Here is a 115,343-nt window from a genome sequence, read left to right as displayed (position 1 = left end):
TCGACGCGGTTGAATCCCTCCCCGACGAGACTGGCCTTCTCCCAGGTCTCCGACCCGTCGAGTTCGGGCTCGAACCCCAGACCCTCGAGCAGCGAGACCAGCTCCCGGGCGCGATGCCCGCCCTGCGCGATCACCGCGGCGGCCTGGCGTTTGCTGATCGGCGTCAGCGTCGAGGCGACCCCGCCCCGATAACCCGTGTACTCCTCGGGACCGATCCGGCGCACGCCCTGAGGAATGAACCACAGTGTTCGCACGGCGACATCCCTTCCGCGTCGGTCCGGCCCCGCAATCTTGCCGCCGACCATAGCCGATCAATAGCGGCGGGGCGCCGCCCCAGTTGATCCTCGGCGCGTTCTGTGGCAGCGTGGCGCGAGATCGTGAGCTGTCACGGCGTGAAAGGCGCTGCCGGACAGCGCATCAGCAGAGCAGGTCAGCGCGTATTCGGGGGCGGTCGTGGCGTCACGGGGGTGTCGGGTTGAAACCACTACCGGGCGAGTGATTCTCGTCGCAGGTGGTCGGCGATGATCTGGGAGCCGCCGCTCGCGGGGACGCTCGGGTGGCTGGTCGGCATGAAATGGCCGGACGGCAACGAGGATTCCATGTGGGGAATCGCCGACGACTGGAAGTCCAGCGCCAAGGATCTGCGCTCGATCGACTCCGACATCGATGACGCCATCGCGGCGGTACGCAAGGCGTATCCGACCGGCGACGGCGGCGACAAGATCATCGAGCAATTGCGCACCATGCGCGTCGGCGACCAGTCGATCGACAAGCTCGCCGAATGGTTCGAGACCATCGCGGGCACCGCGGACAACACCGGAACCGAGCTCGAATACACGAAGCTCATGTTCTATACGACGCTGATCACCCTGGCCGCCGATATCGCGGCGGCCTGGCTGTTCCCGCCGACCGCGCCGATGGCGGAGGGCGCGGCGATCGGCATCGGGCGCATCGCGGTGCGCATCCTGACCCGACGGGCCATCAATTTCCTCGGCAAGGAGGGGCTCAAGGCGACCGAGATCTCGCTCATGCGCTTCGCCTTGCGGCAGACGATCATCGGCGGTGCGCTGGGCGCGCTGCAGGACGGCGGAATTCAGGCGTATCAGCATGAATTCGGTCGGCGGAGCGAAATCAATACACAGCAGTTGCTGCTCTCGGCCGGTGGTGGGGCGGCCGGTGGACTCGTTGCGGCTCCTATCGGTAAGTGGCTTCCGAAAGCACTGGTCAACCCGATTGCCAAGGCGCCGATCAAGCAGATCACCGCGGAGAAGGCCGCCAATTTCCTGGGCGGCGGAATCGCCGGCGGGGTGGCCGGGCTCGCGGGCTGGGCCGTGAGTGGCGGTGTCACGCACAACTGGCATTTCGATCCGCGGGTCGTGACCGCCGGCATCGCGGGCGGCACCTTGCCCGGCGTGGCTCATGAGGGAAAGTCGCCCTGGAAGGGCAGCCCGGACAAGCTCGGAGTCACCAGTCCGAAGGCCGATGGCTCGCCGCTGGCAGTCACGGACAAGCAAGTGCATCCCTCTGCTGCCAAAGACGTTGCACTCACCGGGAATTCACCGCACGAGGCGGCTCCTTCTCATGAGAAGCCCACGGGTGGAACGACTCCGGGTGAGCATCCGCAGGGCAGGCCCGCGGATCCGCAGCCTCGCCCCACCGATGCCGGGGCACCCAAGGATTCCCTCGCTGGAGTACCGAAGGCGGATCCGGTCGCGCAGGTTCCGGTCCAACACGGTCCGGTTGTCGACGCTCGTCCGGTCGAGACTCCACAGAACTCCAACCCGGCGCATACACCGGCGTCGGGCGAACCCAAGCAAGTTCCCGCAGCCGCTCCCCGGACAGAGACACCGGTGGTTTCCCGACCGGAGACCACGGTGGCGCCGCGCGCGGAAACACCGGCTCCCGGCCGCGCCGACGCTCTGGGCACTCACACTCCACCCGCCGAACCGCGAGCAACTCCCGCGGCGATCCGTGACGTGGGGAGCCAGCCAACGCCGATGACGGCCCGGGCTACCGGCCTGGAAGTACCAGCCGGTCGTGCGGATCTCGCGGAACCAGCCCGCGCGGTCGAGTCCACCGCGCGCCCCGAGAGCCGCGAACTCGTCGGTGCGGGTACTGGGCCCGAATCCCGTATCGGTGCACGACCCGAGCACCCTGCGGGGTCGCCGGAACAGCATGGCCCACGGCGCACCAGCGACCCCGATTCGCCGAGGTCCGGCGATCATCCCGTCGGCGAGCAGAGCGCTCGTCATGCCGGCGACCCCACCGCGGAACGTCCTGTGCTGCCCGAGGATTCGCCGATCTCCGAGGCCGAGCACGCGCACGCGCGCGAAGCGCTTCAACAACTACACCCCGACGGCTCGCCCGAGCATCTACTGCACCCGCCGGAAACGGATATCGCGGGCGCGCACAACCGGGCGACCGAGAATCACGAGTGGTGGCACGGCCTGACGCCCGAGCAGCAGCACGCGATGATCAAGGCCCATCCACACGAGGTCGGTAATGCCGACGGTCTGCCCCCGCATGTGAAGGACGAGGCCAACCGACTGGCCATCGCCCGGGACCTGAACGCTCTGCACGAGCAGAATCCGCGCATCGAGAAGTGGACGAGTAGGTTCACCGATCCGGAGAACTTCCGGCAGTGGAAGAACCTCGAATCCACACGCAAGGCACTGGAGGAAGCACACGATCTCGCGGCGAAGTACGCCGACAAGTTCGGCGGCGAAGAACCGCCGGTGCACGTGTTGTCCTACGACTCGAAGGAATTCAACGGCGAGGGCCGGGCGGTCGTGGCCTTCGGCGACACGTCCAAGGCGTCGTCGGTGTCCTTCCACGTGCCCGGCATCACGACCACGGTGCGCAGTCTCGAAGGCAATCTGAAGAACGCCTTCAACCACATGTGGGAGACGACGCAGCGCACCCAGGAACCCGACATGGTCGCCTCCATCGCGTGGATCGGCTATGACGCTCCCAGCGGATTCCCGAAGATCGTCCGCGAGATGACCGACGCCCGCCTGGCGCAACGGGGCGGCGAGCTACTGGCCCGAGATGTGGCCTCCTTCAGCCAAACTCGCCGGCTGGGCGCGGAACTACCCGGCGGTCACCCCACCCCGGATGTGCACCTGTTCGGTCACAGCTACGGTTCCACGACCACCAGCTTCGCGGGCGCGGGCGGCCGCCTGCACGGCGACATCTCCACGATCACGCTGCTCGGCTCGCCCGGAGCCGGTCCGGTCGGCCATGCCGCGGACTTCGGCATCGGCGCGCACAATGTCTTCGTCGCCAGCTCCTCTCGCGATCCGGTGACCTGGATCGGCGCGAACACCCTCGGCGAAATCGGTCGTGTCGCACCGAAACTCGGCATGGGTCTGGGTATGGACCCCGCTATCGAAGCTTTCGGCGCACGCCGGATCGCCGCCCAATTCCCTGGCGGCGTCCACACGTTGAGCGATATCTCGACGCACACGGGCTACTACAACCACATGGATGAGGGACGCTCCGTCCCGAGCGAATCCCTGCACAACTTCTCCCGGATCGCGTCCGGCCAAACCCCGCACCTCTTACCGGAGTACTCGCGCCCCGGCCACGAAGACCTCAACCCCAGGCAACGCACCCTGGGCTCCAGCCCCCACGACCCGGCCCGGTTCCGCGCCCCCGAAACCGAAAGCCACCAGGGCGAACACCCCTACGGCTACGACGACCTGGTCCACTCCAACCGCACCCTGGACCCATCTCCGGTCGCCCCCGAACGCACCCACACCGAAACCAACGACTGCGGCCCTCAGGCGCTGCGCCAGGTCCAAGAACTGACCGGCAACCCCAACATCCACGTCCCCGACGACCCGACGATCGCCGACCACGGCATGACCGCCGCGGAACTCGAGCACGCGGCCGGCGCCCACCTCGACCGCCACGAAACCCTGGGCTCCGTAGCCGACCAACTCCACCGCCTAGGCGACGGCGCAACCGCGCTCGTCGTCGACGAATTCCACGGCCCCACAGACGTCAACGGCGTCGGCGCCCACGCCTACACCGTCACCAACGACGGCGGCCGCCTCGTAGTCCACGACAACGCCGTCCCCGGCGGGCCACACCCGTTCCCGCCGGACCACACCAACGTCAAATCCACCCACGCGATCGTCTTCGACTCGCACGGCAACCCGGTGCGCCCGCTCGAATCTGTCCCGCGGGAGAATCCGGTCGGCCAGCGCCCGGAAGCTCGTATCGGCCAACCGGATTCGCATCCCACTGGACCCGAACACGCGAACCCAGCCCATGGTCCCGACGGCACCGAGCCCGCGCGCCCGAAGCTGCCGGTCGAGGACAAGCCGTACTACGCGAACCCGCGCTACCAAGACCCCACGGCCTCACACGAATACGCCGCGAAGAACAGGATCAGCCACGGCGAGGTCCAAACCATCCGCGACTTCGAGACCGCGAACCATCCCGAGATCTCCCGGCTCACCGATTCCGAACTGGATGCGATCCGTCGTAACCAGGGGTTCAACCTCAACGAGCCGGTCAACGAAGGTACCCGCAACGGCAATCCAATCGCGCTGGCCGACCACGACGTCGAGATCCGCACCCTGGTCTCGGCATACAACAAGCTGCCGGATCATGAGGGGACCGTCTATCGCTCGCTCTACATCGATGATCCGGTCGCTTTGGAGAGGTTTCTCGAGGCCTACTCTCCGGGCAAAGAGCCACCGGTCGACCCCGGATTCGCCTCGGCGGACAAAGACAGCTCAATGCCAGGCGGCAATGTCGAGCTGATCATCGATTCCCACACCGGGAAGGACATCTCCTGGGCCAGTCTCTCCCAAGAAGAGGTTGTCTTCCCGCCAGGCACCCGATTCCAGGTCGAAAGCCGTGACCTCATCGGCGGTAAGTACGTAGTCCGTCTCACCGATATAGGAAGGACCCCCGATGCCCATCAGCCCGGAGGAAATGGAACGCATAGCGCGGAAGGTGCTGGGCCCCACGATGCGGGACGAGATCGAGGACCCGGAACTCCGGGCGAAGCGCGACCGCGACTTGGCGATACTGCGCGAGAAGGACGCGAAGGGACGCCGCCCGGCCACCGAGGACCAGATCAAGATCTGGCAGGCATGGGGCGAGTCGGAGATCGCCCGGATCAACCGGGAACAGGGCGAGAACACCTAACAGGAGAAGATTCCGCGGCTCCCACCCGAGCCACCGAACCCGAACAACGCTCGCCCAGTACTCATTTCGACCCGACCCTGGAGCGTCCGTCGACACTGACGCCCCACCTGGCCTCCCGTTTCGAGGAAATGAGGGCCGCCGCCGGCGAAATCGCGAAGGCCCATTACGAGCCGACGCGCACCGCCGAACTACCCGCGCTCCGTGAAAAATTCGTCGAGATCCTGGACCGAGTGGGCCTCATGGACCCACGCGAGAGCGTGACTCCCTGGCGCCTCCTCAAGGAATACGATCCCGCGCTCGCCCGGTACTTCGAGCAACACCACGAGACGTTGCTCCCCAAGGCAACCGAACCCACCGCGCCGCACGCTCCTGAACCCACCCCTCACGAGACCGAGCCCGCAACCCACCCGACCGAATCACAGAACCGCCCAACCGAATCCGACCACCGCCAGAACGAACCCGACTCACACCAGGATTCGGACCACGGAGCCCCGGACCGCACCCCCACAGAAGATCCGCTTTCCCATTTCGCGGAGCGAACCCCCGCCGGCCTCTCGCTCCACGACGAGCCCGAAATGCGCGAACTGGCCCGCCAGGTCCCCGAGGACCCTCGCTACTTCACGATCGACGCGCACCTGACCGAGCGTGGCACCGTCCTCCTGGACGGTCGCGAATACACCATGGAGCAGCTGGCCACCCGCCTCCGAGAACTCGGCTACGACGGCCGCCCCATCCGCCTGGTCGGCTGCGACGCCGCCTCCACCGAGGCCGCCGCCCGCCTGGCCAAGGCCACCGGACGTGACGTCCTGGCCCCAACCAAACCAGCCTGGACCGACCACGACGGCCGTGTCTACTCCTCCACCGCCGAAATCACCCCCGAGGGCACGCGCCGCCCACGCATCCCACCCGACGGCGATTGGGAGCTCATCCACCCCGACGGCACCAAAACCAAGGTCACTGACGACGGTTTCGTCCCGGGCACCCGTGATGAGGACAAGCACAACCTCAATCCCGAGGATGCCAGGGACCGTGCAGCCCTTCCAGGCGAGCGCGAGCGGCCTGGGAACAGAGATGTCGAGTGGGTTGAACCTGCTTACTCCCACACGGAAAATCGTGTCGTGGAGCCAGGAGAGCCGTTCTACGACCCTCACCGGCCGCCTGACCAGAATCCCGAGCTGTCGCCGAATACCAAGTACACAGTTACTGATTCGGAGGGGCGTCGTACGTACGTTTATACCGATGACAGGGCTGTGATTACGGATATCCACGCATATACGGACAATACGCGTACTGGGTACTCGGATCGACCGGTGGCCAACCCGGACGCAAGTCATCCGTTGCCTGATGTGAACTACAAGGTCGAAACAGGGCATCCGACAGAATTTACATTTCGAACTGATGAAAACTGTGAACCCATTGTTGATTTGAACAGTTTCGATGAACCTAGCGGAGTCAAATATGATCCGCCGAGCGGGGAGAACTACCGGGAGATCCACGACTGGGATCCGGATGCTCATCCCTTCAGCTATCGAAATGATTTGGATCCAGACTGCCGTTATGAGGTTTACAGCAGAAACCCGGACGGGTCAGAGAAGTGGCACGGGACTTTCTACACGTCTCCCGAGCGCACGCCAGGCGGGAAGTCGCAGTTTACTCATATCGATACGTGGACAGATCAAAATCCTGAGCTGGGAAATCGCGATACGATGCGGCCTCACAATCATGACTTTTCGGACGGAAGTGTTCCGGACGGGTTGCCGCTTCCTAACACGCGGTACCGTGTAGATGACCGCCTCTTCCATACGGACGATGTAGGTAATGCTGCGGTATCCTTCAAGCCCGACTATAGTTCGTCGGCGCATCCGAACCGAGATGGTGAGGTCCAGAGGAGGGTCGGTTGGAGAGGTCAGGCCGAGTACCCGGAGCCGTATCGCGGCGGCCACACGCAGGACCACGCCAGTGGATCGGTAAACGAAGCGATTGGTCTCGTTGCGCAGTTGTACCGCGAAAACAATATCCTGAAGACAAGCACCGATCCGCTCAGCACCTATAACGACAGTTGGAGACGTTCGGAGATGGATCGAAAGGGTGCCCACGATTCCGGGATTGAAATCGACCGTGTCCAGGTGTATCCATCCCTGCCGACAAAGGGATTGACTCCCGATTACATTCATTGGATGGAACAGCGTATCGACCCGATAACCCATAAGCCTGTTCTGCATTTCAGAAGCCACATCAACTATTAGATGCCCAGGAGTTGTCCGTATGTCTCAAACGCACCCACACGACCGGCTGGGTCAGCCGCGGTCTGCTCGGCGAGAGCGTGAAGCTCGGGCCGACATGATCATGGATTGGGTCGCGGGAAGGCTGCTGGACAGTGTTGATGACGACTGTGCTCGGGTCGAACTGCAGGTCGCAATGGCGGCGGACCTGCAAGACATCAAGTACTCGGCGTTCAATCGGGATGGATCTGTGCAGCTCCGGGAGATTCCGCAGGAGATACTTCGGGCCTTCCCTGATTTGAGAGATCTCCGTTTCGAGGATGACCTGGGGACGTGGTTTTCGCTGCGGATTCAGGTCGACCCGCCGGAAAACTACAAAGCTACATTCAATTTCACCGTCGATCCGATGTGGCAGCCATCGATTCCGGCGGAGAAGTACTTGGAAGATCTGCAACTGTATCCTCGGTCGGCTGAGGAGATCCCGCGTTGGCTCGAGAATAAGATCAATCCGAATTATCCACTCCCGGACGTTTCTCCCGGTACGCTCCCGGAAATTGTGGCACGAACAAAGGCTGCATCGCTGCAGCTGCGCTTGGCGCTCCCTCAGGGTTGGAAATATGCGCAGGTCAAGTTCAATGAGGTTGGGGGATACTTCGAGGCGTCAGCTTTGGTGCAAGATATCTCCGGCCAAATGACGCCCTGGTCTCCGCCGGTCGAGGTCAGTGAGCGGTTCAGCGAATTGCGCGCGGCTTCCCGTGGTCGACCAGCGATTTGGTACACGGCGCGAGTTGAACTCTGGTACAGCGGCGAAGAGGATTTTCAGACGTTTGGTTCTGAGGAACCGCAATGGAGTTCGAATCCTCCGGCGGGAGCATTCGACGAAGAGTTACGTCGCGCCGAAGGGTTCGACTACGAGCTGCCGAATTGGCTGAATGATCATCGTGCTGATTGAGCCTTCCAGGGCCGCACTGAGTTAAACAGGTTCAGCTGAATGATGTTGATCGGCAAGCTCATTCGTTGTGCATACGAAGGGAAGGAAGATGGGCGAACGTTCCGATCCATCGGCTTTGCGGTTTCTGATCGGGTACGAGTTGCGGGTCGCGCGCGAGCACGCACGGGTGAAGCAGGGCGAGGCCGCGAAGGCGATCGGGTGCAGTCAGCCGAAGATCGTCGCGATGGAATCCGGGAAGTATCTGCAGCAGCCGGATGACGTGACCGCATTGCTGAGGCTGTCCGGCGCTGATGTGGCCCAGGTCGACCGGCTCGCGTCGCTGGCCGGCCAGGCCGATCAGAAGACTTGGTGGGCACCGTTTTCCGAGGTATTGCCGAACTGGTTCGAGACATTTGTGGGTCTGGAAGGCCTCGCTCGGAGCCAATTCATCTATCAGACAGTCACATTCACTGGACAACTGCAAAACCAGCGCCTACGCCACCGCTCTGCATGAGGGCAGCCCACTGGTCGCGTCAGTGGACGTGCCGCAGATTGTGCGCGCCAGAATGGCCCGACAGCGGCTGACCGGGCCTCATCCGATGAGCTTGAGTTCCGTCATCGAGGAAGCGGTCCTCGATCGGGTGGTCGGCACTGCGGAAACGATGCGTGAGCAACTCGAGCATCTTTCCCGGCTGATGAAGTACGACCACATCGACATTCGCATCCTGCCGACCAGGAAGTATGCCCATGCCGGGAACGTCACCGAGTTCACGCTGCTGCAGTTCGCCGAGGCGCAGACCGTCGGCTATATCGAGTACCCGACCGGTGCGCTCTACCTGCAGGATTACGATGGGGTCGCAGTGTACGAGATGCTGGCCGAGCAGCTCCTTGCGGCGGCGTTGTCGAAAAGTGAATCCGCCGAACTGATCAGGAGTCGGGCGGCCGGGTTGAAATGAGGGAGTCGGCCGATGGCCCCGGTCAGTCCTGTCAGGTGGCGCAAGTCCAGCTACAGCGGAAGTAACGGGGGGCAATGCGTCGAGGTCGCCATCGCACCCGGGGTAGTGCGGATTCGTGACAGCAAGTACTCCGGATCGCCGGAATGCCGACCGATCATCACCGTGCCGGACTGTCTATGGGGCGATGTGCTCGACTTCGTCCTACGCGGAAGCGCGGGTGAAGTCGGTATGGGACTGACTGTCGAGATCGGCTCTGACGGCGGCGTGACCTTGAGGGACGGGGATGGAACCGAGTTGGCGTTCACGGCCGCCGAGTGGGGCGCATTCGGGAAGGGGATTGTGAACGGCGAGTTCATCGCCTCGTAGGGCTTCGCTCCCGCGGCCTGTGCAATGCTGATGGTCATACTCTGGGGCGGAGGTTTCATACGTGAGTGCTGAATTCGACGAGCTACCACGGCTCGCGCGCGTCTATGACGGTCGCGACGACAGCGGGCGTCCGATCGCGGTCAGGGAGCCGCTGCCCGCAGATCTGCGCGACCGCATCCTCGCCTACCTCAACTCCGCGCCGATCGTTCTGGCCGCACGCAGCTTCGAGGTGGACGAATTCGCACCATCCGATCGCGATGTGCCGCTGACCTTCCGGACCGACGGTGTCTGGATCTGGGCCGGCGCGGTGTCCCACTACCTCCGTAAGCATGCTCTGCCGCCGGATCCGGAGTTGGTGCGCCACATCATCACTCGCGACTACGAGCTCGGTGAGGTCAGTGCGGAGGCCAAGGACGTGGCCGTTCGCGTCATCACCACGGGATAGCCGTGTGCTGCTTCATCCGCGCTGTTGATTGTCTGTATTGAGCTGTGCTGCAGCCTGATTGATTGCGGTTGCGAACTCGAAGGTCAGTCGCATGACTTCGAGGTACGCGGCAGAGTCTCGATCGTGGACGCCTCGGATCCAGCAGATAACCGCTCCCTCGTTGACCCGGATTCGGGCGGTGGGGGCGATCTGGACGATGGAGTAGGCCGCGGCCATGACCGGGCGGGTCAGGAGTTGGCGGGCCTGGTCGGGGTGGTTGGGGGTCAGGCCGAGGTACCAGCGGTCGAATTCTTCATTGCCGCTGGAGAATCGGCGGTGTTCGACCGACTTCTTGTTGAACTCGAGGAGCCACTCGCCTTGGGTGGAGAGCAGGTCCAGCCTGTCCACGGAGCGGTCGACGCCTTCGATGACGACGGCGGTGTGGCGCCAGGTGGTGATCATGTTCTGGAACATGGTCTCGTGTTCGACCAGAAAGGTGGTGTACGGAGCGCCGGCCGCCTGGCCGTGGATGGGAGCTTTGTACTTGGCCTTCGACGGATATGGGCACAGCCCGATTCCCGCGTGCTGCTCACGCCACTGGGGCGAGGGCCAGTCGACGGCGCCGCCCATCGCGGCCGCCATTGCCTCTTGTCTTTCCCGGTCGCGGGCGTTGCCGGAGATATTCAGCGCCACCAGCGCGACGACGACGATCACTCCGATGACAATGGCAATGGCCATGAATCCCCCTCAGCACTACCGCGGATCACGATTGCCCCCGCAGTCGAATATCGAACCTGCGCAGGCAGCCTACCCACGTCGCTGGTGAACGGCTCGGCTGGATCGGGCTCCACGCAACCGGTTAGGCTGCGATCACGTCCACCTGGGAGGGGAGAGCGATGGCCGACGACGACTTCACCGGACTCAATGGCGAGAGCAAGAAGGGCGTCCTGTTCAACCGTGAAGCCGCGCAGACGATGGCAGATCAGGCCGCGGCGATGCTCGCGTCAGTGAATGCCGCCATCGGCAAAGCCCCACAGGCCGATCTGGGCGCGCTGAATCAGCGGCATTCGGGTGACGAGCTTGCGAAGAAGTTCAACGAGGCCGCGAAGAAGCTGGTCGAGACGACCCTGAAGGAACATCAGGAGGTGCTCACCAAGATCGGCGAGTCTTTCGTGGGCGCGGCGCGGTTGTACGTTGACACCGATCAAGCCTCGGCCACGGCCTTTTCCGGTGATGACGCCCGCGTGAAGTTCGAGTCGATGGTGCCGAAGCCGGGGCAGCCGGGGTTGGCTGTCTCGCCGGTGCACGTCGATTCGGTCAGCATGCCGGGATGGGGTCAATCGGGTCGAGGGAACAAGTACACGTGGTCCGGTACTTCTTCGGATGACTACGGCAATCTGCTGGCAGGGACTGACAAGCAATCGGCGCTCTCGGGGAAAGCCAGCGGGGTGGAGCTGGATCCGAAGGGAATCACCGGGGAGCCCGGCGCCCAATACGAATGGGACGACTTCCACAATCATTGGCAATACATCAACGATTCAGGAGTTCTCGGGAAGCTCGAGGCTTACGCACAGTCGTGGAACACGGCGAGCGCGTACCTGAAGGCCCAGATGACCACCTTCCAGACCGCCAACGACAAGTATCTGACCGGCTATCAAGGCGATACGTCGAAGATGAACGAGGTTTGGGCTTCAGACGGAGCAAAGCTGGCGCAGCAAGGGATAACGAACTACCTCAAGAGCGTGAAAACCCTCACCGACGGCATGGATCTGATGGCCCTGAACCTGGCTTTCGCGCAGGGCTGGTTGAAGAAGCTGCAGAACTTCCTGCCCTACCACAGCATTTCCCAGACCACGGTAACCACCGCCACCCGCGGCGGAGCTGTCACCACGCACATTTCGAAGCGTGATGTCGACGAGGCGATGACGAAGATGCGGCAGGCCTGGGACAACTGGTATGTCGAAGGCGTCAAGGATTCCAGCGCCGCCGTACCCATGCTGAAGAACCCCAACGACGCCATCACCGTCCAGCCGCAGCAGGTGCAACCGGGACCGAACCCGAATCCGTCTGGAAACCCCAGCGGCAATCCGACCGGGGACCCTAGCGGCACTCCGCAGACACAGGTGCCGAACCTGGACAACAGCCCCACCCAACCGACGACTCCGACCACGCCCACCACGCCGACGGACAAGAACCCGACCACTACCACCGATACCACCCTGCAAACACTGATCACGCAGGCGAGCACGGTGTTGCAGGCCGGGATCACAGCGGTGGAACAAGGGGTGGAGAAGGTCGCGTCGGCGATTCAGACCGGTCTGCAGACCGCACAGACGACCCAGACCACAAAGCCGACCGAGGACCTGCAGAATCAGCTGACGCAACAGTTGCAGAATCTGGGCCTGCTACCGAACACCAACACTCCGTCCGGATCTCCGACCGGAGGCAGCCCGTCGGGCACGCCTACCGGCACAGGCTCGCCCCAGACGCCTAAGACCCAGCTGGCTCCGCGTTCCGCCAATCCGACATCTACGACCGAGACGGATAAGGAAGTGGCCACGACATCGCGCGCGGGACTCGCCGCGACGACTTCGTCCTCGTCCACCGGGTCGTCCGGCGGGATGGGTGGTTCGCCGATGGGGGCGGCAGGTGCGCAGGGGCAGGGTAAGGAACACAAGCGTCCGCAGTTCCTCACCAACCTGGACAATCTCGAGGCAGTCCTGGGTGAGGCGCCGGCAGCGGTCACCCCGGTGGCCGAGAAATGACGGTGCAATGGCGGTTCACAGAGGCCGAGTTCTATGTGCTCTGGATGGATCGGGTAGGTGTGGAGCCGCCCGAGCCCTTCATGTTCACGTCGGCGACGAGGACTGCGGACGAGTTCGACCTGGAAATGCGGGAGGCGCGAGAAAGTCTGAGCCACAAGCTCGGTGGTGACTTCTCGACGGTATTCGACGCACTGACGAATCCGGATCTCTTCCTGACCGGATACGGGTGGGACGACCAGGATCGGTGGGGAACCGACTTGATGGTGCGCGTCCATGCGGCCCGCAAGGGCCCGAAAGGCTATGTGATCAGCCAACTGCCGGGCGCAACATATTGGCGTCGGGGTGGCTATACGGTGGCCGAATGTGATCCGCTGCGACTTGCCGATGCTGTTGTCGAGGCAATGCCCACCGGTGACCGGGGCGGGCGGGGAGACATCGGGCTGGTCACCGACGAGCAGAACATCGATCACGACTTCGGCCGGTCGGCCATTGCTGCGGCGCCGGACACTGCGGTATCCAGAGCCCGTGAATTCCTCGAGGCCCCAGCCTCGAACGCCGGTGAAATCCACATCGTCCAGGGGAGTTCGGTATTCGGGCCGCGTGGGATCACCCGCCACCAGGTGCAGTTCCGGGATCTTGTGGACGACGGCCGCTATGCCATCGTCGACAATCCGGAGCGGGCACTCGCTGTGGACAAGGCCAGATTCATCTCGGTCATCAATAGCTACGTCGCGGCTGTGGTCCAGGTGATCAAGGACGAGCGCGGCTGATCGATCGCTGAAACCGAAATGTTCTTGTCTGGCCGGACTGGCCTATGGTACTCATACGCAAAGCTAACTGGGAGGGAGTTCGCCGTGACTGAGGTGGGGGCGGTCAGTTCTGGTGCTGGTGAGGGGGATTGGGCCTCGCTGGTGGTTGCCAATACGACCGGGTCGATTCGGGTGCGGACTACCAATCAAGGTCTGCCGTTGGCCGTGAAGGTTGAATCGGCTGAGTTGCATCGGGATCCGGGGCAGTTGGCGGGGGAAGTGTTGCGGCTTTGTCAGAAGGCTGCCAATCGGGCCGGGCTCGCGCTGCGGAAGCAGTTGGAGGAGGCCGGGGTTGATGCGGCGGGGCTGGCTCGGGCGGGGCTGCCTACCGAGGCGGATGTGGCTCGGCAGGAGATTGTCGAGGAGCAGGACTACGATACTGAGCCGCAGAGTTGGCTCAGGACGGTGTGAGAGGGGGGCTCGTGGTTTCGTCGATGGATGAGTTGCAGGAGCAGGTGCGGCGGCAGCTGTATCGGTTTCAGGACTTGGCGGATCAGATGGCGGCCGTGCGCGGGCGGGAGACGTCCGAGGACGGTGCCGTGACCGCGGAGGTCGACGGGAACGGGGCGCTCAAGGACCTGCAGTTCAGTAGTGCCGTATCGCGAATGACGCCTTCGGAGTTCGAGCAGGCCGTGGTGACGACGGCGGCGCAGGCGGCGCGGCGGGCGTTCGAACGGCGGGCCGAGATCGTCGATCGGTTCAATGAGGAGATGGCCGAGTAGGCCGGTCTGTTAACAGAACTTTGAGCCAGAGTTTGCATCTTGCGGTCTGGCACAAGAAATTTCGTGCTTGTAGTCTGAGCAAGATCAAGGGTACTGGGAGGGACACTGATGGCTGATCACGTGGCGGCGGAATTTCCGCCGATCCTGGCGTACGGCACCGAGAAGGCGGGAATCGCCGCGCAGGTCGCGGGGGCGGCGGCCGCGGACGTGGGCGCCGCGATGGCGCAGGCGGTTCCGGTTTTCGGTCTGATCGGTCAGGAATTCCTGGCGGCCTTCGCGGTCGCGCAGGGGAACTTCCTGATGTCGTCGGCGGAGATCGCCGCAGTGCACGCGAATACGGCGACGGCGGCGTACACGGCGGTCGGCACCTACGGCACCAATGAGGTGACCTCGGCGGCGAGCTTCCTATCGACGATGCTGTGACGAGTCCGTCGAATCCGACCGTGCTGGACGGGCTGCGCAGCAGCCCGATCGGTCCTTACCTCGATACACCGGTCACGGATGTGTTGAGCACCATGGGATTGCCGCAGCTGCCGCAGATCCCGCAAATCAGCCTGCCGGATCTGTCGGGGCTGCAGCTACCCACGCTGCCGACCATCGACCCCACGGCGTTGATCCAGCCGGTCACCAGCCTGCTGCAGTCGTTCGGCACCGGGAGCCTGAGCAACAGCAGCTTCAACCCGGCGACCATCATCACGTCGCTGGTCAGTGCGCTGACTTCGGCTACCTCGCAAAGCAAGTCGGCGACCAGCACGCTGATGAACACCTTCAGCGGGGACGCGGCGACCGCCGCTCAGCTCAAGAGCAATGAGGTCGAAGCGCAGAGCGGTACGGTGGCCGCGCAGGGCGCGCAGCAGCATGGCATCCTGCTCTCCGCCGAAGCCATCGTCGCCGAGGGCTACGCTGAAATGTCCGCTCTCATCGCGCAATTCATCGCCCAGGTGACCGCGGCGACCGCGCTGATCGCCACCCCCGCCGGGATCCCATGGCTGATCGCCACCGCGACCGAGACCATCAACGCGGGCCTGGCCATCGCGGCCAAGACCAAGGTGCAGCTCGCGGGCAGCACCGCCGAGATCCTCGAGGCCGGCACGAAGATCATGATCGCGGGCGCGCCCGTCGCGTCCAATATCTCGAACCTGGTGAACATGGTCGGCACCGCGCTGCAGCCCATCTCCAGTGTCGCGCCGACGGTCGCCGAGAAGGTGGTCGAGAAGGGCGCGACGGTGCTGTCCAGCGGCGTCAGCGATCTCAGCTCCGCGCTGACCAGCAACAACAACACCAATACGAACAACAACACCAACAAGACCACCACCACGACGCCCTCGACGACCACCACCAAGACCGACGAGGCCAAGAAGACCGAGAACCCGGACGGCACCAAGACCGACGGTGGCGGCGGCAGCCCGCTCGGCACCATCTTCGGCGGCGGCGTGCCCACCACCACGACGCCCTCGACCACGCTGGGCGCCAACCGGGTTCCCACCGGCGAGGTCAGCAACACCGGCGCCGGAATACCGAAGACCACCACCGAAGCGAATGGCCGCACCACCTCGACCAGTTCGCCGGGCATGACGGGCGCCGGCGCCGCCGGACGCGCGGGCGCCGCCGACGAGGAATCCACCTCGGACCGCTCGGGCCTGGTCACCGGTGCGCACGGCGACGAAGTGGTCGGCGTCATCGAAGGCGTGGTGCTGCCGGTCGTCGGCGCCATCGAGGCCATCGAGGAGCCGCCGGACAAGGCCCTCACACTCTGATTTCGAATTGCCAGGGGACACAGGAGGATTGGCATGAGCATCAACGCATTCGACGGTCTGCGCTTCGACGCCTCGACCGCCCGCGACGCCGCGGCCCAGCTGGACGCGCTCGCCGACCGCATCGCCAACGGGCTCGGTGTGGAACAGGCGAAGCTGGACTTCGCGCCCGCCGGCTCCGACGAGGTGTCGCAGCGCGCCGCGCAGACCCTCAACACGGTCGCCGCGTCCTTCGTGGCCTCCGGCGGCGACGGCGTCACCGAACTGCGTAACCTCGCCTCGACGCTGCGCAGCCAGTTCGACGCCTTCGGCAAGGTCGAGGAGCAGTCCGTCCTCGGCTTCGCCGGCTGAGCGGAGACCCTCCTCGATGCTGGAACCGACGAAACCCGGCTTCACCGAGACGGTTTGGGAATCCAAGCCGCCCGAAGAGCTGGCGCGCGAACTGGTGACGGGCGCCGGGGCGATCCCCGCCGCCGAAGCCGGACTCGCGTGGACTCGACTGAGCGCGGGTTTCGCCGCCGCCGCCGTGGAGTACGAGAGAATTCTCGTAATCCTCGACAGTGCTTGGGAATCCAAGCACAGCGGGCCCTTCATCGAACGCATCAAAGCGCTGCGTGACTGGATGGGGGCCTCCGCCTCCGCGGCCGCCGGCAATGCGGTGCAGGCCGAAACACACGCGGCAGCCTACGAACTCGCGAAACTGACCATGCCCGACGTCGACGAGGTCGAGAAGCTCAAGGATCTGCAGCAGCTGATGCAGCAGCTCGGCCTTGCGGGCGGAATGCCGCTACTGGGCGGACTTGCCAAGACCGATATGGACGCCGACGCCGCCAAGGCGCAGGCGGCGCGGGTCATGCGGACCTATGAGGCCGCCACCGAATCGCTGGCCAAGCCGTGGGAACACCAGGCGCCGCCGCAGGTCACCGCCGGGCTGACGCCTGCCGAAAAACCGGTCGCGCCGGTCGAGGCGGAAGCGCCCGCGGTTCCCACACCGTCGATGCCGAACATCAACCTCGGCTCGCTCAACTTGCCGCCCATGCCGCTGACTCAGGTGCGCGCCACCACCGTCGAGGCCAAGGAAACCACCACGCAACGCGTTGTGACGCAACCGGTTACGGTGCAGCAGAGCGGGACCACCATGGCCCCTGCTCCCATGGGGGGCACCGGCCAGTCCAGCGATGAGGAGCACACGCCGCGGGCCGGGCTCGTCGGCGCGCCCACCAGCGACAACGAACTGGGCCTCACCTCCGGCATGCAGGTCGCGCCCGCCGTCCTCGGTGGCCTCGACCCCGCCGCCCAGCGCGCACCCGTCGACATCGCCTTCAATGCGGGCAGTGGATCCGAAAAGGCGTCCAGCACAGTGGAATCCGGCAGTAGTCAGGGGTCGGCCACATGACCATCCTCACCAACGACGGACTCATCGCGCTAGCCGGCCACCTAGGTGTGCAGACCTTGCCGCTCGTCCTATCCGTCGGGCCACGCCAGGAGACCCACCGGGACTGGCAGGACGCCCAAGAACAGGCCCGCGCCGACCTACGCGCCCGCCGCATCGTCGACGCCCACGGAGACGTCGACACCGACACCGCTACAACACTTTTCACCCTCGCCCAACCGGACCGCGAGCTAGCCATGCGGGTCCACACCGCAGACGGCCAACTACGGGTCTGCATCGCCCGCCGCGCCGACAGCCACGCCGTCGCCATCCGCCGCGGCGACACCCTCGACCTACACCCCCTATGGTCCGACGGCTCCGGCGACTCCCTGGCCCGCCCCCTCCTCGACGCCCTCGGCCCCTGCCCGCCCGCCGATCTCGCCGCCTTCAGCGCCGAATCCGCCGACCTGGCCGAACGCCTCGACACCGCAACAACTTCCGAAGACTACGCGAGCACCGTCTACACCCTCGGCGTCCCCGACACCGACGCCAACGCCTACGGTCTCGCCCTCTCCGCCACCCACTCCTACGCCGAAATCGTGGCCTACGCCTACGCCGACGGCGTCACCGACCGATCGCCCGGAGCCGTCGCGGTCTACGACACCGCACGAGGCCGCATCGTGGCCGCACCGGGCGTCGCCCCGGACCAGCAACTCTGGTCCACGCTGACACCGGGCAGTGATCACCGTATCGCGCAGTCGATCTCGGCTCTGATCGACTCGCTGCCCGGGGGGAGGTGGCTGTCGTGAGTCACCCGTGACTTGCTCGCAGCTGACGCCCCGAACCGGTGATGCCGCAGCGCATCGCCTATCCATTTCCGAAGAAAAGGCAAGGTACAGACGATGGTTGCAAACGAAGCGGAACTCGCGAAGGCCGCGCAGTCGCACATGGCCGACGTTGTCGCGTCGATCAAGGACGTGCTGCGCAAGATCACCGACACGGTCGACAGCTCGAAGAGCGGCTTCGCCGGTGACGCGGCCAACTCCTTCCAGTCCGCTGCGGTGGCGTGGGACGACGAGGCTCAGGCTCTGAACCGTGCGCTGGATGACTTCGAGAAGAAGGTCGGCGCGGGTACCGACGTGTTCGCCAACGTTGACATCACCAACCAGGACGAGTTCTCGAAGGCTCTCACGAACCTCGGGTAGTCGCGCCCCGCCCACTCGATCTTTCAATACTCGCAAAGGAACGAACAATGCTTTACGACAAGAATCAGATGACCCACCTCGTGGAGACTCTTCGGCAGTACCACCGCGACCTCGTCGCGATTGCCGGTGACGGTTCGAGCGCGGTCGACACCAGCAGCGACTTCGGCCAGGCCTACGAGCGTCTGAAGACCGCGTGGACGGACCCGAACAGTGGTGCCGAGAACGGCGCCCTGGAATTCGTCGCCACCGCGAAGTCCTCGTGGGACGCTGCGTACGCGCACAAGTGCCTGTCGACTCTGGACGCTGTGGCTACTGCGGTCGAGAACGCTCTCCACAACGCCCTGCTCGCCGACTCCAAGGTCGGCCAGTCCTTCGCCTAGCGAAGGCGTCGGTGTCGCTCACGACAGCGCACTCCTCCGCTCCGGAGGGTGCGCTGTCGTCGGCTGACGGCCAGTAGTCTGTTTTCCCGTAGTTCCCGGTTCGACGGAGGATTTGGTTAGTGCCAGCCCAATTGACCACCCGTGCCCAGGTCAATGGGTACCGCTTCCTGCTGCGTCGACTCGACCATGCGTTGGTGCGCCGCGATGTGCGGATGTTGCACGATCCCATGCGATCACAGTTCCGATCGTTGATGGTCGGAGTGGTTCTCGGGGTGCTGGTGGTCGCTGGCGCGGCGATCATGGCGTTCATTCGTCCGCAAGGCTCCATCGGCGACGCGAACATCGTGATGGGTAAGGACAGCGGCGCACTATATGTTGTCGTTCGGGATAAGGACGACAAGAACAAGATGACCTTGTATCCGACGCTGAATCTCGCGTCGGCACGGTTGATTTCGAACACGAGTGAGTCGCCGAAGTCGGTCAAGGACAGCAAGCTCAATTCAGTTCCGCGTGGCCCGATCCTCGGTATTCCCGGCGTGCCCGCGGCTCTGCCCGGAACGGGGCAGGGCGAGCGCTCACAGTGGACTTTGTGTGACAAAGTGCCCTTGTCGGCTTCGGGTGGCGCGGCGTCGTCAGCGGGCGCTGAGACGACCGTGATTGCCGGACGTTTGGAGCTCAGTGACCGCATCAAGGCTGTGGGCACGGACTCGGCGGTCTGGGTGAACAGAGCCGGTAAGGACTATCTGATCTACGACGGCAAGGTAGCGGAGTTCGATCGGTCCAAGGACTCGATCGCGCAGGCGCTCGGCCTGAGCGGAAAGCGGTCCCGGCCTGCTACAAGCAATCTGGTCGGTGCGGCGGTTAGCGTCCCGCCTCTGGTTCCCCCGACTATCCCGCGCATGGGGGAGAACGGGCCCGGCCGGCTCAGCAGCGTGCCGGTCGGCGGCATCATCAAGGTCGCGACACTGGATGGTTCGGATCGGTCGGACCTATATGTGGTACTCGCGGACGGCGTACAGCGCATCTCCGCCTTCACCGCGCAGGTGATTGGCTCCAACAACTCGCAGGGCATGAGCGGCTTCAAGTCCGTGACGCCGGATGTGCTGAACGGTGTGCCGGTGCTGCATTCGCTGCCTGTCGATGACTTCCCCGATGTCACGCCGAAGCTAATCACCGCGGAGGACAACCCGGTCGCCTGTGTCACCTGGGCGAAAAAGAGCGGTCTCGGCAGGGAGCAGCAGGATGCCACCGAAGGCCCCTCGGACCGGGCCACGGTTCAACTGTTGCTCGGCACGCGTCTGCCACTGCCGGAGTCCCAGCGCCCGGTCGATCTGGCCACCAAGGACGGAGCCACCGGTGACCGCGTCGATACGGTCTACGTGGCGCCTGCTACCGGTGAATTCGTGCGGACGACCGGAATCGAACCCGGTAGCCAGCGGCGCGATAGCCTCTTCTATATTGCGGACAACGGAATTCGTTATGGCGTACCGGATCTCGCGACCGCCCAGACGCTAGGGCTTGGTACAGCACCGCATTTGGCTCCATGGGAGATCATCGGTCAGCTCGTTCCCGGCCCGACGCTGTCCAACAAGGACGCGTTGAAGAACTGGGATACGCTGCCGGGTCAGTAGTGAAAGTCCGGTCGAGGGCGACCGGACCTGGCTACCTGACGCCTTTTCGCAGAATCGGCACCAGCTTGTCGAGCAGAATCTGTTCGGAGCTGTCCGACCATTGACGAATCGCAGCGACGGCTGTCGGGTCGTCGAGAACCAATACCGAGGCCTTGGTCGACGTGATGGCCTCCGGCAGATTTACCAGACCGCCACCGCCCGCACTGCTGTCGCTGCGGACCGCGACCAGATAGCCACTGGTGAGGTACGACAGTGCTTTGTACTGGGCATCCGACCCGGACTGGACGGGGCGAGGGTTCGGTTCATCGCCCTCCTTGAGGAAGTTGGGGTTGTAGGAGAAGCCCAAGTCCTCCAAAAACTTCGTCTGCGGGCCAGGCTTCAACTGGATGTCCAGGGTCGCGGAGTATCCACCGCTCTTTCCCGAGATGTCCATGACAACGATGGATTTCCCGAGGAACGCGGGGTTTTGTGCTCGAGCATCCGCGATCGGGCTTCGAGTCGCCGACGCGGACGAGTCGTGCTGGGTAACCCAGACACCGGTGCCCGCGGCCAGGGCTACGACGGCTGCGGCCGCCCCGCCGATGAGCCAGGAACGCTTGCGGGTGCCGGACTTCGCCGGCACGGGGTTGGTCGGCGCAGATGCCGGGGCGGCGAGGAGGGGGCGGTGGTGTGGAACTGTTTCCATGGACAGCCCCGAGACACCGTATTCGAGCGCCGACTTCAGCGCCGTCGTGAACTCATGGCAGGTGTCGAATCGGTCCGCGGGGTTCTTGGCCATGGCGATCGCGATGACGTCGTCCACGGCGGTGGGCAGGGTGGAGTCAACCGCGGTTGCTCGAGGTTGCGGTTCGTTCAGGTGTCCCATCATCACGACCGCCGGTTGCGTTCCTGGATAGGGATTCTGGCCGGTCAGCAGTCGGTAGAACGAGCAGGCGAGGCTGTAGATATCGGCGCGGTGATCGAGTCGCTCTCCGCTCAATTGCTCCGGCGAGGCATAGGCGATGGTGGCGACGAAGCCACCGGCCTGAGTCAGTTCATTGGTGTCCTCGGTGGACTTCGCGACGCCGAAATCGGTAAGCAGCACCCGTTCTTCGCCGTTGTCGCTCATGGACAGCAGGAAGTTCGCGGGTTTGACATCCCGGTGCAGCAATCCTCTCCGGTGTGCGTGGTCGAGACCCCGGCCCACCTCGGTGACGATGTGCAGTGCGCGCCACGGCGTGATCGACCGTGGATTCTGTTCCGCGGCGGCCGCCGCGTCGATGCCGTTCACGTACTGCATCGCGATCCAGAGCTGGTCATTGTCTTCGCCGCGGTTGTAAATCGCGACGATGTTCGGATGATCCAGGGCCGCAGCCAGATTCGCTTCACGTTCGAAGCGGGCCCGGTACTCTGCGTCCCGACTGTACTGCGGGCTGAGCACCTTGAGCGCGTCCCAGCGGGGTAGTTCCGGATGCTTGGCCAGATACACCGTGCCCATGCCTCCCGCGCCGAGCACACGCTCGATGCGGTACCCGCGGATGATGGTGCCTGGTCCGATGGTCATCCTGATTCCTTACGTGTACTGACTGTTGACCAACAGGGCGTACTGCGCGGCGGCGCGCTGGCTGACGTCAGCCAGCTGCAACCCGGCGACACGTGCGACGTAGCGGCCGTAATGAAGAGTGCAAATGAAGCGGTCCGACCGGTCCCACGCGTCTTCCTGGTCTATGCGATGGGGTTTCACGGTCTTGGTGGTCTCGGTGCAGGTCGTATCGGGAATATCTGCCGGCTTATCGGGAGCCGTGGTTTCTGCGTTCGTGATACCGGCCCAGAGGGCAGCAGCAGCCTTGGCGTCGCGTGCGCGCAGTAGCAGTGCGCCGTTCCGGGTAGTGGCGGTGCTATCCACACCATTGCCTTCGAGCAGTGTTTTCCATCTGGCTTGATCGTCGACGTTGTGAAGGAACCCGCGTGGTGCGCGAGTGACCTCGTTCTCCGCGTGTGGGTACGGGAAGGTGCCGGGATGCAGGGTGCGGCGCAGCATGCCTTGTGGGTCGTAGTCCAAACGCAGAACATCTCGAGGGGACAGCGCAGGCACCTGGTCGAGAAGCGGTTGCTGCGCCGCGAGGATCTTCTCGGTCAGACTCTTCAATCCGGCGAGCTCGGGATTCGGCTGCTGTACGAAGACGGTGACGACATACTGCCCGTGTGCCAAAGTCGTTCCCATCGACGGGACGCCAGGGCGCCAATGCGACTTGGCGGCGGGTTGTTTGTCGAGGGTTACGCGTTGGTTCTGGTCGGGCGCTACGTCGAAATCGGCGGCCTCCATCTGTTCAGCCGCTGTCGACGCCCGCTGTTTGTCCGGGAACTGAAGGACGGTGACGCTGAAGGAGGTGGCATCGGGTTCGGGCTTCATGTGGCCGAACGGGCTGTAGACCAGGAAGCTGTTTGGATCACTGACAGTGGACATCGGTTTGGTGCTCGCGGATGCGGCATAGCCGAACATCATGTTGTTTCGCTCCGCTACGGGCTCGGCGACGCTTGACAGCACGAGTCCGAGCCCGATGGAGACATCCATGGCTTCGGAGAGAACGCCGTGGGTGAAGGTCGGATCGACATCAGGTCCGGTTACGACGGCATCGCCCAGCCGGCCGATCGCGAGGTCCAGCCCGCTGCTTGGCGAATGGGTATATGACGCCCGGACTTCGAGTGGATCGGTGGGATAGCTGCCTACCGAGAGCTTCCGAATATCGAACTCGCCTGCTTCAGGCGTTCCGGCAACTGTCCCACAGCCAGCAAGTACCGCTGTGGTCACGAAGAGAGCTACCACACCGAGCGCGCCTCTGGCGCAAGGGCGGTGGGCGTCCAGGATCCTCATCACAACAGTTCCTATCTGCTATTGACCAGCATCGCGTACTGGGCCGAGATCCGTTGATACACATCCTGTTTCTGTGTGGACCAGACCTCGGCCGCATACTGCCCATAGGCGGCCAGGCAGCGGAACGGGGGTTCGGTGCGACTCGGACCGCGATACTCAACGCAGCGGACCCCTGGCAACGCTGGTGGAGAGTCGATTCGGCGCTGGAACTTGGTGGACGCCTTGTCGGTTATGTATGACTCGGCCGCCGCGTAGTCACGGACCCGCACCACCTGGCCCGCGCCATAACTCACCGCATCCGCACCGGCCTTCTCGAACCGCGACCGGGCAGTATTGGGGTCTTCTTCCGCAAGCAGCGCGCCATGTGCGTCGAGAGTTCCGTCGAAGGCGAACGCTGTCATGTCACCGTCGGGGCGAATCAGCGTCATGCGGAGCATCCCCTGCGGATCCAACGGAAGGTCGCCAAGTTTGTCCGCGGGTGTCGGCCGGAACTCCTTCAACCGATCGGCGACGACCGCGGTGGCCTTGTCCGACAGGGCAACCAAGCCCGCCTGATCGGACTCTCCAAGGGTTGATTTCTCGTGGTTGATCGCCAGCGCAAGAACAATGAACTTGCCGGTGGGGTACCACGATGCCAGTGCCTGGTACTTCGGCAGCCATGCGATCTGGGCAGTGGGATACGCGGTCGAGTGAGTGGGCTCGGTTCCCTCGTTCTTGCCGAAGCCGCTGCGTGCAAGCGCAGTCGCCGCCGCGGCAGCGGAGGTGTCGCTCTCGAATTCCATGACCGCGGTCTTGATTTCGTACGAGATCGTCGGGTCGTCCTCCGACCTCGCTCCGGTCTGGAAGCCCGCGACGAATCCCGGTGTATTGGTGTCGAACTCGGTCCGATTGAGCCAGCCGAAGGCGGCATCGTTCCCAGCGATTTTGTCGGCCAGGAAGCTATCGCCGTTGGTGAACGGGTTCACATCGGGAACGTTGTACTTCAGCGCCGGATCAATATCCTGGGCCAAGGGCATGAAGTTCCCGATCCGGAGAGCTTCGAGATATCGGCCGATCCGTGCAGGATCATTGGCTTTCACGTTCCGGGGCTTCGTCGAGTAATTGCCAGTATCGAGCTTGCTCAGATCGACTGCCTGCTCTTCAGCGGCATGTGATTCCGACCCGCACCCCGCGCTCACCAGGACCGAAATCGCCAGCGCTGCGGCCGCGGCCGCGCGCACCCCCAGACGGGCCGACCGTAGTCGGCCATGGCCATGACGCATGTCGAAACATCCCCCCGGTACCGAATTGCCTGTTGTGCCGTGCTTCTGGTGTGCAGAGTCTACTGGGAGGTTCGGTGTGAGGCGCGCCATGGTGAGGCGTTGCCGCGCTCGTTGAGAGTGATCCGGCGGTCAGGGCCGGTTGAACAACCCGCTATTGATACCGGCGGTGAAGGCGGCCCATTCGTCGGGTGTGAAGATCAGGGCTGGGCCGGTGGGGTTCTTCGAGTCGCGGACGCCTGTCTTGCCGCCTTCGAGGAAGGCGACCTCCACGCATTCTCCGCCCCCTGAGCTGTAACTGGACTTGAACCACTGGCTGGCGTGCGGCTCAACGCTCACTCTCGTGCCTCCTGGCTATCTCTCTGACCATGTCGCGGCTGGGTTGAACGTCCAGGCTCGCCTGGTGGAGTCTCTGGAACGCCTGGCGGAATTTCTCTACGTCCGTTCGTTTCTCGAGGTAGGCGCTACCTGCGTAGCCCTCGCAGTAGACCTGCGCGGGGTCCACTGGCCGTTTGCCCTGTGTGTCACTGGCGAAGTCCATGATCGTGAACGGCGGCACCGCCATTCCGACGGGGAGACCTGCCTGATAGTGCATCACGCGGAGATCGATGTTGGCCTGGCTGCTCAGGTTCGCGATGTGGCGACATTGTGCCGACATCACTCGATTGCCCCCTACGACCGTTCGCAGTGCGTTCTCGTGCAGGACGATCGACATCCTGGTTGGTTTGTGTGAGCGCGTGAGAATGCACTGCCGCTGCACGCGGATCTGGATTCGCCGCTCGAGTTCGCGCTCGGTGTCGTCGGGGAAGTAGAGCCGGTCGAGTGCTCGCGCGTAGTCGGCGGTCTGGAGCAGCCCGTGCACGATCAAGGGTTGAAAGACGGTCAAGGCCGTCGCGCCGGACTCCAACCCGACAAACAGGTTGGCCCAGGCGGGGATCAGATCGCTGTAAGCATGCCACCACGACTTGGCGGGGACCTGCGCAGCGAGCCCCCTCGCGACGGCGGTCGTGTCCTCGTCGAGCCCGTATGCCTCGCAGATCGCCAAAATATCAGTGACTCTGATCTTCTCGGTCTCGCCCCGCTCGAGTCGGCTCAGGGTGGGCCGACTCCACTGCACCAGGGCTGCGGCCCGTTCGAGGTTCATCCCCGTCGCCGACCGTGCGTCCCGTAGCAATCGACCGAGCTGGCGGCGCGGCAACGTGGTGTCGGTGTCCTCCGGTTCGTTCGCCATGCGCCTGCCCTCTCATCAGGTTCCGTCATTGTTCTTGGAGTGAGAAAAGCGTAGGCGTGTCGTGAGAAGCAACCTGGGGTTTCGCGCCAATTTCGCGGATCGACTCGCCGTGGCTTTCCGCAGGCCCCGTCCGGCGCATCGTTTCGGCATCGGGCGACAACCGTTCGCTCCCAAATCGGCTCGAATCGTCGGGGAGGTCGTAATGGCTTGGGACACATGGGCACTGCTGTCGATACTCAGCCTCTGTCTGGCTACCATCTGCTGGTCCGCGTGGGGCTTCTACCGCGACAGTCGTCGAAGTGGCGATGCCCGCTTTCTCAGACTCGCCTACGTCGACGGCTCGAGGTATATGGAGGTCCCGGCGAGTGGCGGGGTCGGCCGCCGCCACCGAGCCCAACATCGGGCGGCGTGATCCGATGCCGTCCACCTCGTCTCGCCTCAGTCACCATCGGCTGCCGGTCTCCGGCTTGATGCAGTCCTCGAACGGGGTCAAGCTTCTGCTCCGGCCGCACCGCTTCTGTATCGAAGGCGTTGGCTGCCAACCGAACTCCTGCAGCGCCCGCAAGCAGCTCATCGAGATCGCTCGGCAGGCAGGTTGGCCATGGGTGGCTGATCTGCCGGCATCCGAAATCGGTGTGGATGATTGAGGGTTCGGCTGAGGCCGGCCGATCTGATCACCGATTCAAGTCTCTCGTGGGGCGAGCGAGCTACGTGATAGATACGTGGAGACCATCGCTCCACGAACATATTACGTCTCGCGGCTGCTGCTGGCGGCAGCCGTGTGGCGGGATCGTCACTGCGAACGTAATACGAAGAAGAAGGCACATATGAAGACGATCGCCGTGGTCGGTGCAACCCTCGCTTGCCTGTGCGCGACTGGGCTGACCGCACCATCGGCTTCGGCCGACGTCACTTCCAAATATGGATCGTTCACAGTGGTTGGTGAGGATCTGCGCGTAGGTTCCACCTACACCGTCTACGTGGAAGATCTCCGAGGGTATCCATCGGTAGGTCTCGTGGAAAAGGAGGCCAACGACAACCAGACGGTCGACAGGCTGGTCCATCTCGGCCCCGTCTGGGGCTTGAAGATCTCCTGGACTCCACGTACGGCGGGCGTAAGGACACTCATCTTGTCCTCTTCCGGCCATGCCGATGGACCTGCGATCGACTGGGTGCGTGTCCGCGTCCGCTAGGACCACGGACCGTGTACAGCGCCGACTGAGATGTCCGCAAATACCGCGTGCCCCGCTAGCCATGGACTTCGCCAGATTCGACGCGCCGCCGGGGCGGCACGCCGGTGTCGGCGATAGTCTGGCGTCTGATCGCCCCAGTCGGCCGGTGTTGTCCCCGTAGGGTTAGGAGGTGACCGCCGTGCATGAGTCACTCATGACGACCGAGGAGTTCGAGGAACTCGCCCGGGTGGCCGGTCGTATCGCGGAGGGTGTGCGACTCGAGTTCATCAACGGGCAACTGGGGGCCAAGGCGATGCCGGATGGGGATCATGCCCGCATCATTCAGTGGCTGATTCGGATCTTCGTGATTGCCCGACCGGAACTGTTTCTGACGCCCGAGCAAGGGTTGCGGGTCGAGAGGTATCGCAAGGGCCGGGCCCGGCCGGATGGGGTCCTCGCTGGTGCCGATTCCTTTGTCGGCCAGGGTGAATGGGCTGATCCCACCCCGGTGTTGATGGTGGTCGAGGTGACTTCAGACGATCAGGACACGGAACGCCGTGACAGGCAGGAGAAACCGGGGGCGTATGCCGCCACCGGGATACCCATATATCTGCTGATTGATCGGGACTCGTGCGAGGTAACCGTCCACAGCGACCCGAATGAGGCTCGCTATCGACGTGTCCTCACCGTTCCCTTCGGTGCGGCTATCTCGCTGCCCACTCCAGTGGGAATCGAACTGGACACCACCCCGCTCATGGATTGGGTCCGCTGACCCTCGGACTGCCTCCGCCGGATCGAGTGGCCTGTGTTCTTCGTCAGCGCCGTGCGGCGGCCCCACTCAAGTAGTGCTGTTCCGCCGGTGTGGTGACCATGAGGGCCGTTGTCATCGTGGCCGGGGTGTGGACCGAGATCGTGTGCGGTGCGTCCGGGTGTTGGACGATCGTCACGTCGGCGTCGGGTTCGTAGCCTGCGGGGATGGTTTCGTAGATGGTGACCACGGTCGCCGATCCCGGGGGTGCCGTGGTGGGGACGCCGTCGAAGACGATCACCGTGGCGGCGGGGCTGGCGAGGCGGCCGGAGACCGCGGTGCCCCGGGAGCTGTGGGTGACCGAGGAGGCCAGGGAGAGGGCGTGGGGGGCGGCGACGTTGGTGACCATGGCCTGCCAGGCGCCGGGGCGGGCGGTGTGGACCACCGCGCCGGCGCCCAGGGCGATGGCGCGGATGATGACCTGCTGGGCCAGTTGGAGGCTGGCGATGATGTCGATGCGGCGGGAGCCGTCGCCGATGAGGGGGACGGCGATGCCGCTGCCGGTGGCGTCGGCGCCGATGAGCTGGCCGCAGCCGGCGGTGGGCATGGTGATGTCGGTGAGGACGTCGACCGGGCCGCGGTAGCCGGAGGGGCGGATCTCCTGGGTGCCGTAGGACAGGATGTCCATGAGGGCCCAGAGTTGGCGGCGGGGAAGTTCCTTCAGGCCCGCCACGGGGGGTTCGCCGTGCTCGTAGGGGGTGTCGTAGCGGACTCGGGCGTCCACCTCGACGATGGCGGCGGGCTGGCCGGGCTTGGCGCCGGGCTCGGGGACCGGCTGCAGGCGGACGGTGACCGTGGTGGCGAGGCTGCGGACCGCCCAGATCTTGGCCAGGCCGTCGGAATTGAACAGCTGCGGATCGATCTGGTAGCTGGTCAGGTGAATGCCGTTGTGCTCCAGGTTGTCCGGGTGCTCGGTGAACTCGGCGACGGGGATGCCGCGGGTGAGTTCGCGCAGGGCGGTGGACATTTCGGAGGTGGTCAGGACCGAAGCCGTGATGCCGTGCCCGGCCAGGCGATTCGCGACCCGGCGGGTGGCGACCAGAGCAGAGCGGAGCGCGCCCTCGGGGCCGCCGCCGCGATTGTCGACCGCCTTCGCGTTGTCGAGCGGGTTCAGCCGCAGCACCAGCCACATGGTGCGATGCGCGATAGCGGGCAACGGGCCCAGGATCTCGTCGTAGAGACGGCCCAGCGGGGCGATGCTGGCCGCGTAGCCGGAGATCACCGCCTCCGTGCTGGCGGTGCGGGTGCCGGTGCTGATGACGTCCACCGAATGCAGCTCGACATCGTATTGGCGCAGGCAGGCCGCGATCTCGTTGAGCGGCAGCAGCTGATCGGTGCTCAGCGAGCCGCGACGCAGCAGGGTCAGCGTGTCCGGCGGCGGATCGATGCGGAGCATGGTGGTCAGCAGGGTGCCGTCCCAGCGCAGACCGCAGCTGCCGCCGTCGGGGAGCGGGACGTCGACCGCGGCGTTCTCGTCGAGATTCGCGCGACGGGCCTGCTGCCAGCGGTAGGTCGCCCAACGGCCCAGCCGCAGACCGATCGGGACGCCGCCCACCGGGATCAACAGGATCAGAGCGGGAATCAGACCGGCCGGGAGCGCACCCCACCACGGGGCCTTCAATGCCACCGCGACCAGGGAGAGCACGACGCCCAACAGCGCGGCCGGAATCACCAGGCGCAGCGGCAGATTCCGCAACAGCCACAGATCGTCCGAACGTAGTTCGGAGGCAACGGCATTCGCGGCAGCCGTCGCGTCGGGCTGCGGCGCGCGCCGCCGGCGAGACCGAGCCTCGGGCTCCGGAGTGCCCGTGCGGTCCGGCTGCGAAGCCGACGGTTGCGGCGCGGCCGGTGGAGCCTGAGGGGCCTGCGGCTGCGGAGCCGGCGGCACCGGCCGCGGCGGCGCGGCGACATTCGAGGTGCGGTGCAGGAAGTCGTCGAACTCGCGCCCGAAACCGCTTCCCCCACTGGAAGAGTGGCCGGGCGCACCCTGCGGTTGGCCAGGGTTGCCTGGCGTTCCGCCCGGATGACCGTATCCCTGGCCAGGATCACCGTGCGCCTGGCCGGGATCACCGTATGCCTGGCCGGGGCCGTACGGCTGCCCCGGATCGCCATACCCCTGGGGTGGACGGCCCTGCCGCTCGCTCCCACCATTTCCGCCCGGCTGATAGCCGCCCGCTCCCCGCGGAAAGTCGTTCACAGTTCAGTTGCCCCTCAGTCGGCGGCCGACGCCAGATTCAGCGAGGTGAGCAGGGTGCTCAACGCGGCCTTCATGTCGGGACCCTCGATGCGCATGAGCACCGATTCGTCCACGGCGCTCAGATCGATGGATTCGTCGTTGGCCAGCCGGAACTCGCGTTCCTCCTCGGCCGCCTCGATCAGGTTGCGGATGAAGCGGCCGTTGCCGGCCACGTCGACCCCGCGGCGCGGTTGCCCGCTCTGATCGGTGCTCTCCATCGTGTAGAGCTTCTGACAGGTGGTGATCAGCGCGGCCAGCGCGTCCTCGGACAGATCCGAATCCCGTTTGGACGCAACGACTTCACCGATCGCACCGAGTTCCTCGGCGGTGTAGGACGGGAACTGGAGCCGCTTGGCGAAGCGGGACGCCAGACCGTCATTGGCGGCCAGGAAGCGGTCGATCTCGCCGTCGTATCCGGCGATGATCACCACCAGGCGGTCGCGGTCGTTCTCCATGCGGGCCAGCAGGGTGTCGACGGCCTCGCGGCCGAACGCGTCACCGCCGGAGAGCCCGGTCTGGATCAGGGTGTACGCCTCGTCGATGAACAGCACGCCGTCCATGGCGGTGTCGATCAGGGCGTCGGTCTTGATGGCGGTGGAACCCAGGTGCTGACCGACGAAGTCGGAGCGCTTGGTCTCGACCACCTTGTCGGTCTTGAGAATGCCCAGGCCGCAATAGATCTTGGCGACCACGCGCGCGATGGTGGTCTTACCGGTTCCCGGCGGACCGGTGAAGGCCAGGTGCTGGCCGCGCGCGGAGCTCGAAAGCCCCTTCTCCGCACGGATCTTCGCCAGCTGCGCACTCGACTGCAGCTTGGCCACCTGGGTTTTCACCGCCGCCAGGCCGATCTGCTTGTCCAGCTCGGCGCGCGCCTGGGCCAGGATCTCCTTGGCCCGGTCCTCGTGCTCGGCGGCCTGCTTCTCCTCCAGCGAGGGCGCCGACGCCGGATCCCAGCGTTCGGTGCGGGCCTCGATCACCTCGCGGGTGGTCAGGGTGATGCGGTAGGTACGGTCACGCATGGCCGCGGTGTTGGCGTCGAAATCCGGTGCCTGCGAATACACCTTCTCGAACAGCGCCTGCGCCTCCTCGGCCGCGCCGTTCTCGCGCAGGCACAGGCCGCGGCAGAACATGGCCGCGGTGCGGGCCGCCGGGATCGGGCCCGCCTCGGCGGCCTCCATGCGGCGGATCGCCTCACCGAACAGGCCCAGCTGCGCGCAGGCTGTGCCGACCATCACATGCGCGCCAGCGGCCAGGTACGGGTCCTCCCAGCTGTCGGAGCCGTTGAGGACGGTCATCACGTCCGGCCAGCGCTGGGTGTTGTAGTGCAGGATGCCGCGCACGTATTTGGCGATCCGGCCGTCGATCTCGAAGTCCGATTCCGAGGCCCGCGCCCGGCGGTGCTTCTCGAGTTCGTCGAGGACCTGTTCGGCCTCGTCGTACTGCTTCTCCGCGATCAGGTGCGCCGCCCACGCCAGGTGGGTCTCGGTGAAACTCGCCAGCGGATAGTCGATGTAGAGGCCCGGCAGGAAACGTCCAGCAAGCGTCCGCGGCGGCAAGCCCAACCGGCGCTGTTCCCGTCCCAGCGAGACGGTGCTGCACTTGTACAGGTTGCTCAGAACATCCGTGGTGACCTCACCGGCGGCGGCCCGGCCCAGCCAGGCGTCGGCCATGGTGGGGTCCCACTCGGTGGCGCGCTGGAACGCCAGTTTCGCGTAGTCGAGGTCCCGGTTCGATTCCTGGCCCTCGATGCTCAACCCCAAGGACAGCACTCCCGCGTCGAAGGCGCGTTGGGCCTGGCGAGTGTCGATCATCCTAGTCGAACCCCGAATTCGTCGAACCTGGTTGGTCTTTCGTTCACTTTCCCCACCCACACCGCACGAATCGCACGGCTGGGGACAGTCGGATACATTATGGTTAACCGCCCTGGGCGGGCAACTGTTGAGAGCTATAGGGGAGCAGTTCAGCAAGTGACAGCACAGTCGATCAGCGGCCCGCGGGCGGCTGAACCCGAATTGTGCCGAGTGTCCGTCATCGGGGGGAATACCCAGCTCGACGTCGGTCTGCCGGCCAACGTGCCGATCGCCGCGTTCATCGGTGATCTGGTGCGTCTCATCGAATCCCGCAATCCCGATCCGATCGGCGGCGATGAGGGTGGCACGCCACTCCAATCGCAGCATTGGACACTGGCCAAATTGGGCCGCGACATGATCGCGCCCAGCCAGACACTCAATGACGCCGAGATCTACGACGGCGAATTGCTGGTGCTGCGCGCGGTTTCCGCGAAGGAAGCGCCCGCGCTGTTCGACGACGTGATCGACGCTGTGTCGAGACTCACGGCCGAGGAGTTCCGCAGCTGGTCGCCGAGCGCGGCCCGCTGGACCGGTCTGGTGGCCGGAGTGTCGGCGGTGCTGTTCGCGGTGCTGCTGGCACTGCTGTCGCGTTCGGACGGCGACAAGTTCGTCGCGCCGCCGCTGCTGCTGCTCGGCGCGATCGGGGCCCTGGTCGCCGGGGCGATCGCCATGCGCAAGTACGCCGACGAGCTGACCGCCACCGTGCTCACGCTGTGCATGCTGCTGCTCGTCTTCGGCGGCGCGGCGCTGGCCGTGCCCGGTTCGCTGGGCAGTCCGCACCTGATGCTCGGCGCGGCCGCGACCCTGCTGCTCGCCGTCGTCGGCTACCGCATCATCGGGGCCGGCGCCGCGGTGGTGTCCGCGGTCGTGACCGTGGTGCTGCTGTCCGGACTCGGCGCCGCCGTGCGCATGATCTGGGACGCCGGAGTGCCGAAAGTGGCTGCGGGCGTTCTGGTCGCGTCGATCGTCGTGCTGTCGATGGTGCCGCGACTGGCCGCCATGCTGGCCCGACTACCCGTGCCGCCGGTGCCGACCGCCGGCGCGGCCATCGACCCGGCCGACCACGAACCCCGCCCCACCATCGAAGGCATCGGCGCGATCGGCGCCACCGTGCTGCCGTCCGCGCACGGACTCGGGCAGCGCGCCCGCACGGCCAATCAGTTCCAGACCGGCATCGTGGTCGGCAGCGCCATCGGCGCCGTCGCCGGTGCGCTGGGCACGGCCGATCCACTGAATTCCGGCCGCTGGCAGGGCATCGCGCTCGCCGTGGTCGTCTCGATCATCCTCTGCCTGCGCGGACGCTCGTTCGCCGATCTCACTCAGGCCGCCACCCTGATCGTCAGCGGCTGCGTCACCTTCATCGGGCTGGCGGTGCTGCTGGCGGTCGCCGACGACGGCATGCCGCTGCTCTCGGCCGGACTGCTGCTGGCTTTCGCGGTGGGCGCCATCGGATTCGGCGTCATCGGCCCGCACGTCGAGGTCACCCCGGTTACCCGGCGCTTCAACGAGATCTTCGAGTACGGCTTGATCTGCTCGATCGTCCCGTTGGTGCTGTGGGTCATGGACGTCTACTCGACGGCCCGGAACATATGATCGCGCGTCCCGGAAACTGGGCGCGAACACTGTGTGCGGCAGCGATTCTCGGCGGTGCGCTGCTGGGGCCGCAGGCCCCGGTCGCGAATGCGGCTGTCAGCCAGCCCAATCCCGACCTGTCCCATCTGGGGGAGGCGCAGGGGCTGGCGGGCAAGCCCGCGCCGCCGGTGCCGACCCAGAAGAACGCCGTCTGCGTGGAACAGTCGCTCAAGGGCGACGCGCCGCGTGACGAACCCGTCGCGCAGAAGGTGCTCGACCTGCCCGCGGTGTGGCGGGCCAATCCCGGCCCGAACCGCAAGGGCGCCGGGCAGAAGGTCGCGGTCATCGACACCGGCGTCAACCGGCACCCCCGGCTGGCGAACCTCCAGGGCGGCGGCGACTACGTCGCCGAAGGAGACGGCACCAGTGAGGACTGCGACGGCCATGGCACCTTGGTGGCCGGCATCATCGGCGCGCAGCCCAGCCCGGACGACGCCTTCGTGGGTGTCGCGCCGGACGCGGAGATCCTGTCCATCCGCCAGCTCAGCGACGCCTACAAGGCCAAGGACTCGGCGGGCGGGGAAACGCCCGGCAGCATGAGCAAGTCCGGCTACGGCAATATGCAGACCCTCGCCGCGGCCGTGGTGCGCGCGGTGAACATGGGCGCCACCGTCATCAATATCTCCGAGGACGCCTGCACCGCCGCGGGCGGCGACACCGCCGACGCGGTACTCGGCGACGCGGTGCGCTTCGCCTTCGAACAGAACGTGGTCGTGGTGGTGGCCGCGGGCAATGTGGACCAGAACAGCGGCTGCGGAACCCAGAACGACACCTACACCGACAGCCGGACCAGCTGGAGCAAGGTCAAGACCATCGCCAGCCCGGCCTGGTTCGACAAGTACGTGCTCCCGGTCGCCTCGATCGACCCCAACGGCAGCCCGTCGAGTTTCTCGCTCTACGGCCCGTGGGTGGGGGTCGCGGCCATCGGCACCAATATCGTCTCGCTGGACAACAAGCCGGGCGGGACCGGACTGGTCAACGCCACCGGCGTCGACTCGGGCCAGAAGGCACTCAACGGAACCAGTTTCGCCGCACCGTACGTGGCGGGCCTGGCGGCGCTGGTGCGGGCCAAGAACCCGGACTGGACCGCGCGGCAGGTCATGAACCAGATCATGCTGACCGCACACCAGCCCGGCACCGGCCGCGACGATCGCATCGGCGCGGGTCTCATCGACCCGGTCGCCGCGCTCACCACCGTGTTCCCGGCGGCCGTGCTCACCGCCGAGACGCCCGAGCTGCCGATCCACGCCGACGCCGACCAGTCCCACGCCTTCCCCAAGCCCGTGCAACCCGCCGGCCCGCCGCGCCTGCCGCGGCTGGTGGCCACCGTCGGCACCATCGTCTGCTTGTCCGCGCTGGGAATCGGTCTCGCCGTGTCGATTCCGTTCCGCCGCCGCAGCAGCGACGACGAGCTGCCCGACCTCGATTAGACGACCGGAGATACAGCCATGGCTACCGAAGGTTTCGTGCGCCGACCCCGCATCGCGCCACCCCGCGCGCCCGGCGGGGAGATGGCGCTGACCGCGCCGCCGGAGATCCCGCGGCCGGTCGCCGCGCCCCTGATGGCCAAGCTGATGCCGGTCGTCATGGTGGTCGCCATGATCGGCATGCTCGCCATGATGAGCCTCATGGGCCGCTCCATGCTGTCCAACCCGTACATGATGATGATGCCGATGATGATGATCATGTCGATGGCAGGCATGCTCATGGGTCAGCGCGGCAGCAGCAAGAGCTCCTCGGAACTGAACGAGGAACGCAAGGACTACTTCCGCTACCTCGACCAGACCCGCCGCGAAGTCCGGCGCACCGGGCAGAAGCAGCTCGAGACGCTGATCTGGAGCCACCCCGAACCGGCCGACCTGCCCTCGATCGTCGGCTCGCGGCGCATGTGGGAGCGGCGGCCCGCCGACCCCGACTTCGGGCACGTGCGGGTCGGCATCGGCACCCACCGGCTCGCCGCCAAGCTGGCGCGGCCGGAGACCGGACCGCTCGAGGACCTGGAGCCGGTGTCCACCGTGGCGTTGCGTCGTTTCGTGCGAACGCATTCCGTGGTGCACCACCTGCCGACCGCGGTGTCGCTGCGCGCCTTCCCCGCCATCAATGTGGAGGGCCCGGTCGAGGACGCGCGCGGGCTGGTGTGGTCGATGCTCATGGAGCTCACCGCGTTCCACGGCCCCGACCACGTCGCCGTCGCCATCGTCACCGCCGAACCCGACTGCGAGGCCTGGGCGTGGGCGAAATGGCTGCCGCACGTCCAGCATTCGAGCGAACGCGACGGCATGGGCGCGTCCCGCATGATCTACGGCTCGCTCGGCGAGCTGGAGACCGCGCTCGCCGACGACCTGCTCGAGCGCGGCCGGTTCATGCGCAACCCGCAGCCCACCCAGGGGCGGCTGCACCTGGTCGTCATCATCGACGACGGATACGTCAGCGGCAGTGAGCGTTTGATCAGCGAATCCGGTCTGGACGCGGTCACCGTCATCGACCTGAGCTCCGCCGAGAACAGCCTGGCCGCGCGCCGCGGACTGCAGCTCGTCGCCACCGGCGGCGAGGTGTTCGCCAAGAGCGCGGCGGGCACCGAGAAGTTCGCCAACGCCGACGCCGTGACACTGGCCGAGGTGGAGTCCTTCGCGCGCAGCCTGGCCCGCTTCCGGATCGCCACCGCGGCGCAGATCGTCAGCCTCGGCGACAACACCACCGCCAGCGACCCGGGCCTGATGAACCTGCTCAAGATCCCGGACGCCGCGCAGATCGACCCCGCCAAGGTGTGGCGGCCGCGCGCCGGGCGCGAACGACTACGCGTGCCGATCGGCATCACCCCCGACGGGACGCCGGTCGAGATCGATATCAAGGAATCCGCCGAGAACGGCATGGGCCCGCACGGCCTGTGCATCGGCGCGACCGGTTCCGGTAAGTCGGAATTCCTTCGCACACTGATCCTTTCGATGGTCACCACGCACTCGCCCGACCAGCTCAACCTGATCCTGGTCGACTTCAAGGGTGGCGCGACCTTCCTCGGCATGGACCCGCTGCCGCACGTGGCGGCGGTCATCACCAACCTCGAGGAGGAGCTCGAGCTCGTCGACCGTATGCGCGACGCGCTCGCCGGTGAGATGAACCGGCGTCAGGAACTGCTGCGCTCGGCGGGCAACTTCGCCAATGTCGTCGAGTACGAGAAGGCGCGCGCGGCCGGCGTGCCGCTGGACCCGCTGCCCGCACTGTTCGTGGTCATCGACGAGTTCTCCGAATTGCTCTCGCAGAAACCGGATTTCGCGGACCTGTTCGTCATGATCGGCCGACTGGGCCGGTCGCTGCACGTGCACCTGCTGCTCGCCTCGCAGCGGCTCGAGGAGAACAAGATGCGGGGCCTGGACTCGCATCTGTCCTACCGCATCGGTCTGCGCACCTTCTCGGCCAACGAGTCGCGCGCGGTGCTCGGCATCACCGACGCCTACCACCTGCCCGGTATCCCGGGTTCCGGTTACCTCAAGAGCGACGCGTCGGATCCGTTGCGGTTCAACGCGACCTACGTGTCCGGGCCCTACGTCGCGCCCCGCTCGGCGCGCCAGGCCGCCGACGGCACCACCGTCGTCGAGGCGCCGCCGCGCGAATTCACCGCCGCCATGGTCGAGATCCTCGAGCAGCCCGAACCGGAGAACCCGTTCGATCCGCTCGACCTGCTGCCGCCCCCGCCGCCCTCCGGTGACGAGGGCCTGCCCGACAGCCTGCTGCAGACCGTCGTGAAGCGCCTGACCGGGCACGGCCGTCCCGCCCACGAGGTGTGGCTGCCGCCGCTCGAGGAATCGCCGACCGTGGACATGCTGCTGCCGGATCCGGACTGGCGTTCGCCGGTCAACCGGCACGGGCAGCTGTGGATGCCGATCGGCATCATCGACAAGCCCTACGAGCAGCGCCGCGACGTGCTCACCATCAATCTCGCGGGCGCGCAGGGCAATGTGGCCGTCGTCGGCGGTCCGCAGTCCGGCAAGTCGACCACGCTGCGCACCATCATCATGTCCGCGGCGGCCACCCACACGCCCGAACAGGTGCAGTTCTACTGCCTCGACTTCGGTGGTGGCTCCATGGCCGGTCTGGTCGGGCTGCCGCACGTCGGTTCGGTGGCGGGCAAGCTCGACTCCGACCGGGTGCGGCGCACCATCGCCGAGCTCACCACCCTGCTGCGCGAACGCGAGGAGCGTTTCGCCGGGCTGGGCATCGAATCCATGGCCGAGTTCCGGCGGCGCAAGCACGCCGCGCAGAACGCGCCGCAGTCCGACGACCCGGTGCTGGGCGACCGTTTCGGCGACGTGTTCCTGGTCATCGACAACTGGCAGGTCGTCCGCGAGGAATTCGACAGCCTGGAGCCGCTGGTCGGACAGCTTGCCGCACAGGGTCTTTCGTACGGCATCCACGTGATCCTGGGCGCCAACCGGTGGGGCGAGATCCGGGCCTCGGTCAAGGACATGATCGGTACCCGCATCGAACTGCGCCTGGGCGACCCCTCGGACTCCGAGATGGGCCGCCGGGTCGCGGTCAACGTGCCGCTCAACCGGCCCGGCCGCGGTCTCACCGCCGACCAGCTGCACATGCTCATCGCCATGCCGCGCCTGGACTCCGACACCAATGCCCAGAACCTGGCCGAGGGTGTGGCCGCCGCGCGCACCGAGATGCAGGCCATCTGGGGCGAGCGCCGCGCGCCCGAGGTCCGCACCCTGCCCGGCAGCGTGCCCCGCGAGCAGATCCTGGAACTGGCTCGCCGCCACGGGATCCAGCAGGGCCCGACCAAGGTGGCCATCGGCATCGGCGAATCCGAGCTGCAGCCGATCGTGCTGGACTTCGCCGCCGACCCGCACTTCATGGTGTTCTCCGAGGTCGAGTCCGGCAAGACCACGGTGCTGCGCAACATCATTCGCGGCATCGCCGAGAGCTCCAACGCCGACACCGCGCGCGTCATCCTCATCGACTACCGCCGCACCCTGCTCGGGGTCCTGGAGGGCGACCAGCTCGCCGGATACTCCACCTCCTCGCAGACCTGCGGCGGCATGATCAAGGAAGTCGTCAACTACCTGTCCAAGCGCATCCCGGGCTCCGACATCACCCCGCAGCAGCTGCGCGACCGGGACTGGTGGACCGGCCCCGAGATCTACGTCGTGGTCGACGACTACGACATGGTGGTGGCGGGCGGAAATCCGTTGGGCGCGTTGATCGAACTGCTCCCGCAGGCTCGCGACATCGGCCTGCACGTGGTCATCTCCCGCAATATGGGCGGCATCTCCCGGGCCCTCTACGACCAGGTGCTCGGCTCGATGAAGAACCTGTCCGTCCCCGCGCTGCTCATGAGCGGCTCCCGGGACGAGGGCAAGCTCATCGGCGACATTCGCCCCATGCGCCTGCCCCCCGGCCGCGGCATCCTCTGGTCCCGCTCCCGCGGCGACGAGATGATCCAGATCGCCGACCTGCCCGCGCTGTAGCTCAGGTGGTGGCCGCCGGGCCCGGCTCGGCGGTCACGCCCGGGTGCGGGCGGAGGTAGGGGTGCTGGGTGAGCGTCCAGGTGGGGGCCGAGGCGGGATCGATGGTGAAACGGGTGGTTTCGCCGGCGGCCAGGGTGAGGGGCGGGCGGTCCAGGTCGTGAGACCAGGCCGAGGTCGGGCGTTCGAACAGGGCCCGGGACGGGCCGGTCGCCTCGGGGCCCGCGATGCGCGCGAGACGGAAGCCCGCGCGGCGGTAGTAGGCGTGCAGGCCCTGATTGGTGGTCCAGGCGTCCAGGCGGACCCAGCCGCGGTGCCGGCGGCGGGCCAGGAGCGCGGCGTGCGCCAGCAGCGCTTCGCCGACGCGGATTCCGGCGAAACGTAGATCGACGATCATGTAGTGGATGATCACGGCGTCGGCCAATTCGCCGGGGGACCAGAGGTTCTCGTCGGCGCGGTCGTTGACGGTGATGGTCCCGGCGGGCTCGCCGTCCACCTCCGCGATCCAGGTCTCACCGCGCCGGACCGCGTGGGCCACGGACCGGACGAAGGTCTCGATGGGGAGACCGCGTCCGGCCCGCGTCCACTGGTCACTGCCGCGTGCCGCCAGCCAGCTGGTGCGCTGCAACCGGAACCGGGTGATGGTCCCCAGATCCGCGACGCGGGCCCGACGCAGGTGCGGTTTCATGGCGAACCGGGTAGCAGGGAATTACCGAATGAATGAGAATTACCGGTCGGAAAGGGCGCGCCCAGAGTTTTACGAATAATGTCCGTTCCTTCGTCATCGCCCAATTCGTATGCCAATCGGTTGCGGGCCGCAGTGGAACGATGACGGGTCACTCGAGTGACGCGATCATGATTGGCCCCGATGCGCAAATGATCGAGAAGAATGGTGCCTGGACCGATGCCCAATAAGGCCGCTTCCTCGGCCGTGGCGGGACGGGAAACGACCGTGTCGCGGTGTGCCGTCTCGGCGTAACCACGGTCGGCGAGGCGCCGCGTCGTCCCCTCGGGGATATCGTGCGGCGCGTCGATTCCGGTGGCCTCGGCCAGATCTCGCGGATAGAAGCTGACCTCCCATGACCACGGTTCGTTGTCCAGATACTGCATGATAGTGCGCGAAACGACCCATTCGTCGCGCGCCACGCCCAGCCAGTGCGCCACCTCCTGACTGGCCGGTTCCATTCTCGCGCTGAACTGTTTGGACGGCTCACGACCGGCCGCGCGCGCGATCTCCGAGAAGATGTCGTGGGCCGCACGCGGCCGATCAGGCCGAATGTGATTGGTGACAACGGATTCCAGGACCTCCTGGCTGCGCACGATGGTGCCCCGGGAAGTCGCTGTATAGATCAAATTTTCGGCAACCAGGAGTTGAATCGCATTGCGAGCCGTCGTAATCGAGACCTGCATCTGATCGGCCAACTCATTGTGACTCGGTAGTCGATCGCCCGGTTCCCACTTGCCGGCGCGGATCTCCTCGCGGAGGAGGTCTGCGATCCGTTGGTATCTCGGACCGTCCGCCATCTCGCTCCTCGGTTGTTGCTTCAAGGGTTGGAAGTCTACTCCGGTAGTTCTACTGCCGTGTAAGGCTTGACAGCAGCATTCTGAGGTTTATTGTAATGAACGTCCTGAATGCGGTGTTGTTATACGTCGAACGCGAGGCAACGTGGCAGGTTCGGAGACATCAAACACGGTCGTTGTGGCATTGCCCGACGTGTCCTGTTCCTATGTGGACTTGGAGGCGCAGCCACTGGCTTCCGGCCTATTGCCGACCTCCGACCTACTCCTGCGCGCTTGTCGCGGTCACCGGGTCATCGGCGGACCCCTGTTGTGGTTCGCCCACGATCTCGCGGTGCTGCACGAGCGGCGAGTGGTCGGGCGCGGTGGTATCGGCCCGGAAACCGATCCGACCTCGATCATCGAAAACAAGCGTCGCCGAATCGAATTGGTCATGGCCATAGACGATTGGATCGTGCGCTCGGTGCCCCAGCATCGACTGGGTGCGACCTTGCACACGGAAACAGTCGGATCGGTCATCGACCGGCTCGCGGACGCATCAGTGAGAGCGCATCACGCGTTGATGACCCTTGACGCCAATGATGAAATGCTGCACGGCGCTTGGCACCATTTAGCCGAATTGTCGGACGCCTACGACGATCTCGTGCGAGATGTTCTCGCCGGGCGTCGCCGGCTGCCCGCCTGGTAAACAGCGAGACCGATGCGCGGTCCGGGCCCGAGGGTGGCCCGGACCGTCATCTTTGCGTTTCCGCGTATACGGTTGGCACGATCATTGAGTTCGACCACAAGGGGAGTTGTGGACAAGCTGCAAGTTCGTGCGAGAGTGGCTGCGCTACTGGCGATTACGGCACTCGCCATCGGGGGGTGCGGGCCGGACCCGGGACCCGCCGCCGAAACCGTCGACCTGGGCAAGCTGGACACCGGCAGCTACGCCACCAAACCCCAGCAACTGGTCCCCAAGGACCCGGCCCGCATGAGCCGCAACCTGGAAGCCCTGCGCCTCGCGGATGCCGTGCCGTTGCCGCAGCAGATCGATCCGGCGCTGACCCACAATCTGGGCGGGGTGCACACCTTCATCGACGTGAAGGCCTTCGGCAACAGTTCGCCTTTCGCGTCCTTCGACAATGACGCCTTCACCGCCGCCACCCCCGGACTGGTCGCCGGATTCGGGACCGCGGCGGCCTCCAACGCCGACACCAAGAACCTCGGGTACACGCTGCGGCACTCGGTGATGATCTTCGAGAGCGATGCCGCCGCGACCGCCGCGGCCACCGCGCTGTCGGGGATGCGCTTCGACACCATCACCAATCCGGATCCGTTGCAGTCGAACGGGTATCCGGGCGCGCGGGTGGTGTGGATTCCGCAGTTCCAGGCGCTCTCGTCCTGGTACGCGACCGGCCGGTACGTGATCGGCGACGTGGTCAACCACCACGAGAACGTGGAGCTGAAGATCTCCGACCCGAACGTCATGCTGGCGTTGTCGGACAAGGCGATCGGCGTGACCATCGAACGGCTGAAGGACTTCCGGCCGACTCCGGTAGACCAGCTCGCCAACCTGCCGATCGACCCGCAGGGCATCCTGAAGCTGACCCTGATCCGTCCCGACGGTGATCAGACGGCCTTCGCGCTCCAGGGCACGCTGAGCCGGGACGCCGCACTGCACCGGGAGGACGACCCGAACGAGGGGCGCGCGCTGTTCGACAAGTACGGGGTCGACTTCATGGGGTTCGGCGCCGGGCGGCTGGTCCGGACCCGGGACGCCGCCGCGGCCGAGGAGTTCGTCGGCGTGGAATCCGTTGGCCGCGCCTGGCATCGGATCGACTCCCCGCAGGGGCTGCCCAACGCCCGGTGCGTCAAGTACCAGGGACCGGTCGCGTTCCAGTTCCCGTACCGCTGCATGGTCGCCTACGGGCGGTACGCGGCCGAGGCGTGGTCGCAGCAGCCGCAGGACGTGTATCAGCGGATCTCGGCGCAGTACGCCATTCTCGCCAACGACAAATAGGGGTAGTCGTGAACAAGATCAATCGGCGTAGGGCCGTATTCGCCGCCACCGCTACCAGTTTCAGCCTGGTGCTCGCCGGGTGCGGGGGCACCGTCTCCGGGTCGCCCGCCGCGGGCGAGATCGACATCCGCACCCTGGCCATCGGCAACTACCCGACCACGCCCATGGACTTCCGCGCTTCCTACGATCACTCGTTCCGCGACGGCAGCGCCATCGCCGTCGCGCGGCTCGGCGACGCCGTGGTGAGCGGCGCGGACATCGAGCCGCGCTTCGGCTACACGGCGCTGGCCCGGCCCGAGACCGGCTTCGCGATCGCGCAGGCCGCCAAACCGGTGCTCGACGCCAATCACCTGATGCTGGCCTACTCGACCACCGTCAGCGACCACTCCCGCCTCGAAACCCTGTACATCGACCACAGTTCGGGCAATGCGAGCCCCTTCGAAGGCTGGGAGAACGATCCCACCGCGACCACCCTCAACGTGACCGTGATGCAGTTCCCCGACGAACAGCAGGCGCGGGCCGCCGCCGAAGGCATCGAGTCCGCCGACTTCGCCGTCGCGTCCGCCGACAACGTGCGGGTGAGCCTGGACAAGTACCCGGCCGCGAAAGCCCACTGGCGGCCCGGCATTCCCTCCATGGCGGCGACGGTGTCGCGCGGCCAGTACGCGATCAATATCGCGGTCCGGACACCCCAGGCGGAGATCGACGCCCTGAAAGCACTGGCCACCAAGATCATCGACGCTCAGCTGCCGCTGCTCGACAAGACGCCCCCGCTGACCGCGCGCGAAATCCTCTACCTCGACTACGACCCCGAGGGCATGCTACGGAGGACCCTGCACCCCGCCGACTATCCACGACCCGGACAGGACGAGGCTGTGCGAACGCCCCGCGGCTACCTGCACACCGTCGACAACCAAGGGCCGTGGAAGCCACTGCTCGACGACAACGGCGTCGACCTGACCGCCACGACCGTCAAGGGCGCGTTACTGTTCCGTGCCCGCGACGCGAAAGCCGCGACGAACCTGTGGACGGGCATCAACGGGCTCATCCAGGGCACGACCGACGCACCGCCCGGCGTGCCCGGGGCGACCTGCGCCGAGAATCCCAGCCCCAACCGCACCAGCTACTCCCAGGCCTGGAACGCCACCGACCGCTACGTCTGCACTCTGCACTACGACCGCTACGTCGCGCGCGTCGCCGGGGCCCAGCTCCTGGACGCCCAGCAACGCGCGGCCGCACAGTACGCGCTGCTCGCCAAGGCCCAATACCTGTAGCGGGCGGCTACTTCGGCAGCTTCGAGACCGCGTCGGCGAGGAGCTTCGCCGCCTTGCCGCACGCGTCCGGAGCGGCCGACTGATCCGACACCTGCAACTTCAGCTGCTCGGCATTGCCCTTGTCCGTCGGGCGCACCAGGTAGGCGATATTGCAGTCGTTCGGGGTGCGGGCCCCGATCACATAGGTGGTGTAGTCGCCGGTCTGCACGGCCTCGTAGGCCCAGTCGCCCTGATCGGGGCGGGACTGTTCGACCAGGTCGACGCGCACCCAGCCGTTGGGGCCGACCACCGCGCACGCGTGCGGCGAATGCTGACGGTCGGTGACCTCACCGGTGATGTCGTGAATCGTGCTGTCCTGCAGCAGGGAACACGGGTCCACGCGCAGGACCGACGTCGCGGCGGCCTTACGCTGCGGGACCACCTCGGTCAGGTGCTCGGCCACGGCCGCCAGCGCCTGCTCGGCGGCGGTGCAGGCGGCACCGGGCTGGGCCGCGGGATCCAGCTGCTCGGCCGACATGCGCAGCGGGACATCACCGGCCGACTTGGCGACCAGGACCGTGTCGCACTTGTTGTCGGCCGCGCCCGCACTGAGGATCGTGCCCCAGCTCGCGGTGCGCGTGGTCGGCTTCAACTGGTCCACGCCGATCGCGGCATCGGGAATGTCGAGGGTGTAGTGGACCTTTCGCTGCGACGAATCGAGCACCGTGGTGGCACAGCCGCCGGGCTGGGCCTCCGGATCACCGGTACGGGTGCCCAGCTTGCCTGGCAGCGCCTTGTCCAGGACCGCGCAGGTGTCCAGCAGTCGCAGCTCGGCGGCCGTCAGATCCAGGGACGAATCCGTGCGCGCCTGCGCGTGACCCTCGGTATCCGAGGCGCGAACCAGGCCGATCACCGTGCCGCCCACCACCACGACGCCGGTCACGGCCGCGGCCGCCAAGCCGATGGTGCGGCGGCGGCGATCCGCCAAGCGCGCCAGCTGATCCCGGTAACGGGTCTCCTGCTCACCGCTCGAGGCCCACCACTCGGCGTCGGTGCGATGCGCCTCCAGGAAATCCAGCACCGGCTGCGGCCAGGCCGACTCCCCGGGAATGCGCTCCGCCTGCTCCAGCAGCTGGCGCGCCGACGGGCGATGCGCCGGATCGGCCGACAGGCAGGACTCGACCAGCTTGCGCAGCGCGTGCGGAACCGCCTGCAGATCCGGTGCCGCCGACATGGATCCGGTCGCGGCCAGCACCAGCAGCATGCCCACGGCGTAGATGTCGACCGCCGAGGTCACCGGCTGGCCCTCGGCCTGCTCGGGCGCCAGATACGCGGGAGCGTCGGCGGTGGCCGCACCGTCCTCGCGGGCGCGCGTGATGCCGAAATCCACCAGGCGTGGGCCCTCGGTGGTCAGCAGCACATTGCCGGGCTTCAGATTGCGGTGCACCAGAACCGCGCGGTGCACCTCCAGCAGCGCGGTCGCCAGGCCCGTCGCCAGCATGCGCAGACCCGGCACCGGCAGCGGGCCACAGCCCGCGATCACCGTCGCCAGATCCGGCGCGGGCAGGTATTCGGTGGCCAGCCACGGGCGTTCGGCATCGGCGTCACTGTCCACCACCGGCGTGAACCAGGAACCGGTCAGTTGCTTGCCGGTCTCCAGCTCCCGCTGCAGGCGGGCCCGGAACTCCATGTCCACCGGCTGCGAGCGGTGAATCTGCTTGACCGCCACGAGCTTTCCGGTCGGCGTCCGACCCAGGAGCACCCGGCCCAGCTCACCCGTGCCGACCACCGCGATCATGTGGTGCGGGCCGATCCAGCGCGGATCGTCGGGCAACAGCGCCTTCATCGGAGATCCGCCGGGTTCGGCGCGAGCGGGCAGGGTGCGGCGGACAGGCCGCGGACAGTACGCATCCAGGTGTACTCCGAGTTCTCGGGGTCGGCCGCGAGGAATTCGCCGGACAGGGCGGCAGCGCGATCGAGCCACAAACTAGCACCCGTTCGAAGCCGTGTCATGCGCAGCCACCCGCCCGCCGCCACCGTCACCGCGGGGTCGAACGCCCTGCCGCCGAACCGCTTCGGAACCGGTCCCTGCTCAGCCCCGATAGTGCCGGTGGTCGGCGCCGAAATCATCGGCGACCGTGGCCGCCAGCTCCACATAAGCGCGCTTGACGGGCTTGCTCAGGCGATGCAGATCGATCTCCGCGCCCTCACCCAGGTGGGCGTCGTACGGGATGATGTGGACCGCGCGGCAACGCGACAAGAAATAGTCGCGCAACTGATTGATCCCGACATTCGGGGCACCCGGGCGGGGCAGGTTGATCACCACCACCGCATTGCGGACAAGATGGTCGTGACCGTGCAGCGACAGCCAATCCAGCGTCGCCGCCGCACTGCGCGCGCCGTCGATCGCCGAACTCGAGATCAACACCAGCGAATGCGCCAGATCCAGCACACCCGCCATCGCCGAATGCATGAGACCGGTACCGCAGTCGGTCAGGATGATGTTGTAGAAGCGCTGCAGAATCCGCGCCACCGCGCGGTACTCCTCCTCGCTGAACGCCTCCGACGCCGCCGGATCCCGCTCACTGGCCAGCACCTCCAACCGGCTGCTGCCCTGCGAGGTATGCCGGCGCACGTCCGAATACCGCTGAATGTGCTCGTCCAGCAACAGATCCCGCACCGTCGACCGCGTCTGCAACGGCACCCGCTGCGACAGGGTCCCGAAGTCCGGGTTCGCGTCCACCGCGATCACCCGGTCCCCGCGAATCGACGAGAAGATCGAACCCAGACCCATCGTGGTCGTCGTCTTGCCGACGCCGCCCTTCAACGACAGCACCGCGATCCGATAGTCCCCGCGCACCGGCTGCCGGATCCGCGCCACCAACTCCTGCAGGCGGCGCTCCTCCGCCGACATGCCGGGATTGATCGCGCCACCGGACATATGGTGCACAGCCCGTCGCCATCCGGAGCCCGGAGCCTTCTTCGCCCGGCGCAACGGAACATCGTCCAGCGACGGCGCGGGACCGCCGGCGTACCCGGCCGGGCCCCGAGCGCCCTGCGGGGGACCGGCCTGAACCGGAGCGCCGTACTGACCGGGCACACCGAATCCGGGCTGCACAGAACTCATCCCGTACTGCCCGGGCAGGTGGCCACCCGGCTGCGCGTTCACCTCACCCCAGACGGGCGCGTCCGGGCCGGGCTGTCCCGGGAAACCGGGCACTGTCGGCTGCCCCGGAACGCCAGGCGCCGCGTACGGGCCGGGCCCACCCGGGTAGCCCTGCTCCGGCCCGGGTGCGGCCCAAGGCATCTGCCCACCCTGCGGTCCATCGGCCCCCGGACCCCACTGCGACTGCGCGGGAGCGCCGTCGCCCGGCATACCCGCGCCGGGCGGAACCATCCCGTCGGCCCGCGGCCCGTTGAATCCGGCGGCCGCGGCCTCGGACATCGCGGCATTCGACCACGGGTTCGCGTCAGCCCCAACACCATCGGGACCCTGCGGAGCCGACTGGGATGCGAACGGACCCGCCGGGAAACCCTGCGACGGAGTCGGCGCCCCGGAATCGGGCAGTGGCGCGCTGACCGGATGCCGACCGCTCAACCCGGCCGCCGCGGCCTCGGACAGCGGCGCGCTCGCCCAAGGATTCGCGTCCGGATCCTCGGCCTCCGCCGGTTCCGGACCGTCCGCCGAGGGGTGTTGTCCGGGCAATCCCGGGGGCATACCCGGAATGTCGGAATCCTGCCCGATGGGAGCGTTCGACTGCGGTCCGGCCTCCGTCTGCGGGCCGTTCGCCCACGGATTCAACTGCGGCGGAACGGGTCCGGCCGGGAATCCCTGGTTCGGCGGCATCGGAGGAGCGCCGGAGTTCGGGGCCGGCGGCAGGTGCTGCGCGCTGGGGAAAGGACCCGGAGCAGGCGGCAGGTGCTGCGCGCCGGGGAACGGTCCCGGCGGCGGTGGTAGCTGCTGGCCGGCGTCGGCGGACTGCTGCCGGCCACCCGGGACCTGCGGCAGCGGGCCCGACGCCGGTGCGGAAAGGCCGGGCGGGGCGGGCGGAATGTCGAGGCGCGGGCCGGCGGGCGGCGTGACCTCCACCGCGCGATGGCGGCCCGGCGTCATCGCCTGATCGAAATCCGCCTCCGGGTCGGAGGTCTCGCCTGGAGCGGCACCGAGTTCGGCCAGCTCCGCGTCGAGCAGCTCGTGCGCGGCAGCCGTCGTATTCGGCACGGGAGGAACGTCATTGCCGGAGCCCGGGCGATCGGCCGAGGTCGGCTTCGGCATGCCCGGCGCCGGCAGCGGCTCCGGTCCGCTGGTGTTGGCACCCGATTCGGGGGCGGGCGGCAGCGGCCGGCGAGTAGTCGGATCAGCGGGCGCGATGACGCCGGACCCGGTCGCGTCGAGATCGCCCGGAGCCGGAGGCAGCGGCGGCTGCGACATCTTCGTGGTGACCTCGGCCGGATCGGCCGCGAGCGGCGTCGGCGCCTGGTCGTCATCGGTGAGATCACCCGGTGCCGGGGGCAGCGGCGGTCGCGCGGCACGAACCGCGGGATCGATTGCCGCCGCGGCCATTTCGCTCGGAGACGGCGGCAGCGGCATCCGCGTGGTCGGATCCGCCGGGGGACGGGCGGGGGCGGCGGCCTCCGGGGTACCCGCGGTCGCCGGGCCCGCGAGGGACGCGCCCGCGGGCTGCGCGCCGATCGGCGTTGCCGGTGCTGCGGGCGGCGTCGGCGGCGCGGAGAACCGCGGGCCCGGCGGGGGCGTCAGCGGACCCGAAGGAGGGCCCGGCTGAGCGGGTTCGGGCGCGACCGGCGGCTGCGTGAAGGGCGATCGGCCATTGGGCTGGGGAGCCTGCGGGGCCTGGGCGACCGGCGCCGGGCTGTCGGGCTGCGGCGACTGAGGCGTCGGGCCGACGGGCGGCTGCGTGAAGGGCGCCTGGCTGTGGGGCCGGGGCGGCTGAGCGGCAGGCGGCTGCGTGAAGGGTCCCTGGCCATTGGGCTGGGGAGCCTGCGGCGCCTGGCCGGCGGGCATCGGGCCGTTGGGCTGCGGCGACTGAGGCGTCTGGCCGACCGGCGGCTGTGTGAAGGGCGCCTGGCCGTTCGGGTGGGGTGCCTGGCCGTTGGGAGGCTGGTGGGACGGGGTCCGGCCGTTCGGGTGCTGAGGAGCTTGGCCGTTGGCGGGCTGGTCGGCCGGGTTCTGGCCGATGGGGTGGCGGCCGGAGGGGGAGGACGGCGGGGTCGGCTGGGCGCCGTTGGGGTGCGTGCCGTTCTGGGGGAGGTTGAAGTGGGTGCCGGGGTCGCGGGTCGGCATCGGGGTGGGCGGAGTCGGCTGCTGGGTGCGCGACACAGGGGCCGGTGCGGACGTGGGAGCCGGGGTCCGGGGGAGGGGTGCGGCGGGTTCGGCGGGCGAGTCCTTGCGGGGCTTGCGGCGGCCGAAGAGGCGGCGGCCGCCCTTCTCCTCGGGGATGAGGTCGTCCTGGGGCAGGTTCTCGACGGGGGCTTCGTATCCGGTGTCGGTGACGTCGCTCTCGGAGAGCCAGGGCGGGAGCATCGGGAGTCCGTCGTTCTCGCGACTCACATCTACCCCCGGGTGCCTCGATCTATCGTGCAGGACACGGCGTAGTTTAGCGATTCCCGGCGAGTGCGTGCCCGGCGTATACCGGCCGCTCGCGGCGGGGGCGTGGCCCGCGCGACCGGGGAGGGGCACGTCACGGCACCCGTATTTGGCCGGATCTGGGGCGACGGGTAAAGTAGGTCGCTGGTGACTTACATAGTGGCTGTGGCATGTCTTCGTGCCGCCTCCAGTGAGTATGTCACCGGGTTGGCCACAGTGCACCAGCAATCCACCGGTGCGCCTACGAAACTCATGGCCGACCTGCCGTAATGAGCTTGAACCAACCAGGTTCAGCCTAACCGGGATCGCGGAGGATATGGCGAAGAAGGAAGGGGCCATCGAGGTCGAGGGCCGGGTTATCGAGCCGTTGCCCAATGCGATGTTCCGGATCGAGCTGGAGAACGGGCACAAGGTTCTGGCCCACATCAGCGGCAAGATGCGGCAGCACTACATCCGCATCCTGCCCGAGGACCGCGTCGTCGTGGAGCTCTCGCCCTACGACTTGACCCGCGGCCGCATCGTCTACCGCTACAAGTGAGTCGCTCCTCGCGGGAGCGCATCAAGACTTCCGGGGCGATAAGCCCCGGGTTTCCCCGGTCGAACTGACCGGGGAAAAACTGTGTTCACGGCCAGTGAACACCAACCCAGATTGGATCTGACGTGAAGGTTCAGCCGTCCGTCAAGCCGATCTGCGAGAAGTGCAAGGTGATCCGCCGTCACGGTCGGGTCATGGTGATCTGCGAGAACCTGCGCCACAAGCAGCGTCAGGGCTGATCTCCGCCAAGCACCGAACGCAGTTCGGACTGGCATAAGAAGCACTCCCAGCACCAGTCGCCGTCGCCGAGTCCCGTAGGGGACGGACGGCGGCCCACCCCCGGTACGGAGGCCGGGGCCCCACTTACGAGGGGACGGACAGGGAGCAGACCTCCGCAAAAGTAAGGAAACGCCAACCATGGCACGTCTGATGGGCGTCGACCTCCCGCGCGAAAAGCGCATGGAGATCGCGCTGACCTACATCTTCGGCATCGGCCGTACCCGCGCCAAGGAGATCCTCGCGGAGACGGGCGTCAGCCCGGACCTGCGGTCGAAGGACCTCAGCGACGACGACCTGACCAAGCTCCGCGACTTCATCGAAGCGCAGGACTTCAAGGTCGAGGGTGACCTGCGCCGCGAGGTGCAGGCCGACATCCGTCGCAAGATCGAGATCGGCTGCTACCAGGGCATCCGCCACCGCCGTGGCCTGCCCGTGCGTGGCCAGCGGACCAAGACCAACGCCCGCACGCGCAAGGGTCCGAAGAAGACCGTCGCCGGCAAGAAGAAGTAGGGATAGCGCATGCCTCCGAAGAGCCGGGCCTCGGGCCCGAAGAAGACTCAGAAAGCGCGTCGCCGGGATAAGAAGAACATCCCGCACGGCCACGCTCACATCAAGAGCACGTTCAACAACACGATCGTGTCCATCACCGACCCCGAGGGCAACGTCATCTCCTGGGCGTCCTCCGGCCACGTCGGTTTCAAGGGCTCGCGTAAGTCGACCCCGTTCGCCGCTCAGCTCGCCGCCGAGAACGCTGCCCGCAAGGCGCAGGAGAACGGTGTCAAGAAGGTCGACGTCTTCGTGAAGGGCCCGGGTTCGGGCCGCGAGACCGCGATCCGTTCCCTCCAGGCCGCCGGCCTCGAGGTCGGCACGATCTCCGATGTCACTCCGCAGCCGCACAACGGCTGCCGTCCGCCCAAGCGGCGTCGCGTCTAGCGGGAAAGGAAGAGTAGAAAAATGGCTCGTTATACCGGCCCTATCACCCGCAAGTCGCGTCGTCTGCGTGTCGACCTCGTCGGAGGCGACCAGGCGTTCGAGCGTCGTCCTTACCCGCCCGGCCAGCACGGCCGCGCGCGGATCAAGGAGTCCGAGTACCTCATGCAGCTGCAGGAGAAGCAGAAGGCTCGCTTCTCGTACGGCGTCATGGAGAAGCAGTTCCGCAAGTACTACGAAGAGGCGAACCGCCAGAAGGGCAAGACCGGCGACAACCTGCTGCGTCTGCTCGAGTCCCGTCTGGACAACGTCGTGTACCGCGCCGGTCTGGCCCGTACCCGTCGTGGCGCCCGCCAGCTGGTCTCGCACGGCCACTTCACCGTCAACGGTGTGAAGGTCGACGTGCCGAGCTTCCAGGTCTCGCAGTACGACATCATCGATGTCAAGGCGAAGTCGCTGGCCATGTACCCCTTCCAGGTGGCGCGTGAGACCGTCGGCGACCGTCCGATCCCGGGCTGGCTGCAGGTCGTTCCCGGCCGTCTGCGGATTCTGGTGCACCAGCTCCCCGAGCGTGCGCAGATCGATGTTCCGCTGCAGGAACAGCTGATCGTCGAGTTCTACTCGAAGTAATAGGTGCGCGTAAGCGTGCCGCTGGTTGTGGCCCTGAATCCCTCAGGGCCGCAACAGCTCCCAAATAGTGGGCGTCAAATAGTGGGCGTCCGAAGGAGGAAGAAATGCTGATTTCACAGCGACCGACGCTGACCGAAGAGGTCGTGTCCGAGAACCGGTCGCGGTTCACCATCGAGCCGCTGGAGCCGGGTTTCGGTTACACCCTCGGCAACTCGCTGCGCCGCACGCTGCTGTCGTCGATTCCTGGTGCCGCTGTCACCAGCATTCGCATCGACGGCGTGCTGCACGAGTTCACCACCGTCCCGGGCGTGAAGGAGGATGTCACCGACATCATCCTGAACCTCAAGGGCCTGGTCGTGTCGTCCGAAGAGGACGAGCCGGTCACCATGTACGTGCGCAAGCAGGGCCCGGGCACCGTCACCGCCGGTGACATCGTCCCCCCGGCGGGCGTGACCGTGCACAACCCGGACATGCACATCGCCACCCTGAACGACAAGGGCAAGCTGGAGATCGAGCTCGTGGTCGAGCGCGGTCGCGGCTACGTCCCCGCCGTGCAGAACAAGGCGTCGGGTGCGGAAATCGGCCGGATTCCGGTGGACTCGATCTACTCGCCGGTTCTGAAGGTGACCTACAAGGTCGAGGCCACCCGTGTCGAGCAGCGCACCGACTTCGACCGGCTCATCCTGGATGTCGAGACCAAGAACTCGATCTCCGCGCGGGATGCGCTGGCGTCGGCGGGCAAGACCCTGGTCGAACTGTTCGGTCTCGCGCGCGAGCTGAACATCGAGGCCGAGGGCATCGAGATCGGCCCGAGCCCGGCCGAGGCGGACCACATCGCCTCGTTCGGCCTGCCGATCGAGGACCTGGATCTCACCGTTCGGTCGTACAACTGCCTCAAGCGTGAGGGCGTGCACACCGTCGGCGAGCTGGTCGCCCGCACCGAGTCGGACCTGCTGGACATCCGCAACTTCGGTCAGAAGTCCATCGACGAGGTCAAGGTCAAGCTGCACTCGCTCGGCCTGTCCCTCAAGGACTCCCCGGCTTCCTTCGATCCGTCCTCCGTCGTCGGCTACGACGCGGCGAGCGGCACCTGGAGCGACAGCGGCTCGTTCAGCGACACCGACAGCGGCGAGCAGGACTACGCCGAGACCGAACAGCTTTAGGCGGCTCGGGGCCAGCGCCCCGGATCTGCCTTAGACACAGGAGATTCCAACAATGCCCAAGCCCAAGAAGGGTGCCCGCTTCGGCGGGTCGGCGTCGCACCAGAAGGCGATCTTCGCCAACCTGGCGACGGCGCTCTTCGAACACGGTCGTATCACGACCACCGAGGCCAAGGCCAAGGCGCTGCGCCCCTACGCCGAGAAGCTCGTGACCAAGGCGAAGGGCGGCACTCTGGCCGACCGTCGCGAGGTCATGAAGGTGATCCGTAGCAAGGACATCGTCCACGCCCTCTTCGCCGAGATCGGTCCCTCGTTCGAGGGCCGCGACGGTGGCTACACCCGGATCATCAAGACGATCCCGCGCAAGGGCGACAACGCCCCGATGGCGATCATCGAGCTGGTCCGCGAGAAGACCGTGACCAACGAGGCCGACCGTGCCCGTCGTGTCGCCGCTTCGCAGAAGGCTGAGGCTCCGGCCGAGGCCAAGGCCGAAGAGGCTGCCGAGGAGACCGTGGCTGACGCCCCGGCCGCCGAAGAGGCCAAGGACGCGGAGTAAATCCGCCCCTATCGGATTCATGAGTGAGCCCGCCGTCCCCTCCGGGTCGGCGGGCTTTCTCCATGTTAACCAGGAGATCGCTGTGACCGTGGAGGATCCGACGCCCGAACCCATTTCGATTCGGGTACGGCTGGACATCAGTTACGACGGCACCGATTTCACCGGCTGGGCCCGTCAGCCCGGCCTGCGCACCGTGCAGGGGGTGCTGGAGGACGCGCTGTCCAAGGTGCAGCGTGAACCCATCCAGCTCACCGTGGCCGGGCGCACCGACGCCGGGGTGCACGCGGAAGGCCAAGTCGCGCACTTCGATACCCATACCGAGGTGGACGGCCCCAAGCTGGTGCACCGGCTGGCCCGTTTCCTGCCCAAGGACGTGCGGGTCAAGCAGGCCCGGATCGCCCCGCCGGACTTCGACGCCCGCTTCTCGGCGATCCGCCGGCACTACGCCTACCGCCTGACCACCGCGCCCTACGGCGCCGAGCCGCTGCAGGCCCGCGGCGTGGTGCCGTGCCGCCCCGGCCCGGATCTCGAGGCCATGCGCGAGGCCTCCCGAAACCTGTTGGGCCTGCACGATTTCGCGGCCTTCTGCCGCCGGCGTGAGGGCGCGACCACGATTCGCGAACTGCAGCGCTTCGACTGGGTCGCCGAGGGCGACCTGCTGACCGCCTACGTGAGCGCTGACGCGTTCTGCTGGTCCATGGTCCGCAGTCTGGTCGGCGGCGTGCTGGCCGTCGGTGAGGGCCGCCGTACCCCAGACTGGATCGCCGGACTGCTCAATGAACGCGAACGCGCCAGCGCGGTGACCGTGGCCCCGGCCCACGGGCTGTCGCTGATCGCCGTCGACTATCCGGCCGACGCCGATCTGGCCGCCCGCAATATCCAGACCCGCGAGGTTCGCACCGTTCCCGGTCCCGCGGGCCATGTCGCCGATCCCGAAGGCTGCTGCGGGGACTGACCCCGTTGTCGGCGCGCCGCCCGCCCGGCGTGTCGTTCGATTCCATCGGCCCCACCCCGCTCTTCCACACCCGCGACCACGCCTCCGCCGAGGTCGCGGGTGTGATGACGCGCGCGTGATTGCGGATCGGTCGCGCGGATGAAAGTGCAAGTCCGGGATGAAGATTCGCTGTGCGAGTTGCGGGCAATGCGCCAATTCGGACGGTTGGGTGAAAGTTGGATGTTGTTAAGGGAATTCGGGGATCGGGGTGGGGGCGGGATGCGAGAATCGGGCAATGAGGGGCGGCGTCGAGCCCTCGGTGATGGAGGTTCGATCCACGCCGGAGGTTTCGCAGCAGGAGACTTTCGAGGAATGGGAGGCCGTGGTCGCGGCGGCCTACGTTCCGCTGGTGGTGACACCGGTGCGGTCGGGGGAATTCCGGGCGCGCATCGTGCAATCGCGATTCGACGGCATCGACGTGTCGATGGTGACCGCCAGCGGGCAGCATCTGAGCCGGATACCGCAACTCATCCACGATCCCGAGGAACCGGTGCTGTTCGCCTGCGTCACCACGCACGGCCACGGCTGGCTGGAGCAGGACGGGCGGGTGGGGGAGCTGGCCGACGGCGGGCTCACCCTGCACGTCAGTTCCCGGCCCTTCAGCGCGCATTTCGAGCAGTCCTGGGGCGTGGTGGCGGTGCAGGTGCCGCTGGCCGAGGTGGTCTGCGCGTCGGGGGTGCCGGCGGACCGGATGCCGACCGCGGTGCGCTTCCCGCCCGAGGGCGCGGCCGGGATCGTGGGCCGCTTCTTCTGCGGTATGGCGCAATTGCAGTACACCGCACCGGAACAGGCCGCGGTGCTGGCCAAACACGGTACGGGCCTGCTGGCCTCGGTGGTGCAGCTGGCCGCGGGCGACCTCCCGCGCGACGAGCCCGCGCACGCGCTGGCCAAACAGCGCGCGCTGGCGTTCATTCAGCGGAATTACGCCGATCCGGAGCTGACCATCGATCAGGTGGCGGGCGCGTGTGCGGTGTCGCGGCGCACCCTGTACCGCCTGTTCGAGCAGGGTGAGGACGGGGTGGCGGCCATGTTGCGGCGGATGCGGGTGGAGCGGGCGCTGTCGTTGATCCGCACCGATCCGACGCGGCCGCTGCTGTCGGTGGCACGGTCGGCGGGCTTCGTGTCCGAGCGGCAGTTCTATCGGGCCTTCAAACGCGAAACCGGTATGACCCCTGGCGAATTCCGGACAAATCATGCCTGATCAGGGGGTGTTTCACGGCTGACCTGAATCGGCAGTGAACTGGCACGGTTGGGCAGTCACAGGGCCGCGTCGGCGCGGCATACTGAGGACGCGCCGCCCGGTCGCCGCCTCGAGCCGCCGGTGACCGGGTCGGCGAGTTCCCGGAGTTATCGGGCTGATTGGTCTGTTTTGTCGGATCAGTCGGCTTCATTCCCGTTCTCCCGGCGGCCGCTAATGGAATGATGCAGGTGTGGGTATCGCCTCCACGGCCAGCGCCGAAGTCCGCACGACCTCAGAGGTTTCCGCGCGGCAAGCCTTCGAGCAGTGGGAGGCCCTCGTCGCCGATGCCGTGCTGCCCTCGATCGTCGAACCGATCGGCGCCGGGCCCTGGCACGGCAAACTCCGCTCCACCCAGTTCGATCGGTCCAGCCTCACGCTGATGGCCTCGAGCGCCCAGCGGGTGGTGCGCACCAAGCGTCAGCTCGAGCAGGCCGCCGGCGACTTCCTGCTGGTGAACATCGTGGTCGAGGGCTCGAACTGGACCGAGCAGAGCGGCCGGATCACCGAGGGCGGGGCCGGGACCATCGCCTTCTACGACAGCGCCCGCCCGATCGAGAGCCGGACCACCGAGAACGCGGTGTCCACCATCGTGCGCGCGCCCCTGGACGCGGTGCTCGACCACGCCGGCCTGGTGCGCGACGAGCTGCCCATCGCCAAGGCGCTGCCCGCCACCGGGGCCATGGGCGTGGTGGCCGACTTCTTCCGGGGTATGGCCCGGCTCGGCGCGGAGGAGACCGGCCGTGCGGCGGACGTGCTCGAGTCGCAGGTCACCTCGATGCTCTCGTCGGCGTTGCTGCTGGCCAACGGGCACTCCTCGCCCGGGCCCGCCGACTCGGTCTTCACCCGCCAGCAGGTGCTGGCGGTGCTGCGGAAGCGGTACACCGATCCGGACCTGACCGTGGACGAGGTGGCGCACGCCTGCCTGGTCTCGCGCCGCACCCTCTACCGGGTCTGCGAGGAGATCGGCGGCCCGGCCGCGCTGGTGCGGCGGATGCGGGTCGAGCACGCCCGTCGGCTGTTGCGCACGGACCCGACCCGGCCGTTGTCGGCGATTGCCGCGGCCTCCGGTTTCGCCACGGATCGGCATTTCTACCGGGCGTTTCGGCAGGAAACCGGGGTGACGCCGGGGCAATTCCGGTCGCAATTGGACGCAGGCACGCGCTGTCGGTAGCTCGGCACGGTATGTCGCTGTGACCGACTGGCGTTCGGCGAAGGGTGATTGCATCATCCGATCCGTCGAAGGAGCCGAGGTGCCCACGAAGGTGCGAGTCGCGGCTGTCCAGGCCGAGCCGCGATGGCTGGATCTGCCCGCCGGAGTCGGGCAGGCCATCGGGCTGATCGAGGACGCGGCCGCGGGTGGTGCACAGCTGGTGGCCTTCCCGGAGACCTTCCTCCCCGGCTACCCGTGGTGGCTGTGGCTGGATTCGGTGAGCTGGGGCGAGGGCTTCTTCGCGCGTTATCGCACCAACTCGATGACCGTGGGGCGCACCGAGTTCCGGCGTATCGCCGATGCCGCGCGCCGGCATCGTATCCATGTACTGCTCGGCTTCAGCGAACGCTGTGGCAGCGCGCTGTACATGTCCCAGTGCCTCATCGACGACCGAGGGGTACTGCTCGGAGTCCGCCGCAAGCCCGAGCTGACACCGTTGGAGCACCAGATCTTCCGCTCCGGCGAGCCCGGCGAGTCGCAGGTCTTCCGTACCGGCATCGGCCGCATCGCGGTGCAGGGCGGCTCCGAGCAGTTGCATCTGCCCGCGCGGCGGGAGCTGGAGCGCACCGGGGCGCAGATCCACGTGGTGTCCTGGCCGGGCTTCATCGTGGCGCGGGACGTCGATTGGGGCGTGCGGGTGAACAACGCGGCGACGCTCTGGTACGCGGTGGTCGGGCAGCTGAACGTCATCGCGGCCTGCTCGGTGATGGACGTGGCGGGCAGTGAGAGCCGCCGCGGCGCGGAGCCGGCCAAGCAGCTGGTGCCGGGGCCGGGCGGGCACGCGCGCATCTTCGCGCCGGGCGGCGAGGAACTGGCATCGCCTTTGGGTGGGCACGAACAGGGTTTGCTGTATGCCGATCTGGAACTCGATCTGAGCTTCGAGTCGGCCGCCTGATTCGATAACCGGTACGTACCGGTTACTGGTTCGTATCAGTTCGGCCCATTGGCCGGAATTCGTCCGATCTGACACACTCTCCCCAGTATTCGGCCGTACACGTGGCCGCCATTGTCATCGAGGGATGGGGAGTGGAAGGGTTACCACCGGTCAACCGGATCGAGGTTCGGTCCGGCCAGGAACAGACGTCGTCGGAGGCATTCGAGCGCTGGGAGGCGCAGGTGAGTGCCTCCTACGTGCCGTTGGCGGTTGAACCTATACCGAGTGGTCGCTTTGTAGGTTATATCGAATCCGCGAGCTACGGCGAGATCGATGTGTCGGTAATCGGATCGACGCCGCAAACCATTCGCCGAACCGGCGGACTCATCGGCCGCAGCGCGGACGAATATCTGCTCGCCAGTATTCCGACCCTCGGTACCGCGCGTTTGTGCCAGGACGATCGGGTCGCCGATGTCGGTCCCGGCGGAATCGTGTTCTACGACAGCACCCGTCCCTACCGCTGGGACGCGCCGGAGCGGTTCGAACAAGTCGTGGTGCAGGTCCCGCTCAGTCGACTACGTGAGCGCTACGGCATCGACAATCTCGAATTGCCCACTGCGACAGTATTTTCGGCGAACAGCGCGCCTGGAATCGTGGCCGGCTTCTTTCGTGGGCTGGCCGAATTGCAACGCACCGATCCCGATAGCGCCGCGCTATTGTCCGCTCCCGGAATGGATCTGCTGGCCGCCGCCGCGATCGCCGCGTCCGGCCGCGCGCCGCGTGACCAGTCGGCGGACGCGATCGGTCGGCAACGGGTTCTGAACTACATGCGCGACCACTGCGCCGATCCCGATCTCGGAGTCGATCGAATCGCGGAGGGCTGCAGAATGTCTCGGCGTACGCTGTATCGAGTGTTCGGTGAGTTCGAGGGCGGACCGGGAACGGTGTTGCGCCGCATGCGCATCGAACGTGCTTGCGACCTACTGAGAAATGCACCACAGTTGCCGCTTTCGGCGGTAGCGAAAGCGGCAGGATTCCTCACGGAGCGTAGCTTCTATCGAAGCTTCCGTTTGGAAATGGGCACAACTCCGGGAGCATTCCGCACACTGGCATGATCAGTCGGTCATTCGGCACTCATCGCCATTGTTCTATCGCTATAACTTGGCAAGGCTCCTGTTGCATGAGGGAAAAGCGATGAGGACAACGGTGCGAGTTGCCGCCGTCCAGGCCGAACCCAGCTGGCTGCGGCTCTCCGACGGCGTCGATCAGGTCGTCGAACTGATCCGGGCGGCAGCGGTACAGGGGGCGCGGCTGGTCGCATTCCCGGAGGCGTTTCTCCCGGGTTATCCGTGGTGGCGTTGGATCGATACCAATCAGTGGAATGTCGAATACTCGACCAGATGCCGCGAGAATTCGATGACGCGGGACGGCGCGGAAATGCGCGCGATCACCGCTGCCGCCGCCGCACACGACATTCATGTCGTACTCGGATTCGGTGAGCGCCAGGAACGGCGAATCTATATGTCGCAGGCTGTGATCGACGATTCCGGGCAGTTGCTGTCGGTCCGCCGCAAAGCCGGTCTGAACAGCGTGGAACGCAAGATATTCGCGTCCGGAACTCCGAATCTGCCCGCGGTGCACCACACCCCGATCGGCAAGTACGGCGCGCTGTCCGGGCAGGAGAACCAGCGGCCGCTGCTCACCCGCGCGCTGCGCGCCGACGAGGAGCAGATCCACGTGGCGGCCTGGCCCGGCAGCCCTGACGGCGACGCGGTCGGACCGGAGTCGAGCACCACGCTCAGCCGCATGTACGCGCTCGAGGTCGGCGCGTACGTGATCGCCCCCACCGCCGTGATCGGTGACGCCGCGTTCGGCGGCGTGGGCAGCGCACAGCGCCACAATGGCGGCCCCACCGGATGCGCCCGCATCTACGGCGCCGACGGCGGCGAAGTGGTGGCCCCGCTCGCGGAGGGTGAGGAAGGCATCCTCTACGCCGACCTCGAGATCGCCGTGACGCTCGCCGACAACCAGCCCTGCGACTCCGTCCGCACCACCCGGGACCGCAAGGACAACACCCGCAAGGACAGCGTCCCTACCCGCCGCGGCTCCCGTCGCGTCGCCGCGGGCTGGCAGTCGGGCCCCGACCGCTGGGCGCTCCCGACGTCCCTGGGCGCCTACCCCGGCGGCACCGCGGCCTGCTGAGAGCCGCGAGGGCCGTCAGCTGCGCACGAGGCGCGCGATGGCGTCGGTGGCTTCCTTGATCTTGGCCTCGGCCTCGGGACCGCCCGCGACGGCCGCGTCGACCACGCAGTGGCTGATGTGATCCTCGAGCAGTCCCATGGCGACCGCCTGCAGCGCCTTGGTCATGGCCGACACCTGGGTGAGGATGTCGATGCAGTACTTCTCCTCCTCGACCATGCGCTGCAGGCCGCGGGCCTGGCCTTCGATGCGGCGCAGGCGCTTGAGGTAGTCGTCCTTGGCGGTGATGTAGCCGTGCGAGGCGGTGTCGTGGCAGGACTCGGCGGCGTCGTGCCCGGCGGAATCCTGGGTCGCGATCTTGTCGTTGGTCACCTGCGCTGTCCTCACTCCCGGGGAAAATACCCCCCTAGGGTACATGCCTCGCCCTGCTACCACCACTCGCGGCCGCGTGCGCAAGAATCGGAGCATGAGTTCGGACGCACGGGCAACGCTCGCCATCATCGGAGGCAGCGGCTTCTACGACTTCTTCGGCGATGACGCGACCACGGTCGAGATCGAGACCCCTTACGGCGCGCCCAGCGCGCCCATCACCATCGGCCAGGTGGAGGGACGCTCGGTGGCGTTCCTGCCCCGGCACGGCCGCAAGCACGAGTTCTCGCCGCACACCGTGCCCTACCGCGCGAATATGTGGGCGCTGCGCACCTTGGGCGTCCGTCGCATCTTCGGTCCCTGTGCCGTCGGCAGCCTGCGCGCCGACTGGGGGCCGGGCACCATCGCCGTGCCGGACCAGCTGGTGGACCGCACCTCCGGGCGCGCCCAGACCTTCTACGACGCCGGCGGCGTGCACGTGTCCTTCGCCGACCCGTACTGCGACGAGCTGCGCACTGCCGCCATCGCCTCGATCGGCGACGATCTGCCCGCGCACGACCACGGCACCATGGTCGTGGTGGAGGGCCCGCGCTTCTCCACCCGCGCCGAGAGCCGCTGGTTCGCCGGGCAGGGCTGGGAGCTGGTCAATATGACCGGGCACCCGGAGGCCGTGCTCGCCCGTGAACTCGAAATGTGCTACTCCGCAATCGCTCTGGTCACCGACCTGGACGCCGGGCTGGAGTCCGGCGAGGGCGTCAGCGCCGCCGACGTGTTCGCCGAGTTCGAGCGCAACCTGGTGCCGTTCAAGGCGATGGTGCGCCGCGCCGTCGCCGCCGTCGAGGGCGACGACACCTGCGACAAGTGCCGCGTGCTGACCGGCACCGGCGTGCAGCTCCCGTTCGAGCTGCCCTGACGCGACCCCGGCCGTAGCGGCCGGTCACGCGTGCTGGCCGCCCGAGCGGCCGGGGTACTCCGTTGTACCCCGTGGTGCGTCATTGCACCTGCTCGTGGCGGCATCCGCGGGTGGCGTTCAGCTGCCCCACACCGTCTATCCATCGATAGGCCTTCGGGTTACGTCCGGCCATGCCCTACGCTGGATTCATGAAGGCGGGCGGTCGTGACCCCCTGCGTGTCCTGGTGACCGGGGCGGCCGGTTACCTGGGCTCCCATGTCCATCGCGCCCTGCTGGCGGCGGGGCACGAGGTCATCGCCATCGACGCCCTGCTCGACACCGTGCACGGTCCGAATCCCGTTGTTCCGGAGAATGTCTCGCGCATCGACATCCGTGATCAGGGTGCGCTGGAACCCCTGCTGGCCGAGGTGGACGCGGTCTGTCATCTCGCGACGGCGGTGCCGCTGCCACAGGTGCGCGGCGCGATCGAGCCGGTGCACGGGGATCCCTCCAATCCGGCTGCCCCGCAGGATGTTCGGCATTCCCGCAGGATGGCGGGGGACGGGCAGCGTGGGCGCGAGGATTCCGGGCATGGCGCCGGGCCGTGTGTGCGTGCTCCGGTCGGATCAGGGCGGGGCGGTACCGAGCGGCCGGGGGCGGACGGCATGCGCTGGGCCGCGCTCTACGCCGCACACAATGACGTCGGCACCGCCGTGCTGCTGGCCGCCATGGAACGGGAGGGCGTGCCGCGGCTGGTGCTCGGGTCCTCGGTCGCGGTGTACGGCGAGGGCCGGTACCGAGGAGTGCGCAGCGGGCCGTTCTATCCGGGCCTGCGGCGGCGAGGGGATCTGGACCGGGGGCTGTTCGATCATCGCGCACCGCGGTCGGGGGAGGTGCTGACCTGGGAGCCGATGGGGGAGGACGCCCCGCTGCGGCCCCGGAGTGCTTACGCGGCAAGCAAAGTCGCGCAGGAGCACTACGCGCTGGCCTGGGTGGCCAATACCGGGGGCAATGCCGCGGTACTGCGCTACCACAATCTCTACGGCGACGCGGTGGCCGACGGGCGGCGGGTGCGATCCGCGGAAACCGGTGTGGTGGCGCGGTTCCGGGCCGAACTGGCGGCGGGCCGGCCGCCGCGGGTGTTCGAGGACGGCGGGCAGGTCCGGGACTTCATGCACGTGCGCGACGCGGCGCTGGCGACGGTGGCCGCGGTGGAACGCCCGGTGCCGGGTTTCATGCCGTTGAATATCGCCTCGGGGCGGCCGCTGACCTTGTGGGAGGTGGCCTCGACCATGGCCAAGGCGGTGGACGGGCCGTCGCCGGTGGTGACCGGGCAGTGCCGGACCACCGATGTCCGGCATGTGGTCGCGCATCCGGAAAGAGCCCGGCGCGCCCTGGATTTCACGGCTCCCACCACGCCCGCCGCAGGACTGGCGGAGTACGCCAAGCGCGGCGCGGGGCGGCGCTGACCGAGCCCGATAGGCTCTCGGCATGGACACCCCGCTCCGGCTCGAGGTCATCGTCGCCAGCGTGCGGCCCAAGCGGTTCGCGCCGGTGGTCGCGGACTGGTTCCTGCGCCGGGCGCGCGCGGACGCCGCGTTCGACGTGGGGGTGATCGATCTGATGGGCACCCCGCTGCCGGTGGATCTCACCGAGAACGACGAGGTGCGGGCCTTTCAGCGGCGGGTCGAGGCGGCGGACGCCTTCGTGGCGGTCACCTCCGAGTACAACCACGGCTATCCGGCGTCGTTGAAGACCGCTTTTGACAGCGTGAAGCGCGAATGGCGGGGCAAGCCCATCGGTTTCGTGAGCTACGGCGGGTTGTCCGGCGGTCTGCGGGCGGTCGAGCAGCTGCGGCAGGTGGTCGCCGAGATCCACATGGTCTCGGTGCGCGAGACCGTCAGTTTCCATGAGGCCAAACGAAAATTCGACGCCGAGGGGGAGACCAGGGACGGGGCCGCGCTCGACGCCGCGGACCGCATGCTGCGTCAACTCGCCTGGTGGGCGGCGACTCTGCGCACCGCCCGCGCCACGAATCCGTATCCGGGGAGCTAGGGCACTGCGGTGGCCGCGCGAGGCCGGCCGATATAGGTGGACTCGCCGGGGATGGACACCAGGGTCAGCGGAACCTCGGTGGCGCCGGTGCGCAGGATGATTCGGTTCCCGGACGCACCCGGCTGGTGGACGGACAGGTCGGGCGCGGCGCCGGGCCAGCCGAGCGGATCGCTGGTCAGATGGATGGTGGTCAGGCCCGCGTGCGGGGCGGGCGCGAGGACCCCGTCGACGAGGGTGGCGGTGAAATCGGCGTCGGACTGGTGGGTTTCGACGGCGAGGGCGAGGCGTTCCGGTTTGCCGATGGTGGTGACCAGCTGCTGCCAGGCCTCCGGGCGGTCGGTGCGGATCAGGACGCGTTCGCCGACGGCGAGGGCGCGGAAGATCAACTGTTGTGCGAGATACGGCTCGCCCGCCACGTACACGCTCGAAATACCCTGGCCCACCAGGCGAATGGCGACGCCGTTGCCGTCATCGTCCGAGCCGAGCAGTTGTCCGCAGCCCGCCGAGGGCAGGTGCAGCGCGCCGAGCCCGTCGATTTCGCGGAGCTCCGCGGGCACGGTGTCGTCCAGGCCGGGCACCGCGAACGGCAGGTGGGCGAGCAGGCCTTCGCGGTGGCGGCCGTTCATGGAGATCATGTGCTGCTGCACGGGTTCCTCGGGCAGTTCCCGGGCGGTGAGCCGCCAGGCCGCGCCGATGCGCACGGTCTCGGCGCTGCGGCCCGGGCGCAGTTTGACGGCCACCGTGGTGCCGCGTGAGGCGGGCACCCAGAGCTGGGCGAGCAGGTCCGAGCCCAGCTGCCGGGGATCCACTGCGGCACCGATGTTCACGCTGTTGCCGAGTTCGGCGTAGCGCCAGCACTGGGTCAGACGTCCGGGGTCCACACCGGCGGTGACCTGCAGTGCGGCCTGCCGGATCTCGGGGGCGGTGAGCAGGCGGGCAGAGCAGCCGCCGTCTTCGAGCACCCGCACCACGCGTTCGGTGGCGATGGTGACCGCGCGGCACGCGCCGGGCAGCCCGCCGCCGCGCCGAGCCGCGGCGTCGGGGCAGGTGACGGGATCGAAGGCGATGGCGAGCCAGACCGTGCGGTGCGCGGTGGCGGGGAGCGGGCCGAGCAGGGATTCGTAGATGGCGGCCGCGGGCGTACCGGAGCGGCTGCGGAAGCCGTGCGAGACGATGTCGATGCCGGACAGCAGAATGTCGTGCTGGGTCAGGCTTTTCGCGATCTCGGGCAGCGGCAGCAGGTGGGTGGCGTGCACGGTGGCGCGGCCCAGCCGGGTGAGGCCGCCCTTCGGGGCCAACACCTCCACGACGGCGACCACGCGGCTGCCGTCGCGGTAGAGGCCGAGCGGACGGCCGTCGGAGGCGCGGAAGTCGATGATGTCGGCGGGCGGGTGGCCGCGGCGGGCGCGGAAGCGGCCGCGGGTGGCGATCCAGTCCGAGAGCGTGCGTTTGCCGAACGGTAACAGTAGAACCAGACCGACCACTATGCCGAGGGTGAGCGCACCCCGCCAGCTCAGTCCGCACACCATGGCGACCACCAGAACGACCAGTCCGGCGAGCTGCGCCCAGACCAGGTTCGCCACCGAGATCCGTCCCGGTCGCCCGCCTCGACCGGCCCGCGACGGCCGCCGCGTCGACTCTCCGGATGCGATCGTCATCGTCGGCCCCCGGCTCCCCGATCTCGGCCCCACACACTGGCCGAGTGCGATTGAATGTCCAGGTCACTGTACTTCGTCCGGCGAAAGCGCACGACCCCACGGGATTTGGATGCCTTCGAAACCCACGACCCGATGGCAGGTGAGCGGCTACCGCTTCCTGGTCCGTCGCATGGAGCACGCCCTGGTTCGCCGGGACGTGCGAATGCTGCACGATCCCATGCGCTCCCAGTTCCGCGCCCTCCTCGCCGGACTGATCCTCGCGAGCGTCGCACTGGCGGGTTGCGGAGTATTGGCTATGCTGCGGCCGCAGGGCAGGATCGGGTCCCACCAGATCCTCATCGGCAAGGACACCGGCGCGGTCTACGTCGTGCTCGACGATGCGGTGCACCCGGCGCTGAACCTGGCCTCGGCCCGGCTGGCGGCGGGTGATGCGGTCAAGCCGGCCATCGTCGACGAATCCGAACTGGCGAAGAAGCCACGTGGCCAGCTGATCGGCATTCCGGGCGCGCCGAGCTCCCTGGGGTTAACCGGGGGCGACGGTCGCGCCTGGACGGTGTGCGACGTGCTGTCGAACGACGGCAGCCGTACCGTCACCAGTTCGGTGCTGGCCGGCGAATTGGCATTGGCGGACAGGGCTTCCGCGCTGAAGTCGGGGCGGGCGCTGCTGGTGCGGGGGCGCGATCACACGTATCTGATCTACGACGATCAGCGCGCCCGGATCGATCTCGACGATCGTGCGGTCGTCGACGCGCTGGACCTGCGCGGGCAGCCGCCGCGGCCGATCAGTGAGGGGCTGCTCGACGCCATCCCCGAGGTGCCGCCGCTGATTCCGCCGCTGATCGAGAATGCCGGGGCCGCGCCGGGTTACGTGCTAGGTGACCATCGCATCGGCGACGTGGTGCAGGTGCGGACCGACGGCAAGTACTACGTGGTGCTGGCCGACGGGCTGCAGCCGGTGTCGGCGCTGACCGCCGACATCATTCGCAATACCTACCGGTCCAGCGTCGCCGACGCCGTGATCGCCCAGGCCGATCGCACGGGAGCGCCGGTCTCCTCGGCGCTGCGGGTGTCGAAGTATCCGGCGCGGGCCCCGACCCTGGTCGACGGTAAAGACCAGCCGGTCGACTGCCTGTCCTGGCGGCCGGTCGGTTCCGCCGATACCTCCGACGGCAGCAGGCGCGCCGAATTGTCCGTGCTCACCGGGCATGCCGTCCCGATCCCCGACCGCGCGCGGCCGGTGCCGCTGGCGCAGGCCGACGGCACCGGGCCGAATGTGGACAGCTTCTATATGAAGCCGGGCGCGGGCGCGTACGTGCGGTCCACCGGGATGGAGCCGGACAGTCAGCGCCACGGCAGCCTGTTCTTCGTGTCCGACTACGGGGTTCGCTTCGGTATCCGGAATCTGGACGCCGCCAAGGCCCTGGGGATGGATCCGGCGAAGGTGCGGCCCGAGCCCGTGCCGTGGCCGATTCTCGGACTGCTCGCGCCCGGGCCCGCCCTGAGCCGGGAGGGTGCGATGGTCGCCCACGACGGCGTCGCGCCCGATCCGAATCCGGCCGAAGACCCGGTGAAAACCCCAGGGCTCAGCGCGAACTGAGGTCAGCTGTCGCGGTCGCCGAACCTGCGGCGCAGCGGGAACGATGCGAGGAATCCCAGAACCAGCAGCAGCGCCACCACTCCGCTGCCGATCAACGCCACATCGCGCGCCGTGTTGTCCGGCGCCGGAGCGGGTTCGGGCAAGGGGAGCTGCTGATCCCTTGCGTCGGCGGGGTGTTTGGGCCGTAGTTCCTTGCGTACCTCCGCGGTCAGCGCGGCCACGGGATCGACCGTGCCGTAGCCGATGTACGGATTCCAGCCCTCACCCGGGGCGTGCGCCGTGGCCTCGATGCGCTCGATGACCTCGTCGGCCCGCAGGTCCGGGTACCGGGCCCGCACCAGCGCGGCGACACCCGCGACCTGCGGTGCGGCGAAACTCGTTCCGCTGTAGGGCAGCACCTGCCCCTGATTGGTCACCTTCGCGGTGGTGAGCCCGGTAGTGCGGGGATCGAGCGAGACGATGTTCTCGCCCGGCGCGGCCACACCCACCCACGGACCCGGGACGGTGAACTTCGACGGCTGACCGAAGGCGTCCACCGAGCCCACCGACAGCACGTAGGCGTCCCACCAAGCCGGGACCACGTAGGAGGTGACGTGATCCCACGGATCGCGGTCCGGGTGCACCGGATCCGGGCCGGGATTACTCGCCTTGCAGGTGTCGGTATTACCCGCCGAGGCCACGATGACCACGTCCTTCTGGACCGCCGCGTACTGCACGGCCGCACCCAGCGCGCCCATCTCGGCGCTCGCCGGTTCGGTGGTGGGGCAGGCGACCAGGGAGATATTGACGACCCGCGCGCCCGCGTCGGCCGCCCGCCGCACGGCCGAGGCCAGCGCGGAGATCTTGCCGTAGCCGTCGGGCATATCGTCGGGACCCTTCTCCCGGCCCGCGCTCTTGGCCTGGTAGAGCGCGCTGGTCTGCCGGATGGTCATGATGCGGGCTTCCGGGGCGACCCCGGAGAAGCCTTGCCCGCCCACCTGGGTGGCCGCGATCAGGCCCGCCACGATGGTGCCGTGGGCGTCGCAGTCCTCGGTGCCGTCGCCGCCGGCGGCCACGTAATCGCCCTCGGGGACGAGTCCGGGCAGACGGGGATGCGGGGACACCCCGGTGTCGATGACCGCCACCAATTGACCTGCGCCACGGGTGAATTGCCACGCACCGGACAGATCCAGGGTGCGCTGGGTCGCCGGGACGGTCGGTCCGTCGCCGCCCGTCTGGGTGCCGAGGCAGGGGGAGTTGGCTGGATGCTCGGTCGGCGTCGGCGGGGTGGCCGGGCCGCCCGGGGGGAGCAGGCCCGCGTCGATGGGCGGCGGCCGGTCGGCGCGCGCGACGCCCGGCTCCGAGCCCATCCCGAACGACACACCCAGTGCGAGTGCCGAAGTCGCCGCGGCGAATCGGAAGGTTCTGGCGAGTATCGCTCTACCTCGCATGGCCGACCGCTGTCAGAGTCCGCGTACGAGGGCGTAGAGGCCGGTCACCCAGAAGACCAGCGGCACAACGGACGCCACGAATCCGTACTCCAGCAACTCGACCGCGCGGAGTACCGGCGGAGTCGCCTGCTGCCGCGGCACCAGGAACCCCAGCACGAGCGCGGCCGCGAAAAGCGCGAGCGCAACACCGAATACGGTGAGCGGCTGCCGTTGGGTGAGGGCCGCACCGATCAGCTCCAGCAGCACGACGGCCGCGCCGCCGGTGATGAGAACCACGGCCTGTTCCGCGCCCGCGTAGGTGCGGCTACGGAACATCAGGACCGCCGCGCACACCAGGGCCAGGGCCAGGCCAGGCCAGAACGGCCGTGCGGCAGCCGGATCCACACTCGCCACCGCCCCGGCCACGACCACGACGGTGGTGGCCGCGACGAGGCCGGCCAGATGGTCGCGTGCCCGTTCGGATTTCGCGCGCAGCGCCTCCAGCGTGGGCAGGGCGCGGTGGTCGTCGGGATCGTCCTCGGTGGGATCGATGGGGGTGCCGGGCGCGGGCACCGGGGGCAGCGGCAACCGGGCCAGCAGCATGGAGAGCCTTGGAGCCAGCGACAATCCGGCCAGGCCGGCCGCCGCGACACCACCGCCGATGGCACGCGGCGGAAGATCGACGAGCAGGCCGACCAGGGCGGCCGGGATGGCGAAGCCGGCCAGTGCCGCGGCGCCGATGAACAATCCGGGCCCGACGCCCGTCGCCCGCCAGGTCAGCAGGGCGATTGCCCCCACCAGGACCGAACCGAGAAGCGCGTTGGCCCAGCCGTAGTGGCCGGGGACGAAGAGCAGTCCGGCGGTGAACGCGGTCGGCACCGCGCAGCCGCCCAGTACCAAGGCGCTCGTGCGGTCGCGGTACATGCGGGCGAGCACGGTGCTCGCGGTGACCAGCAGCAGGGTGACGGCGGCGGCCACGATGGCGGTGATCCAGGCCGGGATGGCGTCGGGGGCGGCCAGCAGGCCGAAGCAGCCGGTCAGCATGATGGCGACCGCCAGGACCGCGCCGGTCAGCCGGGCGGTGCGCGGTGACCAGCCGCGGAAGTGGTCGGCGTCGGCGATGGCGACGTTGTACATGATGTCGTCGAAAAGCGGTGCGGGCGCGCTGTGCTCGGCGTTCTCCAGCATGAGCAGCTCGCCGTCGCGCACGCCCTGTTCGCCCAGGCTCAGGGAATTGGAGAGGGGCGGCTGTCCGATGCGAGCCAGTACCCAGTCGTGCGGCTCGATCTCTTCGCCGTCGAGGTCGAAGTCGTTGGCGCGGTTGTGCAGATCGACCATGTCGACCACGCCCGGAATGATCAGGGCCACGGGCACATCGACGGGAATGGCCATATCGACCTGAGTGTGTTTGGCCAGAATGGTGACTCGCGCCAGATCCGGCGCGCGCACGGTGCCGCGGAAGTCCTCGAGGTGATCCGTCCGCGAGTGCGTCACGCCCGCACTGTACGGCATGATGGTTGCCGTCCGTACACTGACCGCCCGAACACCGGGGGAATTTCCGCGATGAGCACCGTACGGTTCCACCGCCGCCCGCGCCGGGAGATGCCGCGTTCGCCCGGCGGCGAAGTCACGCTGCAGCCGCCGCCGGAGATCCCGAGAGCGGTGCCCGCCAACCTCTTCGCGAAACTGATGCCGGTGGTGATGGGCGTCGGCATGCTCGGCATGGTGGTGCTGCTGTTCACTTCCGGCAGTGGTGCCGCGTCCAATCCGATGAGCCTCATGTTCCCGATGATGATGGTGTTCTCCATGGTCGGGATGTATGCGGGGCAGGGTGGCAAGGGGCAGAAGGCGGCCGAGGCCGACGAGGACCGCAAGGACTATCTGCGCTATCTCGATCAGGTGCGGCGCGATGTGGAGGTGACGGCCGGGCAGCAGCGGGCGGCCGTCGAATGGAGTCATCCGGAGCCCGGACTGATCTGGATGCTGGCCGGGACCACACGGATGTGGGAGCGCCGGCCGGGGGACAAGGACTTCTGTCACGCCCGCATCGGGCTCGGTAGCCAAAGACTTGCTACAAGACTGGTCGCCCCGGAAACAGGACCCGTGGAAGAGCTCGAACCCATCGCCGCGGTCTCGCTGCGGCGCTTCGTGCGCACCCACGCCACCGTTCCCGAACTGCCCACCGCCCTCGCCGTGAAAGGCTTCGCCGCCGTCCAGCTCACCGGCGACCGCGACCGGGCCCGCGACATGACCCGGGCCATGCTGCTGCAACTGGCCATGTTCCAGGGCCCCGACCAGGTGCTGATCGCCGTGGTCTGCGGACCCGACACGGTCCGGGAATGGGAATGGACCAAATGGCTGCCGCACAGCCAGCACCCCGAATCCCAGGACGGGGTGGGCAGCGGGCGCATGCTCTACGGGTCCATCCGTGACGCCCACGCCGATCTGAATCCGCTGCTGCACAATCGGGTTCGGTACTCCCGCAACCAGCCCGCAGACCCGGGGCTCACCCAGATCGTGCTGGTGGTCGACGGCGGACTGCTCGAGGCCGAGGAAGATCCGCTGCGCGAGCACGGGTTCGAGGGCGTCACCATCATCGACCTGTGTGGATACGCGCCCCGGCTGGCTGCCTCCCGAGGCATCCAGATGGTGGTGGAGAACGGTGAATGCGCCGGGCGCGGGCCCTCCGGGGCGATGGAACGCTTCGCCGTCATCGACCGGATCACCGCGCGTGAGGCCGAACAGGCGGCCCGGCGGCTTGCGCCCTACCGTGCCCCGGCCCCGCGCGTGGCCGAGACCGGCGGTGACGACGGCGAGGTGATCTCCAGCTGGGCGCATTTGCTGGGCCTCGGCGATCTCGGAACGTTCACTCCCGAGACCGCGTGGCGGCCGCGGTACGGTCGCGAACGACTGCGGGTGCCGTTCGGCATCGGGGCTGACGGGCTGCCCGTGGTGCTCGACATCAAGGAGGCGGCCGAGGGCGGCATGGGTCCGCACGGGCTGTGCATCGGCGCGACCGGGTCGGGCAAGTCGGAATTCCTTCGCACGCTGGTGCTCTCGCTCATCGCCACGCACTCGCCCGATCAGCTCGAGTTCGTGCTGGTGGACTTCAAGGGCGGCGCGACCTTCCTCGGGCTCGAAGGGGTGGCCCATGTCGCGGCCATCATCACCAATCTGGAAGAGGAAGCCGACCTCGTCGACCGCATGCGCGACGCGCTCGCCGGGGAGATGAACCGCCGCCAGGAACTGCTGCGCGCGGCCGGGAACTTCGCGAATGTCTCGGAGTACGAGAGGGCCCGGGCGGCGGGAGCCGACCTCGACCCCATGCCGGCGTTGTTCGTGGTGCTCGACGAATTCTCCGAACTGCTCTCGCGGCACCCGGATTTCGCCGAGCTGTTCACCATGATCGGCCGCCTCGGGCGCTCGTTGCACGTGCACCTGCTGCTGGCCTCGCAGCGGCTCGAGGAAGGTCGGCTCAAGGGGCTGGAGAGCCACCTGTCCTATCGGATCGGCCTCAAGACGTTCTCCGCCAACGAGTCCCGGCAGGTGCTGGGGGTGCCGGACGCCTACAACCTGCCCGGCAATCCCGGCGGCGGCTACCTGAAAGCCGATGCCGGGGAGATCCAGCGGTTCCAGTCCGCCTATGTCTCGGGGCCGTACACCGGTGGCGCGGCGCGGCGCGAGGCCGGGGCGGCGACCCGCTCCGGCGAGGTCGATGTGGCCGCGCGACCGTTCAGCGCGGCGCACGTGGAATTCCGTGCCGCCGATCGGATTCCGCTGCCCGAGTGGCCGGAACCGGTGCCCGCGCCCGCCGATGCGGACCAGATGTCCAACCTCCAGATGCTGGTGTCGCGGGTGCGCGGCCACGGGCGACCTGCCCACGAGATCTGGCTGCCGCCGCTCGGCGACGCGCCCACCCTGGATCGGCTGCTGCCGCGGTCCGTCCTCACCGGCGACTGGAACCCGCTGGCGGCTCTGCGCGCCCCGATCGGCATCGTCGACCGGCCCTACGATCAGCGCCGCGACCTCATGGTGGTGGACCTGTCCGGATCGCGTGGCAACGCGGCCGTGGTCGGCGGCCCGCAGTCGGGCAAGTCGACGGCGTTGCGGACGCTGGTCATGGCGATGTCGTTGACGCACACCGCCGAACAGGTCCAGTTCTACCTGCTCGACTTCGGCGGCGGCACCATGGTCGGCCTGGAAGGGCTGCCGCACGTGGGCGCGGTGGCCAGCCGGATGGAGGCGGATCAGGTGCGGCGCACGGTGGCCGAGATGGTGGGCATCATGCGCCGCCGCGAGGCCGGCTTCCGGCGGCTGGGCGTGGAATCCATGGCCGAGTTCCGGCGGCTGCGCGCCACCGGGCCGGACGGCGGCGGGGCCGCGGCGGGCGTGCGGGAAGACCCGTTCGGGGACGTGTTCCTGGTGATCGACGGGTACGGCGCGTTCCGGCAGGAGTTCGAACTGCTCGACCAGACCGTCATGAACCTTGCCGTTCAGGGGCTTTCGTACGGTGTGCACATCGTGCTGTCGCTCAACCGCTGGGCCGAGGCGCGGCCCGCGCTCAAAGATCAGATCGGCACACGCGTCGAACTGCGGCTCGGCGACCCGATGGACTCGGATCTCGGGCGCAAGTTCGCGGCGCTGGTTCCCATGGGCCGTCCGGGACGCGGCATGACCGCCGACGGGCTGCACATGCTGACCGCGCTCCCGCGGGTGGACGGCGACCCGGACCCGGCATCACTGGGAACCGGAGTGGCACAGGCCGTTTCGGTCATCGTGCAGCTGACTCCGGGGCGCCCCGCGTCCGCGGTGCGCATGCTGCCCGAGCGGCTGCCGCGCGCGGAACTGCTGCGAGAAGCAGGAGACTGGCCCGCGACGGGGGACCGCTCCCGGCCGTGCCTCAGCTTCCCGCTCGGTATCGACGAGGCGCGGCTGGCCCCGGTGTTCCTGGATCTGGCGACGAGCCAGCACTTCGTGATCATCGGCGACTCCGAATGCGGAAAGACCACCGTGCTGCGGTCACTGGTGCAGTCCATCTGCGCGGCCAACACCACCGACCAGGCGCGCGTCATCATGGGCGATTACCGGCGCACGATGCTCGGCACCGTCCCACAGGGCTACCTCGCGGGGTACGGCACCACAGCGCCGCAGTTCACCCAGAACATGGCCGACCTGGCCGCCTACGTCACCCAGCGCATGCCCGGACCCGACGTGACCCCGCAGCAGCTCAAGGACCGATCCTGGTGGCAGGGCCCGGAACTGTACGTCATCGTCGACGACTACGACCTGGTCGCCAACGCCAGCGGAAACCCGCTGCACGCCTTGGTCGATCACCTCGCGCACGCCCGCGATCTCGGCTTCCACCTGATCCTGGCCCGCCGCTCCGGCGGCGCCGGCCGGGCTATGTACGAGGCCACCCTCAACCGCCTCAAGGAACTCAACTCCGCATCCCTGATCATGAGCTGCGGCCGCGACGAGGGCGTCCTCTTCGGCAACACCCGCCCCGCCCTCATGCTCCCGGGCCGCGGCACCTACGGCACCCGCGCGGGCGAGGACCTCATCCAAACCGGCTGGCTGGCACCCGCGGAGCCGTGATCACGGAGAGCGGGCCGGGCACACTGCCCAGCTCGCTCTCCACACAGTGCTGTGAATACTCAGAAGAGGCCCGCGAGAGCGGTGTCCTTGGCCTGGAGTTCGGCATTGCCGGTGCGGACCAGGGTGGCCGCGCCGTTGAGGGTGGTGTTGAGCTGGAGGACGTGCTGGTTCCACAAGCGCTGGAGGTCGGCGAACGCGTCGTTGGCGTCACCCTTCCAGTTGTTCCGCACGAACTCCTCCACACTCCGGTGGAAGGCCTCGAGCTGGTCGCGGATGGCCTCCGCGCGACGGAGGATCGAATTCGCGCCGTCGGCGACGCCCTCGAAATGGGCGGAGATGATCTGGCCGTCGACTGCTGCCATGGTGAACTCCTTTGCCAATTGTCCGGAAAGAACGAGGGGTGGCCGAGTGGCTAGACAGCCGGGAGGTCGAGGCTCGAGATCTGGGCGTTGACCTTGGATTCGTAATCCTTGTCGTGCTCTTCGTAATTCGAGCCGACCTTGATCAGCGTCTCGGCGGTGTGCATGAGTTTGTCGTTGAGCTTGTCGGCCTGGAAGTAGTAGCGCTGCATGAACGCGTTGAACGCGTCGGCCGCGCCACCCCGCCAATTCGAGCCCGCGACCATGTTGTCCTCGTCGCGCTTCAGTTCGGCGATGGAGTGCATGAGCATGTCGTGGGTCTTCTGGAACTCCTGGGCCTTGGCCTGGATGAGCTCATTACTGGCTTCGAATGCACCGGCCACGGTGCCTCCTTCCGGTTCGCGGGCGGACGACCTCTTGGTGATTGGACGTCGATCCCGCCCCGCCGGTTCCACCCGTGCGCGGCGGACCGCTGCTACCAGGTGCTGTTCGCGAATAATGCATATTGGGCGGCCGCCCGCTGGTGGGCGTCGGCGATCTGATCGGAGTCCACCACGGCGGTGTACTGGCGATAGCTGACCGTGCATCGGAAGCGTTTGGCGCGGGTGAGACTGGACGCCGGCGCGTCGGTGGTTTGTCCGCACTTGCCGTCCGGGAATCCGGCCGGTGCGTCCGCGACGCCCGAATAGCCGTGTTCGAGAACGGCGTTGGCGAGTTGCTTCGCGGCTTGCGCGTCCCGGGTGCGGAAGAGCATGGCCGGACCGTCGTAGTTCGCGCCCGCGATCGAGTAACGATCGATTCCGGTGTCGGTGACGACCCGCCGCCAATACGACTGATCGGCGACCCGATGCAGGAAGCCGCGTGGTTCGGCCACGGCCAACGCCTGGAAATCGGGGAGGAAGCTGTCGCCGGGATTGAGGGTGCGCCGCAGCATGTGGTCCGCGTCGAACGGCAGGCGCAGCACGCCTTCCGGCGTCAAGGGCGGCAAGGCATCCAGCAACGGCAATTGCGCGTCGAGGACTTTCGTGGCGAGCGCGGTCAGCTTCGGCAGCTCCGGATCCCGCACCCCGACATAGGCGTTCACGACGTAATTGCCGTGCGCGATCGTCGATCCGACGCTGGCGACGCCGGGTCGCCAATGCGAGTGGGCGTCGGGGTATTTCGGCAGCGCGACCCGTTCGTTGACGTCCGGGGCCACCGCGAAGTCGGCCTCGTCCAACTCCGTGGCGGCCTTGGCGGCGGTGGCCGCGTCGCGGAACTGGAGGACGGTGACCGTGGTGAAGGAACTACCCTCCACGGTCTTGCCGGACTTGTCGGGCTGTTTGTCGGTGTGGCCCACCGAGAGCCCGAACATCATCTTGTTCGCGTCGAGCACCGGCGCGGTGACGTCGGCCAGCACCCGGGTGGCGGTCTCGGTATTGGTCATCGACACCGCGCCGGTGCCGAACGTGAAGGCCGGGTCGATGTCGGCGCCGTTCACCACGTGGTCGGCCAGCCGTTGCGTCGCCAGCTCGATCGCCAGCCGCATGCGCGGGTTGTACTCGTAGCGCAGGTCCATCGGCAGGGTCGAGTACTTGCCGACATCCAGTGTGCGGATATCGATTTCACCCGGGGTCGCCGTGCCGGTGACGGCCGAACCGCAGCCCGCCACCGCCGCCGCGGTGATCGCGAGCAGAGCGGTCATTCGAAAACGCGAGATCATTCCCGTCCCCTCCCGATCACTTTTCCGCATTGACGAACAGGGCGTATTGCGCCGAGATCCGTTGCTGCGCATCGAGCAACTGGCTCGCCGACACCTCCCCGGCGAAACGGCCGTGGGTGACGTAGCAGTAGTAGGCGATTGCGAAGCGCTGTGGCCCGGTGTATTTGCGGCACTGGGCATTCGGCAGGTTTGCGGGAGAGTCGGCGGGCCGGAAGGTACGCGAGGTGCGGGCGCGCTCGGCCACGATGTCCGCGGCCCCGGCGGCGTCGCGGGCGCGGAAGACGTAGCCGCCGTTGAACGCCACCCGGTCCACACCCGCCTTCTCGAACAGCGCGGCGTTGTCGTCGCCGGGGAAGATCTGGAGCCCGCCGTGCCGGTCGTAGACGCCCGGGATGCCGCGCTCGGACTGATCGTCGACGACGGTGCGCAGTGTCCGCCCGAGCACGCCGTCCAGGTCGACGGGCTGCTCGGTCAGTTGATCCGGCGCGACCGCCGGGAACTTCGCCAGCGCGCCCGGGATCACGTCGATGCCGAGCTGGACCCGCGCCAGCAGCGCGGCCGGGTCGCTGATCCTGGTCTCCGCCATCACGTCGTCCCACACGTAGCCGAAGATGACGAATCGGCCGGTGGCGTACCAGGATCGGACGGTGGCGTTGAAGTCGTAGGACTTGTCCAGGTAGACGAAGGCGTCCGGGTACTTGTCGAGGCGCAGGCGCTCGCTCGGGGCGGCGTCGAAATCGGCCTGGCCCAGCGCCTGCGCGGCCGCCTTCGCCGCCGCGTCGTCGGTGAAGATCAGTACGGTGTTCGCGAACTCGTACGACAGGCCCACCGATCGGTCGGAGTTGCCGGTGGTGACGTAGCCGGACAGGAAGCCGGGCGCGGCGGCCCGCAGGTCGGCGGCCTTGGCATTGGTGCGGATCTTCATGGCGCCCGAGCCGAAATCGATGAACGGGCGGATCGCGCCGTTCACCGCGGCCGCGGGATATTTGACCGCCGGGTTGATCTCCGAGGGCAGCGGCAGGTAGTTGGCCAGCCGCTCGGCCTGCACGGCGCGGCCCAGTTCCTTGCTCTCGGCCTTGTCGTACTTCTTGGGCTGGGTGATCAGATTGCCGGTGTCGAGTTTGGCCAGGTCGATGACGGGCTCGGCGGGGGCGGTGGGCCCCGGATCCGAGCCGCAGGCGGCGGTCATCACCACCGTGACGGCGAAAGCCGCGGACATGGCTGCGCGCAGGCGCTGGCGCATGGGTTCCCCTCCCCAGAGCTGACTGACGCGCAAAACCCTACTTGATCCGGTTGTGCAGGACCGGCACCAGTTTGGTGAGCAGGGTCGGACCGGACTCGGGGGTCCAATTGCGGATCGCCGCGACCGCGGACGCGTCGTCGACCGGCACCACGATGGCGCGCGAGCTGGTGATCTCGCTGGGCAGGCCGAGCAGGCCGCCGCCGCCCGCCTTCGCGTCGCTGCGGACGGCGATGACGTACGAGTTGTCGGTCACCTTCAGCGAGCCCCAGCCGGAGGAGGGGCGCGGGGAGGTCTCCCCGGCCGCGGGCTGGTACTGGGCGTTGTAGACGAAGCCCAGGCTCTCCAGGTATTTCGCCTGATCACTGTCGGTGAGGTAGATGCTGTACTTGGTGTTGTAGTCGTCGCCGGTCACGTCGACGAGGGTGACGGACTTGCCCTGGAACGCGGGATTGTCCTTGCGCGCCTGGTCCACCGAGTTCGGGACGGTGTTCGCGGCCGGGGCCGCACCGGCGGAAGTCGTCGCGGCGGAACCGGTCTCGCTGCCACCGCTGGCGACGATGCCGATGCCCACGGCCACCGCGGCCGCCACCGTCACCGCACCGATACCCAGGTAGAGCCGGGTCCGATTACGTGCCGGCCGCACCATCTCGGTGGGCTCGGACGCGGAAACCGGTATACCGCTCTGGGTCTCACCGCCCAGCAGCATGCCCGGCGGCGCGATCTGGATCGGATAGGTCGGAGAAGTATTGGTGGACACCGGGTTGTAGCCCGGCACCAGCGCGGCCGTGGCGGCTTCGGTGAACTCGCGGCAGGAATTGAAACGCTCGGCCGGATTCTTCGCCATCGCCCGTGCGAAGACCTGATCGAGCGCGGCGGGCAGATGCGGGTCGACATCGGTGACGCGCGGCGGCGGCTCGTGCAGGTGGCCCATCATGACCAGCGCCGGTTGCGTTGCGGGATACGGGTTCCGGCCGGTCAGCAGCTTGAAGAAGGAGCAGCCCAGACTGTAGATGTCGGCGCGGTGGTCCAGCGGCAGCCCGGATAGCTGCTCCGGCGGCGCGTAGGCGATGGTGGCGACGAAGCTGCCGGTCTGGGTGAGCTCGGTGGTGTCCTCGGTGGACTTGGCGACGCCGAAGTCGGCCAGCAGGGCGCGCTCGTCCTCACCGGCGGCGGTGGAGAGCAGGAAGTTGGCGGGCTTCACGTCCCGGTGCAGCAGGCCGCGCCGGTGCGCGTAGTCCAGGCCGCGGCCGATCTGGGTGACGATGGACAGCGCCCGCAGCGGCGGAATCGCGGTCGGATCGCGCTTGAGCTCGGCCGAGGCGTCGGTGCCCTCGACGTACTGCATGGCGATCCACAGCTGCCCGTGCTCCTCGCCGCGATTGTGCACCGCGACGATGTTCGGGTGGTCCAGGCCCGCAACCACATTGGCCTCGCGTTCGAAGCGGCCGCGGAACTCCTCGTTGCTGGTCAGCTCGGCGGAGAGCACCTTGAGCGCGTCCATGCGCGGCAGCTCCGGATGCTTGCCCAGATACACGGTCCCCATGCCGCCCGAGCCGAGCACGCGAATGATCCGATAGCCCCCGACGATGGTGCCAGGACTTAACACGGTTCCGCCTCTCCGCGACTTCAGCGGGCGGCTGAGAGCCGTCGACCCTCCCACACCCGTGCCGGCGGCCGGGTGCCGAACGAATTTTGGACGTACCCCATGAGTTACCCCGATCGGTACGAGACCAGTGGCCACTCTGGCATACGAGGACTCCGCAGTCGAACGTACAAGGACGGGCGACTGTGGGGTTTCGCGCCGCGACGTAACCTAGGGCTGTGCTGAACGACCTGACCAACGTGTTCTCCGGGGGCCGGTTCCCGTGATGGATCGGCAGGTCGAGGTGGTCGCGGGTGGCCATGCGCTGAGCCGGGTGGCGGGAGCGGTGATCCTGGTCGCGCATCGGGAGCGGGGTGCGATCACGCCCGAATCGCGGGCCGTGACGGCGGTGCGGGCGCTCGGGGACCTGGTCGCCGACGCCACCGATCTGGTCCCGGACGGGCCGGGCCGGCAGATCGCGCGGCAGGCCACCCGCTGGCTGATGAAGGAGGCCGAGCGGATCTCGCCCGGGCAGCCCATCGAATTCGGCATCCTGTCCACCGCCGACACCGGCGGACTGGCCATCTTCCTGCACGGATCGGTGACGGCCGTGCTGGCCGGCACCGCGGTCGAGTACTACCGCGGCAGCGACGCCGCCTTCACCGTGGACCGGGTCGCCGCGCCGCCCGCGCGGGCCGCAGCCCTGTTCATCGACGAGCCGCGGCGGCGGGCGCCGGAACTGCCCCAGCGCGGAATCGGCTCGCTCGTGGAGGGACTCGCGCCCGCGGCGGGCGCGGTGGTGTGGTTCGAGGGCGAACCGGTGGTGTCACGCACCCCGGCGCGTCCGGCGGGGGCCAGGCACCGGGCCGCGGAACCGCCGCCGCCCACCGCTGCCTTCGACGCCGAACGCGATCCCGAACCCGAGCCGCCGCCGGTCGACCCGGACCTGATCCCGACCCGCACCTCCAACCGGATTCCCGCGAACCTGGATCCCGCCCCGGCGGACCCGGTCACCGAAGGCATTCCGGCCGCGCCGGACCTGCACCACGCGCCCACCGAGATGGGCGGCGCGAGCGAGCTGAGCGGCACCAACCCCGCGCCCAAACCCGACCCGGACCTGCAGCGACGGCTCGAGGCCACCGCCAAGGCGACCGCGCTCACCGCGAAGGTGCTCGGATTCAAATGCGCGCGTGCGCATCCCAGCGACCCGCGGGCCGCCTTCTGCACCGTGTGCGGCATGCCGGTGGATCAAACCCAGCACGTGTCCGAGGTGATCCGGCCGCCGCTGGGCATGCTGGTGCTCGACGACGGCATGACCTTCATGCTGGCGGCCGACGCCGTGGTGGGCCGCGATCCCGAACTGTCCGAACCGGCCCGCGCGGGCCTGCTGCCGCTGCGCATCGACGACAGCTCCGGCGGCATGTCCCGGGCACACGCCGAGATCCGGCTGGTGAACTGGGATGTCACCATCGTCGACCGCGGCTCCACCAACGGCACCCGGGTGCGCCCGCCCGGATATCGCGATTGGGTTCGGCTGCAACCGAATCAGCCGTTCACCCTGGTGCCGGGCGCGGAGATCATGCTGGGCAACCGGGTGCTGCGGTTGGAGCCGGTCGCGCCGCCGCCCTTCGGGTAGGACGCGAGAACTCCCGCGCCCCTAGGTGTATCGGGAGTAGCAGATCTCCTGATTGGCGCCGAGCACGCCCGCGCGGAAGGCGTCCACCCGGGAGAAGCCACTGGGCACCGTCTTGCCGTCGGTGTCGCTGGCGGCCAGGCCGTCGGTGAGCAGGCCGGAGACCGCCTCGTCCAGATCGCCCGCGGACAGCGAGATGCCCCCGGACGCCTTGCGGCTCGGGTCGGCCAGTTTCCCGGAGATCACCCCGGACAGGCAGGCCGCGCGCAGACCGGTCTTCGCGCCCTTCAACGGCAGTCCGGCGGCGTGCTGTACGGCGAGGGTGTAGCGGGAGATGAAGACGATGTAGGCGGTGAAGTCGCCGGTCACATTGGCGGGCAACGCGTCCTGGTCGTCGGCATTGGAGACCCCGCGATCGTGCAGCGCGGGCACGTCGGTGCCGATCCGGTTGGTGGCCGGGCAGTAGGTGACCGGCACGGTGTCGGCGCCGTTGCGGCAGTTCAGCTTCGCGGTGTCGTAGCCGTACTCGGGCTCGTCGCGCACCGGCATGATGGTCGCCATCGCCTTGGCCAGCTCCTGCAGGCTGGACTGGGTCACCTCGGACTGGCCGTGATTGGCGTCGTTGCCGAGGGTCTGCGGCAGATCGCCGCGGCGGCGGTCGATCTCGTTCTGGTCGATGGCCTTACAGCCCTTGGCGCCGTCGGTGAAGCCGATCTGCACGGCCGTCACCCGCTCGAACGCGGAACCGTGCACGCTCTGCGGATCGTCGGGGTCGGCGTCGCGGAAGGCGACGGTCGCGGCCAGCACCGCGTTCAAACCGTCGGAGGTGTTGATCGTGAAGTGCGGGGCCTTGCCCTCGGCCACATTCCGGATGAACGCGCCCGCGAAGCAATCCGCCTGCTGCTCCTTGACGATGGTCGGGGTGCGGCGGCCGACCAGTTTGGCCATCTCCTGGATGGCGTGCCCGTACTCGTGGGCCAGCACCATGACCACCGACATCTTCCCGAACTCGTCGGCCACCGCGGGTAGCAGCACCCCGCGATCCCAGCCCACCGAACCGTCCAGCCGGCAGTAGGCGGCGTTCACGAGCCGGTAGCTGGTCTCGCCGCAGAACTGGCCGGCCTGCGAGCGCGGCGTCTTGGCGTTCCAGGAGATGAAATGGTCCACCGGCGTGAAGGCGCCGCCGAACTCGCGCGGAAACTCACCCTGCCAATAGGTCTGGATGTCGTCGAGCGCGTTGAGCACCAGTTTGTCGATGCTGCCGCCGTCGGAGTTCTCCGCGGTCAGCGTCGAATCCGGAGCCCCGGAGCGGGGGCCGCTGGGACCGCCGGTGGTAGGCAGACCGGCCACCTTGAACGGGTCGTCGTAGATCGATACGGCCCGGCCGTGAATATTTCGTGTACATCCGGACAAGAGCGCGACCGCCACGAGTACCACGCCCAGCGTCACGAATACACGGCGAATCCCCGTGGACCGGCGCGTGCGCACCGCCTCCCCCCGGCGTCTCCCCACGTGTTCTCCCTCGCCAACCGATACCGATCGTGTCCCGGATTCGGACGGACGGCCGAGAAGCGCGACGCCGGACTCCGGGGGCTTCAATTATCATCCCACCATGTCTTCACCGGGGGCGCAGCAGATCACCGTGCGTCATGATGGAACCGAACGGGTCTTCGACGCGACTCAGCAGATCACGATGGGCCGGGCGCCGGAGGTGACGCTGTTCGTCGACAGCCCACTGGTCTCCCGCGTGCACGCGATCCTCAGCTACGAGGCCGGATCGTGGATGCTCAGCGACAACGGCAGCACCAACGGCGTTTTCGTGGACGCGCGCCGGCTGACCACGCCGCTGGTGATCAACCGGCCCACCCAGGTGCGGCTCGGCGACGCCATCAGCGGCCCGCTGCTGCACCTGCTCCCGCAGCCCGCGCGCGGCGGCGGCGGTGGCGCGCCGCAACCGCAACCGCAACAGCGGCCCGCGCCGCAGAATCGGCCGCCGTCCCGGCCGCAGCCGCAGGTGCCGCAGGTCGGGCAGCCGCAGCAGGCGCAACAGCCGTTCGCGCAGCGCCCGCCGGTGCAGCAGCGACCGCAGCAGGCCTGGCAGCCGCCGAACGTGGCCCAGCCCAACCAGAATCAGTGGAACCCGAACCGGCCGGTATCGGGTCCGCAGCATCAGCAGCCGAATCCGGTGCCGCAGCGGCCGACTCCGCCCGTCGGGAACGCGGCCCCGCCGAATGTGGTGCGCCCGCCGGTCAACCAGCCGCCGCAGGGCGGCGATCCCATCAACATGACCACCAAGGCGGACACCTCGGCGCTGCCGCCGATCCGCGCGCGGGCCTCCACCGCGGCCATCGCGCGCGCCGACCGGATTCCGCGCAACGGTCTGCACATCGGTCGTACCAGCGACAACGAGATCGTGGTCAACGATCCGATGGCCTCGCGCAAGCACGCGCGCCTGGTGCCCGACCGCGAGGGCCTCGCCATCGAGGACCTCAACTCCGCCAACGGCACGTTCGTCAACGGCCGCCGCGAACAGCGCGCGCTGCTGCGCGAACGCGACATCGTCACCATCGGTAACGTCGACTTCGTCGTGCAGGAAGGCACGCTCGTGCACCGGCAGCGGCCGGTCGCCGAACAGGGCCTGCACGTGCACGGCGTCTCGTTCACCGTCGAGGGCAACAAGCAGCTGCTCGTGGACGTGAACATGCAGGCCGGGCGCGGATCGCTGACCGCGCTCATCGGACCCTCCGGCGCGGGCAAGTCCACGCTGTCGAAACTCATTGCGGGAACCACGCTTCCGTCCGCGGGCGTGGTCACCTTCGAGGGCCGCAACCTGCACGCCGAATACGAGGCGCTGCGCTCCCGCATCGGCATGGTGCCGCAGGACGACGTGCTGCACCGGCAGCTCACCGTCAAGCAGGCGCTCAACTTCGCCGCCCAGCTGCGACTGCCCCCGGACACCAGCAAGGCCGACCGCAAGCAGGTGATCGCCGATGTGCTGAAGGAGCTTTCGCTCACCCAGCACGCCGACACCCGCGTGGACCGGCTCTCCGGCGGTCAGCGCAAACGCGCCTCGGTGGCCATGGAGCTGCTCACCGGCCCCTCGCTGCTCATCCTCGACGAGCCCACCTCCGGCCTGGACCCGGCGCTGGACCGTCAGGTCATGACCATGCTGCGGGAGCTGGCCGATGCCGGGCGCACCGTCATCGTGGTCACCCACTCGGTGGCCTGCCTGGACATGTGCGACCAGGTGCTGCTGCTCGCGCCCGGCGGCAAGACCGCGTTCTGCGGGCACCCGGGCACCGTCGGGCACGTCATGGGCACCAGCGACTGGGCCGAGATCTTCGGCCGCGTCGACGCCGACCCGGACCTGGCCTTCGCGAATTTCCGCTCCCGCCAGGCCTTCGCGGAACCGCCCGCGCCGGTCAAACCGGTGGAGCGGGCCAAGGCGCCGAAATCCAGTGCCGTCAAACAGTTCTCGACCCTGGCACGGCGGCAGTCGCGGCTCATCTTCGCCGACCGCGGGTATCTGGCGTTCCTGTGCGTGCTGCCGTTCGTGCTCGGCGCGCTGTCGCTGGTGGTCAAGGGCTCGAGCGGATTCAAATCCGTCGGGTTCACCCAGCTGCCCAACGGCGACTTCGTACCCGCCAGCAATGGCGAGGCACAACAGCTCCTCGTGGTGCTGATCCTCGGCGCCTGCTTCATGGGCGCCACGCTCACCGTGCGTGACCTGGTCGGGGAACGGCCCATCTACTACCGGGAACGCGCGGTCGGATTGCGTTCGGGCGCATACCTGATGTCGAAGATCGTGATCTTCAGTCTGGCGGCGCTGCTGCAGTCCGCGGTGATGATCGGCATCGTGCTGGCGTTCAAGCCCGCGCCCGGGACCGGGCTGGTGCTCTCCTCGGGCACGCTCGAGCTGTATCTCGACGTCGCGCTGACCGCGGTGTCGTGTGTGGTGCTCGGCCTGGTGCTGTCCTCGCTGGCCAAGTCCAACGAACAGGTGATGCCGCTGCTGGTGGTCGTCATCATGGCGCAGCTGGTGCTGTCCAGCGGCATGATCTCGGTGGCCGGCCAGACCGTGCTGGAGCAGCTGTCGTGGCTGTTCCCGTCGCGCTGGGGCTACGGTGCGGGCGCGTCGACGATCAACCTGCCCTCGATGTCGTCCATGCCGGAGGCGCAGAAGGACTTCCTGTGGAAACACACCGTCGGGACCTGGGCCATGGACATCGGCGTCCTCGTCGGGATCACCGTGCTGCTGTCGCTGTTCACCTGGTCGCGTCTGCGCTTGAAGAAGCTGTCGGCGTGACCGGTACCACACCCTGGCCGGGGTGCGAAGTAGTGATTCGGTCGCGCGCTCCACGGAGCGAGCAGGCAGACTGATGGCTGTGACAGCGCGAGTTGGGGCAGTGCATCTCGGCTGGGACGTGGTGTCGGTGGCCGCCGGTGGCGGCGGGTCGCCCATCCGCCCGGTCCAGGTAGAGGGCTCGTACACCCCTCCCGCCTACCTGTTGGCGGACTCGTCCGGCCGGTTGCACACCGCGGGCGTGGACCGGCGGCCCGACGTCGGCATCGCCATCTCCGACGTCCGCGACATCATCGGGCACCCGCAGATCGTGGTGGCCGGGGCGACCTGGCCCGCCGAACTGGTATTCCGGGCGCGCATGCACAACCCGCTGGCCTCGGTCATCGAGCACCTGGGGGCGACGCCGGACGTGCTCGCGCTGCCCTTCCCCGACGAATGGCCCGACCCCCAGGTCGACGAGTTCGTGCGGCTGGTGGAACAGCTGGGCGTGCCCGCCGAACCGCTGCCCGAATCGGTGGCGCTGTCGGGGTACGTGCGCGCGCTCGGACTGGTGCGGTCGCCCGGCCGCGGGCCCGCTGTCGGCGCGGTCGGCGTGTATTCCGACGGGCGTGAATGCCTGGTGGTCGCGGTCCACGGCAATGACGACCAGCCCACCGAATCGGTCAGCGTCGCCATCACCGCCGAGGCGCTGCACGAGGCGCACGCCGCCGACAATGTGGTCATCGAGGTGATGGCCGCGGCGCGGGCCATCAATGCCGACACCTCCACGGTGCTGCTCACGGGCAATGTCTGCTTCAACGACGCGTTGCGGTTGGCGTTCCAGAACCATCTGGGCCATCGGTTCCAGGTGGCCGATCATCCGATGCACGCGCTCGTGCTCGGCGCGACCCACCTGCTGGTCGCCGACAGTGAGGGCGACCCGGCCTACGACCGGCCCCAGCCCGCGGCCCAAGGCCCCGGGCAGCAGCCGGGCGGGGCGGCCGCGCGTCCGATCGAGCAAGGACCGCGCCATGTGCCCGGCGGGACCGCCGCGGACCAGCCCTTGCAGCGGCAGCCCGAACCGCTGGCCCAGCAGCCGGAAATGATTCCCCGGCACAAGGATTCACCGACCCCCGCGCCGGAATCGGGTGCGCAACGACCGGGTGCTCAGCCCGCCGCCCCGCTGCCGGCCGCCGAAGCCACGCCCGACGCCGCCGACCAGAGCGCCGACTCCGACAGCCGAACCCGCCGCCTGACCGCGGAGGAGGTCGCACCTCAGGGCGGCGCGCTGGGCAATACCGGGCCCGGCGGCATCACCCAGCGGGTGACGGCCGAGGAGCTCGCGCAGCTCGCCGCGCAAGCGGCCGCGCAGGATCGGTCCGCCGCCGGAGCCGAATCGTCGTCGAGTGGTGAAGCGGGCCACGCGATTCCGCGCCGCGCCGACGGCCCGTCCACCGGGTCGCAGCCCGTGGTCGGTGGGCGCGGGACGCTGCCGCCCGGACTCGAAGGCGTGGGCGGCCGGTTCATGCGGCCGCCGGGCTCGCCCGCCGACGATCAGATGACGACGGTGTTCGGCCAGGGTGACCAGAGCGCCGCCGGATCGGGCCGGCCGGGCGCATCAGGGTCAGGTCAGCAGGGCTACCCGGCCGACAGCGGATACGGGCCCGGTTCCGCAGGCGTGCAACAGGGTTCGGCGGGGGCCTACGGTACCGGCGGACAGGGGCAGCAGGGCGGTTACGGCCACGGTCAGGGTGGAGCTTTCGGGCCGGGTGGTCCGACCACCGGCGGCTATCCGCAGCAGAGCGGCTCGGCGGGTCAATTCGGGCCCGGCACAGGCGGTCCGGGCCCGGCGGGCGGCTACGGCGCGGGCTACGGTTCGGCGAACGCTCCGGGCTCGGAGGGTTCGGCGCAGGGCGGTTACGGTCCGGCCGGCGCGCAACCGGGCCAGGGCGGGCAGTACGGCGGCCAGCAGGGCGCCGGCGCGCAGTACGGCCAGGGTGGATACGGCTCGGGCGGTTACAGCGGCCAGGGTGGCTACGGCGGCGGCGGTTACCCGGCGGGTCCCTATGGGGCCGAGGGGGATACGTCCGGTTCGGGTCGCGGGAGTTTTGCTGGATCCGGCGGAAACGCTCCTGGTCAGCCCGGCGGGATGTACGGTGGGGCGATGTCGTCGGGGGTGCGTGGGTCGAATCCGCAAACGCCGGAAGATACCGCTGGGCAGTCGGATTCGGACTCCGGATCCGGCTCCGAGGGCGATCGCAAGCAGCGCAAGGGCAAGCTGTGGAACAAGATGCGCAAGCCGTTCGGCGCGCCCATCATCGTCGGAGCGGCAGCCCTGTCGCTCCTGGGTGCGCACTCGGATCAGCGCCAGGACCCCACGGCCGGATCCCCGGCGCCCGTCGGCGGGATGACCCGGGCCACCGATATCGAGCTGACCCCGGTCGGTGAGAGCTGTGCGGTGACCCCGTTCGTCTCGGGGCTGCCCGGCTCCGGCGTCGCCACCATCGGCGACCCGCACAAGACGGACTGCGTGCGTTCCGGCATCGACACGCTCCGCTACACGCTGCCCGGCCCGGTACGCGGGATCGACCCCGGCCCGCCGTTGCACATCTGACCTCCGGCCGGGCGCATCCGCCGGTGGCGGGCCGCATCGGACCGGGTGGCAGCGGCGTCGGGGACCGATTCGAGGGTCCGCGGACCCCGCTGGTATGGTTGCTCGTTGGTGTGCGGTACGGCCGGGTTTCCGGCTGTCACACGAGCCCCGGGTCTCCACCGGCCGCCGGGATTCAGCTCGATCGCGTACTTGGCTGGCAAAACCTACGACAGACAGGGATGCACTGTGCCTACGTACAGCCCCAAGGGCGGTGACGTGACCCGCAAGTGGTACGTCATCGACGCCACTGACGTAGTGCTCGGCCGTCTTTCCGTGCAGGCTGCGAACATCCTGCGTGGCAAGAACAAGCCGACCTACGCTCCGAACGTCGATGGTGGCGACTTCGTCATCATCATCAACGCCGACAAGGTCGCCATCTCCGGCAACAAGCGGCAGGACAAGGTCCTCTACACCCACTCCGGTCACCCGGGTGGTCTGAAGGGCCGTACCGTGGGCCAGATCCTGGACACCCGCCCCGACCGTCTGGTCGAGCGCGCCGTCAAGGGCATGATCCCGAAGAACAAGCTGGGCAACAAGATCATCGGCAAGCTGAAGGTCTACGCGGGCCCGAACCACCCGCACGCCGCCCAGCAGCCCATCCCCTTCGAGATCAAGCAGGTGGCCCAGTGACCGCTCCTGAGGAATTCAACGACGACTACGTCGTCGAGGACACCGCCGTGGAGGTCGTCGAAGAGGGTGACGGTTACGAGGCCGAGGCCGAGTACACCGAGACCTTCTCCGCCCCGGTCGCCATGGACCGTCCGGTCCAGACCGTCGGCCGCCGCAAGGAGGCCGTGGTCCGCGTGCGCCTGGTGCCGGGTTCCGGCAACTTCGTGCTGAACGGCCGCACCATCGAGGATTACTTCCCGAACAAGGTGCACCAGCAGCTGGTGAAGTCCCCGCTCGTCACCGTCGAGCGCGTCGAGACCTTCGACATCTACGCCCGCCTCGTCGGCGGCGGCCCGTCGGGTCAGGCCGGCGCCCTGCGCCTCGCCATCGCCCGCGCGCTGATCGAGGTCACCCCGGACGACCGTCCCGCCCTCAAGCGTGCCGGCTTCCTGACCCGTGACCCGCGTGCCACCGAGCGTAAGAAGTACGGCCTCAAGAAGGCCCGTAAGGCGCCTCAGTACTCGAAGCGCTGATATTGCGCCGTCAGGCTCTACCGTGCCCGGCCCCCGTGGGGGCCGGGCACGGTACGGTCTACACGGCAACCTGTGCGAGAGCAGGCTCCCCGCAACGGTTTTCGGACCGGCTGGAAGCCTGCTCTCGTGCTGTATCCACCGAACTGCAGGGGTGTTGAGGTAATGGGACGTTTGTTCGGTACCGACGGTGTCCGCGGGCTCGCCAACGGGTCGCTGAGTCCGGAACTGGCGCTACAGGTTTCGGCCGCGGCCGCGCAGGTCTTGAGCCGCGGGAAGAAGCGCGCGGTTGCCGTCGTGGGACGCGATCCCCGCGCCAGCGGTGAGATGCTGGAGGCTGCCGTCACCGCGGGCCTCACCTCCGCGGGCGTGGACGTGCTGTCGGTCGGCGTGCTGCCGACGCCCGCCGTCGCGTACCTGACCGGCGTGTACGACGCGTGCCTGGGCGTCATGATCTCCGCCTCGCACAACCCCATGCCGGACAACGGCATCAAGATCTTCGCCGCGGGCGGGCACAAGCTGGACGACGCCGTCGAGGACCGGATCGAGGCGCTGGTCGCGGAGGGCGGCTTCACCCGGCCCACCGGCGCGGCGATCGGCCGCATCCTCGGCCGCCCCGGCCTGGGCGGACACGTCTTCGACGTGAACGACCGCTACAGCCTCGAGGGCACCCACGAACGCTACGTCGAGCACCTGGTCCAGGCCACCGGCCGCGACCTGCGCGGGCTCACCGTCGTGGTGGACTGCGCGCACGGCGCGGCCGCCGAGGTCGGGCCGGCCGCCTACCGCGAGGCGGGCGCGACCGTCATCGCCATCAACGCCGACCCCGACGGCCTCAATATCAACGACGGCTGCGGCTCCACCCACCTCGAGCAGGTCCAGGCCGCCGTGCGCGCGCACGGCGCCGACCTCGGCCTCGCCCACGACGGCGACGCCGACCGCTGCCTGGCCGTGGACGCCACCGGCGCGATCGTGGACGGCGACGCCATCATGGCCGTGCTCGCCGTCGGCATGCGCGACTCCGGCGACCTGGCGGAGAACACGCTGGTCGCCACCGTGATGAGCAACCTCGGCCTGCACATCGCCATGCGCGAGGCCGGAATCACCGTGCGCACCACCGCCGTCGGCGACCGCTACGTGCTCGAGGACCTCCGCAACGGCGGCTACACCCTCGGCGGCGAGCAGTCCGGGCACGTGGTGTTCCCGCGCTACGGCACCACCGGCGACGGCGTGCTCACCGGCCTCAAACTGATGGCCCGGATGGCCGAGACCGGCAGCACCCTGGCCGAATTGGCGGGCATCGTGAAGGTCGTCCCGCAGATCCTGGTGAACGTCCCGGTCACGGACAAGGCGGCCGTCGCCGTCGCGCCCGCGGTGCTGGAAGCCGTCGCGCAGGCCGAACAGCTGCTGGGCGAGACCGGTCGAATCCTGCTGCGCCCCAGTGGAACCGAGCAGTTGGTCCGGGTCATGGTCGAGGCGACCGATCCGGCGCAGGCCTCGCATCTGGCCGACCAGCTCGCGAAGCTGGTCGAAGCCGTCTAGTCACCTCGTCGCGTGGCGCGTCCGGGACTTCCCTCCCGGGTGCGCGATTCGGCGTCTCAGAGGGTTTCGGTGAGGCTGCCGTCGGCCAGGTGCCAGCGGCGGGTCGCCGTGACGGTGTCGAGCATGCGGCGGTCGTGGGTGACCAGCAGCACCGTGCCCTCGAAGGATTCGACGGCCTGCTCCAGCTGCTCGATGGCGGGCAGGTCCAGGTGGTTGGTGGGCTCGTCGAGCACGAGCAGGTTCACGCCGCGCGCCTGCAGCAGCGCCAGCGCGGCGCGGGTGCGCTCGCCGGGGGAGAGCGTGTCGTTGGGGCGCAGCACATGCGGGCCCCGGAGCCCGAACTTCGCGAGCAGGGTGCGGACATCCGACTCGTTCCAGTCGGGGATCTGGGCGCTGAAAGTGTCGGCGAGGGTGGCGGTTCCGCGGAACAGGCCGCGCGCCTGATCGACCTCGCCGATCGCGACGCCCGAACCGATCGACGCGGAACCATTGTCCGGCTTGATCTTTCCCAGCAGCAGCGAGAGCAGGGTGGATTTGCCCGCGCCGTTCGCGCCGGTCAGCACGATGCGGTCGCCCCAATCCACCTGCACCGTCACCGGTCCCAGGGTGAACTCGCCGCGGGACACCGTCGCGCCGGACAGGGTGGCGACCACCGCGCCGCTGCGGGGCGCGGCCGCGATGGACATGCGCAGCTCCCACTCCTTGCGCGGTTCCTCCACCGCGTCCAGGCGTTCGATGCGCTTGAGCGTCTGCTTGACCTTGGACGCCTGCTTCTCGGTGGATTCCGCGCGGGCCTTGCGGCCCATCTTGTCCGAATCCGCCTTCGACTTGCGGCGGGCATTGCGGACACCGTGTTCCATCCAGTTGCGCTGCATGTTGGCGCGCGCCTCCAGACCGGCCTTGGTGTCGGCGAACTCGTCGTAGGCCTCGCGGGCGTGGCGGCGCGCGATCGCCCGCTCCTCCAGATACGAGTCGTAGCCGCCGTCGTACACGCCGACCTGCTGCTGCGCCAGATCCAGTTCGACGATGCGATTGACGGTGCGCGCCAGGAACTCCCGGTCGTGGCTGATCACCATGAGCGGTTCGCGGACCCCGGTCACGAACTGCTCGAGCCGGGCCAGACCGTCCAGATCGAGGTCATTGGTGGGCTCGTCGAGCAGCAGGATGTCGAAGCGGGACAACAGGACCGAGGCCAGACCGGCGCGAGCCGCCTGACCGCCGGAGAGCACGGTCATCGGGGTGGCCAGACCGTGCGGGAGGCTGTCGGTGAGGCCCAGATCGGCGGCCACCTCGTCGGCGCGCTGCTCCAGGTCCGCGCCGCCCAGGGCGAGCCAGCGCTCCAGGGCGGGGGAGTACTCGTCATCCCCGCCGTCGGCGAGGCGTTCGGCGGCGGCGTCCATGGTCTGCTGGGCGGCGGCCACCCCGGTGCGGCGGTACAGGAACTCCAGCACCGTCTCGCCCTCGATGCGCTCCGGCTCCTGGGCCAAGTAGCCGACGGTGGCGTCCGGCGGGCTCAGCACGATCTCGCCCTCGTGGGCGTCGCCGGCGGCGAGCATGCGCAGCAGGGTCGACTTGCCCGCCCCGTTCACACCGACCAGGCCGATCACATCGCCGGGGGCGAGGATCAGGTCCAGGTCGGAGAACAGCAGACGCTCGCCGTGTCCGGCGGCCAGGCCGCGCGCATGCAGAGTGGTGCTCACCAGGGCGATTCTGCCGTGTTCAGGGTGGCACCCTGACGTCGGGCCTCGGAAAGTTCAGGGTCGTCATCGGGTGAGCGACCGATGTGCGCGCGGCCGCGGCTCGGCAGAGTGGAGACATGACCACAGAGTTTCCGACCCCGGCCCCGAAGCGACTGACCCGCTCCCAGCACGACAAGTGGATCGCCGGCGTGTGCGGCGGTCTCGCCGAATACGTCGGCTGGAGCCCCGGTCTCGTCCGCTTCCTCTTCATCCTCTCCTGCCTGCTGCCCGGACCGCAGTTCCTGCTCTACATCGCGCTGTGGATCATCATCCCCAAGCGCTGAGTCATCCCCAGGGCGCGAGTTGTCCACAATCGGCATCGAAGGTGGTGCGAGGGGTGATCGCGAGTGCCAGGATGGTGATCACGCCACTGCGGAGGAGTGCACACCATGGTCACATCGGGTGAACTGCCCGGACTGGATCTGCCAGGACTGGACGCGCATTCGGAACTGGGTGGGCTAGGTGCGGTCGAGTTGTCGCACCCCACACAGGATCTCGACGCGGACGGCCTGGCCGACACCGTGACCACCGGCACCGCACACGCCATGCAGGTGTGGACGGATCTGGATCACGACGGCTACGCCGACCATGTGACCGTGGTGGACAGCGGCGGTGACTACGCCGCCTGGGAATTCCACCACAACTCCGACGGCACCACCGCGTGGGTGCGCACGGACGGCGGACACCTCGGCGACACCTAGCCGGGGCTGACGGGGGTTTCACGCCACGGGCCACGGCCCGTGGGGAATCGAGGGGGGATCGATGGGTGAATCCGGCGACTTCGGCGTGCGTGTCACCGCCCTGCACACCGCGGCCACCACCCTGCGGGACAACGCCGGGGCGCTGCGACAGCACGCCCGTGCCATCGGCGACCACGCCTTCGGCCTCGGCAAGGACGCGGCGGGACGGGACTACTCAGCCCAGGGCGCCGGGATCCACAGCGGATTCGAGCGCGCGGCAGGCTGCCTCCGGCACTGGGCTGCCGCGGCCGCCGCCACCGCCGATGTCCTCGACCGCGCGGCCACCGAATACGCCCGCCTGGACCACGACCACGCCACCGCGCTTCACCAGGTCGGGCGATGACCTTCGACCCCACCGGCAAGACCGTCGACCAGATCCTCGACCATGGAGCGCCCGGCCTGCGCTACTGGGAACAGTTCCTGCCCTTGTACACCAAGGCATTCGGCGAACCATCCGGTGTGACCGTGACCGAGCTCTACGCCCGCTACGACGAACAACGCGGTCTGAACCTCGACGAATTCGACACCGCCCGAACCGAACTGGACAAGGCGCTCGCCGACGCCGAATCCCGCTTCACCTCCCACCGAGCGGTGGCGAACTCCCTTCCGTCTGCCTGGACCGGCGCTACCGGAACCGAGGCCCTCGCCCTCCTGAATTCCCAACTGCGCCAGGCTCGCGAAGATCTCGACACCATCCGCACCGCCTCCCAGGCGATCGCCGCCGCCCTGGACCCGATCCGCGCCGCCATCCTCACCAAAGCGGAACGAACCCGCGGCCTCCTCGAGCCCACCCCCGACGACGAAGCCCCCATCACCCTCGACGGCAGAACTCCCGACGCCATCAGCGCCCTCGCGGAAGCGGACTCGTGGCTCACAGCCACGTTCCGTCCCGAGGTCGACCGGCAACTGGCAGCCTTCACCGCCACCTGCGCCGCCACCGCCGACACCGTCGAATCCCACTACCGCACCATCATCACGGCCTTCGAGCAGGTCATCGACCACACTTATCCACAACCATCCCAAGCCCTGCTGCCCCAGCCGGAGACGAGCTCCGCGGCCCTGCTCGGCAACTCTGCCGGGGCGCAGACCGACTCGGCGGTGGCGGTGACCAGTCCTGCCGGTGTGCGGCCCGGCGCGGTTCCCGCGCCGTCCGAGCCGGATTCTCCGCCGCTGTCGGCAGGTCCTGGCCAATGCCCGGAAGCTGATGTCGGGGCGGCGCAGTCGCGGGTCTGCTGCGGGCCAGGCGATTCGGGCACGCCCCAACCTACGCGGGAGGGACCCGGTCGGCCCGCCGCCGGCACCACGAGCGGGGAACCCTGCGACCCCGGGTGCGCGAAGGGCGCGTCCGCCCGTCCGGTCGAGACCACCGAACCCGCGTCCGTCGGACCGGGGACCGCCGCGGAGCCGCCGGTTTCCGGTGCACCCACCCCCTCCGATTCGGGGTCCGCCGCCGTGCCGAAACAGGCCCAGCCCCGGACCGAAATGTTCGCGCAGGCGCTCGAGGGCCTCATCGGCAAGCTCGAAACCGGTGTGCAGCAGGGCTTTTCCGCCGTCCTCGAACAACTTGGCTCCCTGTCCGGGCCCGCGTCCGATGCCCCGGACGACGTGGAGACGCCTGCGGGGCAGGAGAAGTCTGGCGAACCGCACCCCGGCCCTGCGACGTCGAACCTTCCGTCCGGTCATCTCGAATTCGATCTCGCTGGAAAGCATTTCGCAGTCGATCGCGACCCGACGGGTGACATGTCCATCGCCGTCACCGACGAATCCGGCCGAACTCAGGTCTGGAGCCTGACAACCGACGACTCCGGTAAACCCGCACTCGCCCCGGACAACACGGTCGGGCACCCGTCCGCTCCTGCCGCCGGTGACCCCGATTCGGCGACTGCCGCGCCAGACCCGCGCCCACCAGGTAATTCGCCCCCGGTTGAAGCTGTCACGCCGCCGGGTTCACCGTGCGCCACGGAGGTCCCGACCAGGTTCACTCCGGTTCAGGTCCCCTGCATGGCTCCACCATCAGCTGAATTGCCTACTCCGGCAGCGCCTTCCGGAGGGCACGAACCGGCCATACCCACATGCATCGGTACTCCTGAGCTGGATGCCGGAAAGTCCCCTGACGGCGGCGAGCCGGGCGGGTCCACCGTCTGTCCGGCGGTGCCCGAAACCCCCGGGCCGACCGCGCCGCTGGGCGGCGAGTCGCCACGGGACGAAGGGGGTCCGCCTGCTGACCTGTCGGTGCCGGTGTCACCCGCCGATCCTGGCGCGGGGCTGGGCAATCCCGATGTGCCGCTGGAGATTCCGGAGGCAGGTGTCGAGATCCCTTGACCGTCGCCGGGAGTCGGGCTACTTGCGGAGGGCCTGGATGAGTTGGAGGACGGGGAGCTTCTGGGGCTGCTCCGGCTCGTCCTCGACGGCGTCGGGGTCGACGACCTGGGTGTGGGGTATGAGGGCTTCGGGGTCGGCGAAGGGCTTGTACTTCTTGTCGCCGAGGAGGGTGTAGTTGAGGTAACCGACCAGGAGGGCGCGGGTGAGGCGCTCGGTCTTGGGCTCGTGCTTGCCCGCACCGAGGGCGGCGAGGGCACGGCGGCCCTCGACCATGCCGTTGTGGGTGGCCTTGTCGAGGGAGCGCAGGATCGCGCCTTCGCCCCAGGCCGAGGCCAAGGGGAGGGCGTCGGAGCTGACCGAGTCGATGTCGGCGGCGCCGGCCAGGATCAGGGCGGGGGCGTCGACCTTGGCGGCCAGGGCCTCGGCGGAGGGGGCGGTCGGGGACGGGAAGAGGGCGGCGACGGCGGCCACCTCGCGCTGGGAGGCGGCGATGACGGCCGCGCCCGCGCCCATGCCGTGACCCACCAGGGCCAGGCGGTCGGGGCGGACGCTGATATTGCCGGTGCCCAGCCGCACCCCGGCACAGATGTCGAGGGTGGTGAGCAGGTCGGTGGCCAGGTTCAGGTGCGAGGGGATCGGCCCGCGTTCGGTGTCGGGCGCGGCCGCGACATAACCCCAGGAAGCGAGGTGTTCCAGCAGGCGGCGGTAGTTGCCGACCCCGGTCAGCCAGCCGTGCCCGAAGGCCACCGCGGGCAGGTTCTGCCCCTTGCCGGGCGTGTACACCACCCCGGGCAGCCCGGCGATGCCGAGATTCCCGCGCAGCACCTCGTGCGGGCCACGCAGGGTCAGAGTGCTCAGGAGCGATTTCACAGACACCGACACGAAGATGAACTTAGTCGGTCCGGCGGCCGAATGCCTCGAGCGCACACATCAGTTCGCGGCCCGGCTCGGTCCGGACTGCGCTCCGTCTCCCCGTGCGTGTAGCGGGAACAGGAGCGAACGGCTCCATAGACCTGCGCGTTGGAGGAGCGGAGGAGGGAAAACCGAGCTTTCAGGGCCGCGAACACGCCGGAGCGGAGCGGAAGCCAGGAACAGAGCTAGGCTGGTGAGCCATGTGCGGAATCGTGGGGTATGTGGGGTACCGGGACGCGCTCGGCGTGGTGGTCGATGCGTTGCGCCGCATGGAGTATCGGGGTTACGACTCGGCCGGAGTCGCGATTCTGGACGGGTCGGGCGGCTTGGCGGTCGAGCGCAAGGCCGGACGTCTGGCCAACCTGGAGGCCGAACTGGTCGACCGCGGGCCCGAGCACTACGCCGGCACCACCGGCATGGGCCACACCCGCTGGGCCACCCACGGCGCGCCCACCGACCGCAATGCCCACCCGCACCGAGACCGCACCGGCCGGGTCGCGGTGGTGCACAACGGCATCATCGAGAACTTCGCCCCGCTGCGTCGCGAACTCGAGGAGGCGGGCGTCGAACTGGGCAGCGACACCGACACCGAGGTGGCGGTGCACCTGGTATCGCAGGCCTACGCGGCCGGGGACACCGCCGGCGACTTCGTCGCCTCCGCGCTGAGCGTGGTGTGCCGCCTGGAGGGCGCGTTCACCCTGGTCTTCACCCACGCCGACCACCCGGGCACCATCGTCGCCGCCCGCCGCTCCACCCCGCTGGTGGTCGGCGTCGGGCAGGGCGAGATGTTCATCGCCTCCGACGTCACCGCGTTCATCGAACACACCCGGGAGGCAGTCGAACTCGGCCAGGACCAGGCCGTGGTCATCACCGCCGACGGCTACCGGGTCACCGACTTCGCGGGCACGGCCGACGAGGCGCGCACCCGCCCGTTCACCATCGACTGGGACCTGGCCGCCGCCGAGAAGGGCGGCCACGACTACTTCATGCTCAAGGAGATCGAGGAGCAGCCGACGGGCGTCGCCGATACCCTCATCGGCCACTTCGCGAACGGCCGCATCATTCTCGACGAACAGCGGCTGCACGACCAGGAGCTGCGCGAGGTCGACAAGGTGTTCGTAGTCGCCTGCGGCAGCTCGTATCACGCGGGCCTGCTCGCCAAGTACGCCATCGAACACTGGACGCGGCTGCCCGTCGAGGTCGAGCTGGCCAGCGAATTCCGTTACCGCGACCCGGTTCTGGACCGCTCCACCCTGGTGGTCGCCATCTCCCAGTCCGGTGAGACCGCCGACACCCTGGAGGCGGTGCGGCACGCCAAGGAGCAGAAGGCGCGGGTCCTCGCCATCTGCAACACCAATGGCGCGCAGATACCCCGCGAGGCCGACGCGGTGCTCTACACCCGCACCGGCCCGGAGATCGGGGTGGCGTCGACCAAGGCGTTCCTGGCCCAGATCACCGCCAACTACCTGGTCGGTCTGGCGTTGGCGCAGGCGCGCGGCACCAAGTACCCCGACGAGGTGGCGCGCGAGTTCGCCGAACTGGAGTCCATGCCGAAACTCGTTGCGCAGGTGCTGGAATCGGCCGAGAAGGTGCGCGAGATCGCCCGCCAGTTCGCGCACGTGCCGACGGTGCTGTTCCTGGGCCGCCACGTCGGCTACCCGGTCGCTCTCGAAGGCGCGCTCAAGCTCAAGGAACTGGCGTACATGCACGCCGAGGGCTTCGCCGCGGGCGAGCTCAAGCACGGCCCGATCGCGCTCATCGAGGACGGCCTGCCGGTGTTCGTGGTCATGCCGTCGCCGAAGGGCCGGGCGGTGCTGCACTCCAAACTGCTCAGCAATATCCGCGAGATCCAGGCCCGCGGCGCGCGCACCATCGTCATCGCCGAGGAAGGCGACGACACGGTGCGGCCGTTCGCCGACTTCCTGATCGAAATCCCCTCGGCCCCAACGCTGTACCAGCCGCTGCTGTCCACCGTCCCGCTGCAGATCTTCGCCGCCGAGGTGGCGCAGGCGCGCGGCTACGACGTGGACAAGCCGCGCAACCTGGCCAAGTCCGTCACCGTCGAGTAGGGCGGGCCCGTCACTGGACGGTGACGGTGCCCTTCATGTCCGGGTGCAGCGGGCACAGGTAGCGGTAGGTGCCCGGCGTGGTGAAGGTGTGGCTCCACTCGCCCTTGCGGATGATCGGGCTGTTGATGCCGAGCGCGACATCCCCGATGCCCTGCACCGCGTGCGGGGCCTTGTCGTCGAACTTCCAGGTCACGGTGTCCCCGGCCTTGACGGTGATATCGGCCGGGGAGAACTTCATGTCCGTCACGTTCACGGTGACCGCGGCGGGCGCGGCCGGACCGGTCGAGGTCGCCGCCGAGGACGCCGGAACCGCGGCCGTCGAGGTGGCGGCGGGCTTCGAGGTGTCCGACGAGCAGCCCCCGGCCGCTAGCGCCGCCGCCACGACGGCGACGAGAAGCAGGGCACGCGAGGACGACTGGCGGATCGGCATGTCAGCCAGGCTAGTACCCGTCGATAGCGGACCATTCGCGGGACCGCCCTGACCTGCGCGGCGAACCGACGGGCGTAGTCTCCACAACGGCAGGCAGTCCGAATCCGGGAGGCGACCCATGACCGCACCGGCGGTGCGCGACCACGCGGTACTCGACTACTACACGGCCGACGAGGTGCGGGCCGCCGAAGCCGAACTGTTCACCCGCGTACCCGCCGGAATGCCCATGCGACGAGCCGCCTTCGGCCTCGCCGAGGTGGTGGTCGGCGAACTGCGCGAACGCACCGGCGGCATCGCCGGACGCGCGGTCACCCTCCTCGTCGGCTCCGGCGACAACGGCGGCGACGCACTGTGGGCGGGCTCGTTCCTGCGCCGCCGGGGCGTCGCGGTGCGCGCGATCCTGCTCGCCCCCGAGCGCGCCCACGCCGAGGGATTGGCGGCGCTGCACCGGGCGGGCGGGCGCATCGTCGAGGCTCCCCCCACCGCGCACGAGCCGCGCGGGGACGCGGCGGCGCGGGAAGACGTGGCCGGGGCGATCCTGGGCCTGCCGGACCTGGTGGTGGACGGCATCGTCGGGATCTCCGGACGCGGGGCGCTACGTCCGGTCGCGGCGGAATTGGTTGCGGGCGTGCGCTGCCCGATCATCGCCGCCGACCTGCCCAGCGGCGTCGACCCCGACACGGGGGCGGTGCACGGTCCGGCCGTCCGGGCCGACGTCACCGTCACCTTCGGCGCGTTGAAGCCCGTGCATGCCCTGGCCGCACCGCATTGCGGCCGAATCGAGCTGGTACCCATCGGATTACGGCTGCCCGAATCGAATCTGATCGCGCTCGAGCCACGGGCGGTCGGCGCGGGCTGGCCCGTCCCCGGCCCGTTCGACGACAAGTACACGCAGGGCGTGACCGGTGTGTGCGCGGGCAGCGGCACCTACCCCGGCGCGGCCGTGCTGTGCGCCGGCGGCGCGGTCGCGGCCACCTCCGGCATGGTGCGCTACGCGGGGACCGGCGCGGCGCAGGTGCTCGCCCACTTCCCGGAAGTGATTGCCGCCGAGTCCATTTCCGCGACCGGACGCGTGCAGTCGTGGGTCATCGGCCCCGGCGCGGGCACCGATGCCGCCGCCCGCGACCGTCTGGCCGAAGTGCTCGCCACCGACCTCCCCGTCGTGGTGGACGCCGACGCCCTCACCCTCCTGGCCGCCGACCCGGCCCTGGTCACGGGTCGCGCCGCCCCCACGGTTCTCACCCCGCACGCCGGTGAGTTCGCCCGCCTCACCGGCTCCGAACCCGGGCCCGATCGAGTCGCCGCGATTCGCAAACTCTCCGAATCCTGGCAGGTCACAGTTCTTTTGAAGGGCAGGGCCACCCTGATCGCGAGCCCCGGCCACCCGGTCATCGTCAATGAGGCCGGTGGTTCCTGGGCCGCCACCGCCGGTTCCGGCGATGTCCTCTCCGGCATCATCGCGGCCCTGCTGGCCGCCGGCCGCGATCCCGCCTGGGCCGCTGCCGCCGCCGCCCGAGTCCACGCCCTCGCCGCCAACCTCGCCGCCCACTCCGCCACCACCGCGGGCGCCCCGATCTCCGCGTCCCCCTTGCTCTCCCACGTCCGCGAGGCCATCGGCACTCTCCGCGAACTCGGGGCCTGACGGCCCGGGCAGGGCCGCGTCAACCGGTAGTGGCGGCGGTGTGCAGGGCCGTGCGGGCGGCGGCGATGACGGGATGGTCGCCGGTGCCGCGGCGGTAGGCGAGGTGGGTGCGGCGGCGGGTGGGGAGCGGGGTGAGAGTGACGGCGGCCGGGGCGGAATGGGTGCCGAGGTCGGGGACGAGAGCGACGCCCTGGCCCGCGGCGACCAGGTTGAGAACGGTGCCGAAATCGTCGGCGTGGTGGCGGATGCGGGGTGTGAATCCCGCGGCCAGGCAGGCGCGGACGGTCATCTCGTAGCAGAGGGTGCCGGGGGTGCCGGCGATCCAGGGGGAATCGGAGTGGGCGGTGAGTGGACCGGGGGTACGGGTCGCGAGGTGGATGGTTTCCTCGAAGAGGGGTTCGGTGTCGAGGCCGGGTTCGGGGGTGAGGGGGACGTAGTCGTATTCCTGGAGCAGGGCGATGTCGAGGGTTTCGGCGCGCAGCGCGGCGGGGGCGGCGGCCGGATCCAGTTCGGTGACCAGGAGTTCCAGCAGCGGATGGTCGCGGCTGAGGGAGATCAGGGCGGGGGAGAGGATGTGGTGGACAGCGGTGGGGAAGGCGCCGATCCGCAGGGTACCGGTGAGTTCGGTTCGGGCGGAGGCGAGTTCGGCGGTCGCCTGTTCCAGGACGGCGAGGATGGTCTCGGTGTGCTCGACCAGACGCAAGGCGGCGGGGGTGAGGACGACGCTGCGGCCGGTGCGTTCCAGGAGCGGCAGCCCGGCCTCGCGTTCCAGGGCGGTCAGCTGCTGGGAGACGGCCGAGGGCGTGTAGGTGAGGGCGTCGGCGACCGCGGCGATGGTCTTCCGGTGCGCGAGTTCGCGGAGCAGACGAAGGCGACGGACATCCAGCATCAGTTGATCTTATGCTCGGGGATAGAAACGTGAAATAGACCTGACGTATCCGCTCGACCAGGCTGGTGCCATGACATTCAACGGCCTCTACGTTCCCCTGGTCACGCCCTTCACCGCCGACGACGAACTGGCCGCGGACGCCCTGGAGGCGCTCGCCCACGAGGTGCTCGACGCCGGCGCGGCGGGCCTCGTCGCGCTGGGCACCACCGGCGAACCCACCACCCTCACCCACGACGAACAGCGGCGCGTCATCGAGGTCTGCGCCCGCGTCTGCGCCGAACGCGACGCCACCCTGATCGTCGGCGCGGGCTCGAACGCCACCCACGACTCGGCGCGCGCCCTGTCCGCCCTCGACCCGCGCGCCACCGCCGCCCTCGCCGTGGTCCCGTACTACAACCGGCCCTCGGAAGACGGTGTGGTGGAACACTTCCGGGTTCTCGCCGCCGCCAGTCCGGTGCCGGTGCTGATCTACCACATCCCCTACCGCACCTCTCGCACCCTGAGCGCCGAAACCCTGTGCCGGCTGGCCGAACTGCCGAACGTGGCGGGCTTCAAGTACACGGCGGGCGGCGTCGACGAGACCACGGTGGCCTTCCTGGCCCGCGTCCCCGAGCACGTCTCGGTGCTGGCGGGCGACGATCTGTTCGCCGCCCCGCTGCTGGCGCTGGGCGCGACCGGAGCGATTCTCGCGTGCGCCAATGTCGCACCTGCGGCCTACGCCGACCTGGTCGCGGCCTGGCGCACCGGCGCGCTCGACACCGGCCGCGCTCTCGGCAACCGGCTGGCCCCGCTGGCCGACGCCCTGTTCGCCGAACCCAATCCCATTGTGGTGAAAGCGGTTCTGGCCGCCCAGGGCCGCATCCCCACCCCGAACGTGCGGCTGCCGCTGCTGCCGGCGAGCCCCGAAGCCCTCGCCGGAGCCCTGGCCGCCGTGCCCGTGGCACTCGCCGCCGCGATCCGATACCGCCCCGCGACGGCCGCCCCGACTCGGGTGTGACGCGAATCGCCCCTGCCCGGATGGCAGGATCGGTGGTGTGAAGCAGCCCGACCCACAGGTGGAAACCCTCGTCGACCTGGACGCCATCGCCCACAACGTGCGCATACTGGCCGAGCACGCCGGTGACGCCGCGGTCATGGTCGTGGTGAAGGCCGACGGGTACAACCACGGTGCGGTCGATGTGGCGCGGGCGGCGCTGGCGGCGGGGGCGCGGGAACTGGGCACCACCACGGTCGCCGAGGCGGTGGCCTTGCGGGCCGCCGGGATCACCGCGCCGATCCTGTGCTGGCTCAACACCTCCGACGCCGACTACGGCAGCGCCATCGCCGCCGATATCGAGATCGGGGTGTCGGCGCTCGCGCAGCTGGAGGCGGTGGCCGCGGCCGCCCGGCGACTGGGTCGCACCGCGACCGTCAGCCTCAAAGTGGACACCGGGCTCAACCGCAACGGCATTCCCGCCACCGAATACCCGGAGGTCCTGGAGCAGCTGCGGCGGCTGGTCGACGACGGGACCGCCCGGCTGCGCGCGATCTTCTCGCACCTGGCGCTCGCCGATCAGCCCGAGCATCCGGTCAACGACCGGCAGCGGGAACGCTTCCTCGAGTTCATCGCCACCGCCAAGGAACACGGCCTCGAACCCGAACTCGTGCACATCGCGAATTCCGCTGCCGCGCTGACCCGCCCGGACCTCGCCTTCGACATGGTCCGCCCCGGCATCGCCGTCTACGGCCTGTCACCGATTCCGGAACTGTCCGACTTCGGGCTGCGCCCGGCCATGACCTTCCGCGCCCGCGTCCTGCGGGTGAAGCGGGTGGCCGCCGGGGAAGGCGTCTCCTACGGCCACGACTGGATCGCCGAACACGACACCACCGTCGCGCTGCTGCCCGCCGGATACGCCGACGGCGTGCCGCGCACCCTCGGCGGGAAGTTCTCGGTGTGGCTGGGCGGCGCGCGCCGAACCCAGATCGGGCGGGTGTGCATGGATCAGATCGTGGTGAACCTCGGCGAGAACGAGGCCGGAGTCCAGGCGGGCGACACCGCAGTGCTGTTCGGCGGCGAACCCGGACAGCCGCGCGCCCAGGAATGGGCCGACGCGCTCGGCACCATCAACTACGAGATCGTGTGCAATCCGCGCGGCCGCGTCGTGCGCGACCACATCGGCGGTGACCGGTGAACGACCACCGCATGCTCGCCACCGTCGAGGACACCGAGGCGCTGGGCCGCGAGATCGCCGAACAGCTGCAGGCCGGGGACCTGGTCATCCTCGACGGCCCGCTGGGCGCGGGCAAGACCGCGCTCACCCGCGGCATCGCCGCCGGGCTGGGCGTCCAAGGACGGGTCAGCTCACCGACTTTCATCATCGCCCGCCAGCACCGCGCCGGCGCGCACCCGGGCGCGGTGGCGCTGGTGCACGTGGACGCCTACCGGCTCGGCGGCGACCTCGACGAACTCGACGCCCTCGACCTCGACACCGATCTCGACCACGCCGTCGTGGTGGTGGAATGGGGTCTCGGCGTGGCCGAACACCTGGCCGACCGCCACCTGCGGATCCAGCTGCGCCGCGAACCCGAGTCCGATGTCCGCACCGCGGAATGGGAGTGGGTCGCCGCCACCTGATCCGGCGCGAGATTCCCGCAGGCAGACACCACGCCGAGTGGGCTGTACCACCCGGTATTGTTGAGGCAATCATGCTGATATTGGCTGTCGACACCGCGACTCCCGCCGTCACAGCGGGACTGGTGGAACTGGAACCGGCGCAACCCGGGTCGAACGCACCGCGCATCACCACGATCACCGCCGAGGTGACCGTGGACGCACGCGCGCACAACGAGGTGCTGACCCCCCAGATCCTGACCTGCCTGGCCGAATCGGGCCGCTCGCGGGCCGATATCGCCGCGGTCGTGGCGGGTATCGGGCCGGGGCCGTTCACCGGACTGCGGGTCGGCATGGCCACCGCCGCCGCGTTCGGCGACGCCCTCGGCATCCCCGTGTACGGGGTGTGCAGTCTCGACGCCATCGCCGCCGACACCGAGAGCTACCTGCGCGAGAGCTCCGACCCGGTGGAACTGCTGGTCGTCACCGACGCCCGCCGCCGCGAGGTGTACTGGGCGCGCTACCGCGCCGTCCCCGGCAGCCTCGTCCTCGAACGCTGCGAGGGCCCCGAGGTGAGCAAGCCCGGCGACCTGGACCAGGCCGCCGCCACCCTGATCGCCGGATCCGCCTCGCACGTCGACTATTTCGACCTGCCCGTGCTGCCCGTCGAGACGCCGTCCCCGGCCGGGCTGGTGCGCTGCGCCGCCGCCGACATCCTGTCCGGCGCCGTCCCCGCCCCGCTGGTACCGCTGTACCTGCGCCGCCCGGACGCCGTCGAGAAGAGTTACGCGCAGGTGGGCCGATGACCATCCGCATCGAACCGATGCGGCCCGCCGACGTCACCCGCTGCGCACAGCTCGAGCAGGTGCTGTTCCCCGAGGACGATCCCTGGCACGAGGTGTCGTTCCTGTCGGAACTGGCCGGACCGCACAACCGCTACATCACCGCCCGTGACGCCGGCGGGGACATGGTGGGCTACGCCGGAATCGCGTTGCTCGGCACCGCCGAACACCCCGAGGCCGAAGTCCACACCATCGGCGTCGACCCGGACCACCATCGGCGCGGCGTCGGCACCCTGCTGCTCGAGGCGCTGCTGCTGGAGGCCGGACGCCGCGGCGGACCCGTCTTCCTCGAGGTCCGCACCGACAACGCGCCCGCCATCACGCTCTACGAGAAGCACGGCTTCCACATCATCGGGCTGCGCAAGAACTACTACCAGCCCAGCGGCGCCGACGCGTACACCATGCGGCGACCGGCCATGGCCGGATTCCCGCAGGACGGATTCACCAAGGACGCCGAGGTCTCGTCATGATCGTCATGGGTATCGAAAGCTCCTGCGACGAAACGGGAGTCGGCATCGTGCGGCGGCTGCCCGACGGCAGCTGCGAACTGCTCGCCGACGAGGTCGCCTCCAGCGTCGACCAGCACGCGCGCTTCGGCGGCGTGGTGCCCGAGATCGCCTCGCGCGCACACCTCGAGGCCATCGTGCCCGCCATGCGCCGGGCCCTGGCCACCGCCGGGATCAGCAAGCCCGACGCGCTCGCCGTCACCATCGGCCCCGGCCTCGCCGGTGCCCTGCTGGTCGGCGTGGCGGCGGCGAAAGCCTATGCGGCGGCCTGGGATATCCCGTTCTACGCGCTCAACCACCTGGGCGGGCACGTCGCCGTCGACACCCTCGAGCACGGGCCGATGCCGCCCGCGGTCGCCCTGCTCGTCTCCGGCGGGCACACCCACCTGCTGCAGGTGACCGACCTCGGACAGCCCATCACCGAACTCGGCAGCACCGTCGACGACGCCGCGGGCGAGGCCTTCGACAAGGTGGCCCGGCTGCTCGGTCTCGGCTACCCGGGCGGACCCGTCCTGGATTCCATTGCCACCGACGGCGATCCGAAGGCCATCGCCTTCCCGCGCGGCATGACCGGACCCCGCGACCCGCGCTACGACTTCTCCTTCTCCGGCCTCAAGACCGCCGTCGCCCGCTATGTCGAAGCGGCGCAACGGGAAGGCCGCGACCTGCCCATCCCCGATATCGCCGCCTCCTTCCAGGAGGCCGTCGCGGACGTGCTCACCATGAAGGCGGTGCGCGCGGCGCAGGACGTCGGCGTCGACACCCTCGTGCTCGGCGGCGGCGCGACCGCCAACTCCCGCATCCGGTCGATGGCCGAAGAACGATGCACGGCAGCGGGAATCACCCTGCGCGTCCCCAAGCCGCGCCTGTGCACCGACAACGGCGTCATGATCGCCACGCTGGGCGCGCACGTGATCGCGGGCGGCGCAGAGCCTTCCGAACTGACCGTGGCCACCGATCCGGGCCTGCCGGTCTCCACCAGCTATCTGTGAGATTCCGACCGCGGTGGTCGCCCGGCACGGGCGCCCACCGTCAACGGCTCAGAGCCGGGCGCTGAAATCGCGGGGAGGCCGCATAAGCGGTGGCGTGCGGCGTCGGCGAGACGTGCGGTTCCGGATCGATCGGCGGCAGCGTGGTGCCCAGCAAGGGGCCCAGCAGGCGCGGCAGATCCGCGGGGAACGGGATCTGGGGTAGATCCGGGTCCGGACGCAGCGGCGGTTGCTGCGTGGTGATGCCGGGGACGACCGTGGGAGTGCCGTTCGCCGAACCGGTCTGGGCCGGAGGCACCGCGACGGTGGTGCGGTGGGTGGGGTTCTGGTTCGTGGTCGGGTTGACCGAACTCGGCGCCGGGACGGTGGTCGTCGGCGCGGGCGGCGTGGTCGGCGGCTGCTGCGTCGAGGTCGGCGAGTAGTGCGCGGGCTGCGGTTCCTCGATCACGAACTCCTTGACCCCGTACCCGACGATCAGACCGACCACCACGATCGCCCCGGCGAGGGTGCCCGCCAGCTTGGTGAAGGTGCCGATCGGCGCGTCCGAGCCCAGGCCGATCACCGGGAAGGCGGTCGGCACGGTCGAATCCGCCACCAGCGCCGCGCCTTTCGCGATCGCGGACTCCGGCTCCGGCACCGTGACCACCGGGATGTCGAGCTGGCGTTCCAGCCCCACCACCATGATCGGCACGTTCGCGCCGCCGCCGATCACCGCGACCGCCTCCGGGAACTTCGGGGCCCGCGTGAACACGCCGCGCGCGAACACCGCCAGATCGTGCAGCAGATCGGCGACGATCTCCTCGAAATCCACCCGGGTCAGCTTGAGCGGCTGCCCGGCCACGTGATCGATGGTCACCGCCGGCACCACCGACAGGTGCTCCTTGGCGGCGCGGCTGCGATTGAGCAGGATGCCGCGGTTCGGGCGGATGCCGCGCCGCGACAGGTGGCAGTCCAGCAGGTGCTGCAGGATCAGTTCGTCGATGGCGTTGCCGCTGATGGTGGTGATGCGCTCGGACCGCAGCACGGTGTCGTCGGCATGATCGGCGACCGAGACCGTGGTGCCCTTGGCCCCGATGTCGATGACCGCCACCGTGTCCCAGCGGTCCAGCAGGCCGGTGTGCCGCAGGTAGGCCAGGGCCGCGGTGGTCTCCGGAATCAGTTGCACGCCGTGGCGCTGCCGCCCGATGGCGGACCGGATGATCTGGGCCTGCTCGCGGTCGCGGTAGGCGACCGCGATATCGCCGGGCGGGGTGGAGTCGGGCTCGTGGTGGCCGTTGTTCCGGGCGCCCGCGCCGACGGGATGCACGGTGTCGCGGGGGATTTGGGTGGTCATCAACTCGATCGAGGAGGCCACCAGATCACCGAGGTCGGAGTGCGCGGTATCGGCCGTCACGACCCGGTAGTCGAAGCTCTGGGCGCCGTTGGGCGCGGTGGCGACCGTCGCCGAGCACACCACTTCGCTCCCGGCCGAGATGCCGAGGGATGTTCGCATGTTCACCTCCCTTCGAGCGGATGGTCCTGGTGGAGACGACCATCTCGAACGGACTCCGGGCGCGCCCGACGGGTAGCGGACGATTCCGGCGAGCTACGGACCGTGGCGGGCTCGCGTCCGATGGGGCATCCGGACCTGCCACTGATCACTTGCGGTCTTGCTCTCTTCTCGAGCCCGTGCGCGGGGTTGCCGCACGGAAAGCGGGGTGAAGCAGATGTGTAACTGTCGACGGCGCGCGTGACCCGACCGATTCGGTCTCGCCGCGGGGCCGCCGTCAATGGTGTCACAATCCGTTATCCGAACGTTACAGATTTTCGGATTTCTTTGGAAGACCTCAGATTCCCGGGCCGTCACGTCGGCGAGTCGTGTCAGGAGGGTGCACTGGCAGCCCCTTGCCTTGAGCGCTGGCACTCCCGTGTATAGAGTGCTAGGTGGCACTGGTATTTGTGCTCAGGTGCCAGCTGATGACTACTGAGCAGGGGTCCCGGCACCCGCGACGACGGGGCTGATTGCACAGGGTCACGCACATGACCGAAACCGTGCGTCCGGGGAACAGCCCCGGACGAGAAGAATCCCCTGAAAGTGGAGGGCTCAACGTGGCGAGCGTGAACATCAAGCCGCTCGAGGACAAGATCCTCGTCCAGGCCAACGAGGCCGAAACCACCACCGCCTCCGGTCTGGTCATCCCTGACACGGCGAAGGAGAAGCCCCAGGAGGGCACCGTCATCGCCGTCGGCCCCGGCCGCTGGGACGAGGACGGCGAGAAGCGCATCCCGCTGGACGTCAAGGAAGGCGACGTCGTCATCTACAGCAAGTACGGCGGCACCGAGATCAAGTACAACGGCTCGGAGTACCTGATCCTGTCGGCCCGCGACCTGCTGGCCGTCGTCACCAAGTAAGAACGCTCCAACTCTCGGGGCCCAGGGGGCTTCCCCTGAACCCCTAACGAGAGACACCGCCCCGGAGTCGCAGCTGCCAATACAGCAACCGGCCCGGGGCGGAGTGCGTTCGCCCCCGACCTTCACAGGAGTAGGTACATGGCAAAGCAGATCGAGTTCGACGAGAAGGCTCGTCGCGCTATGGAGCGCGGCGTCGACAAGCTCGCCGACGCCGTCAAGGTCACGCTCGGCCCGCGCGGCCGGCACGTGGTGCTGGCCAAGGCCTTCGGCGGCCCCACCGTCACCAACGACGGTGTGACCATCGCCCGCGACATCGACCTCGAGGACCCCTTCGAGAACCTGGGCGCGCAGCTGGTCAAGAGCGTCGCCACCAAGACCAACGACGTCGCCGGCGACGGCACCACCACCGCCACCGTGCTGGCGCAGGCGCTCATCAAGGGCGGCCTGAAGAACATCGCCGCGGGCGCCAACCCGATGACCCTGGGCAAGGGCATGAGCAAGGCCGCCGACGCGGTCGCCGCCGCCCTGCACGCCGCCGCCACCCCGGTGAACGGCGAGAAGGCCATCGCGCAGGTCGCCACCGTGTCCTCGCGGGACGAGGAGATCGGCGCCCTCGTCGCCGAGGCGCTGACCAAGGTCGGCAAGGACGGCGTCGTCACCATCGAGGAGTCCTCGGGTCTGCAGACCGAGGTCGCCATCACCGAGGGCGTGCAGTTCGACAAGGGCTACCTGTCCCCGTACTTCGTCACCGACCCGGAGACCATGCAGGCGGTCTACGAGGACGCGTGGATCCTGCTGAACCGCGAGAAGATCAGCTCGCTGCCGGACCTGCTCCCGCTGCTGGAGAAGATCGCCGAGTCGGGCAAGCCGGTCGTCATCATCGCCGAGGACGTCGACGGCGAGGCGCTGTCCACCCTCGTGGTGAACGCGATCCGCAAGACCCTCAAGGTGGTCGCGGTGAAGGCCCCGTTCTTCGGTGACCGCCGCAAGGCGTTCCTGGACGACCTGGCCATCGTCACCGGCGGCACCGTGGTCAACCCGGACCTGGGCATCACCCTGCGTGAGGCCGGCCTGGACGTGCTGGGCAAGGCCCGCCGCGTCGTGGTCACCAAGGACGAGACCACCATCGTCGAGGGCGCGGGCGCGCAGTCCGACATCGACGGCCGGGTCGCGCAGCTGCGCAAGGAGATCGAGAACACCGACTCCGACTGGGACCGTGAGAAGCTGGAAGAGCGGCTGGCCAAGCTGGCCGGCGGCGTCGCCGTCATCAAGGTCGGCGCGGCCACCGAGACCGAGCTCAAGGAGCGCAAGTACCGCGTCGAGGACGCGGTCGCCTCGGCCAAGGCCGCGGTCGCCGAGGGCATCGTCCCCGGTGGCGGCACCGCCCTGGTGCAGGCCGCCGCCACGCTGCCGGCGCTGCGCGACTCGCTGTCCGGTGACGAGGCCGTCGGCGTCGAGGTCGTGCGTCAGGCCCTGCTGTCGCCGCTGTTCTGGATCGCCAGCAACGCCGGTGTCGACGGCGCGGTCGTCGTCTCCAAGGTGACCGACGGTGAGCACGGCTTCAACGCCGCCACCCTCACCTACGGCGACCTGGTCGCCGAGGGCGTCATCGACCCGGTCAAGGTCACCCGCTCCGCCGTCGAGAACGCCACCTCGGTGGCCCGCATGGTGCTGACCACCGAGTCCGCCATCGTCGACAAGCCCGTCGAGGAAGCGGCCGACGCCCACGCCGGCCACTCCCACTGATCGATCGGTGACACCGAGGCCCCCGGACGGATTCCGTCCGGGGGCCTCGGCGTTTCAGCGTGCGGGGTAGGTCATTTCGACGGCGGTATCGCCGTGGGGACCGGTGGCGCCGGATCGAGCGGTGCCGTGACCGGCGGCAGCGGAACGGCCGGGTACTCGTCCGGCGCGGCCGCGGGGGAGTGAGCGGCCACGAAGCAGCCGATGCCGATGAGGGCGACGGCGGCGATGCCCGCGAGGGCGCGGAGTGTGACGCGGGTGAGGGTGGAGAGCAGGTACATGCCGGTTCCGTTCGCTGGGCGGCATGAATTCTCATGGCGCGCAGGGAGTTACGGTGTCCGAATCGTCCCTTTTGGCGTGATTGTTACCTCGGAGCGCCTTACCAGTTGAACGGGCGGAGCGGGGGTGGAATTGGGAGATTGCCCCGGAGAGCGTTCCGGGGCGCGGGGTGGGTCAATCTCTCACGGGGAACGACGAACGGCCGTTTCCGTTGCGGAGAGCGGTGTGCGAATGGTGAATCGGGGTCGGCGGGGCCGGGTCTGTGGCTATCGCGGCGAGAAGGCGGTCGCGGAGGGCGGGTGGCGGCGGGACGGCCGGCACGGACGCGGCCAGCGCGAGCGCTTCTCGGGTCTGCTGCACTTCCAGGGTGAAGGCGGCGCGCAGTATGGGGTCGTCGGTATCCAGAAGGTCCGCCACTGCGCGCTGATCTTCGTCGCCGATCGATCCGAGCGCGACAGTGTGCGCGAGATCGATCTGGCTTTCGTTCATCTCACGTCACTCCCAAACTTTTCTTGAGTCGTGTCAGTCCGTCCCGAATACGGGACTTAACGGTAGGTAACCCTACGCCCAGATAGGCCGCCACCTCGGCATATGTCCGACCGCCGAAGTACGCGAGAGAGATCGCCTCCCGCTGCGTCTCGGTCAGGGTGGCCAGCCCGGCGAGCACCGCCTGCTGTTCCAGTCGTCGCCCGACCTCTTCGGTGACCTCGTCGAATTCGTTGCCGAGGGTGCTGGTGCCGTATGCGACCTCACGCTGGGCGTGGGCCTGTTCGGCGCGGACTCGGTCGACCGCGCGGCGATGGGCCAGCGTCATCAACCAGGTGACGGCCGATCCCTTGTTGGGATCGAAATTGGCGGCCGTGCGCCAGATCTGGAGATAGACCTCCTGAGTGGTCTCCTCCGCGTATCCCGGATCGTGGAGCACGCGTAGGACCAGGCCGAACACTCGCGCGCTGGTGCGGTCGTACAGCTCGGCGAAGGCCTGCTGATCGGACTGCCCGCAACGCTCGAGAAGTGCGGCGAGTTCGAGACTTTCGGCTGCGCGCGCCGTCACCGCAGAGTCCACGCTGGGTGCATCCACCCCTCGTCCGTCCCTCGAGCTCTGGAACGAGTCGCCCTCTGCGGCAGGCGGCCGCGTTGTCACAACGCTCCGTTCTGTGTCATCGGCCACGAGGGTAGCGTGCCGCTATGACCTCCTCTCGGGTGGGGGTATTCGGCAAAGCGACTGTGGCACAGCGATTTTCCGATTTGACCGAAACGTCGCAATCGTGACATCGAAGACACGCCGTGACGCGCCGGAGGTTGCCGACCCCGCCGGGCGGTGCCGGGTGTTTGCTAGCTATTCGGCGCGCCACCCCGAAAGGATGGGAGGAATCTCGAGCCCGGCCCGCTGTCGCATCAGGGACACCGCTGGTGAACACCGGTCCCGAGCGATTGCCGAGAGTGCCTGCGGGCGCCCGGATTACGCGACGATGCGGCGGCGGTTGCGGCGGGCGTGCAACTCGCGCTCGGTCTCCGACATGCCACCCCAGATGCCGTAGGGCTCACTGACCTTCAGCGCGTGCGAACGGCACTGCAGCAGCACCGGGCAGGCCTTGCAGATTTCCTTGGCCCGCAGCTCGCGCTGGGCCCGCGCCCGGCCGCGCTCGCCGTCCGGGTGGAAGAACACGGCGGAGTCCTGACCGCGGCAGGATCCGCGCATCTGCCAATCCCATACATCGGCGTTCGGCCCGGGGAGGTGGGTTGGCATCGGCATGGTGAACTCCTCTTGGTGCGAGCTCGTCGGCATTGTCGAGCGGTGCTGGTGGCAAACAGGTGGCCGCATCGCCGTGGCCCGGCGATCGCACTTCATCGGCGCCGCAATTCAGCACGACGCCAACGACGGCGATGACGTACGTTAGGTCGCGAAACGAATTCGAGTCAATAGCTTCATTCGACTCGAGCCGAATACCTGCACATTAGAGAATTAACATCCGCGCTATTTACAAGATGGGGTGCCTGTGGTGATACTGATCGGTTGCCCAGCGCCGTGACCTGGCTGTGATAGCCCATCCGACTGGGTAAAACCGCTGGTAGAACCGGATTTTTGGGCCCGAATCCCGGTGCCGCGATCTATGCAAGGCTCTCGATCAGAGTGATCTCAGCCATTGGACATCCTGCGCTGAGTAGGGTAGAGATGGCCGCTTCGAGGCCGCCGGGTTAATAGCGCGAAACGCTATACGAATTCCTTACGGGCGTGCTGGTCGATAGCGAGGACAGATTTACGGAGTGGAAACACAAAGGCTCCGGTGAATGCTGGCCGATAGCTGGGGAACTATGCTATGGCGGCTGCCCTCACATGTCCGGCCACTGGTTACAGTGCGGCTGTGCCTGTGCTCGAAGTGAACTCCGTACTCGCCGACGCCGCTTTCGGTTCCGCGCCCGAGCGTGCTGCCACCGGGTTGCCCGCCGCGCCCGACGCCGCCGGATCCTGGCTGCGGGCTGTCTCGCTGAGTGGAATCGGTTACTACGCCGCCGCGCGTGCCGAACTCCGCCACGCCCGCCGCGGCACCACCGACCCCGCCCTGCTGTCGCTCACCCACAGCACCGAGGCGTCGTTGCTGCGCCAGCTCGGCTGGCACAACCACGCCGCTGTCGTGGACGGGCGCGCCGCCGCTCTGGCGCTGCCCGCGCCGGCCGCCGCCGCTCCCGCGCCCGCCGCGACACTCGCTGAGATCCGATCCGCGGAAGCCGTTTGCGACGCGTTGACCGGACTCGCCGCCGATGCCCTGGGCAGCCTCCGCCCGGCGCTTGCCGCCCGGCTGCTGAATCGTTGCCGAAATTATCTCGACGTTCACCTGGCCACCGCCGACACGGCGTGGCGGCCGCGCGTGCGGTTGCACTGGGTGAGTGCCGAGACGGCGCTGTCGGCCCCCGGCTCCGGATTGATCTCCGCCCCCGCCGCCGATCCTGCCGCGGGCGACCGCCCGGTTCCGGCCGACCCCGCCCTGGCGCACGCCGAGGCCGCCGTGGCGCTCGCCGAAAACTCGCCCTCGCTGCGGCATCGAGTGAAATCCCGGCTACTGCTGGCCGCCGCCAGCGCCGCCGCCGGCGACCTCGATCGATCCCGTGCTCTCGCAGTCGAAGTCGATCGGGCCTGCGCCGAACACGAGCTGCTCCCGCTGCGCTGGGCCTGCGCCATGCTCCGCTCCGGGGTCGAGCCCGGTGGTGACGGCGCGGCCGTGGCGGCCGAGTGTGCGCGGTTGCTGGCCGCTCGCGGCGGGCGATTGCGTTCGGCGAGCGAGCTTCTCGGCCGTCCCTGATTGATCCACCGATCGTCCCTGAGTGATCTCCGGCACTTCCCTGAGACTGCCCCGAGAACGACCCCGTAACGATTGGCACCAGTACGCCAGCCGCTATTGTTGGACCGTTCCGCCCCTCCGCGGAAGCACCGGCTCGCCATCCCGCCGCCGTGCCACTCTCGTAAACGCCAGGAACAGCTCTGACGATGAACAACACGGGTGAGGAGTTGGATCCCGCTGTCGTCGCTGCCGCAGCGCAGGGCGACCGGGCGGCCCTTTCCCAGGTACTGGTGAGCATCCGCCCCCTCGTGGTGCGGTATTGCCGTGCGCGCATCGGAACGGCCGAACGCGGCCAACTCTCCGCTGACGACGTCGCGCAGGAGGTCTGTCTGGCCGTCATGACCGCGCTTCCCCGGTACCAGGACCAGGGCAGACCGTTCATGGCGTTCGTCTACGGCATCGCCTCGCACAAGGTCGCGGACGCCCACAGAAATTCCGCCCGTAACAAGGCGGACGCCATGGCCGAAGTACCGGATGTCATATCCACCGACCAGGGACCGGAACAGCGAGCTCTCGAATCCGAAACGAGCCGACAGATGAACGCACTGTTGGCGACATTGCCGGAGAAGCATCGAGAAATCCTGATCCTTCGCCTGGTCATGGGTCTGTCGGCTGAAGAAACCGCAGTCGCCGTGGGCAGTACGGCGGGTGCTATACGAGTCGCCCAGCACCGGGCACTCGCGAAACTCAAGTCTCAAGTGGCGAGGGCAGGTGAAATGTATGGCTAGGGATGGCGAGCGCGGTCGGGGCGACTTCAAGGCGCGACCTGGATCGCAGAACAGCGGTCCCTACGCCGAGGCGTCCGGTGATACCGGGCCGGTCGATATCGCCGCGGTGCGACGCGACGATGCGCTGATCGACGCCATCTCCGGTGACGGTCCCGTGCAGACGGGTACTTCGGAGGAATACCAGCTGGCGGCCCTGTTGGCCGACTGGCGTGCGGAGATCATGGCCGAGCCTTTGCCGGCCGGACCGGACCTGGATGCCATCGTCGCCGCGGTCAATCAGGAGATCGGTGCACGACAGGCCAGAATCGGCGCGGGCAACCGCGGGCGACTACGGCTCGTCCGGCCGATCCTGGGTTCCGCGGCGGCCCTGGCGCTCATCTTCGGTGGCCTGACGGCGTTCTCCTACAATGCGAGTCCCGGCGATCCGCTCTGGAAGATGAAGACCGTCGTGTTCAGCGAGCAGGCCCAGTCCACCGTGGTCTCGCGGGCGGACAGCGACCTGGAGCAGGCCAAGGAGCTCATCGCGCAGGGCAAGGCCGACGAGGCCAAGCCGCTGATGGAGCGGGCCGCGGACAATGCCTCCCAGGTCAACGACTCGGGCAAGAAGGACAGCCTGACCGATCGCTGGCAGCAGCTGTACACGCAGCTGCAGGCGACCGCGCCCAAGGTTGCCGAGTCGCTGGCGGCGGTGGCCCCGGCCACGACCAAGGCCCCGGTCGTGCCGTCCTCCGCGAATGTGCCGGTGTCGCCGGTCGTTCCGCCGGTCAAGACGGATGGCAATCCGCCGACCACGGTGGATTCGTCGACCCTCGGCGGCACCAACCCGAATCCGAATCCGGCCACCGGTGGCGGCATCTCCACGCCGCCCGTGGTGCCGCCGGTCACCCAGGTGCCGACCGTGCCGCCGGTGGAGACCCAGCCGCATACGGCGCCGCCTACCGCGGGCAATCCGACGTCGGTCGTGGTGCCGACCATCGGCAATACCGAGGGTGGGACTCCGGGCGGCGGGCAGCCGCCCACCCAGCAGCAGCCGCCGGCTCAGCAGCAGCCGATCACGATCCCGCCGGTGCTGCCGTCGTCGCTCGCCGTGCCGTCCGGAGCCCCCGTGGTGCCGGTTCCGGTGCCGGGAACGCACTAGGCATGTCCCGATAGCCCTGCGGCCGTCGGTGTTTCATCAGTCGACAACGGAAAGGGCCTGCATCCCCTGGGGATGCAGGGCCATAGCGAATAAACATACCTCGTAAACGAGGAAAACCTCGCCCGGCACTGCCTCGGTGATTGAATAG

100 protein-coding genes (1 of these 100 running past the window's edge) are annotated in these 115,343 nt (G+C 68.2%); 68 read left to right on the top strand and 32 right to left on the bottom strand.

Features of this window, described 5'->3' with window-relative positions:
• A protein-coding gene (locus ABZ382_RS15755) for a hypothetical protein (RefSeq protein WP_357089024.1) crosses the window boundary here: on the bottom strand, positions 1 to 254 show its start. Its footprint begins 601 nt before the window's first position; the window shows 254 of its 855 coding nt (coding positions 1-254); its start codon is at positions 252 to 254; its stop codon lies off the left edge, out of view.
• 267 nt (positions 255 to 521) lie between these two features.
• On the opposite strand from ABZ382_RS15755, the gene ABZ382_RS15750 reads away from it, so the two are divergent.
• The 6 genes from ABZ382_RS15750 (at position 522) to ABZ382_RS15725 (ending at position 10,083) form a co-directional block, all read left to right on the top strand.
• Complete coding sequence (locus ABZ382_RS15750; protein WP_357089022.1) at positions 522 to 7,409, top strand: alpha/beta hydrolase; 6,888 nt, start codon at positions 522 to 524, stop codon at positions 7,407 to 7,409.
• Between the two features lie 94 nt (positions 7,410 to 7,503).
• Positions 7,504 to 8,337, top strand: a complete 834-nt coding sequence (locus tag ABZ382_RS15745; protein ID WP_357089020.1) for a hypothetical protein — start codon at positions 7,504 to 7,506, stop codon at positions 8,335 to 8,337.
• Between the two features lie 88 nt (positions 8,338 to 8,425).
• Positions 8,426 to 8,830: a helix-turn-helix transcriptional regulator gene (locus ABZ382_RS15740; protein WP_357089018.1), complete on the top strand. Its 405-nt coding sequence runs from the start codon at positions 8,426 to 8,428 to the stop codon at positions 8,828 to 8,830.
• 22 nt (positions 8,831 to 8,852) lie between these two features.
• A complete protein-coding gene (locus ABZ382_RS15735) occupies positions 8,853 to 9,272 on the top strand; it encodes a DUF5753 domain-containing protein (RefSeq protein ID WP_357089015.1) in 420 nt (139 codons plus the stop codon).
• A gap of 12 nt (positions 9,273 to 9,284) precedes the next feature.
• The gene (locus ABZ382_RS15730) at positions 9,285 to 9,638 is read left to right on the top strand and encodes a DUF397 domain-containing protein (protein ID WP_357089013.1); all 354 of its coding nucleotides are present in this window, start codon (positions 9,285 to 9,287) and stop codon (positions 9,636 to 9,638) included.
• Between the two features lie 61 nt (positions 9,639 to 9,699).
• Positions 9,700 to 10,083, top strand: a complete 384-nt coding sequence (locus tag ABZ382_RS15725) for a hypothetical protein (protein ID WP_357089012.1) — start codon at positions 9,700 to 9,702, stop codon at positions 10,081 to 10,083.
• 12 nt (positions 10,084 to 10,095) lie between these two features.
• On the opposite strand, the gene ABZ382_RS15720 is transcribed toward ABZ382_RS15725, so the two are convergent.
• Positions 10,096 to 10,800, bottom strand: a complete 705-nt coding sequence (locus tag ABZ382_RS15720) for a hypothetical protein (RefSeq protein ID WP_357089010.1) — start codon at positions 10,798 to 10,800, stop codon at positions 10,096 to 10,098.
• 158 nt (positions 10,801 to 10,958) lie between these two features.
• Between ABZ382_RS15720 and ABZ382_RS15715 the strand changes: the two genes are divergently transcribed.
• The 12 genes from ABZ382_RS15715 to eccB (ABZ382_RS15660) all read left to right on the top strand — a co-directional run bounded on the left by ABZ382_RS15715 (position 10,959) and on the right by eccB (ABZ382_RS15660) (position 20,700).
• Complete coding sequence (locus ABZ382_RS15715) at positions 10,959 to 12,827, top strand: hypothetical protein (RefSeq protein ID WP_357089007.1); 1,869 nt, start codon at positions 10,959 to 10,961, stop codon at positions 12,825 to 12,827.
• Positions 12,824 to 13,597, top strand: a complete 774-nt coding sequence (locus tag ABZ382_RS15710) for an ESX secretion-associated protein EspG (RefSeq protein WP_357089004.1) — start codon at positions 12,824 to 12,826, stop codon at positions 13,595 to 13,597. Before ABZ382_RS15715 ends, ABZ382_RS15710 begins: the two co-directional genes overlap by 4 nt.
• An 84-nt stretch (positions 13,598 to 13,681) precedes the next feature.
• Positions 13,682 to 14,047, top strand: a complete 366-nt coding sequence (locus tag ABZ382_RS15705) for a hypothetical protein (protein ID WP_357089002.1) — start codon at positions 13,682 to 13,684, stop codon at positions 14,045 to 14,047.
• A 23-nt stretch (positions 14,048 to 14,070) separates the two neighbouring features.
• On the top strand, positions 14,071 to 14,358 hold the full coding sequence (locus tag ABZ382_RS15700; protein ID WP_357088999.1) for a YbaB/EbfC family nucleoid-associated protein: 288 nt from the start codon (positions 14,071 to 14,073) through the stop codon (positions 14,356 to 14,358).
• A gap of 108 nt (positions 14,359 to 14,466) precedes the next feature.
• Positions 14,467 to 14,781: a hypothetical protein gene (locus ABZ382_RS15695; protein WP_357088998.1), complete on the top strand. Its 315-nt coding sequence runs from the start codon at positions 14,467 to 14,469 to the stop codon at positions 14,779 to 14,781.
• A complete protein-coding gene (locus ABZ382_RS15690; RefSeq protein ID WP_357088996.1) occupies positions 14,778 to 16,115 on the top strand; it encodes a hypothetical protein in 1,338 nt (445 codons plus the stop codon). The genes ABZ382_RS15695 and ABZ382_RS15690 overlap by 4 nt, the downstream gene beginning before the upstream one ends.
• Before the next feature lie 33 nt (positions 16,116 to 16,148).
• On the top strand, positions 16,149 to 16,463 hold the full coding sequence (locus ABZ382_RS15685) for a PE family protein (RefSeq protein WP_357088993.1): 315 nt from the start codon (positions 16,149 to 16,151) through the stop codon (positions 16,461 to 16,463).
• A gap of 16 nt (positions 16,464 to 16,479) precedes the next feature.
• Positions 16,480 to 17,508: a PPE domain-containing protein gene (locus ABZ382_RS15680; protein WP_357088991.1), complete on the top strand. Its 1,029-nt coding sequence runs from the start codon at positions 16,480 to 16,482 to the stop codon at positions 17,506 to 17,508.
• Positions 17,505 to 18,293, top strand: coding sequence for an ESX secretion-associated protein EspG (locus tag ABZ382_RS15675; RefSeq protein WP_357088989.1), 789 nt, complete (start codon positions 17,505 to 17,507; stop codon positions 18,291 to 18,293). The genes ABZ382_RS15680 and ABZ382_RS15675 overlap by 4 nt, the downstream gene beginning before the upstream one ends.
• Positions 18,294 to 18,386: 93 nt before the next feature.
• Positions 18,387 to 18,689, top strand: a complete 303-nt coding sequence (locus ABZ382_RS15670; RefSeq protein WP_357088986.1) for a WXG100 family type VII secretion target — start codon at positions 18,387 to 18,389, stop codon at positions 18,687 to 18,689.
• 47 nt (positions 18,690 to 18,736) lie between these two features.
• Complete coding sequence (locus ABZ382_RS15665; protein WP_357088983.1) at positions 18,737 to 19,069, top strand: hypothetical protein; 333 nt, start codon at positions 18,737 to 18,739, stop codon at positions 19,067 to 19,069.
• A 131-nt stretch (positions 19,070 to 19,200) separates the two neighbouring features.
• Entirely contained in the window at positions 19,201 to 20,700 is a 1,500-nt protein-coding gene (gene eccB / locus ABZ382_RS15660; RefSeq protein ID WP_357088981.1) for a type VII secretion protein EccB, read from the top strand.
• A 31-nt stretch (positions 20,701 to 20,731) separates the two neighbouring features.
• Here the strand turns inward: eccB (ABZ382_RS15660) and ABZ382_RS15655 are convergent, their stop codons facing one another.
• The 5 genes from ABZ382_RS15655 to ABZ382_RS15635 form a co-directional block, all read right to left on the bottom strand.
• Positions 20,732 to 22,243, bottom strand: a complete 1,512-nt coding sequence (locus tag ABZ382_RS15655) for a serine/threonine-protein kinase (RefSeq protein ID WP_357088978.1) — start codon at positions 22,241 to 22,243, stop codon at positions 20,732 to 20,734.
• A gap of 9 nt (positions 22,244 to 22,252) precedes the next feature.
• On the bottom strand, positions 22,253 to 23,554 hold the full coding sequence (locus tag ABZ382_RS15650; RefSeq protein WP_357088975.1) for a hypothetical protein: 1,302 nt from the start codon (positions 23,552 to 23,554) through the stop codon (positions 22,253 to 22,255).
• Positions 23,555 to 23,565: 11 nt separating this feature from the next.
• Positions 23,566 to 24,774 (bottom strand): hypothetical protein, encoded by a 1,209-nt coding sequence (locus tag ABZ382_RS15645; RefSeq protein WP_357088972.1) that lies wholly within the window; start codon positions 24,772 to 24,774, stop codon positions 23,566 to 23,568.
• A gap of 171 nt (positions 24,775 to 24,945) precedes the next feature.
• Positions 24,946 to 25,152 carry a DUF397 domain-containing protein gene (locus tag ABZ382_RS15640; RefSeq protein ID WP_357088969.1) on the bottom strand — a complete coding sequence of 69 codons (207 nt, stop codon included), beginning with the start codon at positions 25,150 to 25,152 and terminating at the stop codon, positions 24,946 to 24,948.
• A complete protein-coding gene (locus ABZ382_RS15635; RefSeq protein ID WP_357088967.1) occupies positions 25,142 to 26,044 on the bottom strand; it encodes a helix-turn-helix transcriptional regulator in 903 nt (300 codons plus the stop codon). The genes ABZ382_RS15640 and ABZ382_RS15635 overlap by 11 nt, the downstream gene beginning before the upstream one ends.
• A gap of 365 nt (positions 26,045 to 26,409) precedes the next feature.
• Between ABZ382_RS15635 and ABZ382_RS15630 the strand changes: the two genes are divergently transcribed.
• From ABZ382_RS15630 to ABZ382_RS15620, 3 genes are all read left to right on the top strand, one after another.
• On the top strand, positions 26,410 to 26,691 hold the full coding sequence (locus ABZ382_RS15630) for a hypothetical protein (RefSeq protein WP_357088965.1): 282 nt from the start codon (positions 26,410 to 26,412) through the stop codon (positions 26,689 to 26,691).
• Positions 26,692 to 26,766: 75 nt separating this feature from the next.
• On the top strand, positions 26,767 to 27,237 hold the full coding sequence (locus ABZ382_RS15625) for a hypothetical protein (protein WP_357088963.1): 471 nt from the start codon (positions 26,767 to 26,769) through the stop codon (positions 27,235 to 27,237).
• Positions 27,238 to 27,406: 169 nt separating this feature from the next.
• Complete coding sequence (locus tag ABZ382_RS15620; protein WP_357088961.1) at positions 27,407 to 27,988, top strand: Uma2 family endonuclease; 582 nt, start codon at positions 27,407 to 27,409, stop codon at positions 27,986 to 27,988.
• A 43-nt stretch (positions 27,989 to 28,031) separates the two neighbouring features.
• Here ABZ382_RS15620 and eccE (ABZ382_RS15615) read toward each other — a convergent pair whose 3' ends face one another.
• Together eccE (ABZ382_RS15615) and eccA are read right to left on the bottom strand one after the other, a co-directional pair.
• The gene (eccE, locus tag ABZ382_RS15615) at positions 28,032 to 29,720 is read right to left on the bottom strand and encodes a type VII secretion protein EccE (protein WP_357088958.1); all 1,689 of its coding nucleotides are present in this window, start codon (positions 29,718 to 29,720) and stop codon (positions 28,032 to 28,034) included.
• Positions 29,721 to 30,235: 515 nt separating this feature from the next.
• Positions 30,236 to 32,071: a type VII secretion AAA-ATPase EccA gene (gene eccA / locus ABZ382_RS15610; protein ID WP_357088955.1), complete on the bottom strand. Its 1,836-nt coding sequence runs from the start codon at positions 32,069 to 32,071 to the stop codon at positions 30,236 to 30,238.
• Between the two features lie 210 nt (positions 32,072 to 32,281).
• Between eccA and eccD (ABZ382_RS15605) the strand changes: the two genes are divergently transcribed.
• The 3 genes from eccD (ABZ382_RS15605) to eccCa (ABZ382_RS15595) are packed head-to-tail and all read left to right on the top strand — an operon-like array spanning position 32,282 to position 39,213.
• Positions 32,282 to 33,703 carry a type VII secretion integral membrane protein EccD gene (gene eccD / locus ABZ382_RS15605; RefSeq protein ID WP_357088953.1) on the top strand — a complete coding sequence of 474 codons (1,422 nt, stop codon included), beginning with the start codon at positions 32,282 to 32,284 and terminating at the stop codon, positions 33,701 to 33,703.
• Positions 33,700 to 35,172, top strand: coding sequence for a type VII secretion-associated serine protease mycosin (gene mycP / locus ABZ382_RS15600; RefSeq protein WP_357088951.1), 1,473 nt, complete (start codon positions 33,700 to 33,702; stop codon positions 35,170 to 35,172). Before eccD (ABZ382_RS15605) ends, mycP (ABZ382_RS15600) begins: the two co-directional genes overlap by 4 nt.
• 18 nt (positions 35,173 to 35,190) lie before the next feature.
• Entirely contained in the window at positions 35,191 to 39,213 is a 4,023-nt protein-coding gene (gene eccCa / locus ABZ382_RS15595; protein WP_357088948.1) for a type VII secretion protein EccCa, read from the top strand.
• 1 nt (position 39,214) lies between these two features.
• Here the strand turns inward: eccCa (ABZ382_RS15595) and ABZ382_RS15590 are convergent, their stop codons facing one another.
• Positions 39,215 to 39,898, bottom strand: a complete 684-nt coding sequence (locus tag ABZ382_RS15590; protein WP_357088946.1) for a GNAT family N-acetyltransferase — start codon at positions 39,896 to 39,898, stop codon at positions 39,215 to 39,217.
• Positions 39,895 to 40,758, bottom strand: a complete 864-nt coding sequence (locus tag ABZ382_RS15585; protein ID WP_357088944.1) for a GntR family transcriptional regulator — start codon at positions 40,756 to 40,758, stop codon at positions 39,895 to 39,897. Before ABZ382_RS15585 ends, ABZ382_RS15590 begins: the two co-directional genes overlap by 4 nt.
• Before the next feature lie 151 nt (positions 40,759 to 40,909).
• Here ABZ382_RS15585 and ABZ382_RS15580 point away from each other — a divergent pair, with 151 nt between their 5' ends.
• From ABZ382_RS15580 to ABZ382_RS15570, 3 genes are all read left to right on the top strand, one after another.
• Positions 40,910 to 41,416, top strand: coding sequence for a DUF4254 domain-containing protein (locus ABZ382_RS15580; RefSeq protein WP_357088942.1), 507 nt, complete (start codon positions 40,910 to 40,912; stop codon positions 41,414 to 41,416).
• Between the two features lie 135 nt (positions 41,417 to 41,551).
• On the top strand, positions 41,552 to 42,730 hold the full coding sequence (locus ABZ382_RS15575; RefSeq protein WP_357088940.1) for a hypothetical protein: 1,179 nt from the start codon (positions 41,552 to 41,554) through the stop codon (positions 42,728 to 42,730).
• A gap of 8 nt (positions 42,731 to 42,738) precedes the next feature.
• On the top strand, positions 42,739 to 44,004 hold the full coding sequence (locus ABZ382_RS15570) for a hypothetical protein (protein ID WP_357088938.1): 1,266 nt from the start codon (positions 42,739 to 42,741) through the stop codon (positions 44,002 to 44,004).
• A 7-nt stretch (positions 44,005 to 44,011) separates the two neighbouring features.
• Here the strand turns inward: ABZ382_RS15570 and ABZ382_RS15565 are convergent, their stop codons facing one another.
• Complete coding sequence (locus ABZ382_RS15565) at positions 44,012 to 45,829, bottom strand: serine/threonine-protein kinase (protein ID WP_357088935.1); 1,818 nt, start codon at positions 45,827 to 45,829, stop codon at positions 44,012 to 44,014.
• A 246-nt stretch (positions 45,830 to 46,075) separates the two neighbouring features.
• A complete protein-coding gene (locus ABZ382_RS15560; RefSeq protein ID WP_357088933.1) occupies positions 46,076 to 49,552 on the bottom strand; it encodes an AAA family ATPase in 3,477 nt (1,158 codons plus the stop codon).
• Between the two features lie 352 nt (positions 49,553 to 49,904).
• On the opposite strand from ABZ382_RS15560, the gene infA reads away from it, so the two are divergent.
• The 13 genes from infA (at position 49,905) to ABZ382_RS15495 (ending at position 60,198) form a co-directional block, all read left to right on the top strand.
• Positions 49,905 to 50,126, top strand: a complete 222-nt coding sequence (gene infA / locus ABZ382_RS15555; RefSeq protein WP_040804562.1) for a translation initiation factor IF-1 — start codon at positions 49,905 to 49,907, stop codon at positions 50,124 to 50,126.
• Between the two features lie 122 nt (positions 50,127 to 50,248).
• Entirely contained in the window at positions 50,249 to 50,362 is a 114-nt protein-coding gene (gene rpmJ, locus ABZ382_RS15550) for a 50S ribosomal protein L36 (protein WP_033085975.1), read from the top strand.
• 178 nt (positions 50,363 to 50,540) lie between these two features.
• Positions 50,541 to 50,912 carry a 30S ribosomal protein S13 gene (gene rpsM, locus ABZ382_RS15545; protein WP_326309472.1) on the top strand — a complete coding sequence of 124 codons (372 nt, stop codon included), beginning with the start codon at positions 50,541 to 50,543 and terminating at the stop codon, positions 50,910 to 50,912.
• 9 nt (positions 50,913 to 50,921) lie between these two features.
• Positions 50,922 to 51,335, top strand: coding sequence for a 30S ribosomal protein S11 (gene rpsK, locus ABZ382_RS15540; RefSeq protein WP_213557959.1), 414 nt, complete (start codon positions 50,922 to 50,924; stop codon positions 51,333 to 51,335).
• Between the two features lie 21 nt (positions 51,336 to 51,356).
• Positions 51,357 to 51,962 (top strand): 30S ribosomal protein S4, encoded by a 606-nt coding sequence (gene rpsD / locus ABZ382_RS15535; RefSeq protein ID WP_357088930.1) that lies wholly within the window; start codon positions 51,357 to 51,359, stop codon positions 51,960 to 51,962.
• 104 nt (positions 51,963 to 52,066) lie between these two features.
• The gene (locus ABZ382_RS15530) at positions 52,067 to 53,125 is read left to right on the top strand and encodes a DNA-directed RNA polymerase subunit alpha (RefSeq protein WP_033085978.1); all 1,059 of its coding nucleotides are present in this window, start codon (positions 52,067 to 52,069) and stop codon (positions 53,123 to 53,125) included.
• A 52-nt stretch (positions 53,126 to 53,177) separates the two neighbouring features.
• Positions 53,178 to 53,678, top strand: coding sequence for a 50S ribosomal protein L17 (rplQ, locus tag ABZ382_RS15525; RefSeq protein ID WP_357088928.1), 501 nt, complete (start codon positions 53,178 to 53,180; stop codon positions 53,676 to 53,678).
• An 82-nt stretch (positions 53,679 to 53,760) separates the two neighbouring features.
• Positions 53,761 to 54,633 carry a tRNA pseudouridine(38-40) synthase TruA gene (gene truA / locus ABZ382_RS15520; protein WP_357088926.1) on the top strand — a complete coding sequence of 291 codons (873 nt, stop codon included), beginning with the start codon at positions 53,761 to 53,763 and terminating at the stop codon, positions 54,631 to 54,633.
• A 274-nt stretch (positions 54,634 to 54,907) separates the two neighbouring features.
• Entirely contained in the window at positions 54,908 to 55,873 is a 966-nt protein-coding gene (locus ABZ382_RS15515; protein ID WP_357088924.1) for a helix-turn-helix domain-containing protein, read from the top strand.
• Positions 55,874 to 56,102: 229 nt separating this feature from the next.
• A complete protein-coding gene (locus ABZ382_RS15510) occupies positions 56,103 to 57,083 on the top strand; it encodes an AraC family transcriptional regulator (protein WP_357088922.1) in 981 nt (326 codons plus the stop codon).
• A 79-nt stretch (positions 57,084 to 57,162) separates the two neighbouring features.
• A complete protein-coding gene (locus ABZ382_RS15505) occupies positions 57,163 to 58,017 on the top strand; it encodes a nitrilase-related carbon-nitrogen hydrolase (RefSeq protein WP_357088920.1) in 855 nt (284 codons plus the stop codon).
• A gap of 101 nt (positions 58,018 to 58,118) precedes the next feature.
• On the top strand, positions 58,119 to 59,111 hold the full coding sequence (locus ABZ382_RS15500) for an AraC family transcriptional regulator (protein WP_357088919.1): 993 nt from the start codon (positions 58,119 to 58,121) through the stop codon (positions 59,109 to 59,111).
• 79 nt (positions 59,112 to 59,190) lie between these two features.
• Positions 59,191 to 60,198: a nitrilase-related carbon-nitrogen hydrolase gene (locus ABZ382_RS15495; protein WP_357088917.1), complete on the top strand. Its 1,008-nt coding sequence runs from the start codon at positions 59,191 to 59,193 to the stop codon at positions 60,196 to 60,198.
• A gap of 15 nt (positions 60,199 to 60,213) precedes the next feature.
• On the opposite strand, the gene ABZ382_RS15490 is transcribed toward ABZ382_RS15495, so the two are convergent.
• Positions 60,214 to 60,552, bottom strand: a complete 339-nt coding sequence (locus ABZ382_RS15490; RefSeq protein ID WP_357089909.1) for a metal-sensitive transcriptional regulator — start codon at positions 60,550 to 60,552, stop codon at positions 60,214 to 60,216.
• Between the two features lie 109 nt (positions 60,553 to 60,661).
• On the opposite strand from ABZ382_RS15490, the gene ABZ382_RS15485 reads away from it, so the two are divergent.
• The 3 genes from ABZ382_RS15485 to ABZ382_RS15475 all read left to right on the top strand — a co-directional run bounded on the left by ABZ382_RS15485 (position 60,662) and on the right by ABZ382_RS15475 (position 63,511).
• Positions 60,662 to 61,477, top strand: a complete 816-nt coding sequence (locus ABZ382_RS15485; RefSeq protein ID WP_357088915.1) for an S-methyl-5'-thioadenosine phosphorylase — start codon at positions 60,662 to 60,664, stop codon at positions 61,475 to 61,477.
• 212 nt (positions 61,478 to 61,689) lie between these two features.
• Positions 61,690 to 62,925: an NAD-dependent epimerase/dehydratase family protein gene (locus ABZ382_RS15480; RefSeq protein WP_357089907.1), complete on the top strand. Its 1,236-nt coding sequence runs from the start codon at positions 61,690 to 61,692 to the stop codon at positions 62,923 to 62,925.
• A gap of 22 nt (positions 62,926 to 62,947) precedes the next feature.
• Entirely contained in the window at positions 62,948 to 63,511 is a 564-nt protein-coding gene (locus tag ABZ382_RS15475; RefSeq protein ID WP_357088913.1) for an NAD(P)H-dependent oxidoreductase, read from the top strand.
• Here ABZ382_RS15475 and eccE (ABZ382_RS15470) read toward each other — a convergent pair.
• On the bottom strand, positions 63,508 to 65,169 hold the full coding sequence (eccE, locus tag ABZ382_RS15470) for a type VII secretion protein EccE (protein ID WP_357088911.1): 1,662 nt from the start codon (positions 65,167 to 65,169) through the stop codon (positions 63,508 to 63,510). The genes ABZ382_RS15475 and eccE (ABZ382_RS15470) overlap by 4 nt on opposite strands.
• A gap of 109 nt (positions 65,170 to 65,278) precedes the next feature.
• Between eccE (ABZ382_RS15470) and eccB (ABZ382_RS15465) the strand changes: the two genes are divergently transcribed.
• Positions 65,279 to 66,766 (top strand): type VII secretion protein EccB, encoded by a 1,488-nt coding sequence (eccB, locus tag ABZ382_RS15465; protein ID WP_357088908.1) that lies wholly within the window; start codon positions 65,279 to 65,281, stop codon positions 66,764 to 66,766.
• Positions 66,767 to 66,768: 2 nt separating this feature from the next.
• On the opposite strand, the gene mycP (ABZ382_RS15460) is transcribed toward eccB (ABZ382_RS15465), so the two are convergent.
• Entirely contained in the window at positions 66,769 to 68,115 is a 1,347-nt protein-coding gene (mycP, locus tag ABZ382_RS15460; RefSeq protein WP_357088906.1) for a type VII secretion-associated serine protease mycosin, read from the bottom strand.
• A gap of 93 nt (positions 68,116 to 68,208) precedes the next feature.
• Complete coding sequence (gene eccD / locus ABZ382_RS15455; RefSeq protein ID WP_357088903.1) at positions 68,209 to 69,669, bottom strand: type VII secretion integral membrane protein EccD; 1,461 nt, start codon at positions 69,667 to 69,669, stop codon at positions 68,209 to 68,211.
• A gap of 69 nt (positions 69,670 to 69,738) precedes the next feature.
• On the opposite strand from eccD (ABZ382_RS15455), the gene eccCa (ABZ382_RS15450) reads away from it, so the two are divergent.
• The gene (eccCa, locus tag ABZ382_RS15450) at positions 69,739 to 73,770 is read left to right on the top strand and encodes a type VII secretion protein EccCa (protein ID WP_357088901.1); all 4,032 of its coding nucleotides are present in this window, start codon (positions 69,739 to 69,741) and stop codon (positions 73,768 to 73,770) included.
• A gap of 59 nt (positions 73,771 to 73,829) precedes the next feature.
• Here the strand turns inward: eccCa (ABZ382_RS15450) and ABZ382_RS15445 are convergent, their stop codons facing one another.
• The 5 genes from ABZ382_RS15445 to ABZ382_RS15425 all read right to left on the bottom strand — a co-directional run bounded on the left by ABZ382_RS15445 (position 73,830) and on the right by ABZ382_RS15425 (position 78,680).
• Positions 73,830 to 74,132: a WXG100 family type VII secretion target gene (locus ABZ382_RS15445; protein ID WP_357088899.1), complete on the bottom strand. Its 303-nt coding sequence runs from the start codon at positions 74,130 to 74,132 to the stop codon at positions 73,830 to 73,832.
• 50 nt (positions 74,133 to 74,182) lie between these two features.
• Complete coding sequence (locus ABZ382_RS15440) at positions 74,183 to 74,512, bottom strand: WXG100 family type VII secretion target (protein ID WP_357088897.1); 330 nt, start codon at positions 74,510 to 74,512, stop codon at positions 74,183 to 74,185.
• A 92-nt stretch (positions 74,513 to 74,604) separates the two neighbouring features.
• The gene (locus ABZ382_RS15435; RefSeq protein WP_357088895.1) at positions 74,605 to 75,813 is read right to left on the bottom strand and encodes a hypothetical protein; all 1,209 of its coding nucleotides are present in this window, start codon (positions 75,811 to 75,813) and stop codon (positions 74,605 to 74,607) included.
• Positions 75,814 to 75,847: 34 nt separating this feature from the next.
• Positions 75,848 to 77,074 carry a hypothetical protein gene (locus ABZ382_RS15430; protein ID WP_357088892.1) on the bottom strand — a complete coding sequence of 409 codons (1,227 nt, stop codon included), beginning with the start codon at positions 77,072 to 77,074 and terminating at the stop codon, positions 75,848 to 75,850.
• Between the two features lie 37 nt (positions 77,075 to 77,111).
• Complete coding sequence (locus tag ABZ382_RS15425; protein ID WP_357088890.1) at positions 77,112 to 78,680, bottom strand: serine/threonine-protein kinase; 1,569 nt, start codon at positions 78,678 to 78,680, stop codon at positions 77,112 to 77,114.
• Between the two features lie 262 nt (positions 78,681 to 78,942).
• On the opposite strand from ABZ382_RS15425, the gene ABZ382_RS15420 reads away from it, so the two are divergent.
• Positions 78,943 to 80,292, top strand: coding sequence for an FHA domain-containing protein (locus tag ABZ382_RS15420; protein WP_357088886.1), 1,350 nt, complete (start codon positions 78,943 to 78,945; stop codon positions 80,290 to 80,292).
• A gap of 21 nt (positions 80,293 to 80,313) precedes the next feature.
• On the opposite strand, the gene ABZ382_RS15415 is transcribed toward ABZ382_RS15420, so the two are convergent.
• A complete protein-coding gene (locus ABZ382_RS15415) occupies positions 80,314 to 81,732 on the bottom strand; it encodes a metallopeptidase (protein WP_357089905.1) in 1,419 nt (472 codons plus the stop codon).
• A 169-nt stretch (positions 81,733 to 81,901) separates the two neighbouring features.
• On the opposite strand from ABZ382_RS15415, the gene ABZ382_RS15410 reads away from it, so the two are divergent.
• The 5 genes from ABZ382_RS15410 to glmM all read left to right on the top strand — a co-directional run bounded on the left by ABZ382_RS15410 (position 81,902) and on the right by glmM (position 89,905).
• Positions 81,902 to 84,595 carry an ATP-binding cassette domain-containing protein gene (locus ABZ382_RS15410; RefSeq protein ID WP_357088884.1) on the top strand — a complete coding sequence of 898 codons (2,694 nt, stop codon included), beginning with the start codon at positions 81,902 to 81,904 and terminating at the stop codon, positions 84,593 to 84,595.
• 79 nt (positions 84,596 to 84,674) lie between these two features.
• On the top strand, positions 84,675 to 87,185 hold the full coding sequence (locus ABZ382_RS15405; RefSeq protein ID WP_357088881.1) for a hypothetical protein: 2,511 nt from the start codon (positions 84,675 to 84,677) through the stop codon (positions 87,183 to 87,185).
• Between the two features lie 225 nt (positions 87,186 to 87,410).
• Positions 87,411 to 87,854 carry a 50S ribosomal protein L13 gene (rplM, locus tag ABZ382_RS15400; RefSeq protein ID WP_357088878.1) on the top strand — a complete coding sequence of 148 codons (444 nt, stop codon included), beginning with the start codon at positions 87,411 to 87,413 and terminating at the stop codon, positions 87,852 to 87,854.
• The gene (gene rpsI, locus ABZ382_RS15395; RefSeq protein ID WP_357088875.1) at positions 87,851 to 88,366 is read left to right on the top strand and encodes a 30S ribosomal protein S9; all 516 of its coding nucleotides are present in this window, start codon (positions 87,851 to 87,853) and stop codon (positions 88,364 to 88,366) included. Before rplM ends, rpsI begins: the two co-directional genes overlap by 4 nt.
• A 162-nt stretch (positions 88,367 to 88,528) precedes the next feature.
• A complete protein-coding gene (gene glmM, locus ABZ382_RS15390) occupies positions 88,529 to 89,905 on the top strand; it encodes a phosphoglucosamine mutase (RefSeq protein WP_357088872.1) in 1,377 nt (458 codons plus the stop codon).
• Positions 89,906 to 89,961: 56 nt separating this feature from the next.
• Here glmM and ABZ382_RS15385 read toward each other — a convergent pair whose 3' ends face one another.
• Positions 89,962 to 91,605: an ABC-F family ATP-binding cassette domain-containing protein gene (locus ABZ382_RS15385; protein WP_357088869.1), complete on the bottom strand. Its 1,644-nt coding sequence runs from the start codon at positions 91,603 to 91,605 to the stop codon at positions 89,962 to 89,964.
• Positions 91,606 to 91,721: 116 nt separating this feature from the next.
• Here ABZ382_RS15385 and ABZ382_RS15380 point away from each other — a divergent pair, with 116 nt between their 5' ends.
• The 4 genes from ABZ382_RS15380 (at position 91,722) to ABZ382_RS15365 (ending at position 94,706) form a co-directional block, all read left to right on the top strand.
• Positions 91,722 to 91,928 (top strand): PspC domain-containing protein, encoded by a 207-nt coding sequence (locus ABZ382_RS15380; protein ID WP_357088867.1) that lies wholly within the window; start codon positions 91,722 to 91,724, stop codon positions 91,926 to 91,928.
• A gap of 105 nt (positions 91,929 to 92,033) precedes the next feature.
• Positions 92,034 to 92,345: a DUF6802 family protein gene (locus tag ABZ382_RS15375; protein WP_357088865.1), complete on the top strand. Its 312-nt coding sequence runs from the start codon at positions 92,034 to 92,036 to the stop codon at positions 92,343 to 92,345.
• Positions 92,346 to 92,406: 61 nt separating this feature from the next.
• Positions 92,407 to 92,727, top strand: coding sequence for a hypothetical protein (locus tag ABZ382_RS15370; protein WP_357088863.1), 321 nt, complete (start codon positions 92,407 to 92,409; stop codon positions 92,725 to 92,727).
• Positions 92,724 to 94,706, top strand: coding sequence for a hypothetical protein (locus ABZ382_RS15365; RefSeq protein WP_357088861.1), 1,983 nt, complete (start codon positions 92,724 to 92,726; stop codon positions 94,704 to 94,706). The genes ABZ382_RS15370 and ABZ382_RS15365 overlap by 4 nt, the downstream gene beginning before the upstream one ends.
• Positions 94,707 to 94,724: 18 nt before the next feature.
• Here the strand turns inward: ABZ382_RS15365 and ABZ382_RS15360 are convergent, their stop codons facing one another.
• On the bottom strand, positions 94,725 to 95,588 hold the full coding sequence (locus tag ABZ382_RS15360) for a dienelactone hydrolase family protein (protein WP_357088858.1): 864 nt from the start codon (positions 95,586 to 95,588) through the stop codon (positions 94,725 to 94,727).
• A gap of 230 nt (positions 95,589 to 95,818) precedes the next feature.
• Between ABZ382_RS15360 and glmS the strand changes: the two genes are divergently transcribed.
• A complete protein-coding gene (glmS, locus tag ABZ382_RS15355; RefSeq protein ID WP_357088856.1) occupies positions 95,819 to 97,687 on the top strand; it encodes a glutamine--fructose-6-phosphate transaminase (isomerizing) in 1,869 nt (622 codons plus the stop codon).
• Positions 97,688 to 97,697: 10 nt separating this feature from the next.
• On the opposite strand, the gene ABZ382_RS15350 is transcribed toward glmS, so the two are convergent.
• Positions 97,698 to 98,117: a plastocyanin/azurin family copper-binding protein gene (locus ABZ382_RS15350; RefSeq protein WP_357088854.1), complete on the bottom strand. Its 420-nt coding sequence runs from the start codon at positions 98,115 to 98,117 to the stop codon at positions 97,698 to 97,700.
• A 118-nt stretch (positions 98,118 to 98,235) separates the two neighbouring features.
• Here ABZ382_RS15350 and ABZ382_RS15345 point away from each other — a divergent pair, with 118 nt between their 5' ends.
• A complete protein-coding gene (locus tag ABZ382_RS15345) occupies positions 98,236 to 99,759 on the top strand; it encodes an NAD(P)H-hydrate dehydratase (RefSeq protein ID WP_357088852.1) in 1,524 nt (507 codons plus the stop codon).
• A gap of 19 nt (positions 99,760 to 99,778) precedes the next feature.
• On the opposite strand, the gene ABZ382_RS15340 is transcribed toward ABZ382_RS15345, so the two are convergent.
• A complete protein-coding gene (locus ABZ382_RS15340) occupies positions 99,779 to 100,648 on the bottom strand; it encodes a LysR substrate-binding domain-containing protein (protein ID WP_357088849.1) in 870 nt (289 codons plus the stop codon).
• Positions 100,649 to 100,718: 70 nt separating this feature from the next.
• On the opposite strand from ABZ382_RS15340, the gene dapA reads away from it, so the two are divergent.
• The 6 genes from dapA to tsaD all read left to right on the top strand — a co-directional run bounded on the left by dapA (position 100,719) and on the right by tsaD (position 105,578).
• Positions 100,719 to 101,645 carry a 4-hydroxy-tetrahydrodipicolinate synthase gene (gene dapA, locus ABZ382_RS15335; RefSeq protein WP_357088846.1) on the top strand — a complete coding sequence of 309 codons (927 nt, stop codon included), beginning with the start codon at positions 100,719 to 100,721 and terminating at the stop codon, positions 101,643 to 101,645.
• 37 nt (positions 101,646 to 101,682) lie between these two features.
• Positions 101,683 to 102,819: an alanine racemase gene (alr, locus tag ABZ382_RS15330; protein ID WP_357088844.1), complete on the top strand. Its 1,137-nt coding sequence runs from the start codon at positions 101,683 to 101,685 to the stop codon at positions 102,817 to 102,819.
• Between the two features lie 11 nt (positions 102,820 to 102,830).
• Positions 102,831 to 103,262, top strand: a complete 432-nt coding sequence (tsaE, locus tag ABZ382_RS15325; protein WP_357089903.1) for a tRNA (adenosine(37)-N6)-threonylcarbamoyltransferase complex ATPase subunit type 1 TsaE — start codon at positions 102,831 to 102,833, stop codon at positions 103,260 to 103,262.
• A 71-nt stretch (positions 103,263 to 103,333) separates the two neighbouring features.
• Entirely contained in the window at positions 103,334 to 104,044 is a 711-nt protein-coding gene (gene tsaB, locus ABZ382_RS15320; protein WP_357088841.1) for a tRNA (adenosine(37)-N6)-threonylcarbamoyltransferase complex dimerization subunit type 1 TsaB, read from the top strand.
• Entirely contained in the window at positions 104,041 to 104,550 is a 510-nt protein-coding gene (gene rimI / locus ABZ382_RS15315) for a ribosomal protein S18-alanine N-acetyltransferase (RefSeq protein ID WP_357088838.1), read from the top strand. The genes tsaB and rimI overlap by 4 nt, the downstream gene beginning before the upstream one ends.
• Complete coding sequence (gene tsaD / locus ABZ382_RS15310) at positions 104,547 to 105,578, top strand: tRNA (adenosine(37)-N6)-threonylcarbamoyltransferase complex transferase subunit TsaD (protein ID WP_357088836.1); 1,032 nt, start codon at positions 104,547 to 104,549, stop codon at positions 105,576 to 105,578. The genes rimI and tsaD overlap by 4 nt, the downstream gene beginning before the upstream one ends.
• A gap of 40 nt (positions 105,579 to 105,618) precedes the next feature.
• Here the strand turns inward: tsaD and ABZ382_RS15305 are convergent, their stop codons facing one another.
• Positions 105,619 to 107,067 carry an Hsp70 family protein gene (locus ABZ382_RS15305; RefSeq protein WP_357088833.1) on the bottom strand — a complete coding sequence of 483 codons (1,449 nt, stop codon included), beginning with the start codon at positions 107,065 to 107,067 and terminating at the stop codon, positions 105,619 to 105,621.
• Between the two features lie 596 nt (positions 107,068 to 107,663).
• Here ABZ382_RS15305 and groES point away from each other — a divergent pair.
• Together groES and groL are read left to right on the top strand one after the other, a co-directional pair.
• Positions 107,664 to 107,966: a co-chaperone GroES gene (gene groES / locus ABZ382_RS15300; protein ID WP_033086015.1), complete on the top strand. Its 303-nt coding sequence runs from the start codon at positions 107,664 to 107,666 to the stop codon at positions 107,964 to 107,966.
• A gap of 138 nt (positions 107,967 to 108,104) precedes the next feature.
• Positions 108,105 to 109,712, top strand: coding sequence for a chaperonin GroEL (gene groL / locus ABZ382_RS15295; protein WP_357088830.1), 1,608 nt, complete (start codon positions 108,105 to 108,107; stop codon positions 109,710 to 109,712).
• Between the two features lie 71 nt (positions 109,713 to 109,783).
• Here groL and ABZ382_RS15290 read toward each other — a convergent pair whose 3' ends face one another.
• The 4 genes from ABZ382_RS15290 to ABZ382_RS15275 all read right to left on the bottom strand — a co-directional run bounded on the left by ABZ382_RS15290 (position 109,784) and on the right by ABZ382_RS15275 (position 111,744).
• Complete coding sequence (locus ABZ382_RS15290; protein WP_357088828.1) at positions 109,784 to 109,990, bottom strand: hypothetical protein; 207 nt, start codon at positions 109,988 to 109,990, stop codon at positions 109,784 to 109,786.
• A gap of 172 nt (positions 109,991 to 110,162) precedes the next feature.
• Entirely contained in the window at positions 110,163 to 110,477 is a 315-nt protein-coding gene (locus tag ABZ382_RS15285) for a hypothetical protein (RefSeq protein WP_357088826.1), read from the bottom strand.
• Between the two features lies 1 nt (position 110,478).
• Positions 110,479 to 111,054 carry a sigma-70 family RNA polymerase sigma factor gene (locus ABZ382_RS15280; RefSeq protein ID WP_357089901.1) on the bottom strand — a complete coding sequence of 192 codons (576 nt, stop codon included), beginning with the start codon at positions 111,052 to 111,054 and terminating at the stop codon, positions 110,479 to 110,481.
• A gap of 396 nt (positions 111,055 to 111,450) precedes the next feature.
• A complete protein-coding gene (locus ABZ382_RS15275) occupies positions 111,451 to 111,744 on the bottom strand; it encodes a WhiB family transcriptional regulator (protein ID WP_357088823.1) in 294 nt (97 codons plus the stop codon).
• A 610-nt stretch (positions 111,745 to 112,354) separates the two neighbouring features.
• Here ABZ382_RS15275 and ABZ382_RS15270 point away from each other — a divergent pair.
• The 3 genes from ABZ382_RS15270 (at position 112,355) to ABZ382_RS15260 (ending at position 115,195) form a co-directional block, all read left to right on the top strand.
• The gene (locus ABZ382_RS15270) at positions 112,355 to 113,290 is read left to right on the top strand and encodes a hypothetical protein (RefSeq protein ID WP_357088820.1); all 936 of its coding nucleotides are present in this window, start codon (positions 112,355 to 112,357) and stop codon (positions 113,288 to 113,290) included.
• 185 nt (positions 113,291 to 113,475) lie between these two features.
• On the top strand, positions 113,476 to 114,057 hold the full coding sequence (locus tag ABZ382_RS15265) for a sigma-70 family RNA polymerase sigma factor (RefSeq protein ID WP_154786124.1): 582 nt from the start codon (positions 113,476 to 113,478) through the stop codon (positions 114,055 to 114,057).
• Positions 114,050 to 115,195, top strand: coding sequence for an anti-sigma-D factor RsdA (locus ABZ382_RS15260; protein WP_357088816.1), 1,146 nt, complete (start codon positions 114,050 to 114,052; stop codon positions 115,193 to 115,195). Before ABZ382_RS15265 ends, ABZ382_RS15260 begins: the two co-directional genes overlap by 8 nt.
• The last annotated feature ends 148 nt before the right edge of the window (positions 115,196 to 115,343 follow it).

Origin of the sequence: Nocardia sp. NPDC005825 (genome assembly GCF_040630175.1) — a bacterium.
Lineage (GTDB): Bacteria > Actinomycetota > Actinomycetes > Mycobacteriales > Mycobacteriaceae > Nocardia.
Note: the sequence above shows the minus strand (reverse complement) of the source record. Positions and strands in the feature narration are given on the sequence as shown.

Excerpts from the sequence above, each read along its gene's own strand:
- ABZ382_RS15265 (WP_154786124.1), top strand. The coding sequence starts at position 113,476 with ATGAACAACACGGGTGAGGAGTTGGATCCCGCTGTCGTCGCTGCCGCA.
- ABZ382_RS15275 (WP_357088823.1), bottom strand. The coding sequence starts at position 111,744 with ATGCCGATGCCAACCCACCTCCCCGGGCCGAACGCCGATGTATGGGAT.
- ABZ382_RS15700 (WP_357088999.1), top strand. The coding sequence starts at position 14,071 with ATGGATGAGTTGCAGGAGCAGGTGCGGCGGCAGCTGTATCGGTTTCAG.
- dapA (WP_357088846.1), top strand. The coding sequence starts at position 100,719 with ATGACATTCAACGGCCTCTACGTTCCCCTGGTCACGCCCTTCACCGCC.
- glmS (WP_357088856.1), top strand. The coding sequence starts at position 95,819 with ATGTGCGGAATCGTGGGGTATGTGGGGTACCGGGACGCGCTCGGCGTG.
- ABZ382_RS15730 (WP_357089013.1), top strand. The coding sequence starts at position 9,285 with ATGGCCCCGGTCAGTCCTGTCAGGTGGCGCAAGTCCAGCTACAGCGGA.
- ABZ382_RS15380 (WP_357088867.1), top strand. The coding sequence starts at position 91,722 with ATGACCACAGAGTTTCCGACCCCGGCCCCGAAGCGACTGACCCGCTCC.
- rpsM (WP_326309472.1), top strand. The coding sequence starts at position 50,541 with ATGGCACGTCTGATGGGCGTCGACCTCCCGCGCGAAAAGCGCATGGAG.
- ABZ382_RS15745 (WP_357089020.1), top strand. The coding sequence starts at position 7,504 with ATGATCATGGATTGGGTCGCGGGAAGGCTGCTGGACAGTGTTGATGAC.
- ABZ382_RS15565 (WP_357088935.1), bottom strand. The coding sequence starts at position 45,829 with ATGAAGGCGCTGTTGCCCGACGATCCGCGCTGGATCGGCCCGCACCAC.
- ABZ382_RS15695 (WP_357088998.1), top strand. The coding sequence starts at position 14,467 with ATGGCTGATCACGTGGCGGCGGAATTTCCGCCGATCCTGGCGTACGGC.
- ABZ382_RS15635 (WP_357088967.1), bottom strand. The coding sequence starts at position 26,044 with ATGGCGAACGAACCGGAGGACACCGACACCACGTTGCCGCGCCGCCAG.
- ABZ382_RS15655 (WP_357088978.1), bottom strand. The coding sequence starts at position 22,243 with ATGACCATCGGACCAGGCACCATCATCCGCGGGTACCGCATCGAGCGT.
- ABZ382_RS15680 (WP_357088991.1), top strand. The coding sequence starts at position 16,480 with ATGCTGGAACCGACGAAACCCGGCTTCACCGAGACGGTTTGGGAATCC.
- ABZ382_RS15475 (WP_357088913.1), top strand. The coding sequence starts at position 62,948 with ATGGACACCCCGCTCCGGCTCGAGGTCATCGTCGCCAGCGTGCGGCCC.
- glmM (WP_357088872.1), top strand. The coding sequence starts at position 88,529 with ATGGGACGTTTGTTCGGTACCGACGGTGTCCGCGGGCTCGCCAACGGG.
- ABZ382_RS15675 (WP_357088989.1), top strand. The coding sequence starts at position 17,505 with ATGACCATCCTCACCAACGACGGACTCATCGCGCTAGCCGGCCACCTA.
- ABZ382_RS15370 (WP_357088863.1), top strand. The coding sequence starts at position 92,407 with ATGGGTGAATCCGGCGACTTCGGCGTGCGTGTCACCGCCCTGCACACC.
- ABZ382_RS15710 (WP_357089004.1), top strand. The coding sequence starts at position 12,824 with ATGACGGTGCAATGGCGGTTCACAGAGGCCGAGTTCTATGTGCTCTGG.
- ABZ382_RS15260 (WP_357088816.1), top strand. The coding sequence starts at position 114,050 with ATGGCTAGGGATGGCGAGCGCGGTCGGGGCGACTTCAAGGCGCGACCT.
- infA (WP_040804562.1), top strand. The coding sequence starts at position 49,905 with ATGGCGAAGAAGGAAGGGGCCATCGAGGTCGAGGGCCGGGTTATCGAG.
- ABZ382_RS15495 (WP_357088917.1), top strand. The coding sequence starts at position 59,191 with ATGAGGACAACGGTGCGAGTTGCCGCCGTCCAGGCCGAACCCAGCTGG.
- rimI (WP_357088838.1), top strand. The coding sequence starts at position 104,041 with ATGACCATCCGCATCGAACCGATGCGGCCCGCCGACGTCACCCGCTGC.
- ABZ382_RS15485 (WP_357088915.1), top strand. The coding sequence starts at position 60,662 with ATGAGTTCGGACGCACGGGCAACGCTCGCCATCATCGGAGGCAGCGGC.
- ABZ382_RS15430 (WP_357088892.1), bottom strand. The coding sequence starts at position 77,074 with ATGCGCCAGCGCCTGCGCGCAGCCATGTCCGCGGCTTTCGCCGTCACG.
- ABZ382_RS15740 (WP_357089018.1), top strand. The coding sequence starts at position 8,426 with ATGGGCGAACGTTCCGATCCATCGGCTTTGCGGTTTCTGATCGGGTAC.
- ABZ382_RS15750 (WP_357089022.1), top strand. The coding sequence starts at position 522 with ATGATCTGGGAGCCGCCGCTCGCGGGGACGCTCGGGTGGCTGGTCGGC.
- eccA (WP_357088955.1), bottom strand. The coding sequence starts at position 32,071 with ATGATCGACACTCGCCAGGCCCAACGCGCCTTCGACGCGGGAGTGCTG.
- ABZ382_RS15670 (WP_357088986.1), top strand. The coding sequence starts at position 18,387 with ATGGTTGCAAACGAAGCGGAACTCGCGAAGGCCGCGCAGTCGCACATG.
- mycP (WP_357088951.1), top strand. The coding sequence starts at position 33,700 with ATGATCGCGCGTCCCGGAAACTGGGCGCGAACACTGTGTGCGGCAGCG.
- ABZ382_RS15420 (WP_357088886.1), top strand. The coding sequence starts at position 78,943 with ATGGATCGGCAGGTCGAGGTGGTCGCGGGTGGCCATGCGCTGAGCCGG.
- rpsK (WP_213557959.1), top strand. The coding sequence starts at position 50,922 with ATGCCTCCGAAGAGCCGGGCCTCGGGCCCGAAGAAGACTCAGAAAGCG.
- eccE (WP_357088911.1), bottom strand. The coding sequence starts at position 65,169 with ATGACGATCGCATCCGGAGAGTCGACGCGGCGGCCGTCGCGGGCCGGT.
- rplQ (WP_357088928.1), top strand. The coding sequence starts at position 53,178 with ATGCCCAAGCCCAAGAAGGGTGCCCGCTTCGGCGGGTCGGCGTCGCAC.
- tsaB (WP_357088841.1), top strand. The coding sequence starts at position 103,334 with ATGCTGATATTGGCTGTCGACACCGCGACTCCCGCCGTCACAGCGGGA.
- ABZ382_RS15650 (WP_357088975.1), bottom strand. The coding sequence starts at position 23,554 with ATGAGGATCCTGGACGCCCACCGCCCTTGCGCCAGAGGCGCGCTCGGT.
- rpsD (WP_357088930.1), top strand. The coding sequence starts at position 51,357 with ATGGCTCGTTATACCGGCCCTATCACCCGCAAGTCGCGTCGTCTGCGT.
- ABZ382_RS15365 (WP_357088861.1), top strand. The coding sequence starts at position 92,724 with ATGACCTTCGACCCCACCGGCAAGACCGTCGACCAGATCCTCGACCAT.
- eccCa (WP_357088901.1), top strand. The coding sequence starts at position 69,739 with ATGAGCACCGTACGGTTCCACCGCCGCCCGCGCCGGGAGATGCCGCGT.
- ABZ382_RS15375 (WP_357088865.1), top strand. The coding sequence starts at position 92,034 with ATGGTCACATCGGGTGAACTGCCCGGACTGGATCTGCCAGGACTGGAC.
- tsaD (WP_357088836.1), top strand. The coding sequence starts at position 104,547 with ATGATCGTCATGGGTATCGAAAGCTCCTGCGACGAAACGGGAGTCGGC.
- groL (WP_357088830.1), top strand. The coding sequence starts at position 108,105 with ATGGCAAAGCAGATCGAGTTCGACGAGAAGGCTCGTCGCGCTATGGAG.
- ABZ382_RS15435 (WP_357088895.1), bottom strand. The coding sequence starts at position 75,813 with ATGACCGCTCTGCTCGCGATCACCGCGGCGGCGGTGGCGGGCTGCGGT.
- ABZ382_RS15345 (WP_357088852.1), top strand. The coding sequence starts at position 98,236 with ATGACCGCACCGGCGGTGCGCGACCACGCGGTACTCGACTACTACACG.
- ABZ382_RS15305 (WP_357088833.1), bottom strand. The coding sequence starts at position 107,067 with ATGCGAACATCCCTCGGCATCTCGGCCGGGAGCGAAGTGGTGTGCTCG.
- ABZ382_RS15515 (WP_357088924.1), top strand. The coding sequence starts at position 54,908 with ATGAGGGGCGGCGTCGAGCCCTCGGTGATGGAGGTTCGATCCACGCCG.
- eccB (WP_357088908.1), top strand. The coding sequence starts at position 65,279 with ATGCCTTCGAAACCCACGACCCGATGGCAGGTGAGCGGCTACCGCTTC.
- ABZ382_RS15685 (WP_357088993.1), top strand. The coding sequence starts at position 16,149 with ATGAGCATCAACGCATTCGACGGTCTGCGCTTCGACGCCTCGACCGCC.
- ABZ382_RS15340 (WP_357088849.1), bottom strand. The coding sequence starts at position 100,648 with ATGCTGGATGTCCGTCGCCTTCGTCTGCTCCGCGAACTCGCGCACCGG.
- ABZ382_RS15665 (WP_357088983.1), top strand. The coding sequence starts at position 18,737 with ATGCTTTACGACAAGAATCAGATGACCCACCTCGTGGAGACTCTTCGG.
- ABZ382_RS15715 (WP_357089007.1), top strand. The coding sequence starts at position 10,959 with ATGGCCGACGACGACTTCACCGGACTCAATGGCGAGAGCAAGAAGGGC.
- ABZ382_RS15290 (WP_357088828.1), bottom strand. The coding sequence starts at position 109,990 with ATGTACCTGCTCTCCACCCTCACCCGCGTCACACTCCGCGCCCTCGCG.
- ABZ382_RS15530 (WP_033085978.1), top strand. The coding sequence starts at position 52,067 with ATGCTGATTTCACAGCGACCGACGCTGACCGAAGAGGTCGTGTCCGAG.
- ABZ382_RS15590 (WP_357088946.1), bottom strand. The coding sequence starts at position 39,898 with ATGAAACCGCACCTGCGTCGGGCCCGCGTCGCGGATCTGGGGACCATC.
- ABZ382_RS15410 (WP_357088884.1), top strand. The coding sequence starts at position 81,902 with ATGTCTTCACCGGGGGCGCAGCAGATCACCGTGCGTCATGATGGAACC.
- ABZ382_RS15350 (WP_357088854.1), bottom strand. The coding sequence starts at position 98,117 with ATGCCGATCCGCCAGTCGTCCTCGCGTGCCCTGCTTCTCGTCGCCGTC.
- ABZ382_RS15285 (WP_357088826.1), bottom strand. The coding sequence starts at position 110,477 with ATGAACGAAAGCCAGATCGATCTCGCGCACACTGTCGCGCTCGGATCG.
- eccCa (WP_357088948.1), top strand. The coding sequence starts at position 35,191 with ATGGCTACCGAAGGTTTCGTGCGCCGACCCCGCATCGCGCCACCCCGC.
- ABZ382_RS15720 (WP_357089010.1), bottom strand. The coding sequence starts at position 10,800 with ATGGCCATTGCCATTGTCATCGGAGTGATCGTCGTCGTCGCGCTGGTG.
- mycP (WP_357088906.1), bottom strand. The coding sequence starts at position 68,115 with ATGGGCTCGGAGCCGGGCGTCGCGCGCGCCGACCGGCCGCCGCCCATC.
- ABZ382_RS15445 (WP_357088899.1), bottom strand. The coding sequence starts at position 74,132 with ATGGCAGCAGTCGACGGCCAGATCATCTCCGCCCATTTCGAGGGCGTC.
- tsaE (WP_357089903.1), top strand. The coding sequence starts at position 102,831 with ATGCTCGCCACCGTCGAGGACACCGAGGCGCTGGGCCGCGAGATCGCC.